Raw genomic sequence first — 115,343 nt, 5'->3', positions numbered from 1 at the left:
ATTCGAATAAAGCTTTGAAGTTGCCTTTACCGAACGCTTTGGCGCCTTTACGCTGGATGATCTCGTAAAATACGGTCGGACGGTCTTCTACCGGTTTGGTGAAGATCTGTAATAAATAACCTTCATCGTCGCGGTCTACCAGGATGTTGAGTTTACGCAGATCTTCCAGGTCTTCGTCTATGTTGCCTACGCGGGCAATCAGGTCATCGTAGTAAGAATCAGGCACCACCAGGAATTCCACGCCGCGTTTGCGCAGTTCAGAAACCGTTTCCAGGATATCGTAAGTGGCTACGGCAATGTGCTGAACGCCGGGGCTGTGGTAAAAATCAAGGTATTCTTCGATCTGCGATTTCTTCTTGCCTTCGGCCGGTTCGTTGATCGGGAATTTAACGTAGCCGTTGCCGTTGGAAACCACTTTGCTCATTAAAGCCGAGTATTCGGTAGAAATGTCTTCGTCGTCGAACGTGATGAGCAATTTAAAGCCTAATACATCTTCGTAGAATTTTACCCACTGGTTCATTTCGCCCCAGCCTACGTTGCCTACGCAGTGGTCTACGTATTTCAGGCCAACCGGCTTGGTTTCGAAGGTGCTCTTTTTAGCCACAAAACCCGGCATAAAAGCACCTTTGTAGTTTTTGCGCTCTACAAACGTGTGAATGGTTTCGCCGTAGGTATGAATGGAAGCAATTTTAACTTCGCCGAATTCATCGGTTAAGGTTTGAGGCTCAGAAGCTGGTTTGGCACCGCGTTTTACCGTTTCGTTAAAGGATTTTTCGGCATCGTCTACCCACAGCGCCATTACTTTTACGCCATCGCCGTGCTTGGCTACGTGTTTGGTAATGTCAGAATCGGGCAGCAAAGAGGTAGTAAGCACAAGGCGGATTTTTTCCTGCTGCAATACGTAGGAAGCGCGGTCGCGCACCCCTGTTTCCGGGCCTGCATACGCTACCAGTTCAAAGCCGAAAGCGGCCTGGTAGTAATAAGCGCTTTGCTTGGCGTTGCCAACATAAAACTCTATATAATCGGTACCGTTAAGGGGTAAAAAATCTACTGCAGTTTGTGTCGCAGCAGCCTGAGCTGTTTCCTGAGTCATGATAAATAAACTTTAAAATGAGTAATTGCCGTAAATTTAAGAATTTAAGTGGTATTTGAAAAGCAGAAAATTATTTCGGTTTTTTTGCCTTATTATTTGCAATTCGCGCCGGTAGTTTTAAAATTTGTATAAATCATTCCGAACTATGAATACAGAAAATTTAAATAAACAACTCGTAGCCCTCATCGAAAAGAAGCAGGCGTTAGGCAAACTTTCTTACAACGACGAGCGCTACGACGACATTGAAGAAGAGCTGCACGACCTGGAAGACTCCTTTAACGAAGAGTTCGGCCCGTATTTAGAAGATGTGCTGGAGGACGTACACGCCAAACTTTGCCCCGATACCGATGTGTTGCTGCCAACGGCCTACCTGCCAAACAATCTGGACGGCGAAAGCGGCGGTGATAATAAAGAAGGCGTTTGGGTTGATTCAGACGAGTTTCCGGGCAAAGAAGCGCGCCTGGTGCTGGTGCCAAACCCAACCCGCATCATTCTTTCGGTAGGAAAAGCCGTTCGTAAAGAGGTTTGGAAAGCAGAGTAAACTTCTGAACTGCAGCTGTTTAATTTTAGACTTTTCTTTTTGAAAGGCGGAAACGCTATACTTTTTAACGTAAAAAGTATAGCGTTTTTTTGTTACTGGCTTAATTCAAAAAGCTCTGCCGGTTTCTGTATCTTTGTACCTCGAAAACGCTATGCTTTTCCGCTTGAAAAGCATAGCGTTTTTTGTTGAAGAAGTCTGCCGGTAATTTGCGGCAGAAATTAGATTTATGGAGCACAGACATTTCATTATTCACAAACCGTACGGCTATTTATGCCAGTTTGTGTGCGAATTAAAAAGTAAAAAACTCCTCGGCGAATTTCACGATTTCCCCGAAGGAACTATGAGTATTGGCCGCCTGGACGAAGACAGTGAAGGCTTGCTTTTGCTAACCACCGATGGTAAAATGAGCGAACTGGTGCGGAGCAAAAAGGTAGAAAAAGAATATTACGCGCAGGTAGATGGCCTTATTACCGACGAAGCCATTGCAAAATTACAGGAAGGCGTAGAAATTGTGCACCGTTCCGAAACCTACCAGACGCTGCCCTGCAAAGCTTTTAAAGTAGAACAGGTTCCCGAATTTCCGCAGCGCCGCCGCAAGATCCGCGACGACCGCCACGGCCCTACCAGCTGGGTTTCCATTACCGTCCGCGAAGGCAAATTCCGCCAGGTTCGCAAAATGACCGCCACGGTAGGTTTCCCGACCCTGCGTTTGGTACGCGTGCGCATTGGCAATATGCAGCTCGGGAATTTAGATGCCGGCGAAGTAAAAGAAGTGGAAAATTTTGTGATCGGGGAGTAAGGTTTTTTTTGCCGGCCAGCTTTCTGCGTTCGCTTTACTTGAAGGGTGCAAGTAGCGGAATTTCGGGTTTCTTTTTAGCGAAGCGGAATATAACGAATACCAAAAGCAGTGCTCCCCAGGTTCCGGCCAGCACCCAGGTGCTGCCATTGGTTGTTGAAGTTTCAGTTGTTGGTAAAAAGACCTTGAAAGATTCGAAGGCAACGTTCGAGCCCCAATGAATGCCGAAAGCGAGCCAAAGTGATTTGCCAATTACCACGGCAAAAGCGAGCACTAAACCCAAGAAAAAAAGGTAGCTTAAAACAGCCGTCCCATCCTGCAACCGCCAGATATGATTTAAAACATAGATAAGCGCCGAAAGAAATATCCATAAAAGGGGGTTTACTGCTTTACCTGCGTGCGCGTACAAATAACCCCTCGTCAGAATATCTTCGGCCAGGGAGGGAATAGCGGTCATGAGCAGAATGAAAGGGAGTTGCCGGGCCAGGGTTGAAATTAAATGAACAGCACTTATTTTTTCAAAACCGGCCAGCACGGAAATAAAAAAGGAAGCGGCAAAGCACAGCAACCCAATAAAAAAACCTGAAAACAAGTGCCTGTACCAGCCAGTTTTTAAGCCGAGCCCATAGCCCCCCAAACCTTTCCAGCCCTGCGTTTTAGCCATTATAATTGCTACGGCTAAAAAACCGATCTTAAAAACTGCCATGATCCGTAAATCCGAATAAAATTCCGGGAAATGGTAAATAAAAAACAGGATCAAAAACCCTGCTATAGCCCCAAAAGTTTTCCGGTTAAGCAAATGTTTTTTACCCCAGGAATGCATGGTTTACAGGTTTGTTCTTTTTCATAGTCAGGAGTTTGTGTATCCGGAAGGCAGCATTTGAAAATAAAGGCGTAGCTGTTCTGAATTATTGCCGCACAGGTATTATTGCCGTATCGTTTTTGGCCGATTAAATACAAAAAGCCACTGTTTTGCAGTGGCTTTTTAATAAGAAAACAATCTAGACTTTCGGCAGATAGCCAACTTTTTCCCGAACCTTTTTCAGTGTTTCGCTGCCAATGGCATAAGCCTTTTCGGCACCCACTTTCAGTTTGGCATCCAGTTCCGGCAGGTTGTTCATGTAATAGTTGAAGATCTCGCGTTCTTTTGCAAAACGGCGCATAATTACTTCGTACAAAGCCGTTTTGGCGTGACCGTAACCGTAATTGCCGTTCAGGTAATGCTGGCGCATGGTTTCGGTTTCTTCGGGCGTAGCCAGTAAAGCAAATAACTTGAACGTAGTATCCGTTTCCGGGTCTTTGGGTTCTTCCAGCGTTTTGCTATCTGAAACAATGCTGCGCACAGTTTTCAGTAATTCTTTTTCCGGCACGAATATATCGATGATGTTGCCGTAGCTTTTGCTCATCTTTTCGCCGTTCAAACCCGGAATGGTCATGATGTGCTCTTCTACTTTAGCCTGGGGCAATACAAACGTTTCGCCGTATTTGTTGTTAAAAGCGCTGGCTATGTCGCGGGCAATTTCCAGGTGCTGGATCTGGTCTTTGCCTACGGGCACAAAATCGGCATCGTACATTAAAATATCGGCGGCCATTAAAACCGGATAGGTAAACAAACCTGCATTTACATCGGCCAGCCGGTTCGATTTATCTTTGAACGAGTGGGCATTGGCCAGCATCGGGAACGGCGTAAAACAGCTCAGATACCAGGTCAGTTCGGTAACGTGCGGCACGTCGCTCTGGCGGTAAAAAATATGCTTTTCTGTATCAAATCCGGAGGCGAGCCAGGCAGCTGCTACCGCATATGTATTCGCGCGCATGGTTTCCGCATCGCGAATGGTGGTTAAAGAATGCAGATCCGCAATAAAATAAAGCGATTCATTTGCCGAGTTTTCGGATAAAGCAATTGCCGGGATAATAGCGCCCAGTAAATTGCCCAGATGCGGCCGGCCGGTTGCCTGAATGCCGGTTAAAATTCGTGCCATAGCAATGAAATTAATTTGTGCAAAGTAACGAAATGCTGCGCAATTAATGATCAGGGAATAATGATTAATGACTAGTAAATCGAATCTTATTCAGTCAGCTCAAAAGAAAAACCCAGCTTCCTTGTTAATAAAGCGATCTCATAAATAATAATTCCATTGTAGCGTAGAGTTTAAACTTAACGCTACTACGGGATTCAAAAAAATAATAAATCAAAGGAAGACCACATTTTATTTTATTTTATTTTGGTTCTAACCATTAAACATTAATCCTTATCATGCGCCAAAGGATTAAGCACGGCTTCGGTTTCCAGGGCGTGGGCGGCATCTTTTCCTAAATACAGGTCAATGAGGTAATGAGCCAGGTATAAAACCGGGGTAAGCAAAACGGCTACCGAAAATTTATACAGGTAATTAATAATGGCTACCGAAATGATCTGGTCCATGCTCCAGTTCCCGAAAAGAAAAAACGCGATAAAAAGCACCACAAAACTATCTACCAGCTGCGAAACTACCGTGGAGCCCGTTGCGCGCAGCCAGATCATTTTCGTGCCCGTGCGTTTGCGCAACCATTGAAAAACCGAAGCATCTAAAAGCTGCGCCAGCAAAAATGCCGTAACCGAACCAATTATAATTCCCCCGCCCTGCCGGAAAATGCTGTTGTAAGCAAAATCGATGTTGAAAGGTTGTCCGGCGGCATCTTTGTTGTTCACTTCAAGCCAGAATTGCGCTGGCGGTAAAGCCGTAACCGCCGTAATTACCAGGAACATGTAAACGATCAGGATCACGGCCAGCCAGCTCACGCGTTTTACTCCTTCTTTTCCGAAATATTCATTGATGATATCGGAAGTAATAAAAACCACCGGCCAGATAACCACGCCGGCAGTCAGGTTAAAATCGAGCCGGAAATCGGTTAATAATTGCATCTGGGCCGGCGGCAGACCCAGTAGGGTTTCCCCGGAAAAGATCTTCACCCCAATGAGTTCGGCCAGCAAAGCATTGGCAATAAAAATGGCACTGAGCACTACAAAGAGCTGCGTTTTTTTGTTTTGAAAGGTGGTGGTGGCATGCATACCCGAAAGGTGCGAATTCTGCCGGAAAAACGCTATGCTTTTGAGTTAAAAAAGTCAGCGCCTTAAAACTGCAGTTTCATTAACTGCCATAAAACGTTATGGTTTTCCCATTAAAAAGTATTAACCCGGTATTCTGTTTCCGCAACAAACTAAAAAATGCATTCGGCTGAAATTATTTGAACTGGAATACCGCTGAACCGTTTAAAAGCTTGCTGAAGCGCTTCCGGATTTGTAAGTGAGCAGGAGTTTCGCAGGTAAAAGGTATACCACTTCCGGAAAAAGCAGCGTTTCGAACAGATCAGTTTTTTTTAACTAACCAAATCGGGAACCTTGTTTCCGTCGCGATATAAAGATGGCACAATACAGCAAATGGCATCATCCGTACGATATTAATGAAAAATATGCCGAGCGGGTTGCTTATTTCAGCATGGAATTCGGTATTCACCAGGCACTTAAGATTTACTCGGGCGGCCTGGGTTTTCTGGCAGGTTCGCACATGCGCAGCGCCCGCGATCTGCGCCAGAACATGATCGGGATAGGCATGCTCTGGAAATTCGGTTATTACGACCAGGGCCGCCACGAAGACCTGAGCATGCGTATTCAGTTTCAGAAAAAGTTCTACACTTACCTGGAAGAAACGGACATTATGGTGCAGGTCAATATTCATAACCACCCGGTTTGGGTTAAAGCCCTGGTCCTGAAACCTTCCACTTTCGGCACGGTGCCCATTTACCTGCTCACCACCGATATTCCGCAGAACGACCACCTGGCCCGCACCATTACCCACAAACTCTACGATCAGGAAGTTTCTACCCGCATTGCGCAAAGCATTGTGCTGGGCATAGGCGGCGCAAAAGTAGTGGAAGCCTTAGGCGGGGCCGCCATTCATCACATGAACGAAGCGCATGCCCTGCCGCTGGCCTTTCACCTTTACGATAAATACCGCGACGTAAATGAAGTGCGTAAACGCCTGGTTTTTACCACCCATACGCCCGAAAAAGCCGGCAACGAAGAACACGATATCCATTTTCTGCATTCCATGTCGTATTTTAAAAACCTCGATCTGGAAGACGTGCGCTATATTACCGGCATCCGGAGCAACAGTTTCGACCATACGCTGGCGGCTTTGCGGCTTTCCAAACGGGCTAATGGCGTTTCGCAATTGCACGGGGAAGTTGCCCGGAAAATGTGGTACGGAAACGAGCAAGTTTCGGAAATTATAGCCATTACCAATGCGCAGCACAACGGTTTCTGGCGCGATAAGGCATTATACAAAACCCTGGAAATTAACGACGATGAAGGCCTGACGCGGCGCAAAGCCGAAATGAAAAAGCCGCTTTTTGAAGTGGTAGCCGACCAGACCGGGAAACTTTTCCGCTCCGATGTGCTGACCATTGTCTGGGCGCGCCGTTTTGCCGCTTACAAACGGGCCGACCTTTTACTTCGCGACCTGGAACGGTTTTATAAACTGGTTTGCGAACAAGACCAGGTGCAGGTGATCTGGGCTGGCAAACCGTACCCGTTCGATTACAATGCCATCGACGTGTTTAACAAACTCATCCGGCTATCTCATAAGAAGAAGAATTTTGCCGTACTTACCGGTTACGAGATCGATCTGTCGCGGAAACTGAAACAGGGCGCCGATATCTGGCTGAATACGCCCCGCCGCCCGCGGGAAGCATCGGGCACCAGCGGCATGACGGCGGCCATGAACGGGGCCATTAACTTTTCGGTGCAGGATGGCTGGATTCCCGAATTTGGCCGCCATGGCGAAAACAGTTTCCTTTTCCCGGTTGTAGACAGCAATTTGCCTTCTGAAGTACAAGATGATATCGACTACCAGAACATGATGGCCATTCTGGAGCGCGAAATTATTCCGATGTATTATGAAGACCGCAGCAAATGGCTCCGCATCATGAAAAAAAGCATGCGTGCTGTGCTTCCATATTTCGATTCCGATAGAATGGCCGATGAATATTACCGGAAGTTGTATCAATAAGAAACATTCTTTTCAACCTTCATAACAAAATACTTACAGCCATGAAAAGAAGAAAGCCAGACAAGTAAATTTTTTCGATCTAAATCAAATGTTTTCTGAGCGTTTTTAAGTTAAAAACGGTATTGTTTTCAGTCTGAAAAGTATAGCCTAAAGCATGCTTAAACTGATTTAATTTAATATTGCTTTCTATAAAAACAAGGGCAAAAGCGAAGTTAAATTCTCTCGCTTTTGCCTTTTTTATTTTATGGTTTTTACTTTGGAATTTCTAAATGCGTGCTTATGGCGATCCGGTTCCAGGCATTAATGGTTACCACAAACATGATCAGTTGGGCTACATAATTTTCCCCAAATGTTTCGATCACTTTTTGGTATGTTTTTTCCGATAGGCCTTCCTTGTGAATTAAAGTAATTTCTTCGGTTGCGGCTAAAATTATTTTTTCTTCTTCAGAATATAAATCGGTTTCTTTCCAGGCATTCAATAAGAAAATACGCTGGTTGGTTTCGCCGTTTTTAAGTGCATCTTTGGTGTGCATATCTATGCAAAAGGCGCAGCCATTAATCTGGGATGCCCTGATTTTTATGAGTTCCTTATGCGTTCTGCTAATATCGGTGGTGGCTAAGTAACCTTCTAAACCCAGCATCGCTTTATAGGCTTTAGGTTCCACTTCCTGGATATTTATTCTTTTGCTCATGGTTGTAAGTTTTGATGACAAGGCAAAGGTATTCAAACGTTAACCATTAAAACTTAAACTGGTTTAAGAACGTTTTTTCTTTCTTAATTCGCTTAAATATTCCGGTGTAAAACCTAAAAATGAGGCTAACAAATATTGCGGAATGCGCTGCACAAATTCAGGATATTTGCTGTAGAAAGCATGGTAAGATTCTTCTTTCGAAAGATCGAATAAGTATTTAATGCGCATTTGTGCCGCAGCATAAGCCCTCTGATAAATAAATCTGAAATACCGTTCCATTTTTGGGTGCAGCTCCAGTAACCTTTCCTGCGAATCCCGGTCAATCATTAGAATGATAGAAGGTTCTACTGCCTGAATGTAAAATTCAGACTTGGTTTGATGCTCGAATGAGATATGATCGGTGATCCACCAGTTCTCGATCGCAAATTCAGTAGTTTGTTCGATGCCTTTGTCGTTTATAAAAAACTTCCGAAGACAACCTTTTAAAACAAAATAATTGGATCCGCATATTTGCCCTTCCGTTAGTAAATTTTCCTTTTTAGCTACTTCTGCCGTTCTGAAAAATGAAAGAACTGCAGCGAATTCTTCCTCACTTAAATTAACAAACTTTCTAATATGATTTTTGAGAATTTCAGACATAATTACAGCACAGAAAGAAAGTTGGCGGCAAAAACCAGTTTGATCAATTCTCTGAAAAAAGAAAAAGCTGCGATAAAAAAACGCTATGGTTTCAGCCTTAAAAAGTCTGATTCGCTAATTAAAAATTAACAATCAATTCAGTCCCGGAAATCATATTCCAGAATGCCGATGGTTTTGCCTTCTATAGCGAGCGCGGTGTTTTCAAAAACGGCTTTGGCTTCTTCCAGAAGAGGGGTAAGGTCTTTATAACGGGCCGAAAAATGGCCGATGAATAAACGCTTTACATTGGCTTTGGCGGCTAACGTAGCTGCCTGTTGGGCCGTGCTGTGGTGGGTATATGCCGCGCGTTCAACCATATCGTGCATAAACGTTGCTTCGTGGTAAAGCAGGTCTACCCCCTGAATGTAAGGCAGAATATCTTCTTTGTATTTGGTATCGGAGCAATAGGCGTAGCTGCGGCTGCGTTTGGGGGAAGTGGTGACGTCTTTGTTGCGCACCAGTATTTTGCCGTGCTCGTCTTTAATATCTTCCCCGAATTTGAGGCGAACGAGTTGCGGCGGGGTAAGGAAGGAGGGAAGTTTTTCTTTTACCAGGTGGCGCGGTTTGGGTTTTTCTTTAAACAAAAAGCCGCAGCAGGGCACGCGGTGCTGCATGGGCAGCGTGTGCACCGTAATGGTTTTATCTTCGTAGATCCGCTTGTAAACCGTAGGGTCTATTTCGTGAAACGTGATCGGAAAATTGATGTTGGTATTGGAAACCTTGAACTGAAGGGTAAGCAATTCGGCTAAGCCGGGAGGCCCGAACAAATTCAAAGGGGTAGTGCGCATCTGCAGATGCATGGTAGAAAGCAACCCGAATAAACCGAAGTAATGGTCGCCGTGCAGATGGCTGATAAAAATATTGAGTATGCGGTGATGCTTGATCTTATACCGCATAAGCTGGCTTTGGGTGCCTTCACCGCAATCTATTAAATTCAGATGGCTGCCAACAGTTAGTACCTGGGCCGTATGGAAACGGTTGGGAGCAGGAATGGCAGAAGAACTGCCCAGTATTTTGAGTTCAAAATCCAATCCTGCTCCCGTTAAAAGGTTTCGTTAGTCTTCCTTGTTGGTCAGGTCGCGCTCAATTTCGTGCAGAAAAATGCGGTCGATGCCTTCTTCTACGGTTGGCAGAATGTTCAGTACAGATTCCAGTTTAGAGATCGTGATCAGCTTCATTACGTGGTCTTGCAGGCCGGTAAGGATCAGCAGGCCGTTAGAAGAATTGCACAAACGGTTAGCGATCAGGATCGAGCTCAGGCCGGAAGAGTCAGTGTATTTTACGTTGGTCAGGTCCAGGATCAGGTTATTGATACCTTCGGCGTTGAGCTTCACGAATTCCGACTTCAGATCAGGGGCAATCGTCGTGTCAAGCTTTTTCTCGTCGATGGTAATGACGGTATAGTTCTCTTTTTTATCGATCGTGTATTTCATACGTCGGGGTAATATGGTTTAAAGTGCGAATGTAGTAAAAAGTAACGAGACTTTTGTAAAAATTCGCGTTAAAAAATGTTTTCTTTTATGCTTTTCTCAATTCTTTCCAAAATGCCTTGGTAGCCGGTTTTTACAAACTTCTGGCCGGTAACATTGTGGTAAAGCTCCAGGTAGCGCTCCGAAATTTCCAGCACTTTTTCGTCCGTCATTTCGGGTATCTGCTGCCCGTCCTTGCCCTGAAAGTTATTTTCGATCAGCCATTGCCTTACGAACTCCTTGGAAAGTTGTTTCTGTGGCTCGTTGTTATTTTGCCTTGCCTCGTAACCTTCCGCGTAAAAATACCGCGAAGAATCAGGGGTGTGGATCTCATCGATCAGGTAGATCTGGCCATCCAGTTTCCCGAACTCATATTTGGTATCAACCAGAATCAGGCCTTGCTTGGTTCCAAGATCAGTGCCGCGTTTAAACAAAGCACGGGTATAACTTTCGAGCTGCACGTAATCTGCTTCGCTTACAATGCCCTGACGGATAATCTCTTCCCGCGAAATATCTTCGTCGTGGCCCTGGTCGGCTTTGGTGCTTGGCGTAATTATGGGTTCCGGCAAACGGTCGTTTTCTTTCAGGCCTTCCGGTAAAGTAACCCCGCATAGCAAGCGCTCACCGCTTTGGTAAACGCGCCAGGCGTGGCCCGCTAAATACCCACGTATAACCATCTCCACTTTAAAAGGTTCGCAGAAATGGCCGATGGCAACGTTCGGATCGGGTTGGTTTAATACCCAATTCGGAACAATATCGGAGGTGGCTTTTAAATGGTAAGCGGCTATCTGGTTCAGTACCTGTCCTTTATAAGGGATGGCGCGGGGCAAAACCACGTCGAAAGCCGAAATGCGGTCGGTGGCTACAATGGCTAATTTATTGCCGAAATAATACACATCGCGTACTTTGCCGCGGTAAAAACCGGTCTGACCCAGGAATTCGAAATTTGTTTCTTTAAGCGCGTCCATTCAGAAAAAAGGAGTAATAAATGATTGTTGCAAAGGTAGGAAGGTTCGGTAAATATTGAACGAATCGGCCGGATTTCTTTCTTTGGTGCGGGCATAACTTTTATGCCTTTAAAGCCAGGACCTGTAAGAATAAGGCTGAAAATTATTCTGGGCAGTTTTTAAGTTGAAAAGCATAGCGTTTTTAGCCGGCTCAGACTTTAGGTTTTAGTGAGGTTACGCGCCATGCCTCCAAAAATTATGAAGTGGAAAGGCAATAAACTGTACCAGTATAACCTTCCCCACAAGCCTTTAGGACGGAAGGCGGCGAGTTGCTCCAGGTAATTCCTGCCGTTTTCCTCAAATATCCGGAACTGCAGCCAGGCTTCACCGGGCAGTTTCATTTCGGCGTAAAGCAGCAGGCGTTTATTTTGTTTATCGGCCAAAAGCACGCGCCAGAAATCGAGCGTATCGCCGGCTTTCAGATTAAAAGGGTGCCGGCGGCCGCGCCGTAAACCCACACCGCCCACCAGCTTATCCAGAAAACCGCGGATGTTCCAGAGCCAGTCGGTTTTGTACCAGCCGCGTTGCCCGCCGATCTGCCAGATATTATCGAGCACATGGGTATGTTCGCCTTCCAGCGGAATAATTTGTTTGTCGGTAAGTACACCATTTTGGGGGATCTGCACAAAATCCATGTAATCCTGCCTGATTGTGCCGCTCACCAAAGCATCGGTCCAGCTGGAGATCACGGAATTCTGCTCGATCTTGCTGAAAGCGAGTTTTAAGGCTTCTTCGTACGTGATGCATTCGTGCGGTATCAGTTGTTTGATCTGATCGTTTTGTACCACCGTGTCTGCTTTCAGGCTTGCTACCAAACTGCGGGCAATGGAAAAACTGGTGCTGGTTAAAAAATACAGCCAGTAGGAAGAAAGTTTGGGCGTGAGAATGGGCAGCGTAATGATCCTGCGTTTCAGGCCCCGGAGTTCGGCTAGTTTCAGCAGCATTTGCTTGTAGGTAAGAATATCGGGCCCGCCAATATCCAGCGTCTGGTCCCAGCATTTTTCGCAGGTAAGCACTTCCGATAAATAGAATAATACGTCGCGGATGGCAATGGGCTGGCAACGGGAATTCAGCCATTTCGGGGTGACCATCACCGGCAGCTTTTCTACCAGGTCGCGGATAATTTCGAACGAAGCCGAACCGGAGCCGATGATGATGGAAGCGCGCAGGACCGTAACCGGAACACGGCCGGCGCGCATAATTTGCGCTACGTTGCTGCGCGAGGCCATATGCTGCGAAAGATGGTTGCCGTAAGAAAGACCGCTTAAATAAATTACTTGTTTTGCAGAAGTTCTATCTAAATAGGTTCTGAAATTCGTGGCTGAACGGGCTTCGGCACTGTAAAAATCGGAGCTGCCACCCATGGAATGTACCAGATAATAGGCTGCGTCTATATTAGTCGGTAAAGCCTGCAAGCTGGCTTCATCGAGCAGATCGGCTTTTACGATCTGTACTTTTTCTTTAAGGCTTTCTTCCAGCTCAAACCTTCGCGGATCGCGCACCAGGCAGGTGATTTCGTGCCCGTTTTCGAGCAGCACCGGCAATAATCTTTTACCAATGTAACCGTTGGCACCGGTCAGTAATATTTTCATAGCTGGTAGTTTTGGGCTGAAATAGCTTACGGTTTTTTCGTTTTTAAGAACAGTTATGCGGGAGCGATTTTTTGAAAAATGGCGGGTTACTATTTTTCCGGGCTAAAAGTATAGCGTTTTTAATATAAAAAGTCAGAACCTAAAGGCAAGGTGTGCGTTATAGGAAGGAAAAAACTTCCAGCTATTTATAAAAATATGGCAAACTCTGGAGCTTCCCATTACTTCTATTATCAGGATCAGAAAGTTGAATTAGGCCCGGTCCTGACAGATATGCTAATTATCGGTTTTGCTGAAGGCACCGATAAAGCAACCAAAGATAAAATTTTAAGCGAATACGATTTTCTGGGTAATATTCTGGATGAAACAACCTCAGGTTCAGCCGATGTAACGGTGGTTTCGGCCCGTGGCGAAATTACGCCCGGCACCATGGAACTGAAGTTCAATTTGCTGGAACAGAACCCGAAAATTCTGTATGCCACGCCTTTCTTTTCGCGTACCGAAGATAAACTGGGTCGATTAGGCATTACGAACCAGTTTATTGTAACGCTGGAAGAACCGGTAAGCAAGGTGCTGCTGGAAAAACTGATGAAACGCACCAATACGCACCTGGTGGAAGAGTTGGGGAATAATATTTACCTTTTATCGGCCGATAAGAATTCTGCCGGGAACGCGCTCGATATGGCCAATTATTTCCACGAAAGCCCGGGGATCAAGATCGGCGAACCTGATTTTTTCCAGAATTTAGTTTTGGATCAGATCTAAATGATTTGAAGGTTTTGAAGATTTGAAAATGTTCATTTCCTGAATTTTCGATCAGGTAAGAAATAGAAAAGTCTGACGGAGCAATTAATTGCTCCGTCAGACTTTTTTGCTTTAAAAGCATACCGTTTTATGGCGACGTCCTGACGATAAAGGATCTATTTAAGCTGATAAGGAAGTTGACTATTAAGTTTTTAGGCTTGAAAGGATACCGTTTTCATAGGTAGCTTTAACACTTAATTCATAACTTTTAACTTTAATAGTTTACTTTCTCCCTCGAGCCGGGTGGCTTCGTTTCTGCGTTCGCGGCTGCAACCCTTCCTGCCCTGGCGGGCTGCCTCGTACCTCGGCACCGGAAGTCTTGGAGGCCGCTCTCACAGAAACTGGTGTCTTGCTCCTTCGTAGCTGGCTTTCTTTTATTTTAGTTTTTCGGATAACCTGATTTTCATGTGACGCTGCGCTGGCGATAGGCTTGATTTGGAAATGTGAAAGGGCAACCGAAGATGCCCCTATTGGTAAATTCTTTTTTTGATTCTGATATTTCTTGAATTGGCTACACCGAACCTTGTTTCAGAAAATTCAGTTTCAAACAAATAATCCTTTAATCCCCTAATCTGATAAATCCAAATTCAGACAAAAATACTGGCCATTCCAAAAATCCTTAAAATCGTGTTCAGACCGAAAAATAAGCGGGCACCTATAAAGATGCCCGTTTATTTTTTCATTTGATCTAAAACTACCTTCTTCCGAAATAAAAAGCGGGTGCTTTTTCGCGCAGGTTGTAGCCGGAACTCATCACTTCACCGTAAGCGCCGGCCGTGCGGATCGCCAGCAGATCACCGCGGTTGGTTTCGGGTAGCATTACCGCTTTGCCAAAGCAATCGGAAGATTCGCAGATCGGGCCAACCACATCGTAGCGGAGTTCGTGGGCTTGGCTGCTCAGGTTTTCTATTTTGTGATAAGCCTGGTAAAGCGCCGGGCGCATCAGTTCGGTCATGCCGGCATCCAGAATGATGAAATTGGTTTTAATGCCTTTTTTAATGTAAAGCACCCTGGAAACAAGCGTGCCGCATTGCGCCACCAAGGCCCGGCCGAGTTCAAAATGGACCTGCTGCCCCGGTTCCGGTTTCAGGAATTCTTTAAAAATCCCGAAATACGTTGCAAAATCAGGAATGGCATCGGTATCGGGTTCGTGGTAATTTACGCCCAGACCGCCGCCTAAATTCAGGTGTTCTACTACTACATTCCGGCTTAAAAACCAGCTTTGAATCTCGTTTACGCGCAAACACAAGGCTTTAAAAACGCTCAGGTCGGTAATCTGCGAGCCGATGTGAAAATGCAGACCAACTAGGTGCAGGTTTTCCAGCTCCGGCAAATAATCTAGTAGTTGCGGTAATTCCCAGAAGTTGATCCCGAATTTATTTTCCTCTAAACCGGTGGTGATGTAATGATGCGTTTTGGCGTTCACGTTCGGGTTAATGCGGAGGGCAATCCGGGCGGTTTTTCCTTTTTGGCCGGCCAGTTCGTTCAGCACTTCCAGCTCATGTACCGATTCGGTATTGAAACAGAAAATATCGTTTTCCAGTCCGAAGTTTATTTCTGCATCCGATTTGCCAACGCCGGCAAAAACTACTTTCCCGGCCGGGAAACCGCTTTCCAGGGCTTTTTTTACTTCGTTCCCGCTTACACAATCGGCCCCGAAACCAACGTTCAGCACTTCCTTTAAAACCGGGCTGTTGGTGTTGGCTTTCAGGGCGTAATGTACATGATAACCATATTTTTGCGCTTCATTGGCCGCCGACAGCAAGGTTTCGCGGAGCAGTTGCAGATCGTATGCGTAAAAAGGCGTCGGGTGGTTTTGCAGTTCGCTTTTATCTATGTGTAGCATTAATTTCTTCTTTTAGTTTTTGCTTTTGCCAAAAACGTTATCATTCAACGCCGTTAATGCTTCCACTTTATGTTCCGTTTTAATCAGGAAACTGATGTTGTTTTTGCTGCCGCCGTAGGAGATCATGCGCAACGGAATATGCTGCAAGGCAGTAACTACTTCCAGGGCATAACCAGTACTTTCGGCCAGAAAATCGCCTACTATACAGATAATGGTCTGATCCTGTTCTACTTCTACGTTGCCGTAAAGCTTCAGATCTTCCACAATGGCGCCTAAGTGTTTGGTATCGTCGATAGTAATCGAAACGGCCACTTCCGAGGTTGTGATCATATCGATCGGGGTTTTATAAACCTCGAATACTTCGAAAACGCTGCGCAGAAAACCATAAGCCAGCAGCATGCGGCTCGACTGAATTTTAATAGCCGTGATACAGTCTTTGGCTGCCACCGCTTTAATATTCTGGCCGGTTGTTTTGCCCGAGATCAGCGTGCCGCGGGCTTCCGGTTGCATGGTATTGAGCAAACGTACCGGAATGTTCTCCTGTTTGGCAGGCCATACACTGCTCGGGTGCAGAATTTTGGCCCCGAAATAAGCTAATTCGGCCGCTTCATCGAAAGAAAGTTCGGCAATGGGATAGGTGTTTTTTACGATGCGCGGATCGTTGTTGTGCATGCCGTCAATATCGGTCCAGATCTGAATTTCTTCAGCTTTGAGGGCCGCTCCGATCAGGGATGCCGAATAATCGGAACCCCCGCGTTTCAGGTTATCAATTTCGCCGAAAGTGTTGCGGCAGATATAGCCTTGGGTTACAAATATCTGGTTCTGATCGTGTTGCGAAATTTCGCGCTGCAGGTTTTCGCGGATGTAAGTCATGTCGGGTTCCTGATCCTGGTCCAGGCGCATGAAATTTAAGGCGGGCAGCAACGTGCCCGGTACCATGGTTTCCAGCAAATGGAAATGGAAAAGTGCGGTAGATAAAAGTTCGCCCTGAGCTAAAATGGCGCGTTCTTCGTTAACGGTAAAAAGGTCCTGTGTGAAAGCCTGCAGGTACTGAAAATGTTCTTCCAGCAGTTGCAGCGCCTGCTGTTTCCAGTTTTCGGTTTCGAATAGTTCTTCGGCTACGAGCTGGTACTGGCGGTGCAGTTCCTGGATCTGTTTCTTTGCTTCGTCGGTACGTTTATGTTTAAGCAGCCCGGTTATATCTACCAAACGATTGGTGGTGCCGCTCATGGCCGAAAGAACTACCAGCACTGGCCGGTTTTCGCGCTGTACCAACTGGGCTACGTTTTTAATGCGGGCTGCGGAACCTACAGAAGTACCGCCAAATTTTAAGACTTTCATTTATAAAAGATTATGCAAAAATGCTATGCAATTAAGTTGCAAAAGTAAGAAGAAAGCCCCGGAAAATGATACTTGAAGAAAAGAGAATTCAGAGTTTTTGAAAGGAAAAGGATACCGTTTTGAAAGGTAAGATTGCCATAAAACGGTTACGAGGTACGCGATCGGATCAAATAAAACACAGGTCGTTCTACCCTAAACCCGGTTGGAAGAAGTTTTGATGCAATCTGGGTTTTGTTGTTGCAAGGCTTGCTTATATTTTTATGGTATGAAAGGTTGGTGAATTTTATTTTTCTTTCAGAAATCACTTGTAAGGCAATGCATACTTTTCCCGTTTTTCTTTACTTGGAATCGCCTCGTTGCAGATCGTAAATAAACTGGCAAAAGTTGGGTGATACGTATTCCGGATGTCGAAATTATATACCTGGTTGTTTATTTCTATTTTAACAATATAGTGCTGACCTTCGGCAGTAGTGCCAATTTGAGCAGGAATATCGGACCAGTTCGTTTGCGTTAAAAAGGAAATAATTTTATCGCGGTCAAAGTCTTTATAAGTTGATTTATTTAAACTCTGGTAAGAAGCTTCCTGATTGTCATAAATTACATGATTCAGGTACATTTTTTTATTATCGATTATGTACTCAGTCGTCATCGGATCAGGAAGCGCTCTGTAGGCGATCTCTACTTTAAAGGGCGTATTGTTTCTGGCTGAATTGTTGAAAGCAGTCAAAACAAAAATTAACAAAAAGAAGGTTAACTGTTTCATTTTAGTGTTCATTAAAAACTGTCAACTTCGTTACTGACAGTATTTAATAAACAATTAAAACGGGGGTTTTGATTAGCTTACAAGCGGTAATTTGTAGTTTGTTTCCCTTCCGGGTTTGCAAAAAGCAAAACCAGTTTCAGCAAAGCGACTTTATTTCGGAACTTCTTTTCCATTTCTGAAAATAGCCGTACGTGTCGTTTTACCGTTTTCGTTCATCCATTTCCAGTTCCCGGTTTCGCGGTTGTTGCGGAAAGCGCCGGTAATTTCCGTTTTGCCATTTTCAAAATACTGCCGGAATTTACCGGAACGGGAGCCGTTTTTGTATTCGGTTTCGGTTTTGAGTTTGCCGCTCGGGTAAAAGGTTTCTTCCAGCCCGATCTTATTGTTGTTTATAAATTCTGCTTTGCTGGCTACCTGCCCGTTTTCATGGTAGGTAAAGCGGATTCCGGAAATGCGGTCGTTCAGGTAAGGTTCTTTTATTTTGATTTTCTTCGGCGCAACATCGTAATACGTAAGCCATTCGCCGGTTTTTAGTTTGTTTTTATAGGCCTGCTCTTCTTTTACGTTGCCGCTTTCGTAATACGTGGTTATTTTGCGGTCCAGGGCATTGTTGCTGTATTTAACTTCTTCTTTCAGCTTGCCGCTTTCGTAAAAGCCCTGCGCCGTACCTACCAGAATTCCTTCTTTATAGGTGCTGATCCGCATGGGTTTGCCGTTTTCGTAATACGATTTTACCAGGCCGTCGCGTTTGCCGGTGGTAGCGTCGAGGGCAATGCTTTCGCGCAGACGGGTTTGCTTGCCATCGAAAAATAACTCTTTGGGTTGCTCGATCTTTACCGTTTTGTACGTGCCTTCAGTTTCTAAACCGCCGCTTTTATAGTAGCTTTTATACGAACCGGTTTTGCCGCTTTTATCCTGCTGGGCAATAGATTTCAGCTGCCCGTTATCGTAAAAGGTTTTGTAATAGCCGTCTATATTTCCGTTCAGGAATTGCGCCTCCGTTTCGAGCTGACCATTTTCGTAATAGGTTTTGGAAAGGCCGTTTTGCTGGTTATTTTTATAGGTGATCTCCGATTTAATTTTACCGCCGGGATAATATTCCTTCACCAGCCCATCCGGAAAACCGTTTATAAAACCCGCTTCCATTTTGGGTTGGCCGTTGTCGTAAAAAGTTTTGATTACGTTGCTTTGCTGGTCGTCTACGTAACTGCCTTCCTGCATGATCTTGCCGTTGCTGAAGTAAGTCTTGAAAACGCCGTTCTTCAACCCATTCACATAAGGAACCTCAAACCTGGTTTGACCGGTTGGGTAATATTCGGTGTAAATACTGTCGGGTTTGCCATTTACGAATTTGGCGCGCACTTCTACGGTTTTGCCGTCGTTATAAAATTTACGGTATTGTCCCTGAATGATGGTATCGGGTTTGGTCAAAATGGAATAACGTTCCTTGATCTTGGCGTAAGCCGAATCGTGGTAGGTTGTAACTTTTACTTCCGGCCCGTTGGTTTTTTCAAAGCGCTTGTAAGTATTTCGCTGCCCGAAAGAAACGGTAGTGAAAACGAGTAAAAAAGTGCCGGTAAGTGTAGTGCGAAGCATGTGGAAATGTGCTGATTATTTAATGTGCTGATGTGCTAATGCGGTGAGCTGCTGATTTAAAGGTGCTTTTTTTCTTAGTTGCGGTTCCCGACTTTTTTAGGCCAAAACCATACCGTTTTTCATTTCTGAAATTTCTGAAAACCTGAAAATCCTGATCCAGACAAAAAAAAACGCAAAATCGATGAATCCGTTTCATCCGCGATAAAAAACAAAAAGCCTTACAACTGAACGTAAGGCTCTTTGAAAATGGTATGCTTTGAAAGCAAAAAAGTCTGAATTACATTTTTTCCAGTACAATAGCAGAAGCACCGCCGCCGCCGTTGCAGATACCGGTAACGCCGATTTTGCCGCCTTTGGTATTCAGAACGTTAATTAAAGTAGTTACAATTCTGGCCCCAGAAGCTCCCAGCGGGTGACCCAAAGAAACCGCGCCACCGTAAACGTTCACGTTGTCGCCCTGTAAACCTAATTTCTGGTTGTTGGCAATAGAAACTACCGAGAAAGCTTCGTTGATCTCGTAGAAATCTACCATGTCCGCCGAAACACCGGCATTTTTCAATGCTTTCGGAATTGCCAGCGATGGGGTGGTGGTGAACCATTTCGGATCCTGTTCGGCATCGGCAAAACCTAAGATCTTGGCAATTGGTTTTAAGCCAAGTTCTTCGGCTTTTTCTTTGCTCATTAATAAAACGGCCGCAGCACCATCGTTCAGGGTAGAAGCGTTGGCAGCCGTTACTGTACCTTCTTTATCGAAAACCGGACGCAGGCCTGCAATTTTATCGAAGTTTACTTTGGTGTATTCTTCATCTTCCGAAACAATGATCGGGTCTTTGCCACGCTGAGGAATTTCTACCGGAACGATCTCGTTTTTCATCATACCGGCTTTGGCCGCTTCGGCAGAACGGGTATAAGATTGCTTGGCAAATTCATCCTGCATTTCGCGGGTGATGTTCATTTCTTTGGCCGTATTTTCAGCCGCAGAACCCATGTGGTAGTCGTTGTAAACATCCCACAGGCCGTCTTTCACCAGACCGTCTACCAACTGGATATGGCCTAACTTAGCTCCGAAACGGGTTTTGTCTGAATAATAAGGCACGTTGCTCATGCTTTCCATACCGCCGGCAATTACTACGTCTTTGTGGCCCAGCATAATGGCCTGCGCGCCAAACATAATGGCTTTAGAACCCGAAGCACAAACTTTATTTACAGTAGTACATTCTACTTCGTAACCCAACCCGGCAAAAATAGCTGCCTGGCGGGCCGGAGCCTGGCCAACGTTAGCGCTCAATACGTTGCCCATAATTACTTCCTGCACTTCTTTTTTATCTACGCCGGCTTTTTCCAACGCACCTTTAATAGCAGCAGCACCTAGTTGCGTAGCAGAAACGCTAGCCAAAGCACCACCAAAACTACCAATTGGCGTACGAACCGCCGAAATTACATATACTTCTTTCGTTTGCATAAAGCGATGATTTTCTGTTTTGCCGTGAAATTACCCAGACTATATGGGAATTGCAAATCGGGTGAATTGTTGATTGTTAATTGTTAACTGTTGATTGATCCACAATAAACAGGTGTAATATCAATTTTACTCTATCTGGATCTTTTGGAATTAAACGCATTGAAACTACTTCGCCGCTTTAATTTCAGGAAAGCTAATCAGGCCCCTAAACTATCACACAATAATAAAAAACCAAATAGCCAATTAACGATACCAAATTCCTACCAGTCTGGCTTGGAACGATCACGAGGTTTAGTGGGCTTTTTAGGAAGCTGCTGTAAGTATTGCTGTTCGGCGGCGCGCATGGCATTCAGCATCATTTCAGCTTGTTCCGGACTGATGTTGGCTTTGCGCAGGCGTTCGTATTGCGTTTGCAGGCGTTGTTCATTGCCGCTGGCGGCGTCTTTTCCGCCGGTTTTATTAGGTTTTTCGGGCTTCGGTTGTTCTTCGTTCTCGGCTAAGTTCTGGCCTTCTTCGTTTCCTTTTTCTGTGCCACTTTTTTGCTCTTTTTCCTTAGCGTTTTCCCCGCCGGCAGGTTTTTCTTTCTTCGGCTGGTCGGGCATTTCGGGGTTGGTTTGCTTATCTGGTTTTTGCTGCTGATCGCCTTTTTCCGGCTGGTCCGGATTTTCCTTTTCCTGATCGCCTTGCTCGTTTGGTTTTTCGCTTTGTTTTTCCTGTTGGTCTTTTTGTTCTTTGGGCTGTTCCTGCTTTTCTTCCTGCTGTTTTTTCTCCGGTTGCGGCGGCGGAATTTTATTTTCTTCTTCCGGATTTTCGCGCAGGTATTTTTTCAGCATTTCGTAATTGTAACGCGCCTGTTCATTCCCGGCATCGGCAATCATTGCGCGTTTATAAAAAGTGAGCGCTTTCCGGTAATCTTTTAAGCGGGCATTTAAGGTGCCGAGTTGTTCCAGGGCAATGGAGCGGAGCCAGGCATTCGGGTTTTTAAGGCATTTTTCGTAGGCTTTCTGCGCTTTATCCAGCTGGTTGTTTTTCCGGTAGGCGTGCGCCAGGTTCAGTAACAAACGCGGGTCATCGTCGCGGATCTCGTAAACTAAATATTCGAAATTTTTAACAGCCGTCGCGTAATCGCCTTTGGCAAAGGCTTCCACCGCTTGCTGGTTTCGGGCGTTCCGTTCAGCAATGTGCTGGAAATCGCCGACGCTCATAAACAGGAAAATGATCAGCCAGAGCGCTTTCATATCTTGAAAATACTACCGTTTGTAAGTGTGATGAGAATCAATGCGTTGTAATTGTGTGTCGGAATAAAGGAACATTTAACCGTCAAGTATTGCCCGCCACTTGTAAGTTTATTATCTCTTTCCGGATGATTCCATTGTCTGTATGCGTAATTCCGGGGCTTTATGCAGGCTCTGCTCATGCCTCCAGCGGATGATCTCGGCCTTGCTGAACCGGATGGATGTGCCTACCTTGATCTCGGTAAAATGCTTTTTAAGCGTCCGGTTATCCGAAAAACCGGTCAAGCGGCTGGCTTCTACACTATCTACCAGTTCGGCGTTCTGCTCTACCACTTCCCGGAGGATGGCCAGCTCTTTAGCCAAGGGTTCCGTAGCCTTCTTGATCGCGGCCAGTGTTTCTGCTTTGGTTAAAACTTCGACCATGGTTTTTTTAAGCTTTTACTTTTTCCATGTCCTCAATTAATAACTGCCTAATCAAACCGGCAAAACTGATCCCCTTCTTTCGGGCGTGTTCCTTGCCTTTTTCAAGCAACTCTTTTTCCATCTGGATATTCAGTTTTACTTTTTCAGCTCCTGGGTTTTCTGCTTCTGCCATAGTTTATATAAGGTTTTTTATTCAACAAGGTAAAGGTATAAAAGTTACACCATTTAGGAATAAAAAAAATGTAAAATTAATTTGTATTGCATGAAACTTACACTATTTTTGCATATATATTACTCCAAAGTTACACCAAAAACGCATAAAATTTAAACTTCCAAAATCGCATCAGTCATGAAACACAATTCCAACCAGGCAGCGGTTACCGCGCGCCCTACATTACCATCGATTACTGATCCTGAATTAATTTCGTTTGCTGTAGCAGCTGATCATGCAAAGCTGGCCGGCATCATTTCGGATGAAGAACATCTAGACTATCTGAACGCACTTTTGGTATGCCGCAGCCCTTATAGTGGCTTCATCGGTTTCGAAGGTAACATTAGGGAAATAAACCTTAAAATACTTTCCAACGTGCCGGCAGATGACACGCACGCACCTTTTAAATTCTCTGTGTTACATGAAACGGTTGACGTGCGGCCGATCTTTGAGTGTATTGAAAACTGTAACACCGCCGGAATAGTGGCTATGCTCGATACAGTCATGTATGATTTAATAAAAACCTCCAACCCCGACGATTTTACCGATAGTTTCAAGGAGAATTTATGGCTACTTCGGGAGCTTCGGAATGCCTTTATGGAATCCACTGGTGGCGAAGTAATGGACTCCTGGCGAAGATGTTCTAAAATGGCGAAACAGGCTGCAGAAAACAGGTTGCAAAGCGACTGGCGCTGGTTAGAAAATCGCTTAAATACTTACAAATTGTAGCATTTAACTGCCAAAAGTTGAGTGGTTTTTTTGTAGATTAAAGAACAAATCCAACTATTAAATCACCTGTTAAAACTGCAGAAAAAAGGAATCAAAAGATTAAAAAGAAGGAACCATGGAAATAATTAGAAATGAAAACCAGCCGGAACAGCCGGAAGAAGTGGATCAGTCCGAAGAAACCAAAGCTATTACGGTATGCTTTTCCGCTCAGGAAGTGGAAGTGGTTACGGGTTTGTGTGATCTTTTTTGGGATACTCAGTCCGAAGTAGCAACGCCTGAAGAACGCGGCGAGGTGGAAGGAATACGGGATAAAGTTACTGGCACAAACCGGCCGGTTGCTGGATCTGAAACGCTGAAAGGTGAAGAGTATATGGAGTACGCCTTTTCAGAAAGCCAGGTAAGTTTTATAGGGAATGTGCTGCACGAATGGACCATACAACACAGACAGAATAAATTAACCGAAGTGGAAAATAGAATGGTAAATGAAGTTTTGCTGGCGCTATTCGGGTAAGATATAGTGCATGTTCATAAATGTTTAAGGAACTAAGGCCGGGGTTTTGCCCCGGCTTTTTTTATTTCTGAACGTAGTATCTCTGAAATATTATTTCCCGGGCTTCTTCAATTTCCTTTCTTATATAACCTGGGACATTATCTGCAATTCTAAATGCAAAACTATTTGGATCCGCCGGTGTAGCTTCAATTAGAAAATCCTTAATTGTAAAGTTTTCGCCATGTTGGGTAAACCAGGATTTACTTTTCGCTTCGATAGGAATAAGTAATTCAAAAAATGCGGCTAATTGTTCTTGCCGGCTTGTGTTTTTTAAGTTCATAAATTATTGTTTTTTAGTTTCAACAAATTTGCAACTAAAATTGATGTAAGTGGATTGGACAATACTTATTGCTTTTGACAGATTCTCCCTCGAACTATTCGAACTTTCGAACCCTGTTCGAGTGGTTCGAATAGTTCGAATTCTTAATTTTGCTTTATGGATATTAGAAATGATCACCGGGTAGAAATTCGGCGGGTAGGAAGTGAAAAGGCCCTGGTTAGGGTAGATAACCTGAATGAAGATGAAGCAACAAAGGTTTTTAAAAATATTACCTTCCCCACGGTTAGGGTAAAAGGTGAATTTGAAAAGGCAATAATCTGGAGAGAAACGGCGGTTAGGAAACAGGATCTTTGAAGCTCAGGTTTTATAAGGTTCTCAGCACTAATGCGTGCGGCCTTAATAATTCCAGAGCGCGACCATGGCCAGGCCAAAGAGCAAGGCCGCATAAAACCAGACCAGCTGCCGGGTGGTAGGTTCTTCGCCAGGATAAACCAGCAAAAACAAAGATGTTGCAGCTTCTTTCAGGGCTTTTTTCATGTGGCTTTATACTTGAAAAATTTAACCTGGTTTAAGTTTGCCCTTTTATTTCTCAGTTGGATGCGTGCATAATTTAGACTGCTTCGGTTACTTAAAAGGGGTATCCGTAAAATTGCGCATACCCCCTCATAATCTGCTAAAATTACTTTTTTGTTCGGTGGTTGTTCCCTGTTCCCATATTCAGAAATTAAACAACTGTTTTTCAATGCCTTGCAAAGAAAGACACTTTCTGAGAGTGAATGTAATGCCGCAAATATGTGTAGCACACACAATATAAAAAGCAAAAAGGCTATGTAATTTCACCTGAATTTTGAGGTTTAAAGCGGCGATTTTTGTAAATTACAGGGAAACCAACTTGCTGAATATGAAAGAGATAATTGCAAAACTCGCAGCGCTTTTAAAGTTAATACCAGATCCAAAGCCCGCCGCCGAAGATCCGTTTGAAGTACTACAATCTGTAGATGATAACGGTGTACGCTGGGCCTTTTACCGCAATAAAGAAACGGGCGAAATTTATACCGATGCCGGGAATTTAGCGCACATGTACGGGTTCAAAGATCAACATGAATTCTTGGCTAGTGATCGAGGTTTAGACATGATAGCCAGCGCCGCGAAGACTTCTAAAAACCCATTGCTGAAGCTGACCGGGAATGAAGATTGGTTAAGTAAAAAGCCCACGGAATAACGCCGTGGGCTTGCTAAACCAAAACAACCAAATAATTAAAATTAGATATTACCTCCTTTCTCTATACGCGCGCGTAAGACTCACGCTAAATGATAAACAGCCTGCTTTTGCGGCTCAATGTTTTTTATTGTTTTCCGGTTCATAAGCCCTAGATCACGAGCAATTATTGAAACATTGTAAATTCCAACGGCAGCCCCTACAAACTTCTGTTCATAAATTACCAATTCAATCCGGTTTATGATGTCCTCAAGTTCCCGGTCCTGTGGGCTGTCAGTAAGGCGTTTCTTTAACTGACTAAGATAGTTTACCCCACATCTTAAATGAAGCCTCAGGCCAGATAAAGTGAAGGGCCGCGGTATTTCAATGTTTACCCTTTTTGCTATACCGCCAACCCATTGCACTTTGAAAAGCGGGTGAGCTTCGCACCATTCGAAGTACGCACTTGCTGCCTGCCAAAGTTGTTCAGGCGTGGCAAAACGGCGAGGCCGCCCTTTCAAGTTATGGTGTTGGTTTGCGGCCATACTTCACAAATTTACAGTACAACATCTTTTTCTGAATTGGCCAGCGGTGGAGCCGTAAATCCATCTTTGCTGTGAATTACATTAATTTTAAAAACCGGGTTTAGTATTGCCTGATTGTCAAATTGCATTTGCGTACGGGCTAGCTTTGGCGTAATGTATTCTGCTAATCCCATTATCAGGTTTAACCGTTCGGCCGGTTTAAGGGCTAAAAGATCCGCTGCCATTTGCTCAGCAGTAACAGATTGTAATAACTGATCGAACTTTTCCCGGATCTCGGTAGTAACTTTGTTTTTCGCTCCTTTCGGTTTGCCTGGGTTTCCCTTTTCAAATTGTGTGCTCATGTTCCTGATTAGTTAGTTTCCACTTTCTTTTTATGTTCCCGTTTTGCTCTTAGGATTTCATAGGTAAGCTCTCGATGTTTCTTTTGCTTTTTCAGCAAGGCCTTTCTTTCATAAGGCTTTTTGCATTTTTTTGCCATCGTTATATATCAGACCTAAGTTGGGTTTGAATACCGTTTTTCTGTGCTGCATTTATATCGGTTATCCGGGTATAAATTGGCGGAAGGTTCTTAAATGCAACCTGTACCTGATAGGCTATCTGTTGGGTCATCTGCTGCTGTTGTACAACTGGTGCCGATACCGACCTGGCCACTAAACCGCCATCAGCGTAACCCGGAAGGCTAAGGCGCAATCGTTCGGCAGCAGCCACCCCGCCGGCTTTTCTTACATCCTCCTGGCTCCAAACAATTTCCCCCTTATGGACAATCCCGGCCGGCTCGTACTTGCCGCCATCACCGGTATAGCCACCACCATAAAATTCAGCTTTTGAAAAGTCAGCCTTTGGAGCATCGGCAGAAAGCAATTGCCGCGCCTGTGCAAAGCCAGTAAGAATGGACGCTATCTGTGTTCCGTAGTATGCCGCATAAGCAACAGGGCCGGCAACAATACCGGCCGGGCCACTGGCTGCCGCGATATTACCCGCTACCACTGTAGCCGAAGCGGTCAGGTTCCCAATAGCTTCCGCCTGTTTTAGTCCGATCTGGAATAACGCTATAAGCTTTTGGAACTCTGACATTTCCGCACCCTGGGCAGATAAGGCAGAAACAATATCCGAAGATGCCTGAGCAAGCGTTACGATGGCCAGGTACTCCGCTTCTTTGTAGTCCTGCTTTTTCTTCGCTACATCTTTTGCCAGTTGAATTTCATCGATGGCATCCTGCTCCCGTTTCTTCCGGGCTTTCTCTGAATTCTCAAACTGTTTTTCACGGGTTTTATCGAATTCCTCACGCAAGGCCTTTTCTTCGTCAAGCTGTTGCTTCCGGATCTTTGCCAGGCTGTCGAGTAGTTCCTGGTAGCCTTTTACCTCTTCTTTGAGTTTTTCCTGCTGGTCCTTAAATGTTTTTTCCCGTTCTGCCCGTACCTGCTTTTCCTGCTCTTTGGCTTCTTTGTTGAGCTGGAAGCGGTTGGTAATGAATTCATTTTGCTTCCCGGCGCTGTCTTCCAGAATATCAAACAGGGCCTCTTCCGCTTCGCCTAATTCCCGGAGCTGTTCGGTGCTGGCTTTGGCTTCCCCGCCCCGCATCTCAACTTCCTTCTGGATGATTTCAACGCGCCGGCGGGCTATGGCTTCAAGCGTGTTCTGCCGTTGAGTTTCCAGGGCAAAGGCTTTTTCGTTGGCTTCGTTACGCTGCTCAATAGAATTGAACTCGTTATCCCGCTCATTTTTCAGGCGCTCGATCTGGTTGAGCATCTTTTTGGAAGTAGCTATGTTTTTAGCCTCATCCCGTTCCAGCTGGTACTTTGCTTTGGATAGATCGCCGGTCAGCTTTACTTCCCGTTCCAGCTCGTCGCCGATACCTTTATAGCTTTTCTTCGCCGCTTCCGCTGCCCCGGAAAAATCACCTTTGAGTAATTTGCTTACCGCTTCCCCTATAAACTTTGCCCGGTCCAGGAACACGTTCAGAACCGCGGTTCCCTGTTCCATAATTCCGGTAAACATGCCGGCGCTATCGCCTGAGCTTGCAAAGAGTTTCGGCAGTAGGGTTAAAGCGGTTACCAGCATGCCGACCGGGTTCATTTTGAAAGCATCGTTCATGGTGTTAATGCTATCACCGAACTTACCGGATCCTTTGGCCGCCTCCAGGACTGCTTCTTTATACCGGCCAACATTCAGGGTTCCATTAGAAACGCCTTTGTTGTATTCCAGCAGCGCATCTTTGGCCTGCTTTACTACTTTAGATTGCCGGATATATTCAGCGGTCAGCTCATAGGTGCCATCTTCATTACGCTTCAATTGGCCGGCCATGGTCTTCAGCTGGTTTTCGGCTACTTTCTGCAACCGGTAAAGCTGTTCGTAAGAACCGGATTCTGCTATTACCGCTTTTGTAACTTCATCAATGGCTTTTTCTTCCCGCCGTTTTTCTTCGGTCAGCTGCCGGGTTTTGGCCTGCACTTCGGCTAAACGTTTGGCCTGTTCGTCTGAAAGTTCGTTGCCTTCTTTAACGATCTGGTTCAGCTCCTTTTCTTCCTTTTTGCTTTCTGCTATGGCTTTGGTGAGCTTACCAACGTTCTGGTAAGCTTCACCCATTTTGAACTCTACACCATAAAGCAGGAAATTTTCTTGCCCGCCCATGATTATGCTACGGCTTTAGTTCTGTTTTCAAGATTAGCCGTATTCGCACCGCGCCGTACTTGGTCCAAGAACATACTGTGATAAATTTTGAATTGTGGTTTACCATGCCAAACGCTAAAGCGAACTACCGGTGCGTAGCTATCGAAAGGCTGCACCCGGAATTCATTGTAAAGCGTTGCCATGTTTTCCGTGATCTGCTGAAGCAAAAGCCAGGCTTTCTTTTCCGCTTCGGTGCTCGCGTAAGTGGTAGCGCGTTTTACCACGCCTTCCATCATTTCTTCATCTACAACCGCCCGGCCGTTCTCGATCTTCGCACCATGGGCAGAGTAAGGCATAAAGCGCCGCATTTCTTCCAGGGCTTTGTACTGTGCCCGCAGGTCCGGAAGTTCAACCATTTGCTGCACTTTCTCAATGCTGAGCTTTAAACCGCCCACCATGACCGGGGCCGTGCCTGCTACCTGTTCGCGAACGTAGGCATCTAAACCTTTGCTTTGAACCTGGTAGATCTGATCTTCATCAAGGCCGCCAAAGCCTAACTTTTCAAATGATTCCAGAAACTCGTTCACCGCTTCCACGGTTGCTTCCGCTCTTTCGCGGGCTTCTTTAATCTGTTCGGTTTTCTGTTCCAGAATAATTGGTTCTGCAGGAATTTCGATTGTGTTCTTCATTTTGTTTTATTATTTGGTTTATGCTATAATTTACGAAAATTGCAAGGAAATAGAAAGGTTTTAATGCTAAAATATTGCTTTAATTCAATATATTTAACTGCCTAGTTGTCAGGTAATTATAGTTCAATTTAGAGTTGCATTTAGCTGGTTTCACTCCGCAAATTTGCCGGGTGAAAACCGAAGAAAGAATTCCTAATTTGTGCCTTAATTGTTCCTTTGAATTATAAATAACTGTATATCAAAGCGGTATACTTACTAGGTCAGAAAGTAAGCTTTGCCGGGTTTTCCATTGAATGGTGAAAAAGTCCTGTTTCTAAACTTTTAGATAGCGTTTCACTGATTGGTGAATGGTCTATGAATAAAGCATAGTAATAGATTGTATCTATCAGGTCAAGCAAATTTTTTAAGCGGCGCATCGTTGCCGGTAGGAGGTAAGCAGGTTGCAGGTATGGATCACAAAGCCGGGACTGTGTGAGTAGGTTCGGGAAAGTTCTAGGTACATATTCACTTTGGCCAGGGCTTCCAACTCTCCGACCTCTTTGCAAAGGTCTGCGTAGGAGTAATGGTAATACTCTATGCTTACCGGTTCGGGCTGCAGCTGAAGGGTAGCGTTTGAAACGCGACCGTTTATGACTGCTTCCGTTTGAACCACGGGCTGTGGTTTCTGGCTTTCCCGTATTTCGCCGTATTTTACGGGCGGGCTTTGAGATTTAGGCTCCGAAACCATACCGTTTTTCTGGAATGCAGAAAGCGGAAACCGGGTTAAATAATCGGCCAGGTCCAATCCTTTTTCCCGTTCGGCATCGGTAGCGTTTTGCTCTAAAAAGTCAGACGTTATAAAAGCGGCAATATGGGAAAGCGCCACCGCCTTTTGGTTCCAGTCATCAAATGCTTTCAGGTCCGGGAACAGTACAACAGTGCGACCTTTTAATGCGGCCAAACGATCCGGCCTGTTTGTGGTAAAGTACCCTTTAGCACCAATTGCAAGCCACACGAACTGGGGGAAATACACGCTGGCAATTATTGCGGTTTTAGGAGCTTCTACGAGCGCCACGGGCTTTTCAGGGAAATGGCTTAATAGCTGTTCACCAAATAAGCACGGCCAACCTTCCGGGTTTTCCTGGTACTTTGTAAGCCAGGCCGGCTGCTTTTCTTCGCAATGTTTCCGGCTGTATTTAAATATAAGTTGGCTATGTACCCAATCCGTTTTGCTTTTGGGTTTGCCTGCTTTATCCAAATACTTACCGGTATGTCCGTTTTCTTCAAAGTGCTTAACTTGTCCGGAGCGGGTACGCCCTTCGACATCCTTTACCCAAAAGATCGCAGATCCTGGCCAGCGTTCGTTAAAGGTTCCAATATCGTAAAGGTCAATTAACTGCCTGGTTATTTCAGAGCCAAATAAACCTTTCAGGTATTTTACAAATGTGTTTGCATCGTAACCCTTCCGCCGGCTTTCTACATAATCGGTTGGTATGTATGCGGGTTTCTTTGGTGGCGTTGGTTTTGAAGTAAACAATCCTTCCGAGCGCTGATCAGGATTTTCTTTAAAGTAATCTGAATAGTGATATTCGTGAGCGCAACCATTGGCGCGGTCGCACTTGCCTACATCGTCAGGTAAGTATTCCCCTGTTTCAGTATCGATCGTTTTTACGAATTCCTTTTCCCCACATCTGGGACAAATAAATTTCTTGCTGCCTTTATCTAAAGTGTATCGGTATGCCATAAACGCTATGCTTTTGAGGTGAAAAACTACCTGTCCCATTTTCGGGACTGGGACAGGGGGGCAGTTTTAGTTTCCATTTATCCACCGGTGGACAGTAGATTTTTTCTTTTCAGTACCAAAGACTGCTTCTGAAATTTCCCGAACGCTAAGGCCCTGCGAATGAAGCTCCAGGCACTTCTTTTTATTCTCAACTTTGGCCACGTCCTTATCCTCTTCTGCATCCGGATTAATTACCCGGGGCTTTGGGAGTTTATAGAAAACCGAAAGAGCGTGTTTTTTCAGGCATTCGGTTATTCTTATCGCGTTCTCGAAATCCTGATCAGAGCAGATTAAAGGATTGGGTAATTCGCCATCGTCAAAGGCCCTGAGTGCTGCCAGCTGCATTGCAATTCGAAAGCAGATAAGGCCCAACCGGTTAATGGTGCCACCTAAAGCAGAACCAACAAACTCCAGGATCTCGCTTTTCTGATCTTGAAAAACTTTTACAAATTGAGCTTCCTGGTGGGGTTGTAATTCAAAGTAGATCGGGTATTCCTGCTTTGCCAGTTCGTTGTAAATGTTCTGGTACTGCAAGCCTAATTCTGAAAAGTATTTACCGTAGCCTACTTTCTTTTTGTCGAATACATTTTTGAATTCTGGGCTGCTTTCCAGTTCATAATACATGAATCGACTGAATAAGCCGTTTTCAATATTTGGAATAAGCCTTAAAAGCTGGTCGAACGTGCTTGAAAGAACAACCGAAACGCATGGGAAAGAAATATCTACGTCTTCGTTATTGGTGCGCCGGTAGTAGCTTAGTGGTTCATGTCCCCAGGCTTTCCGAAGATCGTCGGAAAAATTGCCGTAGTCCTGTTTGAAAACGTCTGCCAGGGTATCGCCTTCCGTTTCGAATATTACGCCCCGGCCGCTGTTTTCTTTCAATAATTGCTTAACCGCTGTTTTGCTGCTATTTGCAGGTAGGTAGAATTTGCGGTGTTCCGGCGGGGTGGGCTCGTCTGGCATTTCAGCTTTGCCGGCTTCAAAAAGTTTGAACGCTTTTTTGTATTGCGCCATTTCCCTTTTATAGTCCTTTTCAAGCTCCTTAGAGTATTCCAGCTTTTCCAGGTGTATTGCTTCGCCTAGTTTGCGCGCGTGCATTACGCCTGCTTTCCCTTCGCCGTAATTGCCTAATACATACAAGTAAAGGTTTGCCCCGAAGACGTTGCCGCCATAGTGTCCCAAAATGTTTGGAAGGCAACCACTACCAACGGCTAAGGCGGCAACAGCGTAAACTTCACGCTCTTTGGCATCCAGCATTAAACACGGCTGTTTTAATAAGGCTGGTAGGTTTTGGTAAACAGAATCCGGAAATTTATTTGTTACCTTGTCCCAGTCCCGGGACTGGGACAGTTCACTATTTGAGCGTGTAGGTGCTTCAAACTTCAGTGTACTGGCTTGCTTTGCCAGTAGATCCACTGCATTAAAAAGCGAAGTTTCGCTAATTGGTTCTTTCCCAGAAAATTCCGTATCTTTATTTACTTCAGATTTTGTGTTTTGATTTAGTTGGTTTCCGGAAGGAGCGGGGTTATGGGCGGTTACTGTAGAAGGTTCGCTCATTATCTCGCTCTTTTAGGTTTAGGGCCTTTTCTGAGATAATTGCCGGCATCCGTAGCTATTTCGGCGTTGGTCTTTTTCCGACCGCTTTTAAGCCAGTCTGTTAATTCCTGCTTTGAGAAATAAAGCCGTTTACCGTTGGGCTTCATGTATGGAATTTCTTTCCGGCTTACCATACTATAAATGGTAGCAGTGCCTAAAGAAAGAAAGCCCGCCGCCTGATCTACTGTGAGCATTTCATCAGTATCAGGGGCAGGCTGTTGGACTTGTCCGGTTAAAGCGGTGCGAACGGCATTTTCAATAATGCCCGTTAATTGTTCGCCTGTTAATTGTAGTATTACCATATCTTTGGACTTGTTTTGTTTTCTTATCCAAAGATGTGGGCAACAACGATTAACTACTGGTTACAACCACTTTTACAACTGGTTAAAACTTTGATTTTCTATATGTTTTTTGATTAAGCGGCTTCATAAGCTGGCTCATATTCCTTCAATTCTTTCATAGCCTTTTCTCGAGCTTCAGGAAATTCAGCTAAAAGCACAATTGCTTGTTTTATGCTTCTTGATCTATTATGCTGTGCTCGCTGATCCTTTTTAGTAACATCATAATAGATGTTTACAAATCCTTTAGGTTCGTAACCATGCGAACTTCCTAACTTCTCTAATGCAGCAACCTTACCATCTTCATTCATTTCAGAGTGTGGGACAAGTTTGCATACCTGTTTGTAATAATAAGCTAGTGCATGAGCTGCCCTTGAAGCTTTAATTCCGTTGGGGATCGTCGAACATTGTAGATCACTACCTTTGTCAACTTCTTTCGTTTCAACTTCTTTATTTTTTATATAAAATTCAACTTCAGGGGTTCTTTCAAGTTGTGGGGAGTTCGGATCTAAGTCTGGTGAACAATTAAGAATTTTTGCTTCACCATTCAAAAACCTATATAGCAGGTCCAATTCATTTTCGCTTGATTGATTGTATATTGGTTCTTTTTGCCATGGTTCAGAAAAATATGAAATGAAGGGGTTGGGGCCAAGCCTGTATTTTATACCTAATAGAACCCAATATAATACTGCATTACATTCGATTTCTTTTTCAATTTCATTGGCGTCATTACGATGTTTCGTTATCGCTTCTAAAAATCGTATAGGGTTTCCTACGCCAATTTCAAAAGCATAAGAAATGTATTCATTAACTAATCCTAAAAATTCTACAGGGTTGTATTTTTCTAAATATCTTCTTTTGAAATAATAGTAACATTCAATAAAAAATTCACTCCTAAGTTTATGATCACCATTTATAAAGAAATGCTCCAATGCATACTGTCCGGTATTAAAAATATAGATTTTGCGCTTTGTTCCTGATAGTATTTCGTTATAGAAACGATAAAGAAATTGATAAAAGCAATCATTATAAAACCCACTTGCATTTGGTGCTGGTATTCTTTCCCATGGATGCAATTCATAGCCTTTAATGAGTTTTAAAAAGTGAGTCAAGAATACGTTGCCGTATTTTTCTGAAATGTTCTTTTCTTCAATATCATTGATAACTATGTATAGAATATCCGGGACTTTTTGCCAGTTATTATTCAAAAGACCAATATACCAGAAAAGTGAATTACAGTATTCTAACCTTTCAGAATCTTCTGAATATAGGTTTAGTTTGTCAAGATCAATGAGAATTTCATTAAACCCTATAAAAGTTTTTAGCGTTTCAAAATTTTGTAAAGGATATGCCTTTGGTTTTTTTAAATCTGCAATAGTTTTTACTTTTCTGCCTCTTCTCGTCAATGTTTCCATATTCTTCCCTGGTTAAAAGTTTAACTTTATTTTGTTGGCCGCTTCCTGTTTGGCCTTATCCATTACCTTCGCGTAGATCTGCGTTGTTTTTAATTCCCGGTGCCCGAGCATTTTGGAAAGGGTGAAAAGGTCGGTTCCCAAACTGATTTGCAGTGTGGCGTAGGTATGCCGGAAACTGTGGAAAGTAATGTGTTTCGTAATCCCAGCGTTTTTAACCCATTCCTTCAAAAGGTCATTATTGTGCTTTGAGTAGTCAAGTTCGAAAACTTTGCTACTGTCCTCACCACGTTCACCAAGTAGTGAAACCGCCTGTTCAGATACAGGTAATAATTCTGAGCCGCCGGTCTTCTGTTGCCTGTACCTCAGGAAGTACCCGCCGGTCTTGCTGTGCTGTACTTCGCACCAGGTAAGCTTTTTAATATCCGAATGCCGCATACCAGTAAGGGCAGAGAAAAGCGCGGCTTGCTTTAATTCCGGGCGCCTGCAATCGGCATTAACCAATGCCTGCAGCTCTTCCATGCTTAAAAATTGGCGGTCTGTTTCTGTGGCACGAATGATTGGAAGCCGGCCGTTCAAATCTGTTTTCAGGATTTCCTTTTTGTAGGCTTCTTTCAGGGCGGTTTTTAGTTTGCTGAAATAAACGCTGGCCGTGTTCTGGCTTATCCCGGTTTTTTCTGTTTTGAAATTGTTATTCTGGGCGGCTTGCAATAAGTATTCCCGGTAAGCTTCGCATTCAGAAAGTTTCAGATCGTTGAGGGTTTTGTTGGGCTCAAAGAATTCCTTAATGTGTTTCAGGGAGCATTGCCAAACGCCGTATTCGCCATTATCCCTTTTAATTGCCAGGGCCGTGTAATACTCAATTAAATTGACCTCAACGGCCTTTTCTTCGATAAAGCCATACTGGCCGGCCTGAACCTCAAGAAGGCGCTGAGCGCGGATGCTTTCGGCCAATGCTTTGGTTTCTTTGTTGTGTTCCCGTTCCAGCTGGTTTTTGGGTTTTGCATAAAGGAACAGGCCAGTATAGATCCATCGGGTTTTCTTTCCGGTTGCCGGGTTCACCAATGGCGGGGCGCAATCCAAACGAATGCTTTCCTTATTGTTTTTTATCGGTTTTGTCCGGAGCGTTATTCTGATGTTTTTCATTTTGGGGAACACTTTGAGGAACAAATCTAACCAAAATAAACTAATAACAAAACAAAGTAAGTACAAACAAGGCGATAAAAAAGCCGCTAAAATGAGTGTTAAAGCGGCTTTTGTGTATGTTTGTTATTTATATGTTTTGATTCCGTATCTTCATATCTTAAAGGTATTAAAACGAATGGTAGCATCGAAAAGCATGAGCAGCAAAGCCAGCAGCAAAGGGTAAAAATATTTATTGGCCTTCACGTCTATGGTTTTGCTCTGTCGCACATTGCCTTTCACGTTGTTTATTGCACTGATCAGTTTGTTTATTTCGCTGGCCCGTTGGTTTATCTCGAAGTATTCGCCGTTCGTTTTCGAGGCAATTTCCTGCAGTGCTTCTATATTCAGTTTGGTAACAACTTTATTGCCTTCGTTATCCAGTTTAAAGCCATTTCCTTCCGGAATATTGCCGCCATCGGCTGAGCCCACACCCAGCGAAAAAACCTTAACACCAGCTTTTTCCAGCTCCTGCAGTGGTTTTTTCAGGTTCTCGCCGAAATCTTCGCCATCGGAGATCAGCACCAGGATTTTGGCCGTTTGCTGCGATTGCGGCGTTTTTTCTTCCTTAAATTTTTGAAGCGCCATTTCCAGCGGAGCGGCCAGTTCGGTTCCGGCGTGCGGCACCAGGTTCGTGTTCAGCGTTTCAGTGTAAAGCTTCAGGGCATTCTGATCGAAGGTAAGCGGACTTTGAACAAAGGCTTCGGAAGAAAAAATGAGCAGCCCGATGCGGTCTGAATTGAATTCCTGCAGCAATTTTGGAAGCTCGAATTTTACTTTTTCCAGGCGCGAAGGCTGCACATCGGTGGCGTTCATAGATTGCGAAAGATCTACGGCAACCAGAATATCTTTACCGGTGGTTTTTATTTCTTTGGTAGCTGCCCCAAAAGAAGGCCCCAGCAGCGCAATGAGCAGCAGCGTAAAATAGGTAATGCGTAGCAGCATTTTCAGCCAGACAAGGTGCGGTTTCTGGTGCAGGGTATTTGCCAGCTTTTTCATCCGGATCAGGAAAGCGGCGTAAAGCAGGATGAAAATTATGCCGAAAATAAGCTCCAGTAAAGAAAAGGGCTGGCTCCAGGTCATTCGTTGAAAATTGGAAGAGACCAAAGGTACAAAATTCAGGAATTCCGCCCTACTGCTTTCATCTTCCCTGGTAGTTTGCCGCTACAGCTTTATTTTTCCGGTTCAGGACCTACTTTTTCCAACTCAGAAAATTCCCCTGTTTCCGGTTGACCTTTGTAGGGGGTTGTTACGTACCTTTATTTCGCCCGGCAGAAAACAATTCATCCCGATCACAGTTTAATTGGTGTTTTTTCTTGCCGGAGCATACCATAATTACCTGAATCTTATCAATCATCTTTTTTATTTAACCTTAGGCATCATTCTATGAAAAGAGCGTTACTTCCTGTTTTTATGTCAATTTTTCTGGGGTTTTCAGCCCAGGCGCAATGGATCAGCAAGCCACTAGGCTTTTCTTCTGACGTGCTGGTTTATGAGATGGAGGCCGTTGATGATAACGTGATCTGGGCCGCCGGCTCCGACGATATAAACCCTGCCGGACAAGCCTACATGAAATCTGTTGACGGCGGAAATACCTGGCAAAGTGGTATGGTTACCAATCCCCAGGACCAAATAATTAACAACATAACTGCCATAAATGCCAGTACCGCTTGGGTTGCCATGGTTTCAGATACCCTGGGCGGGGGCATGATTAAGAAAACCAGTAATGGTGGCCAGACCTGGGTTAATCAGGGAAGCAATACCTACACCAATGCTAACAGTTACCCCTCCGTGATCCATTTTTTCGATGCGAACAACGGAGTTGTTTTTGGCGACCCGGTAGGAGGGTACTTTGAGGTTTACCACACCAATAACGGCGGTTCAACCTGGGTAAGAGTTCCCGCAGCCAGTTTACCAGCAATTCTTTCCGGAAGTAACGGTGATGAATACGTGATGTTTGCCAAAGCTGCCGTAAGCGATACTATTTGGGTCGGAACCTCCGAAGGCCGTATTTTGCGTTCAGTAAACAAAGGCCTTTCCTGGACGGCTGCCAACACCTCCTTGTTCGGAATTCAGGCGGTTGCTTTTACGGATGGGAATAATGGTTTGGCAATGAGTAATATGGGGGAACTGGCTAAAACTACCAATGGGGGCTTAACGTGGACTAATGTGATGTTTCAGGGCGATATATATGATTACGATATGGCCGCTATGCCCCGGGTTCCGGGTGTTTTTGTTACTACCGGTTTCAATAGCAGCGGTTTTGCCGGGTCTTCTTTCACTACCGATGGCGGCCTTAACTGGGCAACTTTAGATTCTATGCCTCACATGGCTGTAGCCTTTGCCAGCGTAAATGCCGGCTGGACCTCAGGCGTTAATTCCCGAGTTTCTTACCAGTGGAGTGGGGGCGCCTTGGGTGTTTCAGAGCCAAATACTGTGCAAGCGGCATTGCTGTACCCGAATCCCAGCACCGGAACCTTATATCTGGCTGAACCAGGAATTACCGAAAGTCTTTTTATTACTGATCTGACGGGCCGGGAGGTTTTTTCTTCTGGAAAGGGTGTCTCCAGAGCTGCTGTTGATCTAAGTGGTTTACCCAAAGGTGTTTACCTGGTAACCCTGAAAGCAGGCAAAATAATTAAGCGCCAAAAACTGGTGCTCCAGTAACGGAGCAATTGCTCCGCGTATAAAGGAAGGTGTAACGGTGATTTTAAGAAGTTACCGGAAAAAAGTTAAATCTTTAAAAATTTATGTATTTTAAAATCAGAATATTAAGCTGCTCAGGGAATTTTTTTTAACCTTTTTGGGTCTAAAATTAGAACCTGCTGTTGCAATTCTGAAATAAGATTCTGTATATTTGCACATCCTTTAGCAGAAAGGGTCATGGAGAGGTGGGTGAGTGGCTGAAACCAGCAGTTTGCTAAACTGTCGTACGGGTCAAACTGTACCGGGGGTTCGAATCCCCCCCCCTCCGCTGAACTTATTTTTTTTCGAATTGATTGATTTAATTCAAAAAAGTTTTAAGTTTGCACCACGATTGAATGAAAGCCCAAAAGCAGAAATTCAGGAGTGAAAGTTCGGGGTGTAGCGTAGCCCGGTATCGCGCCACATTTGGGATGTGGAGGTCGTAGGTTCGAATCCTGCCACCCCGACTTATTTAAATTACGAATTAGAATTACGAATTATGGTTTCTGTTCTGCAAGAACGTTCTTAATTCCTGATTTATAATTCGTAATTTTTTTTTACCCCGGTCCCATAGCTCAGCTGGATAGAGCAACTGCCTTCTAAGCAGTAGGCCTTTGGTTCGAATCCAAATGGGATCACTTGAAGCCCTTCAGAATTTTCTGGAGGGCTTTTTTGTTTTTGATCCTGTTTATTTAAACGATTCAAAATTAAAAAATCCTGAACGCCCGTTCAGGCTCCCGGTTTGAAATTCGAATTAATGTGATCAGAACTCATTCATGGCATCTTAGGTGCTGATTATCTGCTTTCTCTTAAAAATATTCCCGAACATTTTGCATTAATTCAGGTTTTCAAGACAAGGATTAATTTCGACCTCTTTCAGTAAAAATAATGATTCCGCAGAATTACCGGTCAAATTCTAAACCTGCAGCTAGTACTCCGGCCATGCTAACTTTCTGTAAACTTCCGAAATACCAGCTTTTATCAATTTTAAAATTAGTATTTTCCACTAAGCCACCAGCGGGTTGATTTAATATTAATACCGAACTATAAAATATAGAAATGGAAAGATTTCATTACAATTCGGCCCTCGAAGCTTTGAATGACCTGAAGAAACGGGGTTATGCCCTGGATTTTAATCTGGAAGGCGATTGCCTGAAATGTCCTCAGGCGCAATTACAATTGAATCCCGAAGACTTTACGATCGAAGAAGTATACCGTTTTGAAGGCATGAGCAATCCTGCTGATAGCTCGGTGGTTTACGGTATATCATCCAGGACCGGCCAGAAAGGAGTGTTGGTAGATGCCTATGGCATGTATGCCGATTCGGTGTCGCCGGAAATGGCAGCGAAACTTAAATCGGCTTATTTTTAACCTAATTGACCGATCATACGCATTAACAACATCAACCGGAAAAAAGGGAGATTTAGTTTAAAATGCCCTTAGGTAGGTATTGCCATAACCGTCGCGTAAGGCATTAGTTAAGCCATTGCATAGGTTATAAAAGATCCGGAGTTTTCTGGGAGCTGGCTGCCCAAATCGTAACTATATTGTGTGTCAAAATGAAATTGTTAATGGAGTTACCAGCGCGCCCGAACTTCTGGTGAGGAAAACGCCTATCGAAGCCCGCGTGATCTGAAATGGTGAAACCTGCATACTGCCAATTCCGATCTTAAAGAAAAGGACATAAAACGGTGCTTTAACCGGCGATATCGAAAGAGTGACGAAAGTGTAAGCCAGGAACTGAAAATGGATGGCTTTTTTGCCTTTGGCAGCCGGGTTACTTTAAAAATGCGGCATCATGATTCTGCGGTTGGAGCTGTTTTAATGAGCAGGAGTCCATAATCGTTGCTATTAATGCGCAATTGTTCCGGAAGGAATTGAAGTAAATTAAATAGCAAGGAAACAAAAAGCGGCAGCCAATTTGGCTGCCGTTTTTTGTTTAAAATTCTTCCGTGTTGAATTACAATTTTTCAGCTTTATAACCGGCTTCCTGCACCAGCTTAATTACTTCCGCTTCGTTTAATTTTTCAGTAGAAACAGTCAGAACTTTTTGCGCGTTGGTGGTATCTACGTTCCATTCAGTAATGCCTTCAGCTTTGTTCAGGAAAGGTGTAATGCTGGCCACACAACCACCGCAATTAATATTGGTTTTGAATTTCAGGTCTTTCATAATTTGTGCTTTAAAGTACCTTGCAAAGATACGCCGCCATATCCCCGAAAGCGTTACAGGATTTTAGCTGTCATTTATAGAATTCGCTTTTTTTATATTATTAACTGTTTGTAGGAGCAGTGCATTACCGAATTTTAAGTCCTCTTTTTAGCTGAAATTTCTTTCCAGGCATTTTTGAAAGCACCTGGAAAACGCTATACTTTTAACAGGAAAAACTACGGTTAAAATTTTTGCAGCCACAGCATTTTATTTGATATTTAATCTGGCTGGAGAAAGAGCAGTTTTTAAGAGTAAAAGTATAGCGTTTTTGGCCGGGCTTCATTATCGGAAACAATTTGACGTTCCTACTTTCAGATTCGGGTTGGCATGGGTAAGGATAGTGGAATTTAAATTTCGGCAATCATTACGGGTAGCGGCTTTTTTTGGGAAATCACCTTATCAAGTTTGACGCCAGAAGCGAAAAGGTGGTTAAGGTTACTGGATTTTCAAAATGTTTTACCAGTGAAAGTTGTGGGACCTATAACCTGACAATGCAACTGATATCAGGATCTTACGCTTGTAACGCCTCTTTTAAGTGAAGTCTTACTTCCTGAACCCAAGGGTTGATTGGTTTATACAGGACTTATCAGAAGCATTTACCTGAGGATTATTCAAGCAACCGGATAATTGTCAGGAATTTAATGGCAGAAAACGAATTTTAAATGGCTGAAAGACTGCATAATAATAGAAATTCAGCAAAAAAAGACGAAAAAATATGCGGCAGCTGGTAGCGGATTTAAGAAATATTACTACCTTTGTGCGCTGAATATAATGAAGCAAAGTTCGGGGTGTAGCGTAGCCCGGTATCGCGCCACATTTGGGATGTGGAGGTCGTAGGTTCGAATCCTGCCACCCCGACTTATTTAAATTACGAATTAGAATTACGAATTATGGTTTCTGTTCTGCAAGAACGTTCTTAATTCCTGATTTATAATTCGTAATTTTTTTTTACCCCGGTCCCATAGCTCAGCTGGATAGAGCAACTGCCTTCTAAGCAGTAGGCCTTTGGTTCGAATCCAAATGGGATCACTTGAAGCCCTTCAGAATTTTCTGGAGGGCTTTTTTGTTTTTGATCCTCGCTAATAACAGTTAAGATTAGTGCTAAGAAAAGAGGGAATTATTTGGCGGTAAAGGTATAAGTAGTAGAAATTGTGTCGTTGTCAAGAATCAGAAGCGGAAGATTGAGCACCAGCGTGGTATTGCTCAGGCTTTTGATCTTAAAGACAGAGCCACCACCAAATGTATTGAATTTCAATTCGGTATTATTCTTCTGTAATTCCCAGGTAGCCGCTGAAAGATGGATGGTATTAGAACCGGGATTACAGGCTAACTTCCCATCTGTGCGCAAAAAGGTTTTGTTCGCGTAAAACGTGTACTCGTCATCCATTTCGCAGGAATCGAGGGTTAAATAACTGTTGGTGATCACGCCGAATTGTTCTTTGGTGGTCCAGCTTGTTAACACCCAGCTTTTCGAAGCATTGCCGCTTATTTTTTCCTGCGCCGAAATTTCAGTGGCAGCCGGTTCTGGTTTCACGGGTTCATCTTTCTTACAGGCACTGAACAGCAAAGCCGCAGCAAAAAGATAAACGGTACTTTCTCTTACCATGACCTTTCAGGTTATATTTTCTTCAAGTAAAGCAATTCTCATTTTACATCCAAAGGGTGTTGCAAGTTTATTTGAAAACTGAAATCCGCACAAGGTGCTCCGGTTGGTAGAATTTAAACCAGGCCGTTTATATAAAAATGTTCTGATGAGATTTTTCGAATCGGATTTATTAAATGCTTAACTTCCAACCGTAATTTTAATACCCTTGCCATTCCGGTTTTTACCTGAATTTCAATAAAAATTTGCATGGAAATGATGTTGCTTCTGGCCATTGTAGTGGCAGCTTTTCTTATAATCAATATTTTATCCGGAAGAATTCAGGAAGTAAGCCTGCGTTTCGAAACCATAAAAGACGAACTGCTGCGCATCAGGGCCGAGCTTGAATTGCTGCGCCGGCAGCAGACGCCACCATCGCTGCAAAAAACAGCAACCCCGGAAGAAATAAAACCAGTTACGGTTACGTCTCCGGCGGCACCAATTTTAACCCCTCCTGAAGTTACTGAAATTCCAAAACCAGCTTTCCCATTTGCTACAGCACCAGCAAAAACGGTATCGGCAACGGAAGAAAAACCCGGGGAGAAACTTGCAGAAAAAACTGAAGGCAATGCTGCGGAAACGGTAGGGAAAACGACTGAAAAAGTTGAGGAAACTCCAGCCGCTGAAAAGCCGGTTTATACCCCGCCAATTGCCCCGGAACCGGTTTACGAAGAGCCGCAACCCGGTTTTATGGAGCGCTTTATGCACAACAATCCGGATCTGGAGAAATTCATCGGCGAAAACCTGATCAACAAAATCGGCATCGCCATCCTGGTTTTAGGCATCGGCTATTTTGTGAAATTTGCCATCGATCAGGATTGGATCAACGAGATAGGAAGGGTGTTCATCGGGATCCTGGCGGGCGGCGTTCTGATCGGGCTGGCGCACCGGTTACGGAAATCATTTTCGGCCTTCAGCTCGGTTTTAGTGGGCGGTGGTCTGGCCGTTTTGTATTTCACCATTGCCATTGCTTTTCACGAATACCAGCTTTTAAACCAGACGGCGGCTTTCCTGGTGATGGTAGTCATTACGGCTTTCTCGGTGCTGCTTTCAGTGTCGTATAACCGGGTAGAACTGGCGGTATTGGCTATTCTGGGCGGATTTGCCACACCGTTTATGGTGAGCACCGGCGAAGGAAATTACGTGGTGCTTTTTACCTACATCCTGATCCTGAACGTGGGCATGCTGGTGCTGGCTTACCTGAAAAACTGGAAAATAATTAACTGGATCTGTTACGGCGCTACCATTTTACTTTACGGCGGCTGGCTTTCTTCGCGGGTACTGGGGCAGCCAAATGCGCCGTATCTGGGAGCCCTGACTTTTGCGGTGCTTTTCTATACCGTTTTCTTTTTGATGAACATCATAAACAATGTAAAAGCACGTACGCATTTCGTGGCTTCCGAAATCGGGATCCTGGTGAGCAATACCTTCCTGTTTTATTCGGCGGGCATGGCCATTTTGCACGAATTTCAGCAGGGCATGTACCAAGGTTTATTTACGGCAGCCGTGGCGGTTTTTAATTTTGCTTTTGCCTTTTTGCTGTTCCGTAACCGGCAGGTAGACCGTAACCTCGTTTACCTGCTTATCGGTATGGTGATCACCTTTATAAGTTTATCTATTCCGGTTCAGCTGGAGGGCAATTACATTACCATGTTCTGGGCCTTGGAAGCGGTATTGTTGCTGTGGTTTGCGCAGAAAACGGGGATAAAACTTGCCGTTATCAGTTCAGTAATTATTACCGGTTTAATGCTGATTTCGCTGGCAATGGATTGGGTGAATATTTACCAGAGATTTCCGGCGGGTGAAACGTATTACGTGCTGCTGAACAAAGGTTTTATTACCGGTGCGATCAGCATATTAAGTTTGGTGGCATTGCGGTGGCTGCTTCAAAAAGAACCGGAACCGGTCGTGTTCAAGCAATTCGATTTTCAGCCTTTGGTGTACCGGAAATTGCTTGGTTTTGCCGCGGTCATTACCCTTTATCTGGTGCTGCTTTTTGAACTGAATTACCAGCTTAATTTCTACTTCGATTCGAACCTGAGCCGCACCATCATGCTGGGCTGTTACAACCTTGGTTTTATAGCCGGTTTATTCGGGTTGGCGGAACATAAAAATGAACCCAAACTTACGCTGACTATTACTTTGCTGGGCATGTTTGGGGTGGCGCTTTATTGCCTGTTCTATAATATTCAGGTAAGAAAACTGCTCGAATCACATTTTCTCTACGATGTACAGGAGTTTACCGGTTTCTGGTTTCATTACCTGAGTCTGGCACTGCTGGTTGTTTTGCTGTATTTTATCTACCGGAACCGGTTTGTTTTGGAAGAACATTGGCCAAAAATGACCAAGGTCCTGGTGTGGGGTTTAAGCCTGGTAATTGTGTTTGTGGCGAGTTCCGAACTACTATACCATGTGCTTTATTTCAACCTGCCATTTGCCAACGCGTCAGGCTTAAAAGGCGATCAGTTCGCAGCAGATAAATTTGCTTATTTTTACGAACTGCAGCACCAGACCTATAAAGTCGGCTTCCCGATCTTGTGGGGAATCTGCGCGTTTACGTTCATGTTCATCGGCTTGAAAAAGAAGAATAAACAACTCCGCATTGTTGCGCTTTCGCTTTTTGCCATTACGCTGCTTAAACTCTTTTTATTCGATATCCGCGGCATTTCGGAAGGCGGAAAAATTGCGGCCTTTATTTGCCTGGGCGTGCTGCTTTTAATAATTTCGTTTATGTATCAGAATCTGAAAAAGCTGATCCTGGCAGACGAAGCCGGAAACCAAAAGGACGGAACGCCATGAAAAAAGCCGTAGCCATTTTCTGGATATTGCTGACTTTGAAAACGCTAGGGTTCGGACAGCAAAAACTGTTTAAAGCGCCCTTGCCCGCAGTTTCGGAGAACGGGTTTTATAAAATAAACCTGCGCCCCGAAATTATCAGTTACACCAATGCAGACTTTTCAGACCTGCGGATCCTGGACGATAAGAACCGCGAGCTGCCTTATTTGCTGGAACGGACCGCTACCGAAAAAACAACCCGTTACTTCCGCGAATACCCGGTGATCAGCAAAAACAGCGTTCCGAAAGTTAATACCACGCTAATTATTCAGAACCCGAGAAAAAGCAAAATAAACAACCTCGGGCTGGTCATAAAAAACACGAACGTAAGCAAAATAGCCAGCCTGAGTGGCAGCTCCGATTCCCAAAACTGGTTTGCCCTGGAAGACGATTACGTGTTGCAGTCAGTTACGAATACGGAAGAAACTTCGGAAGTAAAAGTGCTACATTTTCCGCTTTCCGATTACGAGTTTTACAAGCTGGAAATAAACGATTCTGCCAGCGCGCCACTCAATATTTTAGCCGCCGGTTTTTACGATTTTAACGCCGAAAAAGGGCAGTACCAGATTATTCCGGATCTGACTTTTGACCGCACCGACAGCACGCAGGTGAAAAAAACTTTTTTGTGGTTTTCATCTGAAAGGCCGGTGCTGATCGATAAGCTGGAATTTGAGATCGATTCAACTACTTTTTACCTCCGGAATGCTACCGTTTTTGTAAAGGAAACCGTTTATAGCCGCCGGAATAAAAAGCAGGAAACGTGGGTACCGGTACATCATTTTCAGCTCCGGTCAGATGCTGCCAATTCCTTTCAGATCAGTGGTTTCCGGGCAAAGGAATTTTACGTGGAAATAGAGAATGCCGATAATCCGCCCCTGGAAATTTTGGCGGTAAAAGCTTATCAGTTGAAAACCAGCCTGATCGCAGAGTTAAAAAAGAACCGCCGCTATGAATTGCATTTTGGAAACGAAAAAGCGGTTGCGCCGGCTTATGATCTGCCGTTTTTCAAAGATAAACTTCCGGAGAATCTGCCGGTTCTGGAACCGCTCACGGTAAACAAAAACGCTATGCCCGAAGCTGGAAAAAGCGCCGTTAACCGGTTTTTTCAGGATAAATCGCTGATCTGGATCGCCTTGTTGCTGGTGATCGCTTTTCTGGGTTATATGACCTATCAGATGTTAAAGGAAGCAAGCCCGCCGCGGTAGTAAAGCCGGTTTTCCTGAATTTTATTTTCCTTTGCACCCGGTTTTTTTTGGAAAGCCGGGTGTCTTTGTTTTGTAATAATAGGAATATTTTGTGTGAATATTTTAAAAGGAAGCGCAGGGTCTGATTTTAAAATGTATATTAATAAGAATAAATATATCGGTATGCTATATTCCGAACTTTTTTTCTCCCCAATATGTCGGTGTAGTGTTGCTTCGAATTGGTGCAGTTAATTATATTAATTGGTTGAGGAAGGCAAATGAACATATTGTTTAGGGAATTTAGAGTATGAAGAAATCAAATGACATCGCTGGAATATCGGAGTTCACGGTTTCCCATCGGTTACGGGTTATTCAGGAACTTTTGAAGATAAGATCGGTGGCCGCTTTTGCGAACGAAATAGGAGTTGATACCAGTGTGCTGAATAATATCATGAGCCCCTATGGCAGGATGGGGAAGCCAAGTTTTGATACGCTTCAGAAAATTGCCGCCAAGTATCCGCGGGTAAATATGGATTGGCTCATTACCGGAAAAGGGGAGCCGCTACGGCCCTTTGGTACGGTAGTTAATCTTCCGGTACCGGCTGCGCCGCCCAACCAGCACGCCCCGGTTTCTGAAGGCGATTGGCATGCTAAAACGCCGGCTTCTACCCACGAAAATACGGCGCTGCAGCAGCTCATGAACGTACCTTCGGTGCTTTCGGAGTTACGGGTTTGCCAGGCCGAAAAAGATAATCTGGAGCGCATTCTGGCCCTGAAAGACGAGATCATAGAAATACTGCGCAAACAAAATGCCGATTAGTTCCCGGTTCTGAGGCCTTTCGGTTTTTACGCTAAAAATCCAGCCTGCTTACGGCATTCTCGAACGAGCTGCTGCAAAATTATTTCACCTGAAAATGTTACTTATGCAAGCAGAAATTAAAACAGGCACGAAAGTTCGGCTGGTTACCGGCGGCCCCGTCATGACCGTGAAAGCGATTGAAAATAACCTGGCACTTTGCGAATGGCTGGTAGTTGGCCGAAATTGCAGTATGCATTTCAAAGTAAAGAATCTGGTTGCCGAAGAGGCGGTTAAAACTTCCTGAAAAGTGATTGTTGTTTAAGGTACAAGCAGTTTTTTCTTTGAAAACCCTACCGTTTTAAACAGATTATATTAAAGCAAAAAAGCCTTTTTTTTTACAGAAAGGCTTTTTTGTTTATAAATTTTGCTTCCGGCGCATCACGAAACCCGCGCGGCTCTTCGGTTAATGTTTGTTTTTGCCAGGTTATTTAATTTCGTGTCAGTCGCCTGCTCTTCGGCCAAAGTCTTTTTCAGGAGCGCATGCACATCATCCAGTGCCAGGCCCAGGGCCAGATGCGACGCGGTGCCGTAAGCTGAAATCTCGTAGTGTTCTATTTTCTGGGCGCAGGCAATTAAAGTGGCATCCAGAGCTTCCGCCGAATGATTGGTTTTCATTACTTTTTCGCCTTCGGCAATCAATCCTTTCATTCCCAGGTTATCCTGGCCGTCAGGCTTTATGCCCAACAGTTTAGCAGCCTGTTCCAGGCGTTGTTTATGCATTTTGGTTTCTTCCAGGTGTTGCATAAAAGCGGCTTTCAGTTCTGCATCGTTGGCTTTTTCAGCCATGCGCGGAATGGCGGTCAGCAGCAGGTTTTCAGCATCGTACATTACCTGTATTTCGTGGTGAAGCAGATCGGTGAGATCTTTTAATTCGGCCATAGTTTTGCGGGGTTAAAGAATTTAACATTGTTTCAGGTTTAAACGGCAGAATGAGCGAACTGTTAAGCATGCTCTGATGAAAAGATCCGGAACAGCCGGAAACTGCGTTAAACCGTTATGGAAATTGCCGGTCATCCTGCAAAATTGCCTTTCAAATCAGGATTTAGCACCAGGTATTATGAGCTTGAAAAACGATAGGGCAGAAGGGGAGAAAAATGGGGAATAAAGCAGGGAAAAGCGGGTTTTTAAGAGGTAAAAAAACGGCCTTTTACTGGGAAAAAACGAAAAAAATGCGTACCTTTACCCTTTAAATACTGACCCAAAAACATGAGTGAAATAGAAGAAAACAAAATGTCCGATTATTCCGCAGATAGCATCCAGGTTCTTGAAGGGTTAGAAGCCGTTCGGAAGCGCCCGGCGATGTACATTGGCGATATCGGGGCTAAAGGTTTACACCATTTGGTCTGGGAAGTTGTCGATAACTCTATTGATGAGGCCCTGGCCGGACATTGCGATAATATTGAAGTAACCATTCACGAAGATAATTCCGTTTCCGTATCCGATAACGGCCGCGGTATTCCTACCGGTTTCCACCAGAAAGAAGGCCGCTCGGCGCTGGAAGTGGTAATGACTGTATTGCACGCCGGTGGTAAATTCGATAAAGATTCTTACAAGGTTTCCGGTGGTCTGCACGGCGTGGGGGTTTCCTGCGTAAACGCGCTTTCTACCGATATGAAAGTAACTGTTTACAGCAAAGGCAAAGTGCACGAACAGGAATACAAAATTGGTATTCCGCAGTACCCGGTGCGCGAAATTGGTGAAACGGATATTCATGGTACCACCGTGCATTTTAAGCCCGATGCTTCCATCTTTACCACTACCGAATACAAATACGAAACCATTGCCAATCGCATGCGCGAGCTTTCGTTCCTCAACAAAGGCATCCGTATTTCTTTAACCGACCTGCGCGAAAAAGATGAAGAAGGCAATTTCCTGAACGATTCTTTTTATTCCGAAGGTGGTTTGCGCGAATTTGTGGCGTATCTGGAAGAAACCCGCGAAAGCCTGATCCCGGAACCGATCTACATCGAAAGTGAGAAGAACGGTATGCCGGTTGAAATTGCCCTGCAGTATAATAACTCTTATACCGAGAATATTTTCTCGTATGTGAACAACATTAACACCATAGAGGGTGGTACGCACGTGGCCGGTTTCCGCCGCGCGTTAACCCGTACCTTGAAAGCTTACGCCGAGAAATCGGGCATGCTGGAAAAAGCGAAAGTTGAAATTACCGGCGACGATTTCCGGGAAGGTTTAACAGCCGTAATTTCCGTTAAAGTACAGGAACCGCAGTTCGAAGGCCAGACCAAAACCAAGCTCGGTAACTCCGAAGTTATGGGCGCAGTAGATATTGCCGTAGGCGAAATGCTGAACCAATTCCTGGAAGAAAACCCGCGCGAAGCCCGCATTATTATTCAGAAAGTAGTTTTAGCGGCCCAGGCCCGTTACGCGGCGCGCAAAGCCCGCGAAATGGTGCAGCGCAAGAGCGTTTTAACCGGCTCCGGCTTACCCGGCAAACTAGCTGACTGCTCCGATTCTGAACCGGCTAACTGCGAAATCTACCTCGTGGAGGGTGACTCGGCAGGCGGTTCGGCTAAACAAGGCCGCGACCGTAAATTCCAGGCCATTCTGCCATTAAGAGGTAAAATTCTGAACGTAGAAAAAGCACAGGAACACCGTATTTACGAAAACGACGAGATCAAGAACATGATCACGGCTTTGGGAGTAAGTTTCGGTACGCCGGATGACCACAAAGCACTGAACATGGAAAAACTGCGCTACCACAAGGTGATCATCATGACGGATGCGGACATTGACGGTAGCCATATTCGTACGCTGATCCTGACGTTCTTTTTCCGGTATATGCGTGAGCTGATCGAAAACGGATATATCTATATTGCGCTGCCACCGCTTTATCTGGTAAAAAAAGGCAAGGAAGAGCGCTACTGCTGGACCGAGCAGGACCGTGAAGAAGCTGTGAAAGAACTGGCGAAAGGCGGCCGCGAAGATACCGTTGGTATTCAGCGTTACAAAGGTCTTGGGGAGATGAATCCGGAGCAGCTCTGGGAAACGACCATGCGACCGGATACCCGCAGCTTAAAGCAGGTGAACATTGAATCTGCCGCCCAAGCCGATCATTTGTTCTCTATGTTGATGGGTGATGAAGTTGCCCCGCGTCGCGATTTCATCGAGAAAAATGCCAAATACGCCAAAATCGACGTTTGATTTATAAAAGTATCTTGTAGCAGGTATCTGGTATCAGGATCAAATAAAAAGCCCGGCCATTTTTTGGCCGGGCTTTTTATTTGAAAACGCTATGGTTTGAGAGCTGAAAAACTGCTTTAAAGATCTTTTAACGCCGGCACTTTCCATTCTTCTATGGGCCAGTGGGCCAGTTTTGCTCCGGCCTGGTAAGCGCTTTCCAGAAAATCCAGTAATGCTTTTTTGGGGTCCGGTTCTTTTCTCAGGTTTTCATAGCCCAGAAAAGCCATCGGGCTGCCGTTCGAATCTACCCATTGGGCAGTGGCGGGTTCCAGTTTTTCTTTTTCAATTCCGGGCGGTAAAGGTGCTGTATAAGAATAGAAGGCTGGTTCACGGACCTTGTCATCGCCAGGCCAGAAACCAAATGCGATTGTTTCGTGGGAGTATGCATCTTTTTCTACGATGCTCATTTTAGGATCGAGGGGTACTTTTTTTCCGGAAAAGCGGTAGAACGTAAGGTCGAAGTGGTGCCAGTATAAATGAACAGGGCTGGTTTTGCCGTAAAACCGGCCGCTGAATTCTTGAAATATCTGATCGATCTGTGCAAGCACGCACCAGAATTTTTGCACCATTTCAGCGTCGTAGCGGTGGTGTTCGCGGTCTTCAGCAAAGGGAATTTTACTTTTATTGTCGTAAGGTTTGGCCTGGATCTTTATTTCAAAATGCAGTTCGCGCAATGCGCTGAAAACCTGGTCGTAAAATTGGGCAACGCTTAAACCTTCGTGCAATGGGATCTGCCGGCTTTTGCCTTCGCTCGAAATTACCTCTAAAACGTGTTCTATAAAATTAAATTGGAGTTCCAGCGTGCGGTTATGATAAGGCATGGCGCCGGTAGTTAAACCGCGGGGCGTAACGTAAAGGGTAGCGTGCCACCAATGGTTTTTACGCGGCATCAGTTTCAGCCGGATCTTGCCTACGATCTGTATAAATAAATGCAGCGTGTCTTTAGTTTCTTCCCAATCGGTAAGCGGCAAGGAAGGGAAAGTTTCGGATCTGGTTTGCGTTACGGGCATAAATTGCAGCGGTTAAAACGGTAAGGTATTATTACTTAAAACAGGAGTAAGGGTTTTTGTTTGAAATTTGCTGCGAAAATCTGCGGCAATTCTACCGGGAATTTTCGGGTAACTTCCGGCAGACTTTTTCAGGGTAAAACCCTACCGTTTTTTTGTTGTAACGAGCAGAATGAAAAATAGCTGATCCAAAGCTTTTTAGGCCGAAAATATACCGTTTCTCGTATAAATAAGTTAATTTGCCTCAAACCCGGCCGCAGGGCTTTCGTTTAGCTTTTAGAAATTAAGTTTATTCGCAATGGTGTTGAAGAATCTTCGCGGGATTACCGAGAATTTAAATATGTTGATCAATAAAGTTTCCGAACAAATTAGAAGTAGCCGTTATATAAGCCGCGACCTGAGTTGGCTGCGTTTTAATTACCGGGTACTGGACCAGGCTAAAGACGAAAGCAAATCCATTTTCGACCGCCTTAAATTTTTGGCCATTACAGCTTCCAACCTCGACGAATTTTTCATGATCCGGGTAGGTAGTTTGTATAATTATATCGACTACGGCAAAGAACGGGTAGATTATTCGGGTCTGCGCGAGCTGCCTTTCCGGAAGAAGTTACTGGAGTTTGCCCACCGTTTTGTAAATGACCAATACCTGGTTTACAGCACCGAACTGAAACCGCATTTTGAGGAGAATGGCTTTAATATTCTGAAACCGGCCGAGCTTTCGGAAGTAGAAAGAAAGAAGGTGGATACGTATTTCAAAAAAACGATCTACCCGCTGCTTACGCCCATGGTGTATGACACCTACCACGGTTTTCCGCTGCTCATGAACCAGTTGCTCACCTTTGGGGTAGTAACCAAAACAGCCGAAGATATTAAACAGAACCAGCGCCTGACATTTGTACAAATTCCGCAAAACCTGGCCCGGTTCTACGAAATTCAGCGCAAGGATATGGTAATTTTTGTGCCGATCGAGGAAATTGTGCGCTGGAAGATCAAAAAGCTGTTCCGTAACGTGGAAATCGTTTCGGCCAATTTATTCCGCATTACTCGCAACGGTGATTTTACCCTGGAGGAAAGCGACGATATTGAAGCGGATTTTATTCAGGAGATCAAGATCAAGCTCAAAACCCGTAAAAAAGGCCGCGTTGTGCGCCTGGAAGTTGAAAAGAATCATTCTTCTTTCATGATGAAGGTGCTGCGCGAACGCTGGACGATCGACAATGCGAACATTTTTTCGCTCACCGGGCTGGTAGATATGAAAGGTTTCTGGCAGATCCTTAAGCATCCGCAATTCCGGAACCGCATGTTCAAGCAACCCAACCCGGTGGCGCCACTGAGTTTACCCGATAACAATACGGAAAACCTCTTCGAATACCTGAAGAAAAAAGATGTATTGCTGCACCACCCTTATAACAATATGGAGCCGGTGATCAGGTTGCTGGAAAAAGCTGCCGAAGACCCTTACGTGCTGGGAATTAAGCAAACCATTTACCGTTTGGCCGATCAGTCGCGCGTATCGGCGGCCCTTTTAAAAGCGGCGGAAAACGGGAAGCACGTTTCGGTTTTGTTTGAAGTGAAAGCCCGTTTTGATGAAGAACGCAACATTAAAGAGGGCGAAAGGCTGGAAAAAGCCGGTTGTTTTGTGATCTATGGCATCGGGAAATATAAAACCCACACCAAAATGCTCATGATCATCCGCAAAGAAGGCGAAAAAGTTACGCAATACGTGCACCTGGGCAGCGGAAACTACAACGAACAAACCGCCCGCCAATACACCGACGTCAGTTTATTAACTACCGATGAAGTTTATGCGCACGACGTTTCGGAATTCTTTAACGTAATTACCGGGCATTCTATGCCGGATGAATACCAGAATCTGATCACGGCTCCGAAGAATATGCGCCAGCAACTGATCGAACTGATCAGGGGCGAAGCCCGCAATGCCCAGGCCGGTTTGCCGAGCGGGATTGTGATCAAGATCAACTCGCTGGAAGACAAAGAAGTGATCGATGAGTTTTATGCGGCCTCGAAAGCGGGCGTGCCTATAAAACTGATTGTGCGCGGAATTTGCTGTTTGCGCCCGGGCCGCGAAGACCTGAGCGAAAACATTGCGGTGAGCTCTATTGTGGGCGAATACCTGGAACACACACGTTTATTTTACTTCCACAATAACGGTGACCCGAAAATGCTGGGAGGCAGTGCCGACATTATGGTGCGCAGTTTTGAGCGTCGCATAGAAGCCTTGTTCTACATTGTGAACGAAGACCTTAAAAAGGAAGCAATCAATATTCTGTATTACAACCTGAAAGACAATCAGAACAGCTATAGCATGCGCGAAGATGGTACATATGTGAAAAAACAACCAATTGGCGATGAACCGGCTTTTAATGCACACAAAGAGTTTTATAAGGTAAACGAAGAAGATATAGACCGGAGCTGCCTATTTGAAGAACTATATCCGGAAATAAGGCTGAACCCGGAAACGGAAAAGGCCATGCAGGAAAATCTGAAAGAAGACCTTTTGTAGTTACTAAGGATGCCTGAAAATGAAAATGCCCGGTTAAACTACCGGGCATTTTTTATGCAAATTTTAATACCGTTTTCCTGACTTTTCCCGGCTGAAATCCTACCGTTTTAATTGGATAATCGGTTATTGGTAAACCTTCAGTTATTAGTAACCCGTTCGGCGGCAAATCTTTCGTAAAGCGATTGCATCATGCCGTCTTTCAGACCTACCGAAGGCACGATCATGCTTTCTACTTTGCTCCAGCGCATGGCAGCCAGGTAAATTTCGGCGGCGGGTACAATTACGTCGGCCCGGTCAGGGTTCAGGAGCATGATGTTGATCCGGTCTTCGAGCTTCATTACGGCCATTTGCTCCACAATTTCTTCGATCTGCTTTTTAAAGATCGGTTTGCCGGCAGTTTTACCCGCCAAATCGTAAATTTTGTTGATGTTACCGCCGGTGCCAATAGCGCGGTTTACGTGGTATTTTTTGGCATTTTCCTTCACCCAGCGCTTCATGTTCGTCCAGATGGTTTCCGATTCGTTGCCCTGCATGTGGCGGATCGAGCCCGATTCGAAAGACTGGGAAGCTACTTTTTCGCGGTCCACATAAATGTTGAATTCCGTGCTGCCGCCACCTACGTCTATGTGCAGGTAATTCTTATCGTCGAGCACATTCAGGATCACTTTATTAATCAGTTCCGCTTCGGCTACCCCGTCTATTACTTCTATGTGCATGCCCAGTTTATCCTGCACCTTCTGAATAATTTCGGCTGCATTTTTGGCTGTACGCATAGCCGAAGTAGCACAGACCTGGTAAGCCTGCACTTCGTGTACTTCCAGGAGCAGTTTTAAGGCATGCAGGAATTTGATGAATTTTTCCTGCTTCGGTTCGCTGATGTAGCCGGTATCGAAAACGTCTTCGCCCAGGCGCATCGGGTAGCGGATGTATTCTACTTTTTTGAAGGTAACGTGTTGGTTGTATTCGAGTACACTTGAAATCTGGCAGCGTACGGCGTTGGAACCAATATCTATAGCAGCAAATTTTATCAAACCGGGTAATTTTTATAAAAGATTGAAACAAATATACGCATAAAATATTTTTGGGTAGGGCAGGCGAAGCTGTTAAATTACCGTAAAACCTGCACTGCCAATTTTAAATTACATGCATATTACCGAGCTTTTAAAACAAACTACCGGTCGGCAATTTTCCCTGGAGATCTTACCCAAACCAGGTATGAGCACGGAAGAGAACCTGTTGCTATACCAGAAAATTTTTGCGCGTAAGCCGCTATTCGTCGATGTACCGTACCATGCGGCCAGAAGCAATTCGGGTTTTTCGGGGGAAAAGGATAGCGTTTTGAAAGCCCGGCCCAAAACGAAAAGTCTGGCTGAAACGCTAATCGGAAGGTATGCGCTCATGCCGCAGCCGCATATTTTATGCACCGGATTTACACCGGAAGAAACGGAAACTGTTTTGCTGCAATTGCACCAAACCGGCGTGCGGAATCTGCTGCTTTTACGCGGGGATATTTCGGGGGACAAGGCACCAAAACCTAGACAGCATGCCTTTGCATATCAGTTGGTAGAACAGGTAAAAAAGCTGAATAACGGCATCAATTTCCGGAATGAAAAAAGCGCTTTTAAAACCGATTTCTGTATTGGGGTAGGAGGTTATCCGGAACCGGCAGAAAATTTTGAGCTTTCCGTTCAATATCTGAAACAGAAAGTTGCAGCCGGCGCCGATTTTATCATCACCCAGTTTTTTTTCGATAATTCCCGTTTTTTTGCTTTCGAAAAAGCCTGCCGCAACGCCGGAATTTCCGTTCCGATCTTTCCCGGCATCAGCCCTTTGGTTTCTTTAAATTTGCTGCAAAAGCTGCCTGCCTTTTTTAAAGTTTCGGTGCCCGCAGCATTACAAAGACAAATAAATAATTGCACCGGGAAAGCGGAACTGGAAGAAACGGGCATACACTGGGCCGTGGAACAAGCCAGTGAATTATATGAAAAGGAATTTAAGTGCGTGCATTTCTTTGCCCTTTCGCCTCCACGGATTCTGGAACAGGTACTTTCCAAATTATTTTAAAACAGAAAAGCCACTGGAAAAATAATTTCCAGCGACTTTTTAACTTTTACTTCAAACCAAAAATCTTCAGATCTTCAAATTTCCAAATTGAAACTTACTTCCGGATCCGGACTTTTTTCCAGTAAACAGTATTAGCCGATTTTACTTCGATGAGATAAATGCCGGCATTCAGTTTACCCACGTCCACGGGCTTTGCCATAGGAGCTTCTTCGGGGGTTAAGGCTAAGGCGTAAAGCACTTTACCGGCATTGTTTTTCAATTCCATGTTTGCCGTATCTTTCAGCGCCTGGGTAAAACGTAAACTAAAATTGCCGGTTTGCCGGTTGGGGAAAAGATTGATGCCGGAAAGGGTTTCTACGCGGCTTTCGGGTTCGCTGGCTAACGTTTCGGTTTTGGTTTCGGTCTTGGTTTTTACCGTTTCAGTTTTTACTTTGGTTTTGGTAGTGGTTTCCTGGGCATATACCGCTTGTGCGAATAAAAATAGGAGGCCAGCCAAAAAAGAGATCCAGAAGATGCTTTTCGTTTTCATATAGGTGTTCGGAGTTTAATGCTGTTTTGAATGCCTTACGCTAAATTCGTTCCAAGTTTTTCAGGTAACCGGGTTTTTGGCTGAAAAACCATAGCGTTTTGTTAAAAAAGTTCTTTTTCTGGCATTCTTAATTTTACTTAACTTACCACCCGCATTAAAATCTGCTTCCTCCTATGGAAAAAAACAATCCGAAAGTGGCACGCGCCTGGTGTATGTACGACTGGGCAAACTCGGTTTATTCGCTTGTAATTACTACGGCTATTTTCCCGATCTACTATGTGGCCATCACCACGCAGGCCAACGGCACCGACTGGGTAAATTTCCTGGGCTGGCAGGTTTCGGCTTCGGTGCTTTATAAATACGCGCTAACGGGTGCTTTTCTGGCCATTGCGCTGGTGAGTCCTATTCTCACGGCTATTGCCGATTACGGTGGAAACAAGAAAGCTTTTATGCGGTTTTTCTGTTACATGGGTTCTTTCGCCTGCATGGGTTTGTATTTTTTCGAGCTGCACACGTTTTCGGTTTCGGTGATTTTGTTTATGGTAGCGGCCATTGGTTACAGCGGCAGCATCGTTTTCTACAACGCTTATCTGCCCGAAATTGCCACCGAAGATCAGTTCGATAAACTTAGTGCGCGCGGATTTTCCCTGGGCTATATTGGCAGTATGCTGTTGCTTGTTTTTTCATTAGCGCTGGTTTTAACGCCCGAAACATTTGGTATTACCGAGAAAAGCATGGCACCACGGTTGTCGTTTTTATTTACCGGTTTGTGGTGGTTTGGCTTTGCGCATTATACGTTCGCGTACCTTCCTAAAAACCCGTATCATAAAAAGCCCGAAGGAGATTACCTGTTCAATGGGTTTAAAGAGTTGCGCCAGGTTTGGGAACAGTTAAAAAGTTTACCGGCTCTGAAGCGCTTTTTACTGGCTTTCTTCTTTTACAACATGGGCGTGCAGACGGTTATGTACGTGGCTTCACTTTTCGGTTCGAAAGAACTGCATCTGCCGGATGACGCGCTGATCATGGTGCTGCTAATTATTCAGGGCGTAGCCATTGGTGGAGCGTATGGCTTTGCCTGGCTTTCTTCCCGCCTGGGCAATATCCGTTCTTTAATGATCGCGGTACTGGTTTGGGTAGGCATCAGCATTGCGGCTTATTTTATTACTACCGGCAACCAGTTTTACATGCTGGCTTTTGTAGTGGGTGCCGTGATGGGCGGCATCCAGGCGCTTTCACGTTCTACTTATAGTAAACTGCTGCCGCAAACAACCGATCATGCCTCCTTTTTCAGCTTTTATGATATCTGCGATAAGGTTGGATTGGCGCTCGGTTCGCTGGTGTTTGGCATTACGGAACAGTGGTTTGGTTCTATGCGCAACAGCGTGCTGGTGCTTTCGGTGTTTTTCATTTTCGGCCTGATTGTATTAGCTTCTATCCGGAGTAAGAAAACGGAACCGCAACCGCAGTTTGCCTGATAAGGTTTGCAGAGCTTGGGATTCTGAACAATATGTGGGACTTGGTCGGTGGATTGCAGTTTTGCAGCCTCAAATCATACCGTTTTAATCCGTCATCCCGACTATAGGAGGAATCTATTACAGATGGTAGTTTGGTTTGCTATTGACTTTTGAAGCTCAAAATGATACCGTTTTTCATAGTCTATATTCTACCTTTTATCATTAGCTGAATTAGCTTTTAACTCACTTCTGTGTTCTTTTTGTCCCCGAAAGGGTTCGGGATGTTCCACTTGATACAAAAAGAACCAACGAAAATCAAGTGGCACGTCCCGTAGCATTTCGGGAGCAAGGGCATACTTCCCGCAAGCCTGCGGGACAGGCGCTGACCGCTCAAACAGTGCGCTTGACAAAAGCGCACCCCGTTTACTTTCTGCATTTCATAGTAAACGGAACAGTGCCTAGATAGAAAACTTTTCTGATCATGCAGGCGGCTTAATTTGCTACCGTAAGCGCAAATTCTGCTTGCTTTTCATCGCTTTCGTTGATCGAACTCCGCTTATACGTTCGAGGGAAGCACGCAGATTTTTTGAATCCTTTAATCCCCTAATCCTGCAAATCCCAATTGGCTTCGCCGAACTACGTTTCAGACAAATAATCCTTTAAATCAAATGATTCCCTGAAATCGTGTTCAACTTTAGGTGACGGTTTTTAAGCTTTCTCTCCTGTTTTTAGGAAAGGATTGGGGTGAGGTCAAGCTCCTCTTCTGAACCGGGGGCTGGGGGTGGTTGAATCACATTTGCTGAAGAAAAACCATTCCTTATTTTAACCATTTAGCTGAAGTAGCTCCATAAAAAAAGTCCGGCTCATTTCTGAACCGGACTTTTTTGCCTTCAAAGCATAGCGTTTTCTATTCGAAGCGCAGGTGTTTTACTGATTCGCCGGAATTCATGATCTCCAGAAGCGCATCGATACCAATCTGCAAATGTTTATTTACAAAATTGGAAGTTACTTTTAAATCGCTTTCGGCCGTTTTCACGCCATCCGGGGTCATCGGGTTATCTGAAACCAACAGCAGGGCGCCGTGCGGAATGTCGTTCATGAAACCAACCACGAAGATCGTAGCCGTTTCCATGTCGATGGCCATGATGCGGGTTTTGCGCAGGTATTCCTTGAATTCCTCGTCGTGCTCCCACACGCGGCGGTTGGTGGTATAAACGGTTCCGGTCCAGTAATCGAGCTCGTGCTTTTTGATCATGGAAGAAACGGCGCGCTGCAAACGGAACGAAGGTAATGCCGGAATTTCGGGCGGTAAATAATCGTCGGAAGTACCTTCGCCGCGAATGGCAGCGATGGGTAAGATCAGGTCGCCGAGTTTGGTTTTCTTTTTCAGACCACCGCATTTACCCAGAAACAAAGCCGCTTTGGGTTTAATGGCTGAAAGGCAATCCATAACGGTAGCAGCCATAGGGCTTCCCATCCCGAAGTTGATGATGGTGATATTGTTAGCTGTGGCGGTTTGCATGGGCTTATCCATCCCTTTAATTTCTACGTTATGTTGTTCGGCAAACATCACCACGTAATTAATAAAGTTGGTAAGCAGAATATATTCGCCGAATTCATTCAGCGGCGTACCGGTGTATCGCGGCAGCCAATTGTTTACAATTTCTTCTTTGGTCTTCATAGAATTAGCTTAAAACCCCGGCTTGCAAAAGCCAGAGCCCGGTAATATACGGGGATTTTCGTATTTTTGACGCATGCAAGCGTTAAATTTACCGGCTTACGATTACAAACTTAAAAAAACAGGCGGGAATTCCTTTATTTTCGACCCGGTCAGGAAGAAGTTTGTGCTGCTTACGCCGGAAGAATGGGTGCGCCAGCATTTCCTGCATTATCTCACGCTGCATTTACAATACCCCAAAAGCCTGATCTCGATTGAGCGCGGTATGCATTACAATAGTTTGCAGAAACGCACTGACCTGCGCGTGTATTCTTCCGAAGGCACTCCCTTGGTTTTAATTGAATGCAAAGCGGCCGGGGTGAAAATTTGTGCCGACACCGTAAAACAGGCTTCGGTTTATAATCAGACCTTACGCGCGCCTTACGTAATGCTCACCAACGGCCTGGAGCATTATTGCTGGAAAGTAGATTTTGTAAATTCACGCTACGAGGCGTTGCAGGAAATTCCGGTTTTTAGTGCGTTAGGGTAGCAGGAGGCGGTAATATATGTAATGCTTTTTTTAAGGTTTTTCCGGGGGGGATTTTGGTTTCGCAAATTTGCTTAATCCTCAATTGCCTCAATGCCCATTTCCTTCAGCCGCTCCAGGTGATCTCTCATGGTTTTTAGCTGTTCAGGGGTATGTCCCTGCCAATCTTTTACTTCACCAATTACCCGAAGCGGATGCCGCGAACGGTATGATCTGGTTGGATTCCCGGGGAATTTCTTGTCCGTTAAATTAGGATCATCTTCTATTGGGCCGGTTGGTTCTACAAAGTAAATTCTGCCCCGCCCTTCGCCCAAAGCAAGTTCCGCTCCCCAGGTTGCCGCATCGAGGGTGGCAGTTAAATAAACAAAAGAGGCTTGCTTCTGCTTCCCGTAGTTTGAATTAAAGCCGGGTATGATCAGATCTCCTGATTGCAGGTCGCTCTTGGTGCCGTGATAAAACTTCTGTGAACTCAGGTCGTTATTAGGCGCTATTGACTTTTCTTCAGTGTTGTCCGTTTTCATTGTTGTGATATTGTTTGAGAAAGCCTTTTCGTGTTTTGGATGCGTGTAACGTTTATGACTTAGGGAAATCGGGTTTTTTTATGAGTAAATACCACATAAAACTGGGGCAATATATAAAGGACTTCACTTTTATAAAAGTCCAAAACCACTGAAAAAAAAACCGCTTTTATTACCTGTAGGTCTTGTTTATTTGGTTTTGAAACTATTATAAAGTTTTACATTATTATACATCATCTTCTTTCTTGTATCCTTCATAATAATAAGATTGCTCTATGCCCTTAAAAATAATTTCTCTGTTATTTATTTCGTCAGTTAAGTTGGTATTTAGCAATGTTCTTAATTCTAAATCGTTAATGGGGCTTCTTTCCATAGCCTGTAAATAAAGCGTTTTGTCTACGAACTGCCAGTTTACCATTTTTTTAAGTTTCGTTTTCAGGAGCATATCCAGCCAAATGCGCATTGTTCTGCCGTTTCCTTCCATAAAAGGGTGAGCAATATTCATTTCTACGTATTTGGCAATTATTTCTTCAAAATTGCTTTCAGGCATTTGCTCAATTTTCACCAGAATTTCATTTAGGTACAACGCGTTAGCAAATCTGAAACCACCTTTCGATATATTTTTTGTTCGTATTTCTCCTGCAAAATTATACAATCCGCTAAAGACATAGTTGGGAATTTGTTTCAATCCTTTAGTGGTACCTACTTCACATTTATTAATATCGCCCGAATCAAATAAGCGATAAGCATTTTCTAAACTTTCCTTATCTATGTTTTTCATATCCAATCAGACATTGAGTCAAAACTTTTACACTTTCTATTTCTAAACTTATTTATCAGTTTTGGAGCCGTTTTCCCTACCGTTTTTCATAGCAAAATACAAAATTGTTCAGGTGTTATGCTAGTACAGGTTTCAATTAATTATCAAAAATTGAATTCTCAGGCATGGGAATAGAGCATAGTTTTTAGCCCGGAAAACCTAGCGTTTCAGCCAGAAATAAAGATTGTTTTCGATCAAGCCGTTGCGGTAGTATTGCACCAGTGCCTTTAATTCCTGCGTGTATTTTTTTTCGAGTTCCGGGTTCGGCACAATCTGCGGCTCTAACTGGTGAGGGGCATATTGAAAGAAATTTACCTGGTCGTATTCGTTCATTTTGGTAACCAGATCGGGGTGTACCAGCACGTAATTATCATCGGTATATAAAATGGCCCGGCCGGCAGTGGTAGTATCTAAAACCGAATTGCTGAATGGTAAAATTTTGTTCGCTGGCAGGTTCAGGTAATGGGCAATGGTAGCGGGAATATCGGCGTGCTGCGTGATTTTAAAGAAATTCCGGACCGGCAGCATTTTGGTTGGATGAAAAAGCAGTAAAGGAATTTTAAACCGGCCCAGGTCATTCTGGTACGAAACATCCACGCTTTCCTGCGTATGGTCGGCGGTTATAATGAAAAGGGTATTCTTATACCAGGGTTGTTTGGAAGCGGTTTTAAAGAACTGGCGCAGGGCAAAATCGGCGTAACCAATAGACTCGTGGATTGGCAATTGTCCTTTCGGAAAGCGGCCTTGGTATTTGGCAGGCACGGTGTAAGGCTGGTGCGAACTCAGGGTAAAAACAGTCGTTAAAAAAGGTTGTTGCTGGTTGTTCAGTTCCTGGGCAAAATACTGCAGATACGGTTCGTCCAAAATGCCCCAATGCCCGTCGAAATCAGTTTTGAACAGGTTTTTCGGATATTCGCGCAAGCCGTAATACTGCTCGAAGCCGGCAATTCTGGCAAAAGTATTAAAGCCCATCGTACCGTTTTCGGCGCCGTGAAAAAAGGAAGTAGAGTAGCCCGCTTCTTTGGCGATGCTGCCAATGCCGTGCAGTTTGTTGCTCTGAAAACTGGAAGTGATATAAGGTTGATTCATGAGCGAAGGCAATCCGGCAAAAAGCGGCGGCAAGGCTTCAATAGATTTTCGACCATTGGCGTAATGCTCACGGTAAAAATTGCCCCTCGCCGCCAACGAATCGAAAAAAGGAGTGTAGCCTTTGCCGTTGTTTTCAAGGCCGGTGTATTCCGAAGCAAAGCTTTCCAGGATGATGATCACTACGTTATCGCGCACCGGCTTTTCGGTTAGTTGCGGTCGTAGGTCCGGGTTATAGTTTAGAGCTTGGTGCAGTTCTGCTTCGGTAGCGAAATATTCTTTCGGATCTAAAACCGGGCTGTTGATGCTTTTTATAAAAGTAAAAGTGGTATTTAAAGTAACGTGGCCCAGGATGGGTGGTTCCTGTACGAAGGCGTTGGCCGGTCGTAAGGGTTTTAGCGCAGTTCCTCCACGAATAAACAAAACACCGGCGCCCAGCATCACGATCAGGCCGATTATTTCTACCAGCAAATAAGGCTTAGCGTCCGGGTTTTTCCTTTCTTTCGGATACAATTTTATCAAAAGGAATAGCAATAAAGCGCCTGCGAGCGGGAAGTACCAATAATTGCTGAGCAACTGTCCGGCCTGGGCCTGGATGTCGCGGGTAATGGTGAAAAGCTCGTTGGAAGTGCGGCGGCCAATGAATTTAAAATATTCGAGGTCTATCAGGTTCAGGCAAAGGAACAGAAAATTGGTAAATACAAACCAGATCTTCAGCCCCAACTGGTAGCGTTTCCACTCGGTAAAAGCAAAAGGCAGCAGGCAGAAAAATAGAAAAGGCAGGTTTACCATGAAAATGGCGGCCAGATCGAAACGGATTCCTAAAACAAAAGCTTTGGCAATTTGCGCGTTGGTAGCCTGGCTGAAGGTATCGAAATGCAGGGTTAAAAAAGCAGATCGCAGCAAGGTATAGATTATCAGCAAAAAGCCTAAGCGTTTTAGTAGATTTCCAAGTTTAAGCCAGAACATGTGTTTGAGAAAAGGGTAGGGGTTATGCCACTAAAAACGAAAGCCTCTCCGAAAAATTTCAGAAAGGCTTTCGAAAGAAATAATACTTACAGTATTACGCGTATGTTTCCAAAACGTTGTTTACGTTGGTATAAGGCAGGTCAAACGCTTCCGCTACACCTTTGTATACCACTTCACCGTTCACCACGTTCAAGCCTAAACGCAGCTCATCGTTTTGCGAGCAGGCCGCCTGCCAGCCTTTATTTGCGATCAGAACCGCGTATGGCAAGGTAGCGTTAGTTAAAGCAAGGGTAGAAGTGAAAGGAACCGCACCCGGCATGTTGGCTACGCAGTAGTGCACCACATCGTCGATGATAAATGTAGGGTTTTCGTGGGTAGTTGGTTTACAGGTCTCGATGCAACCGCCTTGGTCAACGGCAACGTCCACTAAAACTGTGCCCGGACGCATGTCTTTCAGCATATCGCGGGTAATTAAATGCGGCGCTTTTGCCCCCGGAATCAATACGGCACCAATAATTAAATCGGCGGTTTTAATTGCTTCTTTAATGTTGTAGTGGTTGCTCATTTGGGTTACTACGTTGGCCGGCATAATATCATCCAGTTCGCGCAAACGAGTCAGGTTAATATCCATGATGGTTACGCGCGCGCCAAAACCAGCTGCAATTTTAGCAGCCTGGGTACCAACAATACCACCCCCTAATACCAATACTTCAGCAGGTTTTACACCCGGTACGCCACCAAGCAGAATACCACGGCCTTTCAACGGTTTCTCTAAGTATTTTGCGCCTTCCTGTGGAGCCATGCGGCCGGCCACTTCGCTCATCGGGATCAGCAACGGCAGGGAACGGTCTTTTTTCTCAACGGTCTCATAAGCAAGGCAAATGGCTTTGCGCTCGATCATGGCACGGGTCAATTCTTCGGAAGAAGCAAAGTGGAAATATGTAAAGATCAGCTGACCTTCCTTAACCAGGTTATATTCAGAAGCGATCGGCTCCTTTACCTTGATGATCATTTCGGCAATGCCGTAAACTTCTTCGATGGTAGGCAAAATTGTTGCACCAGCCGCTACGTAATCTTCGTCGCTGAAACCGGAACCTACACCAGCAGTTGCCTGCACGTAAACCGTGTGGTTATGTTTTCTCATTTCTGCTACGCCACCTGGCGTTAGCGCTACGCGGTTCTCGTTATTTTTAATCTCCTTTGGAACACCAATTATCATTTCAGTATATATTAATGTTGTGAATTAATGGCGCAAAGATAAGTTAGTTTCTCATAATTAAATAGAAAATGAGAAGGGAAAAATTCCCCCAACCGCGAAAAGCTAAAACCTTGTTTTTCAGAAAAATAAAAATGCTATGGTTTTAGCATGAAAAAGTGCCTTACTCAGATTTAGCCTTAAACCAGGAGGCAGATTGTTGCAACCGGGCTTTATTTGGTTTTATGATTTTATCAGAATCAGGATTTTCAGAACAACTACTGAGTTATGATTTTTATGATTTTCGCGATGAAGTAGTGTCAGGGCTTGACCTGTATGAACGCTACCTGATCAATATCTGTCTGAATTTGGATTTATCAGATTAGAGAATTTAAGGATTCTTTTCTGAATCAGAATTTGCAGAATTTTCAGAAATACACTCCTAAGTTCCATTCACGCCTATCGCCAGCGCAGCGTAACCTGAGAATCACGCTATCCGGAAAACTAAACTAAAAAGAAGCGAGCTACGGAGGCAAACTGACAACAGTTTCTGCGTTCGCGGCCTCCAAGCTTTCCGGTGCTGAGGTACGAGGCAGCCCGCCAGGGCAGGAAGGGTTGCAGCCGCGAACGCAGAAACGAAGCCACCCGGCTTGAGGGTGAAAGTAAAAGTTAAAGGTTGAAAACCGAAGCGAGCAATGAAAACGCTATGCTTTCAGGCTCAAAAACTCAATAGTTAAATAAACTACCAATTTGATGAGATCTCTCCTGACCTCGAGATGACCGAATAAAACACTATCCTTTATTGAATAAAAACTCTTTCCCTTAAAAAAATCCCAAAAACACACACCTTTCACGAACTGAAAAGACATAAAAAAAGGCAGCGAAAAAATCACTGCCATTAGTCAAAATAAAACTATGAAAAAACTATTTAAAAGGAACGCTGTTGGTTCCTTCTTTAACTACGCTGGTTGGCGCTAAGGATTTTACTACCTGTGCTTTCAGGTTAACCTTGGCCGGTTCTGAAACGATGTCGTTTGAATAAATTTCTACAACCTCCGTTCTATTCCCTAACAGATTGGGATTGTAAGAAAGTTCCAGCGTTGCTTCTTTATTTGGTTTAATTGGTTCCGGAATGTGCTGCAGAGCTACACAGTTGCAGTTGGTTTTCACATCGGAGATCACCAGGTCCGTTTTACCGGTATTTTTTACTTTGATTTTAGCCGTAGCCTGACGATATGTTTCAACTTTACCAAAATCGTGGGTATTATTGGTTACAACCAGTTTTGGTGACTTGGCTTTTTGCTCCGGCGTATAGTTTTTAGCCGCTTCGGCGCGGGTAATAACGTCACCTTTAATGGTTAAAACTTTGGTAGGTTCTGAGCCATTAGAAGTTACCGTAATGGTTTTATTGAAAGCGCCCGGGCGGCCATTGCTGTTATAAGCGGCTTTTATGAAACCGGTTTTACCAGGCAAAACCGGATCTTTAGACCAGGCCGGCGTAGTGCAACCGCAGGAAGCCTGTACGTTCGAAATGATCACGGGCTGATTGCCAGTGTTTTTGAATTTGAATTCGTGCGTGGCTACCACGCCTTCCGTAATTTTGGCAAAGTCGTGGGTTTCAGATTCAAATTTCAGCACGCCTTGCGCAAATGCGTTAACTGAAGCCAGCATGAAAGCCAGGGCTGGCAAAATTGTAAAGATTTTTTTCATGGTTAACCGTAGTTTAATTATTACGTGAGTTAATCGTTACCGGAAGCAAATATACAAAAACCGGAAGTTAAATGCACTACAAATTTTCAATCAGGTTGGTTTCCCTGCTTGCATAATCTTTGAATCCGGTTAAATTTTCGTAATTTTGTAGTGCTGAATTTTTATAACACTAATCGCTAAATTATGCAGCCAGCAGAACTCACGAAAATTCCAACGCTTACCAAAGAAGAAATTCTAAACGATTACCGCATTGCTTTCGAAAGCCGCCAGGCCAGCTTAACCGGCCGGAAAGAGGTTTTCATGGGCAAAGCCAAGTTCGGGATTTTCGGCGATGGCAAGGAAGTTGCCCAGTTGGCCATGGCCAAATATTTCCAGCCCGGCGATTTTCGTTCCGGTTATTACCGCGACCAGACCTTTATGTTTGCCACCGGCGAACTGACCATTCAACAATATTTTGCCCAGCTTTACGCCCACACTGATGTAGAAGCCGAGCCCGCCACGGCCGGCCGCGCCATGAACGGCCACTTTGGTACCCGCTCCTTAGACGCCGACGGCAACTGGAAAAACCTGACCGAAATTAAAAACTCATCTTCCGATATTTCCCCGACCGGTGGCCAGATGCCGCGTCTGGTTGGTTTGGCGTATGCTTCTAAATTATACCGCCAGAATCCGGACCTGAAAGACAATACGAACTTCTCTGTAAACGGAAACGAAGTAGCTTTTGGAACCATCGGCAATGCTTCCACTTCCGAAGGCATGTTCTTCGAAGCCATTAATGCAGCCGGCGTATTGCAAATTCCGATGCTGGTTTCCGTGTGGGACGACCGTTACGGCATTTCTGTGCCGGCCGAATACCAGACCACCAAAGGCAGTATTTCTGAAATTATGGCTGGCTTCCAGCGCGAATGTAAAGGCGAGCAAGGCTACGAGATCTTTAAGGTGAAAGGCTGGGATTACCAGACGCTTTGCGAAACGTACGAAAAAGCTGTTGCCGTTTGCCGCGAAGAACACGTGCCGGTACTTATTCACGTAGAGGAAGTTACGCAACCGCAGGGCCATTCCACTTCTGGTTCCCATGAGCGTTATAAATCCAAAGAGCGCCTGGATTGGGAAGCCGATTTCGATTGCATTAAAAAAATGCGCGAGTGGATCCTGGAAAATGAATTCGCTACCACCGATCTGTTAGATAAAATTGAGACCGAAGCTAAAGAAACGGTAAAGCAGGCCCGGGCTGCAGCCTGGAACGCGTTTATGGAAGGCATTAAAGGCGACCACGACAAATGTCAGGATCTGCTGAACCATCTTGTAAGTGAAAGCCAGAGCGAACATGCCTCCAAACTGGCCGAAATTGCCGAAGAACTGCACAAAACCGTGAACCCGATTCGTGCCGATGCGGTAAAAGCAGCCCGTAAAGCACTGCGTTACGTACGCGATGAAAAATCTGCGGCGAAGCGTAACCTGAAAGACTGGCTCGAAGAAGCCATTGGGGAAAATGCAGATCGTTACAATTCTTATTTATACAGCCAGTCGGAAAAAGCTGCCTTACTGGTAGAAGAAATTAAAGCGGAATTTACAGAAGAGAGCCCGATGGTAGACGGCCGGGAAGTATTACAAGCTTGTTTCGATGCGGCCCTGGCGAAATATCCGGAAGTTTTTGCCATTGGCGAAGACGTGGGGAAAATCGGGGATGTGAACCAGGCATTTGCCGGTTTGCAGGAAAAATACGGCGAACTGCGCGTAACCGACACCGGCATCCGCGAATGTACGATCGTAGGGCAAGGCATTGGGGCAGCGTTGCGTGGTCTGCGTCCGATCACCGAAATTCAGTATTTAGATTATTTACTGTATGCGATCCAGATCCTTTCCGATGATTTGGCCAGCTTACAATACCGCACCAAAGGGGGCCAGAAAGCGCCGTTAATTATCCGTACCCGCGGCCACCGCCTGGAAGGTATCTGGCACTCCGGTTCGCCAATTGGCATGATCCTGAACAGCATCCGCGGTATTCACATACTGGTGCCACGCGATATGACCCAGGCCGCCGGTTTCTACAATACCATGCTGAAATCTGATGAACCGGCCTTGATCATTGAATGCCTGAACGGTTACCGTTTAAAAGAGCGGATTCCGAACAACATCGGTGAATTCACTGTGCCGCTTGGCCAGCCGGAAATTCTAAAGAAAGGCGAGGACGTTACCATTGTAACCTACGGCTCAATGTGCCGCATTGTGATGGATGCCGCCAAGCAACTCGAGGAATTCGGTATTTCCGTGGAAGTAATAGACGTGCAAAGCTTATTGCCGTTCGATATTAACCACACCATCGTAGAATCGATCAAGAAAACGAACCGCGTGATTTTTGCCGATGAAGACGTTCCGGGTGGCGCTTCAGCGTTTATGCTGCAGAAAGTAGTAGAAGAGCAGGAAGCATACCGCTGGTTAGATTCACAGCCGCGCACCATTGCCGCGCACGAACACCGTCCGCCATACGGTTCCGACGGTGATTATTTCTCGAAGCCGAACGCCGAAGATATTTTTGATACGGTTTACGAAATGATGCACGAAGCGGAGCCGAAACGGTTCCCGGTGATCTACTAAAAACGGTATTGTTTCAGCCTGAAAAAGTAAAAGCCCCGGTTTTATGCCGGGGCTTTTTACATAAATTAAGTTTTATAGCTTCGTTAGAAAAATATCTGTACCGGATCGGTTTCTATGGTATTGCTTACGTTTAAACTCCGGTCGGCAATGCTTACTCTAAATTTCATCCGGTCGCCCGATTTAAAACTAAGCGGTAAATACGAGATGATCAGGTCGTCAATGGTATAAAGCAATTCGCCTTCCAGAGCACGTTTTTCCCCATCCGGATTAAGTAGCGGGTAGCGTCCGTTCAGACTTATCGGAAAATTCAGCGGCTCAAACTTGCCATTATTTTCAATAAAAGCCTCGATAAAATAATTATGGTGAAACTTATTGAACCCATTTGCATAATCGAAAGGGGCTAAAGAATCGGCCGGGTTTGCATTATCGATCCCCAGGTTGCCATCACCATCCTTAAAATTTATAGTGATCTTTATTTCAGCGATCTCGGTTTGCCGGAATTCATCAAAAATCGTTTTTCCGGTAATACTTTTAAACTCGATCTGCGGTTCCGATGGGTAAACCGGCTCCTTCATGCAGGCGCTGAAAAGCAGTAAAAACGGCAACCAGCTATATTTTAAGAATAAGGGTTTCATGGAAAGCAAATTAGGAACTATTTTTACAAAATTAACGCAGTAAACCTGCAATTGTTATCCTTCAGCATTGAGCAATAATAAACATCTTTTTAAAGAACTGCTAACCGGACCGCAAAGTTTCGGTTTTGAAACGCTGGCACTGGAAATATTTCGCTTTCAGGCGCAGGAGAATGCGGTTTACCGGAAGTATCTTCAATACCTGGGAATTGATCCCGAAGCAGTTTTTACCCTTGAAAAGATACCGTTTTTGCCCATCGAATTTTTTAAAACGCAGGAAGTAAAGACCGGGAAGTTCGAAGCGGAAACCATTTTTAAAAGCAGCGGTACGACGCAGCAGGAGCGGAGCCGTCATTTTGTAGCCGATCTGCATTTCTACCTGCAAAACGCTGAACGCATTTTTGAGCAATTCTACGGGAAGTTAACTGATTTTGTATTCCTGGCTTTACTGCCTTCTTACCTGGAACAAGGCGAATCTTCGCTGGTGGCCATGGTAGACCATTTTATTAAGCGCAGCAAGCAGCAGGAGCAGGGCTTCTTTTTGAACCAGTTTGAAGAACTGAAAAACGCTATTGATAACGCACAGAAAACCGGTAAAAAAGTAATGCTCTTTGGGGTAACCTATGCTTTACTCGATCTGGCAGAAAATATGGGAAACAGCGACTTTGCAAATGTGATCATCATGGAAACCGGCGGCATGAAAGGCAGGCGCCGTGAAATGATCCGCGAAGAACTGCACGCCATTTTAAAAGCGGCTTTCAAAGTCGAAAATATTCATTCCGAATACGGCATGACCGAACTTCTATCGCAGGCCTACTCTTCCGGAAACGGTATCTTTCAGGCACCTAAAACCATGAAGATCCTGCTCCGCGACCTGAACGATCCTTTCGAAATTAACCCAAACCTGCGCAGCGGCGGCATGAACGTGATAGACCTCGCTAACATCGATTCCTGTGCTTTCATTGAAACCAAGGATATTGGAAAATTGCATCCGGATGGTACTTTTGAAGTACTAGGACGGTTCGATAATTCGGATATCAGGGGATGTAATCTTCTGGTTTCTTAAATTGTTTAATGGCTGAATTGTTAAATGGTTACTTAAATAGCTAGCTTTTTAGGTTTAGCAATTCAATTACTTCACATTCGCCTACCTTTCGGTTGCCTTCCATAAAATATCCAATGGTCCCATTTTTCATTTTGCCTTTGTGATAGTTGATGTAATCATCATTTAAGATCCACATTTTAGCAAAACCTTGTCGATTAATTGGTAAATTTAAGTCTGTTATTGGCTGTTCATTTTCATCTTCAAATTCCGGATAGATCATAAATAATTGTCCTTTTTTATGTTCAGGATGATCATACCAGAAATTCCATCTTATTCCCTGAAATGGTAAAGGATACCTTCCGTCTTCTTCTTGTGTGTAAATCCGGTAAGAAATTCTGAAATCTGCTGGCCGGTTAAAAACTTCTTTGTAAGGTCTATGCATCTTATCAGAAATAAAAAAACGGTAGGTTTTTAAAAGCAAAATCCTACCGTTTTTGAAACAACCATTTAACAATTAAGCCATTTAACAATCATCAATTTAAACCGCCGCTTTCCCGGCATACATTTTTACATCGTCTTCGGTAATTTCCGCGTCGCTCATAATTACCAGGCGCTCTACCACGTTGCGGAGCTCGCGGATGTTGCCGCGCCAGTCGAGTTTTTGAAGGTATTCCATCGCGTTTTTGGCTACGGTTTTGGGCTTGGTTCCGTGATCCTGGGCTATATCCTGCAGGAATTTTTCTACCAATGCGGGAATATCGTCACGGCGTTCGTTTAACGGCGGCACGTGGATCAGAATTACGCCTAAACGGTGGTAGAGATCTTCGCGGAAATTCTTGGCTTCTATTTCTTTCAGCAGATCTTTATTTGTAGCCGCTACCACGCGCACATCCACCGGAATTTCTTTTTCGCCGCCCACGCGGGTAATTTTGTTTTCCTGTAGCGCACGCAATACTTTGGCCTGCGCCGAAAGGCTCATATCGCCGATCTCATCCAGAAACAGGGTGCCGCCGTTGGCCTGCTCAAACTTTCCGATACGTTGTTTTACTGCCGACGTAAACGAGCCTTTTTCATGGCCGAACAATTCGCTTTCTATCAGTTCGCCCGGAATGGCAGCGCAGTTCACTTCTACCATGGGGCCGGAGGCGCGATTGCTTTTTTCGTGCAGCTGGCGGGCTACCATTTCTTTCCCCGCACCGTTGGGTCCGGTAATCAAGACGCGGGCATCGGTTAAAGCTACTTTATCGATGGCTTTGCGCACGCGGTCCAGAGCTTCGGAAGTACCCACCATTTCGTAATTTTTCGAGATCTTCTTTTTAACCTTCTTGATCTCCGTTACCAGGTTCGATTTGTCTAAAGCATTGCGTACTGAAACGAGTAACCGGTTCAGGTCGGGTGGTTTAACCAGGAAATCGTAAGCGCCTTTCTTAGTAGCTTCCACGGCCGTATCGATGGTGCCGTGCGCCGAGATCATGATAAAAGGCACGTCGGGATTGAGTTCGCGGGAACGGTCCAGCACTTCCATGCCGTCTATTTTGGGCATTTTTATGTCGCAGAGCACTACGTCGTACTTGTTTTTAGAAAGCAGGTCGAGGCCTTTTTCGCCGTCCTCGGCTTCTTCTACGGTATAATTTTCGTATTCCAGAATTTCTTTCAGGGTACTGCGGATGCCGCGTTCGTCGTCTATGATCAGGATTTTAGGCATAGTTTTAGGTTTATTCAGAAAGCCTTTGTTTTAAAAGAACCGTTTACGCATAACCTTGAATGAAGGCCTGAAAAACGGTAGGGTAAATTGCAAAAAAAGTCGGGTTAAGTTTAGTCTGCAACGTTTTTCTTTTCCAGTTTCCTGTGCAGAGCGTTTACCTGCATCAGGGCTGCCGAACCATACCAGGGGTGTAATTCCATCACCAGGCTTCCCGCCTGAATGGCCGGATCGGTTTCGGTTAGTTTTTTTGCTTCCTCTACGGTGCTTACGTTAAAAATGTAAATACCGCGGATATCACCTTTATCCAGGAACGGACCGGCAACCAGAAGTTCTCCCGCTTCGGCCATACGCATAATATTTTGCAGATGCGCTTTTTGCAGCGCCTGGGCCACGGCAGCATCTTTACTGCGGTTAGGGCCGGTTTTCAGAAAAGCCATTACGTATTGCTTCATGCCATATTCATCGGCGCCGAGTTGTTGCGCAAGGCCTGCATCGTAACCGGAGTTCTGCGTTACGGTTGTAGCAGGCTTAGAAACGGTTTTAGAAGTTGAAGTGCACGAGGTACTCAAGAGAGTAACCGTAAGGCCGGTCAGAAACCAGGTAAAGCAGTTTTTCATAGCAAAAAGGTAGCGTTTTGAAACAGTTTTTCCGGGGGTGAATTTAACGGCTTTTTTCCGGATTTTGCAGGAAAATCAGAAAGCAAAGTTGGGCTTTAAAACGCTACGCTTTCAGCGGGCAAAACTAAAACGCCTGGCCTAACTTATTTTGCAGATCCTGGTTTAGTTGCGCAAAAAGTTTTTCCCGGATCTCCGGAAACGCCGCTTCTTCGAAAGTCTGGATGAAACGGCCGTTTTGCAATAAATGGATCTGGTCGCAGGTATGCAGAAGCGGTTCCAAAATATGCGCCGAGACCAATACGGTTTTGCCTTTTTTTCGCAGCAGATCCATGATCATTTCCAGCGCCCGGTTCGATTCCAGGTCCAGCCCGTTGAACGGTTCATCGAGCATATAAACCGGTTTGTTTTGTTGCAGGATCGCCAGCAGTGCCAGCTTTTTTTTCATACCCGTTGAATACGTTTCGATCAGCTGATCGAGCGGCAGTTGCAGAATATCCCGGAAAACATGCAGCTTAAAATCCGGATTGGTTTTCGGGAAGATGTTCAGGTATTCGCGGCCCGTTAGGCTGGCGTAAAAGAAATTGCTGGTTTCCAGGTAGGCAATGTCAGGGTATTTCAGTGGTTTCCCGTCATGAATTATTTCCCCTTTTTCAGCATTTACCACTTCCGACAACACGTTAAAAAAAGTCGATTTACCGGCGCCGTTCAGCCCGATGATGCCGTGAACTTTTCCGCCGGCAAGCTTCAGATCCGTTACCTGCAAAACGGCGCGGCCGGAGAATGAAACCTGCAGGTCTTTTATTGCTAACATGGCGGCAGATAAAGCGTTAAATTCTGTTTTGCCTTGCGGTATTGTCTGAAAACCAAGGCTATGGGCAGTAGTATAAAAAAAGGCAGCACCACGCTCATTTGCGCAAAGGTGAGTAAAAGCAGGTTGCTGTTCAGGGTTTTATTTGGTTCGTAAGTGCTGTATTTTAATAAAATTGCGAAAGCCAGCACGCAAAACTGAAGCATTAAAAAAGCCAGTCCGGCCAAACCCAGCCACGGGTGAAATACGGCATGTAAAAAGATTACGGGCAGGCAAATAAACAGCAGCAATTCTCCCATTTCAAGAAGTTTCTTTTTTAGTAAAGTTGCCGGGTTTTGGCCGCAGGTGCGCAAAAGCAGCAACGGTTCTGAAAACTGGTAGAAACCCAGAATAATGCCGCAGAAAAGCCAGAGCAGCAATAGGGGCAGCATTTTAACCCAGCTAAGAGCCAGGGCCAGCGCATAAACCACAACCAGCAGCGGGAAATTTTTCCGGAAACCGGCGATCCATTCAAAAGCAGTAGGCGGAAGTATCTTGCCAAGAAAAACGAACCGCGTCTGGATTTGAAATGAGGTCCGGAGAAAAGTGATGGGGAACAGGCCAGCCAGAAAAATGAACAGGCAAAACCAGTTTGGCGAAAACAAAGCCGGCAAAATAAAGGGCAAGGAAATAACCGCGTATTCCAAAAAAATGGCTTGGTGCGGTTTGGCCAGGTGCAGCAAAACAAAACTTTTATCGGGCCGGAAAAGCTGCGTAAAAACAGCGGCCATCCAAAGCCCGCCCACTAAGAACCAGCAATTAGGCTGCTCCTGAAAATTGCTGTAAGAAATGGCCGTTAGCGTCAGGAAAAGCAGGCAAAACAAACCTTTGTGCAAAAGCCCCAGCGTTCGCCATTCACGCCGAAATTGCAGGAAACGTACGCGGAGCAGGTTAGGAGGCAAGGCTTTAGTTTTCAGGCGTAAAAGGATAGCGTTTTTTCGGGACCGAAGGCCGGTTTTTAATACGAAAAACCTACCGTTTTATTGTTGCTGCTGCAATACTTCCAGCGCCTGGTTCAGGTGCCTTTTTTCGTGCGAAACAATAATGTCGTATGCCGTTTCCAGTTTATACACGATCATGTTATTGGCCGGCGAACTGATAATGGTTTGTTTGCTTAGCAAACCTTCGGTGCCTTTCATAAAACTGATAAATTCCCGCTGGTGCTTTTCGAATTGCTGCAGGATATTACCGCTGAGCTGGCTTGCATTTGGCTCCCAGATCGGGAAGGTCTTCACTTTCTTTTTCCGCTCTGGTTCTACCGATTTCAGAATGAATTTACCGAGGCGGTTGGTAAAAAACGAAAACCTGGCAATAAAAGGCAGTTTTAAATGTCCTTCCCGCGCCGCTTTAACCACCGGATAATAGCTTTCGTTTATTTTGATCAGGTGCGCCATGTTTTCGGCAATGCTCCAGGTTTTGGCGTCTGGTTTACGGTTCAGTTCTTCCGGCGTTAAATGCCCGAAATGGCTTTTAAATTGCGCGGTAATTTCGTTGAGCTCTTTTTCCCAGAGCTGAATTTTCGGGTTCATCGTTTCACAGGTTTAGGTGCGGCTTTTGCCGGAAATTTACGGCCCGTAAGGCAGAAAGAAAATAAAAACGCTATGCTTTCAGGGTAAAAAAGTGCTTATCCGATTGCTTCGTTCCAGCCAGGCAAACGCCCGAACCGGTGCAAGGTATTGATGTGCGATTGAATGGCCTGACCGAAAGTTTCATTTTCCAGGTAAGGTACATTGAATTCTTCGGCGGTAGCTTTTACAATTTCGGCTATCTGCGGGTAATGTACGTGGCAAATGCGCGGAAAAAGATGGTGCTCGACCTGGAAATTCAAACCACCCACGTACCACGAAAGCAGCTTGTTTTTGCGGGCAAAATTTACCGTAGTTTCCATCTGGTGAATGGCCCAGTCGTTTTCAATAATATTCTTGTCGTTCGGCAGCGGGTGCGCTGTGCCTTCTACGGTATGTGCCAGCTGAAAAACCACCGTAAGAATAATGCCGGCCACAAAATGCATAACCAGAAAACCTGCCAAAACCTGCCCGAAAGCAATGTTGAAAAACACCACCGGCACTACCAGGATCATGAAGAAATAGATGGCTTTGGCCGCAATTAATTTGGTTAGCGTAATTACGTTTTCTTTGCGGGTATTCGCATTGGTGCCGTTTTTAATGAACATCGGGAACTGTACCAGGTCTTTCGCCAAAACCCAATACAGCGTAAGCAAACCGTAGAAAAAGAAGGCGTAAACGTATTGCAGCTGGTGAAAAGATTTTACGTTGGTGTGCGGCGAAAAACGCAAAACCAACCGGTCTTTTATGTCTTCATCTATGGTGGCAATGTTGGTATAGGTGTGGTGCAGAATGTTGTGTTGCAGTTTCCAGTTAAATGCCGAACCGCCGACCAAATTCAAGGTATGGCCCATTAAATAATTGAGTTTGCTGCTTTTGGAATAGGCGCCGTGGTTGGCATCGTGCATAATGCTCATGCCAATGCCGGCTACGCCCATGCCCATAATAAACCACAAAATAAGACTTGCCGGAAACGCCGGTTGAAACATTAAAAGAATGATAAAGGGCACAATATAAGCGCTTAGCAAGATCACCGTTTTCAGGATCATGGTGCCGTTGGCGTGCTTTGAGAGCTTGTTTTCCGCAAAATAATTATCTACGCGTTTACGGGCGGTGGCAAAGAATTCGTTCCGGTTGGCACTTACAAATTTTACTTTGTTATTCGGCTGCATAGGTGGTTCGGTTAAACGGCTAAAGGTTATGGGAATTTACTGTTTTTCCTTCGAACCCAGAAATTTAACCAATTATATTGATTTTAAGTGCCATGGGTTTCAAATCCTGAAAGTTAAGAAATCAGAAACAAAATTAAATGTTGCCTGAAAGGGCTGAAGCGCGGATTATAAACAAAAAAGGCAGCCTTAAATCTGAAAATTTATAGCTGCCAGTTAGAAAAAAAATATAACAAAAAAAAGCAACAAGCCTGTAAGCCGGGTTCTGTCGCTCCGGAAAGAATCCGCAACGGCTTATCATTTATCTAGGCCAGGCCTCGCGGCAAGGCTCCATCAACCTACCCATCCCGACAGGCTGCCGAAGCAACCAGGGAGCGAGCAACTCCACTTCCGGGACCTATTTGGTCTTTCAACTCCTGAGGTTTACCCAGCTGCCCTGGTCACCCAAAGCACTGGTGCGCTCTTACCGCACCTTTTCACCCTTACCCGTTTTTTAATTAAAAAAACGGGCGGTTATTTTCTGTGGCCCTGTCTGTAACTTTCCCGTCGCCCGGAAAGCCCCTTCCCGTTAGGAAGCAGGATGCTCTGTGTTGCCCGGACTTTCCTCTCCGAACGAATTCGCAGCGATAAGCCGGCTTGTTGTTTTTTTTATGTTATAAAGAATTAGTTTTCAAAGAACAAGAACTTTGGTTTTTTTAAAACAAGCATTGTAAATTACTCGTTCCAAATCCGCTGCCAGACCCCAAGAGAGTTTGCCCTTGCAATATTATTAAATTTCAAGCAATTCAGATGGATGATCCGTTGCAAATATTACTCGTAGAAGATAATCGTTTCTTTCAGAAGCTGATTTCTGATTTTGCGGAATTCCATGGCTTCGATCTGCAAATCGCCGAAAACGGTAAAGTTGCCATCCAGAAACTGCAGCAGCACCAATTCAACCTGATTTTAATGGATGTGGAAATGCCGGAAATGGATGGCTACGAAGCAACGGAATTTATTCGCCGCCAAATGCCGCACGCCCAGCATATCCCTATCATCATGATCACGAGTCACGAGCATCCGGTGCATGCAACCAAAAGTTTGCTTACCGGCGCCAACAGCTACCTCAAAAAACCTTTCCGCGAAGACGACCTTTTAAAAGAAATTGAAACGCTCATGATCGGCTGATCTCTTTCTGAAAAAACGCTATGCTTTAATCCCGAAAAAGTCTATTTCAGTTTTACTTTGGTAGCGCCGTAGCCAAATTTCTCTTTTTTAGCATCTTCAAAATATTTTATTTCTTTATTACGGCTCAGTATTTTCTGGATCTCTTTTTTCAGAACGCCGTTGCCGCTGCCATGAATAAAGGTGATCTCCGGTAGGTTTGCAGCGAGCGCCCGGTCTAAATTATCCTGAAAAACGGCCAGTTGGCGGCGCAGGATCTCCGAATTACTCATGGTCGTAATATCGTCTTCGGTAATTTTTTCGATGTGCAGGTCAATTTCCGAAGCTGGCGTTTTTAGTTTGTAATTGTCGGCAACCGGCTGCGGATTTTCGCTCAGATGTTCCAGAATTTTATCGGCATTTAAAGTTTGCGGTTTATTATCTACCTGGAACAGATAACCTTCTTTTTTAAGCACCGGCACCATATTTTTGCTTTTGTAAAACGACGAAGCTTTAAACTTCAGACGTTTCAGCTCGGGCTGTAAAAGCGAAGTTGAACCGGCGCGGTGCAGCAAAAACTGCATGATCACGTCGGGCCATTTATCAAAATCTTTCAGGTGCAGGTGCGAAACGGCTTTGCTGCCGCGCGCATTTATTTTATCGTTCAGTATGCCTTTGTATTTAGCATCGCGCTCTTCGCCGTACGTAAACAGCAGGTCGTAATCGGTATTATTTACCACATTTACGGCCAGCAATTCCGGACTTTGGTGCACCAGCGCCACGTAAATACCCGAACCTGAAAGCACCGGCGAAACCGGATTTATAAAGGCCTGCTGGCTTTTCTGGGCCTGAGTTGGGGCAGTTGGTTCGGTGCCTAAAAACTTGGCTTCTTCGGCGGCGATCACCACCACTTCGCGGCGCATTACCGGTATCGTAAAATCGCCGTCTATGGCAATTTCAACCTGGTCGGTACCAATAAAACGGGTAATTATGCCTTCTTCGCGGCCGTGCATCAGGCGCACGCGGTCTCCTATATTCATTTCGTTTATCTGCTGATTATTTATTGTGCTGATGGGTTGTTTTTCTTTACAGAAGTAAACACCGGCTTTTGTTTTCAAAGTTACGCAAATGCAGCCGGGTTTTTTTAATAAAATTCCCTGCCGTTTTTTCGGCTCGTATCCCGGTTTCCAGGCTGAAAACCATAGCGTTTTCTACTTTTCGGCAGGTCCTTTGGAAGAACAATTGCGGTTATACCTGCCGCGGCGCGTTTTTTTCAGACAGCACCTGGCTTAATTTTTCGCCGGCCAATACAATGTCGTTGCCGCTCGGGCTCTGGAAAATCTCGAGGTCGAAGTGGGAAGCGGCTGCCAGCAAATGGTCGAAAATATCGCTTTGAATGCCTTCATATTCGGCAAAAGCCACCGTATTGGTAAAACAGTAGATCTCGATAGGAAGGCCGTGATCGGTGGGAGCAAGCTGGCGCACGATCAGCGTCATTTCCGGGTTGATGCGTTTGTGAGCGCGCAAAAAAGCTTCGGTATAGTGCCGGAAAACCCCGATGTTGGTCATGCGGCGGCCGTTGATCAGGGTGCTGGTATCGATGGCATTTTCGCGGTTAAAGGTCTCTATTTCCTGCTGCCGGCAGTTCACGTATTCGGTAATGAGGTAATATTTTTTAAAGCGTTCGCGCAATTCCGGGTCCACGAATTTTACGGAGCGTTGGTTAAGAAAAATTGCTCTTTTAATACGGCGGCCGCCGCTTTCCTGCATGCCGCGCCAGTTTTTAAAGCTATCGGTTATAAAATAGTATGTAGGCACGGCAGTTATGGTTTTGTCCCAGTTGCGGATCTTTACCGTGTTCAGGTTTATGGCAATTACGTCGCCGTCGGCGTTGAATTTCGGCATTTCTACCCAATCGCCTACGCGCACCATGTCGTTGGCTGAGATCTGCACGCTGGCCACCAAACCTAAAATCGTGTCTTTGAAAATGAGCAGAAAAATAGCCGTCATGGCGCCGAACGCACTCAGAAAATAAACCGGTGAGCGGCCCAGCAAAATGGAAAGCGCCAGAATGGCGGCGGCAATGTAAAGGATGATTCGCGTGAGCTGGAAATAGCTGGCAAGGGGTTTGTTTTTAAAGACCGGCGAAGCAACCAGGAAAGCTTCCATGCCCGTGAGGAACGACGTGAAGATGCGCATGATCACCAAAATGATATACACATCGATGGCTTTCAGGATGGCGGCCAGCAGCTCCGGATAATCGGCAAAAACCACCGGGGTGAGAATTCGGAAAATTAATACCGGTACGATGTGCGCCAGGTTTTCGAAGAGTTTATGCTCTACAAAAAGATCGTCCCATTTGGCTGTGGTGCGGGCAAAAAAAGCGTGCAGCGTTTTTACCAGCAGCAAACGGGTTAACTGATATGAAACCACCGCCACCAGCAGAAGCGCGATAAACAAAATAAAGGCAGTAACGCCGGGAATCAGGGCGGGAGCCATACCGCTGTTGCTTAAAAGCTGCTCCAACCAATGCTGTAAAATTTTCATAGATAAACGGAGGGCCTGGGTTAATTTACCGGCGTAAAACTACGAAGTTACATCGTTTTGGCTGGGCTTAAAAGCTTTTTTTAGGTTAAGACAGCGTTGATAATCTGTTTTTTAGCTCGAGAAGTTTGCGCCTCAGGTTTGCTGTTTGCTAACCGGCAAACCTGCTTTTTGTTTCAGATAGGTAACGGGAAACAACCTGGCCGGCAGTTTTCTTTAAGAAAAACCTACCGTTTTTAACTCAGTAATACAGGCCGTGAAACCGCAGTTTTTTCCGGTTATTATATTCCAAAGCCGGTGCCGGTAAATGAAAGATATCCAGAATGTAGAAAGCGGTTTTAAGCACTTTACTACGGGTTTTTATGGCGCGTAAATTCAGGTCTACAGTTAAATAATATTGCCGGTAGGGCTTTAGCGGAGTTCCGAATTTCTCAATACCGATCTGACTGTTTGCGTCCGGATCGTTGTAAACCATTTCTTCCGCGCCATAGCCCACGGCCAGGTTCAGCCATTTCGGATATTTTCTTTCTTCTGGCAGAAATTTCGCCACGTCTACGCTGAGCCAGTAGGTTTGCCCGTTATAATCTTTTAAAGCGCGTTCGGCTAAACTATTGCCTAAAACATCGGGCCGGAGTGCGGCATAGCGGGTTTTATGGAAAGAGAATTTCGGCTGAATTCTAATTTCTCGCCAGGCCAGTTGCTGCGCTAGAACCGCTGCCGAACCGGCCGTGTTGGCGATCAGATCGCCGGGCGAAGCCCCGTAACTTTCCTGGTAACCGTCTAAAAGTTCGATGGGGGTTTGCAGCAAAATTCCGGTTAAACTCCCGAGCCAGATGGCTTGTTTTTCCGATAATCCGGTTTTTTTTAAAGCATCTACGCCGCCTTTGCTTTCCTGAAACGCCCCCCAGAAATGCCCGGCTTTGTCCATTTGCTTCCATTCGGCATTATCGTTAAAAAAGTGGAAACTGGTTTGGGTATTTTTATCGTACCAGGCCTGGCTTAAAACCACCAAACCGCCTACGTAAACCGCCCCGATCCCCGCACTGTAAAGCGCCACTTTTTTATTCGGAATCTTCCCTGAAACGGTATCTGCAGGTACCAGTAAAGTGCCGGCCGATGCTTGCAATGCCAGCGCCAGAAAACAAATCAGTAAAAATAATTTCGGAAGAATCTTCAAAACCAAGCCTTAAAAAGCGAAAGATACGGGAAAGGCCGGGCAATAAAAAAGCCTTTCCAAGGCGGAAAGGCTTTTGGTAAATCGGGTTTTTGCCTGAAAAAGGATACCGTTTTCAGCAAAAGCAGCAGCTTATTTCTTCACCGCAAATTTGCGTTTCAGGTAATCGAGCGCCATTTTATCGGCTTGTTTCGAGAACGTGTTGTTGTAGGTTGGGCTGCTCGGGTTTGCAAAAGCGTGGTCGGCATCGAAGGTTTTAACCGATAATACTTTTCCGGCTTCTTTCATTTTCTTCTGGAATTCGCTTACCACTTTAGGCGTGATATTCTGATCTTTCTTCGCGAAAATACCCAGTACATCGCATTTCAGGCTTTTGAGTTTTTTTACGTCGGTTTCCGGCATGCCGTAATACATTACGCAGCCCAGCGCATTTTTACCGGCCAGGATAGCTGCCTGCAACGACCAGCTTCCGCCAAAGCACCAGCCAATGGTCGCAAATTTTGCTTTCTTGCCGGCAAAGGCCATCGCGCCTTTCAGAATTCCGGTGGCGCGCTCGTCGCTAACTTCCTTCATGTATTCGGCGGCGGTGCTGGCACTGTCTGCTATCCGGCCATCATAAAGGTCTACGGCAATTACGTTTACGTGCGGCATGGCTTTGGCAAATTTGTCGGCTTCCTGTTTAATATAATCGTTCAGGCCCCACCATTCGTGTACCACGATCAGGTAATTGTCAGATGGTTTCGTGGCTTTTACCAGGTAAGCGCGGCCTTCCTCGCCCCCGGCAACCGGGAAATTAACCATTTCGCCGGCCGGATCTTCGAGGGTAAACGGCAGCGGACTGGCATGCATCGCCTGGAATTCCAGGTTAGAAGCAAATACCGCAAATTGTTCCGGAGCCGTTTTGGTGCAACAGGAAGTTTTGGTTTGCGCGAAGGCAAAAGGCATAAAAGCCAGCCAGCAAAGCACTGAGAATAAAAGTTTTTTCATGTTAAAATTTGAATTTGGTTTAAGAGTTTTTGACGCCAAAAAGATACGATATTTTCTATATTTAATCAGCAAGCCAACGTTTTTCTGCAAAACCTTTTTCATAAGCTGCATTACCACCATCACGAGTAAAGGGTGTGATCTGTAAAGCAGCCGGTATTTAAATTCCTGAAAAACGCTATGCTTTTGGCCTATAAAAGTGCTTTGCGGCTTTCAGCAAGCTGCTGCATTTGCTTGTGGATATGGTCACAGGAGCAGCGCAAACCCATTATTCCTGGAAGTTTTTATCCAAACTAATCTCAGTCTGCCGGATTTTCCAGCAAAGTACCCTCAGCTTTTTCCACTCGATTTTTAAATTCTCCGCTGCTTTTTTTCTTTCGTGTATTACCAGATTTGGAGGGCATATGCCAACAATTGGGTATAGAGTTGTTAGCGGCCGCGGGAAATATACCCCTGTAAACCCTTAAATTCCGGTTAATGACTCAGAAAATTGGGAAGGTCCGTAACCTCAAAACTCAAATTCAGTAAGAGCGCATAACTCCAGTTAGCAGATTACGTCCAGTTTTTCGGCTATTTTATATACAGAAAACTATATATTTTGTGATCTTTGTTAGCTTAAATTATCTTCCCAACCGTACATCAAATTCTTTATGAACATCAAGAAAGTATTGGTAGCGAACCGCGGCGAGATCGCGATCCGGGTTCTGCGCGCCTGTACCGAGCTGGACATCCAGACCGTAGCCATTTACACCTACGAAGACCGTTATTCGCACCATCGCTACAAAGCCGACGAGGCTTACCAGATCGGCAAAGATCACCAACCGCTGCAGCCTTACCTGGATATGGAAGCAATTATTGCCATAGCCAAAGATAACAGTGTAGATGCCATTCACCCCGGTTACGGTTTCCTATCCGAAAACAAAGAATTTTCGCAGAAGTGTAAAGACAACGGCATTGTTTTCATCGGCCCCCGGCCGGAAGTTATGGAAGCGTTGGGCGATAAAATTGCCGCTAAAAAAGTAGCCAAAGCCTGCAACGTTCCTATCATTGAAAGCAATGAAAATGATCTGACAGATTTTGAGGTCGCTAAAATTGAAGCCAGCAGAATTGGTTATCCGGTCATGCTGAAAGCGGCTTCCGGCGGCGGCGGACGAGGCATGCGCGTGATCCGGACGGACGAAGAACTGGAAAAAGGATTTTTTGAAGCCCGTAACGAAGCCCTGAAAGCCTTTGGCGATGCCACGGTTTTCCTCGAAAAATTTGTGGAGCGTCCCAAGCACATCGAAGTGCAGATCGTAGCCGATAATCATGGCAACATCACCCATTTATTTGAACGCGACTGTTCGGTACAACGCCGCTTCCAGAAAGTGGTAGAAGTAGCGCCGGCCCTGAATCTGAAAGAAGAACTGCGTCGCAAACTCTACGATTATGCACTCAAGATCTGCTCGGCGGTAAATTACAATAACGTAGGCACGGTAGAATTTCTGGTGCAGCCCGAAAACGATGCGATCTTCTTTATAGAAGTGAACCCCCGGATCCAGGTAGAGCACACGGTTACCGAAATGATTACCGGCATCGACCTGATCAAAACCCAGATCTATATAGCAGACGGCTACAAGCTTTCTGACGATGAAATTTCTTTGGGTGAGAACCACGCCCGTTTCAACAACGGTTTTGCCATTCAGTGCCGCATTACCACCGAAGATCCTGAAAACGAATTCAAACCCGATTACGGAACCATCATTGCCTATCGCAGCGCCGGTGGTTTTGGCATTCGTTTAGACCAGGGCAGCGTGTATCAGGGCGCCAAGATCAGCCCGTTCTTCGATTCGCTGCTGGTTAAAGTTTCAGCGCATTCCACTACTTTAAAAGATGCGGCCAAAAAAATGCAGCGCACGCTGGAAGAATTCCGGATCCGGGGCGTAAAAAACAACATCCAGTTTTTGCAGAACATCATCGGCCACGAAGAATTTATTTCCGGTAATGCCACCGTCGATTTTGTAAGAGAGCACCCGGCCTTACTCAAGTTCGAAAAGCGGCAGGACCGGGGCACCAAATTCCTCAGCTACATTGCCGATACCATCGTGAACGGTAATCCGGATATTACTTTTACCGACCCGAACAAGCTCCTGGAAAAACCCCACCTTCCATTGCTTGATCCGAAGAAAACCTACGAAAAGGGCACAAAAGACCTGCTCACCGAACTCGGGCCGGAAAAATTTGCTCAATGGCTCCGAAACGATAAACAGATTCACTACACCGATACCACTTTCCGCGACGCGCACCAGAGCCTACTGGCCACCCGCATGCGCACCTTCGATATGCTGAAAGTAGCCGAAAGCTACGCTAAAAACCACCCGCAAACGTTCAGCATGGAAGTGTGGGGCGGTGCGACCTTCGATGTAAGCCTGCGTTTCCTGCACGAAGATCCCTGGGACCGGCTGGCCAAAATCAGAAAAGCGGTTCCGAATATTCTGCTGCAAATGCTCATTCGCGGGGCTAACGGCGTAGGTTATAAAGCTTACCCGGATAATTTAATTGAGGCTTTCGTAGAGAAAAGCTGGGAAACCGGCGTAGATATTTTCCGCATTTTCGATTCACTGAACTGGATGAAAGGCATGGAAAGCTGCATCAACTTTGTTCGGAAACGGACCGGCGGCCTGGCCGAAGCTTCCATCTGCTATACCGGCGATATTCTGGACCCGGCCCGCACCAAGTATAATTTAAACTATTACCTCGACCTGGCTAAAAACCTGGAAGACGCCGGCGCGCATATCTTGTGCATCAAAGACATGGCCGGTTTATTAAAGCCATACGCCGCCACCGAATTAATCACCGCACTGCGGGAAACCGTAAAGCTCCCTATTCACCTGCACACCCACGATACCTCTTCCATTCAAAGCGCTACGTATTTAAAAGCCATTGAAGCAGGCGTAGATGTGGTAGACGTAGCCCTGGGTTCGCTGTCCGGTTTAACCTCGCAGCCGAATTTCAATTCCATGGTGGAAATGATGCGCTTCCAGGACCGCCACCGCGAATTCGACCAGAAAAGCCTGAACGAATATTCGAGCTATTGGGAAACCGTACGCGAGTATTATTATCCATTCGAATCGGGTTTGAAAGCGGGAACTTCGGAAGTGTTTCAGCACGAAATTCCGGGCGGGCAATATTCCAATCTACGGCCCCAGGCGCAGGCTTTGGGTTTGGGCGATAAATGGGAGCAGATCAAAACCACTTTCACGGATGTAAACACGCTTTTCGGTGATGTGGTGAAAGTTACGCCAAGCTCCAAAGTAGTAGGTGATATGGCGCTTTATTTAGTGTCGAATAACCTGACCACGGTAGATGTACTGGAAAAAGGCGAAACTATTTCCTTCCCGGAATCGGTGCAGCAATTCTTTAAAGGCGACATTGGCCAGCCGGTGGGCGGGTTCCCGAAAAAGCTGCAGAAGATCGTTTTAAAAGACGTAGAACCATATACCGACCGCCCGAACGAACATCTGGAACCGATCGATTTCGAAAAGGAATGGGATGATCTGAAAGCGAAATTCGGACAAAATGTAAAATTCACCGACCTGCTTTCCTATTTGCTTTACCCGAAGGTTTTTGAGCAATATTACAAACACGTGCAAACCTACGGCGATGTTTCGGTGATCCCGACGCGCATCTTTTTCTACGGCATGAAACAGGGCGAAGAAGCTATTATTGATATTGCCAAAGGGAAATCCATCATTATAAAATACCAGAGCATGGGCCCGGCCAACGACGACGGCACCCGCACGGTTTTCTTCAAAATGAACGGCCAGACCCGCAACATCGACGTGCTCGATAAATCGGTGAAAATTACCAAAAAGGAAAACCGCAAAGCCGACAAAGCCGATCCGAAACAAATTTCGGCGCCGCTGCAAGGCATGCTTTCCAAAGTGCTGGTAAAAGAAGGACAACAGGTAAAGAAAAATGCGCCGCTGTTCATTATAGAAGCCATGAAAATGGAAACCACCATAACCGCCGCCGAAGACCTGGTGGTTACCGGAATTCATTTGCCGGAAACTTCGCTCGTAAGTGCCGACGATCTGGTGCTTTCAACCGGTAAACCTTCGGAAAACGCTATGGTAAATGCCATAGAAACTGCCACTGAAACGGCCGAAGCGGAAGCCTGAAAAACGCTAGGGTTTTAAGGCTGAAAAGTATGGGCTAACCTCACCGGTTTTTAAAACCGGTGAGGTTTTTTTATGCTGCTTTTTCAGAACCATTTTCGTAATTTTAGCCATATTCCTGATTGTATGAATATTCTGGTAGTGGAAGACGAGCTGAACGTGGCGGCATTTATCAAGCGTGGCCTGGAAGAAAATTCCTTTGAAGTGGATGTAGCGTACGATGGCAATACCGGCCTTTTACTGGCACGGCAGAAAGAATACCACCTGGCTATTCTGGACGTGATCATGCCGGGACTGAACGGGCTGGAAGTTTGCAGACAGCTGCGTAATTGGGATGCTTCTTTGCCTATCCTGATGCTGACGGCCTTAGGAACCACCGACGATGTAGTTACCGGGCTGGAAGCCGGCGCCGACGATTACCTGGCCAAACCTTTCAAATTTAAAGAACTGCTGGCGCGGGTCCGGGCTTTAACCCGGCGTAAAAATTTACAAAATCTCACTGGTAGCAAACTAACCTTTGCCGACCTGGAGCTGGACCTCGATACCAAAGTGGTTTCCCGGGGTGGGAAAAACATTAACCTTACTGCCCGGGAATTTGCCTTGCTGGAGTATTTTATGAAAAACCCGGGCAAAGTTCTGGGCCGGATCGATCTGCTGGAAAACGTATGGGAACTGAATTACGACCTGGGCTCGAACGTGGTAGATGTATACGTGAATTACCTTCGGAATAAGATCGATAAAGAATTTCCGGTTAAGCTTATTCACACCGTGATCGGGATGGGTTACGCATTAAAAACCCCGGAAACCGCATGACGTTTCGCAGCCGGCTTACCCTTGCGTTTTCCCTGCTTATTGCGGCCGTTTTAATTGCAGTATGCACCTTCGTTTATTTCCAGGCGAAAGATTTTACGCACCGGCAGTTCTTTCAGCGATTGTACGAACGGGGTTTAATTACCGGGCAGTTGTTTCTGGAACGCGATGAGTTGAGCGCCAAATCGATGGACAAGGTCCGGCAGAAATACCTGAATAAATTAAACGAAGAGGTGCTTACCGTTTACAATTCCGATCTGCAGCCCCGTTTCTTACTGGATTCTTCCAATGCCGGCGCCCCAACGCAATTGCTGGAACAGATCAGGAAAGATAAGTACGTGGAATTCTGGGAAGGCGACCGGCAGGTAGTCGGTTTCTTTTACCACGACAACGAAGGAAATTTTTTCATCATTGCTTCGGCCAAAGACGCTACCGGTTTAGAGAAACTGGCTAATCTGAAGAACGCAATGATATTCAGCGTGCTGGGTAGTTTGCTTTTGGTTCTCACCTTAGGTTATTTCCTCTCGCAGCAGGTGCTAAGGCCTATCCGGGAAATCGTATCGGAAGTAAATAAGATCCGGGCCTCGAACCTGCATTTGCGGGTAAAGGGACGGAGTTCCAAAGATGAAATTGCGGAACTGACCCAGACTTTTAACCAGATGCTGGAACGGCTGGAATTGTCGTTCGAAATGCAGAAGAGTTTTATTGCCAACGCTTCTCATGAACTCCGGAATCCGCTTACGGCCATCAGCGGCGAAATTGAAGTAGCCTTGCTGAAAGACCGTTCGGTGCCTGAATATAAAACCTCGTTGCAAACCTTGCAAAACGAAACCAACCGCTTACAAAAACTTACTTCTGACCTCATCACCTTAGCCCAAACCGGTTTCGACGAACAGGAAATTCAAAGGGAAAGCGTGCGCCTGGATGAACTGCTGCTGGAAGTGAAACAGGAACTGGAAAGTCCACAAACGGGCAATTCCCGCATTCGTTTACACTTGGAAAACCTGCCCGATTTTCCCGAGAAATTGACTGTACCCGGGAACAGGAATCTCCTCAAAATTGCGCTGCAAAACATTCTGGAAAACGCCCTGAAATTCTCCGATCAGGCGCCGGTGGCGGTAACTTTTTCGTACCAGAACTCCGGCATCTCCATCACAGTAAAAGATTCCGGCATAGGTATTCCGGCTGAAGAAATTTCTTACGTGTTTCAGCCTTTTTACCGCGCCCAAAACGCCCGTTCCCGGCAAGGAACCGGCATCGGCTTATCGCTCACTGACAAGATCATGAAACTGCATCACGGCCAGATAACCATAGAATCGCACCAGCATAAAGGCACTACCGTTACGGTAAAGTTTAAAAGCTGATTACCTTAAAAAACGCTATGCTTTTCACCCTAAAAAGTCAGGAATAACCGGGAAAAAGTAAAGGCAGCCAGAAGCCGCCTTTTCAAAAAGTGAATGCTGCAAAATTGCATTCCCAAACAAACATCAATGTTAAGCCAAAGAAATTTCAGGAGAGAGTATTTTTTTAAGGCGTTTATTTTCCGCTTTTTCAATAGAACGTTTATAAACCAGGTCCACGATCAGCGGGAAAACCAGCAAGGTTAAGATGGTACCGGTAATCAAACCTCCAATTACTACAATGGCCAGCGGCTTCTGCGTTTCCGAACCGATTCCGGTGGAAAGCGCGGCCGGCAATAATCCCAGGGCCGCCATCATGGCTGTCATGAGAACCGGGCGGGTTCGTTCAGCTACGCCTTCCTTAATGGCCTGTATGAGCGGAATTCCTTCTTCCACGTTCTTCTTAAATACTGAGATCAATATCACCCCATTCTGAATACAGATCCCGAAAAGGGCAATGAAACCTACGCCGGCTGAAATACTGAAATTGGTTTGGGTAATGAGCAAGGCCAGGATTCCGCCAATGAGGGCAAATGGTACGTTCAGAATTACCAGGCCAGCATCGCGCACGTTACCAAACGTTACAAACAAGATCAGGAAGATCAGCACCAGACTGATTGGGGCAACCTGCGAAAGCCGTTCCGTAGCCCGGATCTGGTTTTCGAATTCGCCTTTCCATTCCAGTTTCATGCCTTTGTCCAGCTGAATAGCACCAGCCACTTTATCCTGCGCTTCTTTAATGGTGCTGCCCAGGTCGCGGCCGCGCACCGAGAATTTGATGGCAATAAAGCGGGCGTTCTCTTCGCGGTACACAAAGGCCGGTCCGGTTACCGTTCCGATCTTGGCAATTTCCTTCAGCGGGATCTGGCTGCCGTAACTGGTAGGTACCAACAGGTTTCCTAATTGCGCTTCATTTTGCCGGAATTGGGGTTGGTAGCGCAAGCGGATGTCGAAGTTGCGTTCCCCTTCGTACATTTTGGTAGCTGCTTTGCCGCCAATGGCCATCTCAATCACGGCCTGACAATCGGCGGTATTTACGCCGTAAGCCGCCATCCGGCTTTGGTCTAACTGGATCTGGAGTTCCGGTTGGCCGACCAATCTGATCACGCCCAGATCATCGATGCCTTCCACTTTATTCAGGATGTTGTAAACCGAATCGCCCAGCACTTCCAGTTTATTCAGATCATTGCCGAAAATTTTCACCGCCATCGAGCCTTTCACCCCGGAAACCGCTTCTTCCACGTTGTCCATGATGGGCTGCGAAAAGTTGAATTTTATGCCCTGGTAAATGCCCAGCGAATTGCTGATCTCGGAGATCAATTCCTGCTGCGTTATTTTGCGATTCCAGTCGTCTTTCGGTTTCAGGTCCACGTGAAATTCGATGTTGAAAAAGCCGGTCGGGTCGGTGCCATCGTTGGGCCGGCCGGTCTGCGATAAAACCTGGTTTACTTCATCGAACTGCAATATCTTTTTCCGGATCTTTTCGGCCATGTCAATGGATTGATCCAGGGAAGTGCTCATCGGCATGCTGGCCCGCACGTACACCGCGCCTTCATTCAACTGCGGCAAAAATTCCGAACCCAGAAAGCGGAAACAATATATGCCAATGACCACGGCTCCCAGCGCTCCCAGCAAACTGGCTTTCTTGTATTTATAAGTAAAGCTGAAAGCCTTGAAAACCGAGTTGTTCATGAAATTCACGATCGGGTTGTGCTTTTCCCGCACGTTCCTATTCAACAGCATGCTGGCCAGCACCGGCACCAGCGTAAGCGTAAAGATCAAAGCGCCCAGCAAGGCAAAACCCAATGTGTAAGCCAACGGAGAAAACATTTTTCCTTCCACTTTCTGGAAAGCAAAGATGGGCAGCAGCGCGGTAATGATGATCAGTTTGGAAAAGAAGATCGACTTGCCCAGATCCGTTGCGGTATTCTTGATCATGCCCTGTTTGGAAAGCTTGTTGAAGCGTTTCATGCCCAGCTGGTGCGCTTTTTTATCGAGCACCACAAACAAGCCTTCCACCATCACCACCGCCCCGTCTATGATAATGCCAAAGTCGATGGCGCCCATGGAAAGGAGGTTGGCGGACATGCCTTTCATGCGCATACAAACGAACGCAAAGAGCAAGGCCAGCGGAATGATGATGGAAACGATGAGAGTGGTGCGCCAATCCGCCATGAAAAGGAACACAATGGCCGTTACCAGAATAATGCCTTCCAGCAGGTTTTTGGTTACGGTGCTGGTGGTAAACCCGATGAGCGTAGAGCGGTCGTAAAACGTTTTGATCTTTACATCTTCCGGCAAAACTTCGTCGTTCAGTTCTACGATCTTTAGTTTCAGCGCGAAAAGAACCTCGGAAGGATTTTCATTTTTGCGCATCACCACAATGCCTTCCACCAGGTTGGTTTCGTTATCGCGGCCCACGTAGCCCAGACTCGGCAAATGCGATTCCTGCACTTCGCCGATGTGGCGGACCAAAACCGGCACGCCATCGCGGTTATCGACAATTACATTTTCGATCTCCGGAATGTTGTTGAGCAAACCAATACCGCGCACCACATAGGCCTGCGAACTTTTCTCGATCACGTCGCCACCCACGTTGATATTGCTTTTGGCAAGGGCTTCGTACACTTCCAGCGCGGAAATGCCGTATTTTGCCAACAAGCTCGGGTCTACCCGCACTTCATAGGTTTTCACTTCACCGCCAAAACTAACCACATCGGCTATGCCCGGCACGCTTTTTAGTTGCCTATCAATCACCCAATCCTGGATGGTTTTCAGTTCACGCACGTCTTTGCTGCTGCTTTCCAGGGTGTAGCGGAAAATTTCGCCGGTGGGGCCGGATGAAGGTTGCATGGCTGCATCCACGCCGTCGGGCAGGTTCACGGCGGCTAATTGGTTGGCTACCAGTTGGCGGGCCGTAAATTCATCTACTTCATCGTCGAAGATCATGGTTACCACCGAAAGCCCGAACAGGGAAATGGAGCGGAGGCTGGTTTTTTTCGGCACCACGTTCATCTCCACTTCCAGCGGAATGGTTACGAATTTTTCCACTTCTTCCGCGCTGCGGCCCGGCCACTGGGTAATGATCTGCACGCGGGTATTGGTTACGTCCGGAAACGCTTCTATGGGCGTATTTTTATAGCTGATCACCCCGGCCACAATAATGATAAAGGTGGCGAAGAAAATCAGGAACCGGTTCTTGAGCGAAAAGGCAATTATATTTCTGATAAAGGAATTCATAGGCAAATTTTAGTTGGTCTTGTAAGCATCGTAAACCAGCAGCTGGTGGCCGGAGATCACATTTTCGCCGGCTTTCACCCCGGAATTCAGGTAAGCGGTTTTGCCTACGGTCTGGTAAACGGCCACTTCCCGCGGCGCCAGATCGCAGTTTTTGCGGTAAACCATGGCAAAGGTTTTGTTCTGGTCGAAGATGATGGCGGTAGCCGGCACGGCGATGAGTTCTTTGTCTTCCTGGTATTTTACCAGCACGTTGGCAAACATTTCGGGCTTTAATTCATACCCCGGGTTTTCGAGCTTGATCCGGACTTTCATCACGCGGGTGGTGGGGTCCAGCACGTTGTAAATTTTATCTACTTTGCCCTTCAGAATCTTGTCCGGATAGGAGAGGGTGGTTACCTCGGCTTCGTAGCCGTCTTTTATTTTGGCAATGTCGCTCTCATAAACGTTGGCCATCACCCATATCTCGTTCATGCTGGAAATGGTGAACAGGTTGTCATCGTTGTCGGAGCGGACCTGGGTATCGGCGTTGATCTTTTTCTCCACGATAAAACCCGAAGCCGGCGCTTTTACAATGTATTCCGAACCGTGGCCCACGCTGTAGATCTGGAACATTTCCTTCATGCGATTCAGCTCGGCCTGGGCCCTTTTGTGTTCCTGCTGGGCGGCCAGAAAATCTTTTTGGGAGGCCAATCCGGCTTTAAACATTTCTTCGGTTACGTCCAGGTTTTTATCAGCCAGCTGCACTTTGGCCTGGGTCTGGATGAGTTCCTGTTTCAGGTCGGCCACTTCGCCGCTTTTAAGCACCGCCAGGGTTTGGCCTTTCTGCACGTAATCGCCGAGTTCCACTTTTACCTGCTGCACGTAACCGCCCACCAACGGAAAAACCTTGAATACTTTCTGTTCATCGAAGGTAATTTTGCCCGAAAGTGGTAATTGGTTTTCAACCGGCTGGAGCTGGGCTTTTTCCACTTTTATCATGCTGGCAATGGTATCGGTCAGGCAGAAATCTTCGTGGTTCAGCGGTACTTCGCGGTTAGCCGATGTTTGGCTGCAACTGCCTAAGAAAAAAGGAACCGAGGCGAAAAAGGCGAAAAATAGACTTGATCTTTTAAATGTTGAGGTCATGGCTATAGGGTTAAGTTTAATAAGAGAAGACCGGTTTTCCGACCGCGTAATTTATTTCTTCCAGCGTGCGCAGCCGGGTGTTTTCTAGTTCCAGGCCTTGTTCCAGGCTGTCGGAATAGGCTTCGAAGTAATCCAGGAATTCGAGCAAACTGAGGTTGCGGCGCGCAAAACTGGCAGCCACGCCGTCGAATAATTTGTTGAAATCGCTATGGAAATTGGGGTCAAAACCCGCGTGCAGCTGCTGGGCTTTCAGGGCTTTCTGATAGGCTTCCATCACTTCGTTTTCTACTACCTGTTCCTGGTACTGCAGGCCCAGTTGGCTGCGTTCCAGTTCGTGGCGGGCGATTTTGATATTGCCCTGGTTGCGGTTCCAGAGCGGCAGCGGCATTTGCAGCGTTACCCCGGTATAATTTCTTATAAAACTACCGTCGCGGTCGTAAAGTCCGCCCAGCGTTACATCGGGCACGGCCAAGGATTTTTGCAATTTCAGGTTGGCCTGGTGCAGGTTCACGTTGGTATTTGCGCCTTTCAGGTCGTAGCGGTTTTCCTTGGCAGTTTCCACCAGTTCCGGATAGGTCAGGTTGGTTAAATTCAGGGTCTGAATTGTGGCTTGGTCGGGTTGGGGAACCAGAAAAGTGGTAACCGGCGAATGGGTAAGCAGGCGGAGTTCGCTTTGATTTTCCTGAATTTCGGCCTGCAGTTTCAGCTGTTGGTTATCCAAAGAAATGAGCAGCGCTTTCAGGCGGGTGATTTCTTTCAGCGGTACGTTGCCTTTTTTGTACTGGCCTTCGAAAGCGGTAACCAGTTTTTGCACCACCGCCACGCGTTCCGTCAAACTTTTATTTATCTGGAGCTGGAAATGTAATTCGGCAAAAGAGGAACGCAGGTTAAAACGCAATGCCCGCAGCAGATCAAAATATTCGGCTTCGGTAAGCTGGGCGTTGTATTCCTCCACCCGCACGCGTTTTTTCCGTTTGCCGGCCAGGGTAATCAATTGCTCCACCGCCACGATCTGCTGCCCGGTCCGGGAAGCATCGAAGTATTTGCCGTTTTTGGAATTATAGATGTTCTGCTCCAGCGAAAGAACCGGATTTTCGAACAAGCGCGCCTGAATAATGGCCGCCCGGGCCGATTCGATGGAAGTTTTTTGCTGCAGCAACGGCAGGTTGCGTTCCTGGAAAAGGTTTTCGGCTTCGGCCAGGGTTATTTTAACGGTATCGGTTGGGGAAGTTAACGCAAGCGCTGGTTGGGCAAAGCCGGTTGACAGCCGGAGGTAAAACAGAAAGGTTAATAAAAGGAATATCCGCATAGCTTTTCAGTAGTAATGCTGTAAAAGTATAGCGGCGGTATTAGAGCGGCGTTAGAAGGAGATTAGAATAAGATTAGAATTTTAAAAATGCCGAATGGAGTAAATGGAAGTAGTTTTTAGCAGCAAATTTATTGAATGGCTTTTTGAGGTTTTAAGAAATCTGCTTTCAGGGCATTGTAAAGAAACACGCTTTTTAATTTTAATACCTGGCAAATTGCTGTTATTATTTGGGCTGATTACCACGATTTCAAAAGCGCGCAGCCCGGAAAAGGCGGGTCGCTAATTCTAATCAGCCAGCCAGAACTGAAGGAAAAACGCTATGGTTTTAGACTATAAAACTGCCGGAAATAAATTTCAGCCATTTGTATTTCTTCTTGAAAACAAAAAAACTCACTCCTTTTAAAGGCTGTGAGTTTTTAGCGTTAAAAGCATACCGTTTTCTGTTTACTTTGGTAACCGGTAGCTTACCCCGGCCGAAACAAAGTAATCCGGCGCTTCCTCGCTGAGGCCTACGCCGCCGTAAGCGTCCAGTTGAAAATTCGGTTTTAATTTATAAGCCAGGCCGGCGTCAAAACTTTGCTGCATATCGTTTTGGTGCAGTTCGCCAAAAGCTTCGCCGAAGATCTGGAACGTTTCTGTTATTTTATATCCTAACCCCAGGGTATATAAACCAAACCGCTTATAATTTTCGCCGGTTTTAGTATTAAAGTTTTCTTCCCATTCCACGCCTACGTTGTAGTTTAAAGATAAAGCTTGGGAAAGCCTGTTTTTAAAGTTGAGGCGCAGCTTGGGTTGAACCTGATCTGCTTTTAAGGTTTCGTCGCCGGCTGGCAATTCAAAATCGGCTTGTAAAGCTAAATCCGGCCGGGCACCCTGGTTTTTCAGGAACTGGACCTTAGTGCCCAGCATCACTCTGTTCAGACCGGTATCGGTAAAGCGGTTTTCCGGCAATGCCGGGCCGGTTAAATCTAAAACCCGGTGAGTAAGTTGCCCGCGTAAGCGTAGCTCCAGGAAATTTAGAAGTCCGTAGCGGATCAAGACTTCGGGCAACAGGTATTCTTTATCTGAGTAAAAATTGGTTTCGTCGTTTTGGAATTGCAGGCCAATTTCGGCCTGTAAGGCACCTTGCGGAACCACTGTGGCCGCATTACCCACGCCGGGTCGGTCGGTTTCTATCTCTTCATACTCAGGAGTCGTTTCGGTTTGCGCAAAAGCCGTTTCCAGGGTAAAAAGGGCCAGCAGAGCAAGTATTAGTTTTTTCATGATAAGGAATAGCGTTTTTCATAAGTTTTCAGAAATTGCTTACGCAAAAAGCCTGTGAGGGGCAATTGATCGCGGTTTTTATTTTTTCCGGCTTATGAAAAGCTATTTCACAAATGCGATGCAAGGCGGCCTGTTCCAAGTATTTTATAGAACGCGGGTGAAGGACTTCAGAGCCTTAGGGTTCAACTGTTCTATAAAAGTCCATGAGTTTGTTTGATAAGGCTTACCATGGCAGTAATTCTGAGATGGCTTCAGGTCAGGAAATTAAACTTCCTTGGTTAGAATCTGTTTTCTGCTTGGGAAGCGGCGGCATTTAAATTTGTAAAGTACCAGAGGCAGAGAGGAAGTGTAAGAATCAGGTATCAGGTACCTGCTTTTTTTGATCGATTCGGATAAAATTTAGTTCTTTTCACGGAAAATGATTTACTTTATAATATGCTAAGTGTTTATGTGTCTGGTTATGAATGTTTTATGGATTTATTAAAATTTTTGTAACCTGTCGCATTTAAATCCGTTTATATAAGATTTTTTAATGCCGGAATTGGAGTTGTGAAATCGCTCAGGGGCTGAAGTGCCACGCGGTCCGGTTTAAGTTTGTTTTTATGTTTATTGCATTAAGTACGTTTATTATTGCCAACGATATGGCGCCGGAAGTGAAACAGGCTTTTCGCGATCGTCCGCACCTGGTTGACAATGCCCCCGGTTTTGAGCGCATGGAAGTTATCTGCCCGCACGACGAACCCAACGAGATCTGGCTTATTACTTACTGGACCGACCAGGAAAGCTACCAGGTCTGGCATAAAAACCATCTGAAAGAATCGCATTCCCAAATTCCGAAAGGATTGAAACTTGTTCCCCGTAGCGCCAAAGTCCGTTTTTTCTCGCATATCAGTAAATAATTCAGGAGAGAAGAAATGGCAAATAAAAGAACAGCTGAGCTGGTTTATAATCATGCCGCAGAAATAGCAGAGGTAGCTACCACGCTGCAATACAAACGCATGCCGGAACTAGAATCCCGCTATGGAAAAACTGGCCGCGAAAAATGCCTGCAGGATGCCGGATACCATTTGTCGTACCTGGCCGAAGCCATTTTATCGGAAAGCCCCTTATTGTTCCGCGATTATATTGGCTGGGCCCAGCAAATGCTGAGCGCGCGCAACATTCCGGCCAAAGACCTGGCCGTAAACCTGAATTGCATTAAGGAAGCGCTGGCGCAGCGGTTGCCCATCGAAAGTTTTGTGGTTGCTGCCAAATATATGAACAGCGCCATGAACCAGCTGGAATCGGCTTTTGAACCCATCGAAAGTTTTCTGAAAAGCGACCATACCTTAAAAGCCACCGCAGAAAAATATTTGCAGCTGCTGCTGAACGGCAAACGTAATCAGGCCAGCCAGTTAATTCTGCAGGAAGTAGAAAAGGGTGTTGCCGTAAAAGAGCTTTACCTGGAGGTTTTTCAGCCGGTGCAGCACGAAATAGGCAGGCTCTGGCAGCTCAATAAAGTTTCGGTAGCGCAGGAACATTATTGCACCGCTGCCACCCAAATGATCATGTCGCAGCTCTACGAGCATATTTTCAATTCCGAACGCAACGGGTACCGGCTGGTGGCGACCTGCATTTCCGGCGACCTGCACGAAGTTGGCATCCGGATGGTGGCCGACTTTTTTGAAATGGAAGGCTGGGATACATTTTACCTGGGAGCCAATACGCCGATTGAAAGCATTATTCGTACCTTGCGCGAGCAGGAAGCCAATCTGCTCATTGTTTCGGCTACCATGGCTTATCACGTGCGTGCTGTTTCTGATTTAATTGAAGCCATACGCCGCGATACAACCCTGAAAAGCGTTAAAATAATGGTTGGCGGTTACCCGTTTAACGTAGCCCCGGAATTATGGCAGGCCATTGGCGCCGATGCTTTTGCTAATAATGCCGCTGCGGCCATAGAAAAAGCGAACGACTTGCTGCGCGCACTGCCTTTAAAATGATCTGATGAAAGCGGGACCTGAATTTATTCTGCAATGCAACCAAAACAGCTTTATCGAGGAAGTTATGTATGTCCGCGAAAAGCTCGATGTACGAAGCCTGGTGAATCAGCCGCTTTTATTTTGCATCAGCCCGGAATACCTGGAAGCCGGCAGACGCTTTGTGGAAGCTATCCGCTGGTCTGGCAAAGCCCAGTATTTCGATCTTGAAATACTGCTGAACGATGAAAAACATCTCTTTACCTTTTCCGGCGTTTTGCTTCGCGATCATATTATCCTGGTAGCGCAGCGGGCTCTTCCAAAAGAAAATCCAGAATTGCCGGTTACCCAATTGGTGGCCGAAGAAGTAGAAAACACCCTGGCTGAACCGGCAGAAATGACCCAAACTGAAAACGAGGCCGAAGTTACCGTTTGGGAACTGCTGGAAGAAATGAGCCGCCTGAATAACGAACTGATAAACACCAAACGCGACCTGGTAAGAAAGAGTATGGAACTGGAGCGGTTGCAGGAGCAACTTAAAAAACGCTAGGGTTTAAATCTCCAAAACTACTTTTTAACAATATTCTTTGGTTACGGTTTTTCGTTTCAATAACCGGCTTGTTACCTGCGTTTTAGTTAGTGCCCTTTTAATTTACTTCCAAATTCCTGGTGCCCGGAACAGTTTCGGTACTTAAAAAACGGTAAGGTTTTGCAGGCATAAACCCGATGCCGCGCCTGTTTCGCAGCAGGGAGCGAATGTTTCCGTATTTTATCTTTTCAATTTATCTGCATATCTTTGCCGGGTTATTAGCTGCTCTTTCTCGATTTTTTTTCAAGTAATTTTTCGGAAAAAACAATATATTCAGAATATCTGTTATCTTTAATAAATTCCAACGTCAAAAGACGCTGTTTCCCCGAAGGCAGCAGTATATTTTTTTTTATTTTCTCCTGGAAACAGCTGTTTCCGGCCCCGCTTACCCTTAAGCAAAACTTCCCCCGGCAAGGTTAGTGTTGTATTTGTTGTATTAAACAGTGCTACCTATTATTCATGAATATTAAAAAAATACTAACCGGCATTCCGGCTTTCGATCATATTTCCGATGGTGGTTTGCCCGAAGGAAGAACTACTCTGATTGCCGGTACTTCGGGCAGCGCCAAAACGTTGTTTGGGGCCCAGTACCTTGCTATGGGCATTGCGCTTTTCGACCAGCCGGGCGTGTTTGTTACGTTCGAAGAACAGGTAAACGATATCCGTCAGAACCTGCGCAGCTTTAACTGGGATATAGACAAATGGGAAAAAGAAGGTAAATGGGTATTTCTGGACGGCTCGCCTAAAGATGAAGAATCGGTAACGATCGGGGAATATGACCTGAGTGCTTTCCGGGTGCGCCTGGAGCATGCCATAACCAAAAGCAAAGCCAAACGGGTGGTGATCGATTCAATCGGCAGCGTGTTTTCACAATTTCCGGAAATGCACACCATCAGGCGCGAGCTTTTTAAAGTTGCCATGACGCTGCGCCGCCTCCAGACTACTTCCATTATTACCGCCGAACGCACCGAAGAATACGGCGACATTTCCCGGTTTGGCGTGGAAGAATTCCTGACCGATAACGTAATTATTCTGCGCAATGTACTGAATAAGGAAAAGCGCCGCCGGACGATTGAAATTCTGAAATTCCGGGGCAGTAACCACGTAAAAGGCGAGCATCCGTTCACCATTATTCCCGGCCAGGCCATCGTAATTATTCCGCTTTCGGCCATGGAACTGAATCAGCGTTCGTCTACTGCGCGGGTAAGTTCCGGCGTGGCCAAACTCGACGAAATGTGCGGCGGCGGATTTTACCGCGACTCCATCATCCTGGTTTCGGGCGCTACCGGGGCGGGCAAAACGCTTTTGGTGGCCAACTTTATTAACGGCATCCGCGAAAAAAAAGGACGCTGCCTGCTGATGGCCTTCGAAGAAAGCCGCGAACAGTTATTCCGCAATGCCAGAGGCTGGGGCCAGGATTTTGAGCAACTCGAAAAAGACGGTCTGCTGAAAGTAGTCTGCATTTATCCGGAAGTTTCTTCCCTGGAAGATCATTTTGTTAATATTCAGGAAATTGTAAAGGATTTTAAGCCCGACAGAATTGCCATCGACAGCCTCTCGGCTTTAACGCGCACGTCTACCGAAAAAGGTTTCCGCGAATTTATCATTGCCCTTACTTCGTTCCTGAAACACGAGGAAATTACGGGCATGTTTACTGCTACCACGCCGCTGTTAACCGGCGGCTCTTCGGTTACCGAAGGCAATATTTCTACCATTACGGATACCATAATCCTGCTACGTTACGTGGAGGTTTCCGGGGAGATGCAACGCAGCATAACCGTACTGAAAATGCGCGGTTCCCGCCACGATGCAGCCATCCGCCGGTTTACCATAGACAGCCAGGGCATGAACATTGGTGACCCGTTTGTGGGCGTAAGCGGCATTTTAACCGGCAACCCCGTAGTTATTAAACAGAATTAAAAAAAGGCAAAAAAGGGATAAGAATTCGAGGAAAGAAAAATTTGAAAGAAATAAAAGAATGGAGCAGGTTTTCGGCTTTTAAAGGAAATATGAACAAATACGTTTTACAGCTTTTTATTAACGGCAACAGTCTTACATCTATGGAGGCGGTTGAAATGCTGCAGGCTATTTGCAAAGAAAACCTGAAAGGAAATTGCGAGCTCGAAATTGTTGACATTCAGGTAGAACCGCAAAGGGCCGAAGAAGCCGGTATTCTGGCTATACCTACGCTGGTAAGAAAATGGCCTTTACCCGAAACCCGTATCATCGGGGCTTTATCGGTTAAAACGCGCGTACTCACGGGGCTTGGAATTGCGTCAGATAAAAGCTGAAAAGCTATGGTTTGGCAAACAAAAAGTCGGAAAGCTTTGCATAAAGGTTTCCGGCTTTTTTGTTTTTATGGGTTCAGGATAATATCCTGATTCCGGGAAATTAATTGCTTACCAAACATTTCTTCGTTTTCCGGATAGCGGTCTGAATCAGAATTTACCCCATTTAAATCCTCCCTCAAAAACAGGGACGGACTTTGATCAGCAAACGAGAACTCAATTAACCCAACCCTCTCCCAAAATCTCCTGAATCTGCGACTATCCAGGAAGGAAGTATATACTGTCAGCTAAAGCAGACGGGAATGAATATTTGTCTGAATTTGGATTTATCAGATTAGGAGATTAAAGAATTCTTGTCTGAACACGATTTTCAAGATTAAAGGATAGACAGGATTATTTTTAGTTTGATTTCACGCCTATCGCCAGCGCAGCGTAACCTGAAAATCACGTTATCCGGAAAACTAAACTAAAAAGAAGCAAGCTACGAAGGAAAGCTGACACCAGTTTCTGTGAGAGCGGCCTCCAAGACTTCCGGTGCCGAGGAACGAGGCAGCCCGGTAGGGCAGGAAGGGTTGCAGCCGCGAACGCAGAAATCGGAGATTCAGCGTAGCTAAACGAAGCCTCCCGGCTGGAGGGGAAAAGCTTAATTGAAAGTTGAAAGCTTTAAAAAGAAGCAAGCTATAAAAACGGTATCCTTTCAGGCATAAAAACTCAATAGCAAACATTTAACCAACCCGATGAGATCTCTCCTGACGTCGAGATGACCGAATAAAATCACCTCATTAATCCTCATCCTCATAATCCAAGCCCCTAAACTTATTATAAGCCTGCTGCAATTCCGAAAAAGCGTGCATGTTTCCTTCCTGGCGGCTTATTTTCAACCCTTTCTGATATGTTTCCTCGGCTTTGTCTTTCAAACCCAGCTCATCGTAAAGCTTGGCAGCATGATAATACGTGCCCACGTAATTCGGATGATCGGCTAGCAGCAATTCGTAATATTTCCGCGATTCGGCAAGATCCAGCTTCAGGTATTCGGTAGCCAGGGCATAAATGGTGAAAGCATCGGTCGGGTCTTCCTGATAAAAAGCTAAAAGTTGGGTTAATCGCGCGTTGTTGGTTTCCATTATTTTAAATAATTGCTAACTTCGCCCCAAAGTTAAACCTTCTTAAGCATACAGAGCGAAAAATGAAGATTTTAGTTTGCATCAGCAACGTACCCGATACTACTACCAAAATAACGTTCACGCCCGATAATAAGCAGTTCAACACGGCCGGCGTGCAATTTGTAATAAACCCTTACGACGAATACGCGTTAACCCGTGCTATTGAGCTGAAAGAAGCCCAGGGCGGCACCGTTACCGTTCTGAACGTAGGCGAAGCCGATACCGAAGCCAACATCCGTAAAGCCCTGGCCATTGGCGCCGACGATGCGGTTCGCATCAACGCCAAACCAACCGATGCTTTCTTTGTAGCTACCCAAATTGCTAACTACGCCAAAGCCGAAAACTTCGACCTGATCCTGATGGGAAAAGAATCTGTTGACTACAACGGTTTCCAGGTGCACGGTATGGTGGCTGAAATGTTAGGCATTCCTTCTATTACCCCGGGCGTGAAGCTTGATGTAAACGGCAACACGGCCACGGTTCAGCGCGAAATTGAAGGTGGTCATGAGATTATCGATGCGCAGTTGCCAATTGTGGTTTCGGCGCAGCAGCCGATGACGGAGCCAAGAATTCCGAACATGCGCGGCATCATGACGGCCCGTACCAAGCCTTTGAAAGTGGTAGAACCAACCGGCTCCGAGACCAAAACCGAGATCGAAACATTCGCCCTGCCTCCGCAGAAAACCGGCGTGAAGATGATCGCTCCGGAAAATGCCGGCGAATTGATAACCTTATTAAGAAACGAAGCTAAAGTTATATAATATATGTCAGTTTTAGTTGTAATTGAATGTGCGAACGGCGAGGTTAAAAAATCGTCTTTAGAGGCGGCAACCTACGGCAGCAAAGTAGCACAGCAAATGGGTACCACGGCAACGGCGGTTGCCATCGGCGATATTTCGGAAGAAAACCTGAAGCATTTAGGCGCGCAGGGCATTAAAAAAGTGCTTTTCGATAACGATGCCCGCCTGAAGAATTTTGTAAACCTGGCGTACGTAAAAGTTATTGCGGCCGCGGCTCAGAAAGAGGCTTCCAAAGTAATTATCCTTTCCAATACCAATATCGGTTCGGCCATTGGTTCGCGTTTAGCGGTGCGTTTAGGCGCTTCTTTAGCTACGAACGTGGTAGCGTTACCGGAAATTTCTGGTAATACTTTTAAAGTGCGTCGCGGCGTTTATTCAGGTAAAGCGTTTGCGGACGTGAACCTGACGGCGGACGTAAAAATTATTGCTGTTAAGAAAAACACCATCGAAGTTGGTCACGAAACCGGCGAAGCTACGGTAGAGAATTTCTCTGCCTCGCTTACCGATGCCGACGTAGCGGTTGCGCCGAAAGAGGTGATCCAGCAGACCGGCGACATTTTATTGCCGGAAGCGGACATCGTAGTTTCAGGTGGCCGTGGTTTGAAAGGCCCGGAAAACTGGCATTTGGTAGAAGACCTGGCGAAGGCTTTAGGCGCGGCTACAGCCTGCTCTAAACCGGTTGCCGACGTAGACTGGAGACCGCATCATGAGCACGTGGGCCAGACCGGAATCACCGTTTCGCCTAACCTTTACATTGCCATCGGTATTTCGGGTGCTATCCAGCATTTGGCCGGGGTTAACTCTTCTAAAGTAATTGTCGTTATTAACAAAGATCCGGAAGCGCCGTTCTTTAAGGCAGCCGATTACGGCATCGTGGGCGATGCCTTCGAGGTAGTTCCGAAGTTAATTGAAGCAGCGAAACAATTGCGTTAGTAGAGAAGATAGAAAAACTGTGAAAAAAATTCAGCTGGAAATTTTAGGCCTTTCGTCGAGCCAGAGCCAATCAGGTTCGTTCGCGTTGGTGCTGGGGGAGAAAGACGGAAACCGCCGGTTACCGATCATTATTGGTATGTTTGAGGCGCAAAGCATTGCGATCCAGATAGAAAAAATAAACCCGAACCGTCCGCTCACGCACGACCTGTTCAAATCTTTTGCCGAGCAGGTGGGAGTAACGGTGCAGGAAGTAATGATCTCCGACCTGAAAGAAGGCGTATTCTACTCCAAGATCGTGTGTAACGACGGCGACAAGCAATTCGACCTCGATGCGCGCCCTTCCGATGCCATTGCCATTGGCCTGCGCTTTAATGTACCGATCTACACCGTAGAAACCGTACTTTCGGAAGCCGGCATTATTCTGAGCGACCTGGAAGACGAAGACGAGGACAGCGAATTAGACGAAACCTCGGAAACCAAAGCCGAAAGCAAACCAGCCGCCGAGAAGAAGGAGAAAATTACCGAAACCTCGGTAGAAGACCTGAACAAGATGCTGGAAGAAGCCCTGGCCAAGGAAGACTACGAAAAAGCCGCCAAGATCCGGGATGAAATACAAAAACGCGGTTAAAAACGCTATTGTTTTGATATAAAAAAGTCAGGCTGTAAGGCCTGACTTTTTTATGTTTTGGGAGAAAAGTTATTCTTAAATTATGTTAATTATTGGATAGTTCTGATTCGACTGAAGTGAAAAAATGCTCGAAATTTATAAAATCAGATTCTTCTTTACGGTCATTAATAATGTGAGAAAGAAGAAAATCTTTTCTTATTTTTCTCTCTCTTGAAATTATTTGATTATTCCTTTTCACCTCAGTTACATCAAATAGTTTTTCTTCTTCAATAGAATCTATAATGTCTGAATCAAACATATTTTCAATACCACATTGCAGTTCTGGAGTTGTATTTTTTTTGTTAATTGGAAAAATATAAGGAATTAGGTTATGGCTTTTAGAATCCTTACAATCTAAATAGGGTGCTTTAGCATCACAATCGAAGACAAAAAATACTTTAAATCTATCAAACCCAGTTTTTGCAAATAATTTAAATATTTTTTGGAGTTCATTTTTGCCACCGCAATCCTTTATTTCAATATCCAAATCAGGAGTGAAAATACTTTTGGCCTTTTCCAAGTATTTATAGTTAAGGCCTTCTGAGTAAATAATTGCTTTATTGATTTCTTCTGTTCTCTTTTTAATTAAATCAAGTTGTTTTCTTTTTTCTTCATAGATTAAACTTAATTCCTCATTTAAATAAAAGAATCCTAATTCGTCCTGAAGTAATTCCCAATCAGAATTTAATGTGGTTGAATCAAATTTTATTTTTCCCTGAGAGTCAAATCTAAGTTTGGTTATTTTAGAGCTTTTGACCTTTAAGTCTTTCCAAACTCTATAAAAACTAATATTATCCCCTCTTAAAGCTAAGAAGTTGAATGAGTGGGTGGATATGAAAATTTGAGCGTTTTTTGAGAACTTTGATTTAAATTTTTGAGCAAGGATTTGGGCATTTCTGTATTCGTAAGAATTTTCTGGTTCTTCGAAACCCCAAATAAAATATTTCTTCGCCTTGTAATCAGATTTAATACTTTTTGTAGTAAATGAGAGTTCTTTAATGGCAATAAAATTGAGAATTTCAGGTATTAGTTTTGCTTGGAATCCATCACCTCTAAGTGTTAAATCCACATTGCCTGTTTGAACCACTAATGCCCGGAATAAATTAATTAGATCAGAAGGAAGTTGAAAAACTGGTTCGATAAAGTTGTTACCATTAGAATCTATTGAATTTTTAAATTCTTCCATCAGTTGATCTGTTTCAACTTGGATTGCTTTTTCAAATTCATTTTTTCTTTCTTCTACCGAAGAAATCTTTGTCTTCCATAATGTTTGCTGGAGTTCACCATAAAGGTGAGAAAAGTAATTGTTATCCTTTATCGCTGGTATATAGTGAAACTGGATTGAATTGATAAAGTCTGTTAATTGTTTTTGTAAACTTGCTCTAGCATTAGATTTTAAAGATTTAGAGCCATCTGGTTTGTTTTCTAAAAAGTAATTAAAATCATTTCCCTTTTCATCTTCAAATTCTCTTTCAATACTTGATAATTGAACATATTGGCTAAATTCAGATGTGTTTTTCCATCTCCTGCTTACCCAAAATTTTTCTGGTAGGTAAATGTTGGTTTTCTTCTCATTATTCTTACCAATATTCTTAGGGTTAACAAACCATATTTTAATTGTTACTAACTCCTCCTTTATCTCATTATCATCATATCCTTCCTTTTTAAAGAAGTCCTTCTCAAAATTGAAAAAGCTGTTTAAATCTGTTTTTTTATTAAAAAATAAATTTAAAGCCCTTAGAATATTTGATTTACCTGAGTCATTTGCTCCTGAAATAATATTAAGATCTTGACAACGAATTACCTTAATAGATTCTTTCTTTCTATTTCCAAAAGAACGGAAATTTTTTATTTCGATCTGATCAATAATATTCATTAGAATGATTGTTTTCTTTCCAAACTATAAAGCAATATAAGAAATTTTGGATATATTCTAATGTTTTATGTTAGCAATTCTTGGTGTTGATAAATGCTACCTGAACCCAACAAAAAAGTCAGGCCGGAAACCCAGCCTGACTTTTTTGCTTTAAAACGATAGCGTTCTTATGAAATAACGTTTACCCCTGAAATCAATTTCCCTTTAAATATCATTTGGATCTTGGGAACAAATTCTTTTAAGGTCAGATAAGTATTGTCAGGCGCACTCAGCACCAAAACCGGAACAGTAAACTTTTTGAAGTTTTGTTGATATTGTAGATTCCGGTCGAAAGTAAGGAAGGCGTCAAAGTTCCCGGCTTTTAGCAATTCCATTATTTCGCCATCTTTCTTGCCAGCCCAGCCTTTCTCAAAAACGGTGTAAATTTCGTGCTCTGGAAAATCGAGTTTTAGTCGCTAGGGAAGATTTTCGTCAAGCAGCAGTTTCATAAAGTTTCAGGATATTCTTGGAAGTCATTATTTTCTCTGCAAATCCTAAAACCGCCACAGCCTGTTCTTTCTGTACACTCGGGAAATCTTCCAGGAATTCATCCAATGAAACACCTTTTTCCAAATGCAGAAACATCGTTTCTATTGGAACCCGCGTACCTTTGAAGACCGGCTGCCTACCTAAAACTTCCGGATCTGTGGCGATGTAATCTTTTATATCTTTCATGGCAATTCAAAACGAAATTCAATCTATCGATAATTTTCAGGCTTTAAAAGCATGTCAATTTATAAACGAATTTTTCAAGCAAAACGCTACCCAAATTCAGCAAAAAGCTCTAACTCATAAATCGGCTTGAATTCTATTTAATTAAATATTCCACAAACAAATCCGCATTTACCAGCACCGTTCCTCGGCTTACCGAAATAGACCGGTTAGCTTGCGCCGCAACCCCAACGGTGGCTGCTTGTTCATAAACGGCATAATCCTGTTGCGCCGCATCTCTGGGTTCCGGCAAAGACGCCGAAATAGCCACATTCCCGATCTTTAAAATTTCCTTTTTCTTTTCCGGCAGTTCGGTCAGTAACCGGTCGGCCAGCACCTTGGAATTGCGGAGTGCTTTCAGGTAGGCTTCGTTTTTAAGGCTGTCTAACTTAGAATGGGAGTACACTAAATTCCCGATCTCTAAATTCTGGTTTTCGATCAGCTCGGTGTAGATCCGGTCCAGGTTATCCAGGTTTTTCACCGTCACGATCAGGGTAGTGGCGCTGTTATAACCCGTAAAAACCCGGGAGTTATTCCGCCATTCATAGCCTTTTTGCAGATCCACGGAAGTAGTAAGTATATCCTTCGGGTAGAGGTTAAAGTTTAACAGCTTTTTATGCAGCGCATTCGATTTATCTACCAGACATTGTTTTGAAGCACCAATGGTTGGTTTTAAACACGACAGGTGGATCCGGAAAGTCGCCATATCGGGTACAGTTTCTACTTCACCGGCTGCTTTTATCATAATGGTTTTATGGCGGGAATCGATCCGGCCTTCATTGGCTTGGCAACTTGCTAACGCTAAAAGGGCAACGAATACAGGAATTTTATACATGGCTGGAAGTTTAGGAATTGGATAGTTAACGTTGGATTTAGAAAATTTAATATAATGTTCCTTTCCAAACGCTATGCCGAATAAATTAAAAAGTCAGGCCGGAAACCCAACCTGACTTTTTTACCTGCAAACTTACCTGCAAACCATAGCGTTTGAAGAAGCTACTTTACTATTCCTTATTTCTGAAGCCACTTAACCAATTCGGCTAACACCTGATCATTCAACTGATGCCCTATTTCGAATTCATGGTAAGTCTGCTTAATTCCCAACTCCTGGATATACGTGGAAGCTTCGCGGGCGTAATGAACGGGCAAGGTGCCATCCTTGGTGCCGTGCGAAATGAAGACCTTCAGGTTTTTCAGGTCTTTGCCTGGTTTTACCTGAGGCCGTATTTCCGTAAGCAGGCGGCCGCTTAAGGACATGATCCCGGTAACTTCGGTAGGGTGGGTGAGGCCGATGCTGTAGCTCATGATGCCGCCCTGGCTGAAACCGCCCAGATACACTTCGTCCAGCTTATATTTCTGCTTTACCTGCCGGATAAATTGCAGGATCAGTTCCCGGCTTTGGGCTTCCTGGCTGGCGTTGAATACGGGTTTTCCGGTGGAAAAATCGACTTCGTACCAGGCGTACCGGCCGGCACCCAAGGTAAACGGACCGCGCGGCGAAATTACCAGCAGATCATCGGGCAGGTGCGGAGCCAAACCAAACAGATCCTGTTCGTTGCTGCCTACCCCGTGAAGTAGAATGATGGCCCGGCGTTTTCCGGCGGCAGTTTTTGCCGGCCTTTCCAAATAATGCAAAGCCAGCTTTTCTTCGGTTTGCCCCGTGGCTGAAGGTTGTTCGTTTATAGTAATCATAGCAGTTTCCGGTTTTACCTGACAGCTAAAAAAAGTCAGGAGTATAAATAAGAAGGTCATCATAGAAAAGCTTTTCCGGCGCATACGTTTTACCCGATCTTTACGGAAGTCATGGTAAGCGAGCCGCCTACAACTTTATCGTTGAAGAACGAAATATCGTCTTTTTTGCCTTGCAGAGCCAGGGTGTAAAGCAGCGGCCAGTAATGTTCCGGCGTTGGAATGGCCAGCAGCGCTTCTTTGCCCAGGGCTTCGTATTTGATCAGTTTGTCGTGGTGGCCTTTGCTGATCAGGTCTTTGAACGTGCCGTTTATCTGTTTGGCCCAGTCGTAACCGTATTCCGCATCGTTCAGTCTATCCCAGGCAACCATGCCCAGGTTGTGCACCATATTGCCGCTGCCTACAATCAGTACGCCCTTTTTCCGAAGCCCGTAAAGCTCTTTGGCCAGGTCGTAATGGTATTGCGGACCTTTGGTATAATCGATGCTGAGCTGCAGCACCGGAATATTGGCTTTCGGGTACATGTGGCGGATCACGGTCCAGGCGCCGTGATCTAAGCCCCAGTCGTGGTCTTCTACTACTGTGGTAGATTTAATGATCGAAGCGGTTTCTTTGGCAATACTCGGGCTGCCCGGCGCCGGGTATTGCACCGCGAATAACTCCTTCGGGAAGCCGCCAAAATCGTGGATGGTTTTCGGGAAATCCATGGCCGTAATGCGAGTGCCTTTGCTTAACCAATGCGCCGAAACGACCAATACCGCTTTCGGTGTAGGTATTTCTTTGCCTAAAGCGGTCCATTTACGGCTGAATTCGGTGTCCTGGATCCCGTTCATGGGCGTACCATGCCCGATAAATAATACCGGCATCAGGCTTTCCTGTTCCGATAAAACCGAGGTGAATTTATTGAAAGCTGAAAGCGTAGTAATGCCCGCAGCGCCAATCGCCAAGCTACTTAAGAATTTTCTCCGTTCCATAATTTTATTCTTTATAGGTTCAAATGTTTCTGCCAAGCTGTAGACGTTAAATTCTTATCGAATTCAACTAATTAACTATCTGGCAGCTAACATTACAAAATTACTAACCTTAAAAATGAATCGGATTGACATATGATAAGAAATCGGCCGCAACTGGAATGCCAGCAATAGTTGTTATCCTGAGCTTGAGCGAAGAACCTCGTCGGAGGGTAGTAAAAATACAAACTACAACGTACCCAAACGCTACCTGCTAAGGCCCAAAAACTGGTGCCAGAAAATTTATTTCTGCTGCATGCCAACGAGGGGCCTTCAGCGCTACGCGCGCAAGCTTCGCGCTCCTGCGCTCACTTGTGCTCAGGATGACAGATTTGTTTGAGTGTAATTCGGTGCTCTAAATTTAAGAAGCAATCTGCTTCCGGATGCGGCTCAGGGTCTCCGGGGTAACGCCCAGGTAGGAGGCGATGAGTTGCAGCGGTATGCGGTGCAGTAAGGCAGGATATAGCTCCAAAAGCCTCCGGTATTTTTCTTCGGCGGTCAGGCCGATGGTGCTTTCCAGGCGGCGTTGCAGGGCGATGTAGGCGTTCTGGTATAAAAGGCGGGTATAGGTTTCGTATTTGGGTAGTTTTTCTAATAACTGCTGGTGGCTTTTGCGGTCAATGAAAAGCAGCTCGCAATCTTCCAGGGCTTCGATGGTCAGTTTAGAGGGTTCCTGGGTGAAAAAACTGTACAGGTCGGCGATCCACCAGCCTTCAAACGCGAACTGGATCACGTTCTGCGCACCTTTGGCAGTGGTGCTGTAAGAAAATAATGCGCCTTTTTCTACAAAAGCCAGCCGGTTGCAGACTTCACCTTCCTGCAGCAGGAATTGTTTCTTTTTAAGCTCACCAGGAACGAAAAAGGACCGGCAAACTTCGAATTCAGCCTCATCGACACCCACTTTTTCCCGGAAAGATCTTGAAAGCATTTCAGCCATAATCGTATTTAGAAAGAGCAAGTTAACAATTCGGGTAAACGGTAGCAAAAATTCATAAAAAAGTCAGGCCGATTCCTCAACCTGACTTTTTTGCTTCAAAACCATAGCGTTTTTACTGCTTCGGAAGTTTATCCATATCCATAAACAGGGCGTTCCAGCGGTGTCCGTCCGGATCGATGAAACCGCAGCCGTACATCCAGCCCTGATGCTCAGCCGGTTTACCGAAAATAATGCCGCCGGCAGCTTCCGCTTTGCGGGCCAGTTCATCAATCTCTTCGCGGCTTTCAGCATCAAAAGAGATCAGGAGCTCGTTGCCTTTAGATGTATCGGCAATGCCGTGGCCGGTAAACTGTTGGAAATTGGCTTCGTTGAACAGCATAACCATCATTTTCTTTTCCCCGATGATCATGCCTGCCGCTTCGGTGCTGTTGCCGTGGCGTGGATCGAAAGTAAAGCCCAGCGCGGTGTAAAAGGCTTTGGATCTTGCAATATCTTTTACCGGCAAATTCAGCCAGATTTCTTTGGTCATAGTTTCAGGTTTTAAGAAGTTTCGGTTTTCGATTAACTGAAAATTAAACATTTTATGCGTAGCCTGAAAATTATTCCCGATCGGGCTCTTCCTTTTTACAGACAATTAAACATAAAACGGTATGCAAACAGCACAAAAAAGTCAGGCCGGAAAACCAGCCTGACCTTCAGATCAGATCAAATTCTTACAGTTTATCAATCTCGCCGCCTTCGTCTTCCACGCGTTTGGCTGCACGCATCAGGCTGTTAGCAAAAATGAAATTGTTCAGGTCTTTCACGTTGGTATCCATAATGTTGTCCTTGCTTCCTTCCCACACCTTTAATCCGTCGTGCAGGAACATGATATGGTCGCCGATCTCGATTACCGAGTTCATATCGTGGGTTACAATTACAGTGGTAATGTTGTATTCCTTGGTGATCTCGTAGATCAGTTCATCAATTTTAATGGAAGTAAGCGGATCGAGGCCGGAGTTTGGTTCGTCGCAGAAAAGGTAGGTACAGTTCGGGGCAATGGCGCGGGCAATGCCTACGCGCTTTTTCATCCCGCCGGAAAGTTCCGAAGGCATTTTTTTGTGCGCCGCTTCCAGGCCAACCCGTTTCAGGCAGAAATCAACCCGTTCCATGCGTTCATCGCGGGTCATGTCGGGCGTAAGCATTTTCAGGGGGAATTCCACGTTTTCCTGCACCGTCATGGAGTCGAACAAGGCGCTGCCCTGGAATAGCATGCCGATCTTGCGGCGGATCTCCTGTTTCAGATCCAGCCGGTTGTTGGTAAAAACTTTGCCGTCGTAAGTAATACTGCCCAGATCGGGTTTTAAAAGCCCCACAATGCACTGCAATAAAACGCTTTTCCCGGTTCCCGAAGCGCCCAACAAGAGAGTAGTTTTGCCGGTTTCAAAAACGCCGTCAATGCCTTTCAGCACTTCCACGCCGTTAAAAGATTTATGAATATTATGTATTTCGATCATGAATTAATGGGTAATGTTTAATGAATAATGATTAATATTTGATTAATGGAAAATGAAATACCCGTTTTTTTGAGTTTCTATTGTTCATTAACATTTAATCATCAACCATTATAAAAGCACCTGCGCGCAAAGGTAATCGGCCAGCAGTACGCCAATAATGCTGTTGGTAACGGCTTTGGTACTCGCTTCGCCTACTTCCAGGGCGCCGCCTTTGGTAAAAAAGCCCTGATACGCTGAAATAGAAGAGATCAGGAACGCAAAAACTACCGATTTTATGAGCGCAAACGTAATGTTGTAAGGTATAAAGGCATCGCGCAGGCCTTCTACGTATTCCTGCGGGGTTAAAGAACCGGTTAAGGTGCCTGCAACGTAACCGCCCAGGATTGAAAGCGTCATGGCCAGAATTACCAGCAGCGGGAACATGGCAATAGCCGCCAGAATTTTAGGCAGAACCAGGTAAGAAGTAGAATTAATGCCCATAACTTCCAGCGCATCTATTTGTTCTGTAATACGCATGGTGCCCAGGCCGCCTGCAATGTTAGAGCCTACTTTACCGGCCAAAACGATGGAAGTAATGGTAGGAGCCAGCTCCAGGATCGTCATTTCGCGCACCATAAAACCGATAGTAGAACGCGGAATTAAAGCGTTGGTAAGGTTATAAGCGATCTGAACGCAGGTTACCGCACCAATAAAAGTAGAAACGATGGCTACAATAGAAACAGAGCTGATCCCGATCAAAACGGCCTCGTCGATAAACCGGCGGGAAAGAATTTTCAGCGATTCGCCGCGAACAAATTGGGAAGATAAAAATAAAAGGTAATTACCGAGGGTCTTCATGCAGAAGTGAAAAGGACTTTGTTAAGGATTCAATAATTTAGAATTGCCTATATTACGTGGAAATTCGATTAAACGCTCAAAGATGCAAAAATATATTTTAGTTACCGGCGGGACCAAAGGAATTGGCCGTGCTATTATCGAAAAATTTGCCACCGAAGGATTCCATATCATAACCTGCGCGCGGGGCGAAAAAGACCTCGAAAACCTGAAACTGGAAATTGAAAGGAAGTATACTTTTTCTAAAGTGCATTACTTTTCAGCCGACCTCGGACTGGAAAATGAACGCAACGCATTCCTGGCTTTTGTAAATAACCTGCACGTAAAAATCGAAGTGCTGATTAATAATACCGGCATTTTTATTCCCGGAAAAATTATAGATGAAACGAACGATGTTTTGCCGGCCATGATGGCTGCAAACCTTTATTCGGCCTACTATCTTACCAAAGGTTTGCTCCCCGATATGATCAAACGCAAACATGGCCACATCTTTAATATCTGCTCTACGGCCAGCATCCGGGCTTACCCGAATGGCGGATCTTACAGCATTACCAAGTTCGCTATGTATGGCATGACCAAGTGCCTGCGGGAAGAATTAAAAGAGTTTGGGATCAAGGTTACGGCCATTCTGCCGGGTGCAACCTATACCGCCAGCTGGGAGGGTGTTGACCTCCCGGTAGAACGTTTTATGAAGTCCGAGGACGTAGCCGAAGTGGTATACGCAACCTACATTTTGTCGAAGAATTCAGTAGTAGAAGAAGTGCTGCTCCGGCCGCAATTAGGCGATATTGTGTAGTTTTAAGTCTGAAGTTAAAGATTAGATAAAGGCTTATAAAATTCTGAATTAAAGCTTTATAAGATGCTTAATACGACTTTAAAGTGCGAGGGCTAAAATCTTTAGCAAACAGTTTTAGCAAGAAAAACCATACCATTATTTCAACTGAAGAAGCTGGCCCTCGCCCTTGCCTTGTCTTGACACTTTGTCAGGCTGGTTTTTATAGTAAACGTTGCCTTTGTTTTCGATCGTGGCACTTAAAATTTGGGTGGCTTCTACGTAAGCATCGCCTAAGTGGGTAACCAGGATATTGGCTTCTTTGTTTTGAAGTCCGGAAGCCTGCAGGCGGCCCATGCTGTAATTGTAGGCGTTTAGCTTTTCGTTGGTGCCTTGCAGTTTCATGTCGCCGGTTTCGTACATATCGAGCCAGAGGAATTTGGTTTTCAGGTTCAGATCATAGTCGCCGGACGAGGTCAGGTGCAGGAAAAGACTGTCTGAAGGTAAAACGGATTCGCTTGAAATAGTGCCAAAACCATCCTGAAAAATATCGGTAAGATTTGCCACGTGAACTGTAATTTCGACCGGTTTTCTATAGCTCCTTACCCAATTGCATTTGTTAATATTCTGGAGCCAGAGTTCGCCGTTTCGTACTTCCGCCAGAATATTTTCCTGCAGGTTTTCGCCGGCTTTCACTTCCACAAAATGCGCGGTATCGGCCACGATCTTCACATCCAGATTGTCGGAAACCTTCAGTTTCCGGAATGGCGGCAAACTGCGGGTTTCGGAAATGATCTGGCCGGTGCTTTTTACGCAGTCAAGCGCGTTTTCTTTCTGGCAGCTGGTCAGTAAAACGCTAGGGAAAACCAGGGAAAAAGTCAGAAGCCGGCGGAAATGCATGATGGGGAAAAGAAAGAATTTTTGATAAATTTTACTGTTTTGTTATTGCAGCTGACTGCGGTTTTACCGGTAAAAACGCTATCGTTTTCGGATTAAAAAGTCTAAACCAGTTTTTGTCCCAAGCAGCGTTTTGAGCCGAATCGTTGTTTATAGCCACCGGGAAGAAGTGCCGCCGTTATTTTTTTTATCGTAGGCGAGTTTCTAACTTCACCCAAAAAAGCAAGCTATGCATATGAATCTGAAAGGAAAGTTAATCATTATTACCGGCGTGAGCAAAGGCATTGGCCTGGCAACGGCGCAGGCATTGCTGGAAGCGGGCGCCGTGGTGGCAGGCTGGGGGAGAAGTAAACCGAAGCTCGATCATCTGGATTTCCACTTCTTCCCGACCGACGTGCAGGACCAGTATTCGGTAGAAGATGCTTTTACCCAAACCACTCAGCAATTAGGCGCTGATATTTTCGGGCTGATCAACAATGCAGGTTTAGGCATTACCGGCAAATTTGAAGAACTTTCGGTAGAAGACTGGCGCACGATGTTTCGTACGAACGTGGACGGCATTTTCTACTGCACGCGCCTGGTTTTGCCGGAAATGAAACGCCTGGAAAGCGGCCACATCATCAATATTTCTTCCATTGCGGGTACTACGGGTATTGAGGAAATGAGCGGCTATTGCGCTACCAAGCACGCCGTGCGGGGCATTTCAGCTTCGCTTTACAAAGAAGTGCGGAATTTCGGCATAAAAGTAACCTGCATTTATCCGGGTTCGGTACAAACCAATTTCTTCGATAACATCGGTTCGGTTACAGCCAACGAAAACATGATGCAGCCCGAAGATATTGCTTCTACCATTCTGCACGCCCTGCAATCCTCGCCCAATTACCACCACGTAGATATTGAAGTGCGGCCTTTAATGCCCAAGGGCAAGCAAAAACGCTAGGGAAAAGCGCGAAAAAACTCGTAGTTTTGCCCATTAACCGCAAGCCATTCGGATAGTTAAATACTGCCGGGCGAAAAAAGGCGTTTCAATTACAGATTTAGAAAATTTCTAATTCTTAATTTCTAATTTTTAATTAGTTCAGTGTCTGTTGAAGTAAAAAATCTGACCAAAATATATGGTACGCAACGCGCCGTAGATGATATTTCTTTCTCGGTGAAAAGTGGTGAGATC

106 protein-coding genes, 5 tRNA genes and 1 other RNA gene (2 of these 112 cut by a window edge) are annotated in these 115,343 nt (G+C 45.2%); 42 read left to right on the top strand and 70 right to left on the bottom strand.

What is annotated here, in order from left to right:
• Positions 1-1,093 carry the 5' portion of a 4-hydroxyphenylpyruvate dioxygenase gene (gene hppD / locus I5M27_RS13040; RefSeq protein WP_200506707.1) on the bottom strand. It extends 38 nt beyond the left edge of the window, so 1,093 of the gene's 1,131 nt are visible here — the first part of the coding sequence; it begins with the start codon at positions 1,091-1,093; the stop codon falls past the left edge of the window.
• Positions 1,094-1,238: 145 nt separating this feature from the next.
• On the opposite strand from hppD, the gene I5M27_RS13035 reads away from it, so the two are divergent.
• Entirely contained in the window at positions 1,239-1,634 is a 396-nt protein-coding gene (locus I5M27_RS13035; protein WP_200506706.1) for a hypothetical protein, read from the top strand.
• A gap of 226 nt (positions 1,635-1,860) precedes the next feature.
• Positions 1,861-2,433: a pseudouridine synthase gene (locus I5M27_RS13030; RefSeq protein WP_200506704.1), complete on the top strand. Its 573-nt coding sequence runs from the start codon at positions 1,861-1,863 to the stop codon at positions 2,431-2,433.
• A 34-nt stretch (positions 2,434-2,467) separates the two neighbouring features.
• Here I5M27_RS13030 and I5M27_RS13025 read toward each other — a convergent pair whose 3' ends face one another.
• From I5M27_RS13025 to I5M27_RS13015, 3 genes are all read right to left on the bottom strand, one after another.
• On the bottom strand, positions 2,468-3,136 hold the full coding sequence (locus tag I5M27_RS13025; protein ID WP_200506703.1) for a CPBP family intramembrane glutamic endopeptidase: 669 nt from the start codon (positions 3,134-3,136) through the stop codon (positions 2,468-2,470).
• A 295-nt stretch (positions 3,137-3,431) separates the two neighbouring features.
• Entirely contained in the window at positions 3,432-4,412 is a 981-nt protein-coding gene (gene trpS / locus I5M27_RS13020) for a tryptophan--tRNA ligase (RefSeq protein WP_200506701.1), read from the bottom strand.
• 263 nt (positions 4,413-4,675) lie between these two features.
• Entirely contained in the window at positions 4,676-5,482 is an 807-nt protein-coding gene (locus tag I5M27_RS13015; RefSeq protein WP_200506699.1) for a queuosine precursor transporter, read from the bottom strand.
• A 352-nt stretch (positions 5,483-5,834) separates the two neighbouring features.
• On the opposite strand from I5M27_RS13015, the gene glgP reads away from it, so the two are divergent.
• Positions 5,835-7,481 (top strand): alpha-glucan family phosphorylase, encoded by a 1,647-nt coding sequence (gene glgP / locus I5M27_RS13010; protein ID WP_200506698.1) that lies wholly within the window; start codon positions 5,835-5,837, stop codon positions 7,479-7,481.
• Positions 7,482-7,732: 251 nt separating this feature from the next.
• On the opposite strand, the gene I5M27_RS13005 is transcribed toward glgP, so the two are convergent.
• The 6 genes from I5M27_RS13005 to I5M27_RS12980 all read right to left on the bottom strand — a co-directional run bounded on the left by I5M27_RS13005 (position 7,733) and on the right by I5M27_RS12980 (position 12,919).
• Positions 7,733-8,173, bottom strand: a complete 441-nt coding sequence (locus tag I5M27_RS13005; protein ID WP_200506696.1) for a carboxymuconolactone decarboxylase family protein — start codon at positions 8,171-8,173, stop codon at positions 7,733-7,735.
• Positions 8,174-8,236: 63 nt separating this feature from the next.
• Positions 8,237-8,812: a Crp/Fnr family transcriptional regulator gene (locus I5M27_RS13000; protein ID WP_200506694.1), complete on the bottom strand. Its 576-nt coding sequence runs from the start codon at positions 8,810-8,812 to the stop codon at positions 8,237-8,239.
• A 137-nt stretch (positions 8,813-8,949) separates the two neighbouring features.
• Positions 8,950-9,882 (bottom strand): ribonuclease Z, encoded by a 933-nt coding sequence (locus I5M27_RS12995; RefSeq protein ID WP_200506693.1) that lies wholly within the window; start codon positions 9,880-9,882, stop codon positions 8,950-8,952.
• Positions 9,883-9,906: 24 nt separating this feature from the next.
• Positions 9,907-10,284 (bottom strand): STAS domain-containing protein, encoded by a 378-nt coding sequence (locus I5M27_RS12990; protein WP_150904158.1) that lies wholly within the window; start codon positions 10,282-10,284, stop codon positions 9,907-9,909.
• Between the two features lie 68 nt (positions 10,285-10,352).
• Entirely contained in the window at positions 10,353-11,288 is a 936-nt protein-coding gene (locus I5M27_RS12985; protein ID WP_200506691.1) for a phosphoribosylaminoimidazolesuccinocarboxamide synthase, read from the bottom strand.
• Positions 11,289-11,485: 197 nt separating this feature from the next.
• Positions 11,486-12,919 carry an SDR family oxidoreductase gene (locus I5M27_RS12980; protein WP_200506689.1) on the bottom strand — a complete coding sequence of 478 codons (1,434 nt, stop codon included), beginning with the start codon at positions 12,917-12,919 and terminating at the stop codon, positions 11,486-11,488.
• Between the two features lie 195 nt (positions 12,920-13,114).
• Between I5M27_RS12980 and I5M27_RS12975 the strand changes: the two genes are divergently transcribed.
• Positions 13,115-13,681: a hypothetical protein gene (locus I5M27_RS12975; protein ID WP_200506688.1), complete on the top strand. Its 567-nt coding sequence runs from the start codon at positions 13,115-13,117 to the stop codon at positions 13,679-13,681.
• Between the two features lie 733 nt (positions 13,682-14,414).
• On the opposite strand, the gene lysA is transcribed toward I5M27_RS12975, so the two are convergent.
• From lysA to I5M27_RS12935, 8 genes are all read right to left on the bottom strand, one after another.
• Complete coding sequence (gene lysA / locus I5M27_RS12970) at positions 14,415-15,566, bottom strand: diaminopimelate decarboxylase (RefSeq protein WP_200506686.1); 1,152 nt, start codon at positions 15,564-15,566, stop codon at positions 14,415-14,417.
• 12 nt (positions 15,567-15,578) lie between these two features.
• Positions 15,579-16,907: an aspartate kinase gene (locus I5M27_RS12965; protein WP_200506685.1), complete on the bottom strand. Its 1,329-nt coding sequence runs from the start codon at positions 16,905-16,907 to the stop codon at positions 15,579-15,581.
• Between the two features lie 301 nt (positions 16,908-17,208).
• Positions 17,209-17,670 (bottom strand): hypothetical protein, encoded by a 462-nt coding sequence (locus I5M27_RS12960; protein ID WP_200506682.1) that lies wholly within the window; start codon positions 17,668-17,670, stop codon positions 17,209-17,211.
• Positions 17,671-17,820: 150 nt separating this feature from the next.
• Complete coding sequence (locus I5M27_RS12955; RefSeq protein ID WP_200506680.1) at positions 17,821-19,266, bottom strand: toxin-antitoxin system YwqK family antitoxin; 1,446 nt, start codon at positions 19,264-19,266, stop codon at positions 17,821-17,823.
• Positions 19,267-19,543: 277 nt separating this feature from the next.
• Entirely contained in the window at positions 19,544-20,728 is a 1,185-nt protein-coding gene (locus I5M27_RS12950; protein WP_200506679.1) for an acetyl-CoA C-acyltransferase, read from the bottom strand.
• 260 nt (positions 20,729-20,988) lie between these two features.
• Complete coding sequence (locus I5M27_RS12945; RefSeq protein WP_200506677.1) at positions 20,989-21,966, bottom strand: tetratricopeptide repeat protein; 978 nt, start codon at positions 21,964-21,966, stop codon at positions 20,989-20,991.
• 111 nt (positions 21,967-22,077) lie between these two features.
• Positions 22,078-22,386 carry a hypothetical protein gene (locus I5M27_RS12940; protein WP_200506675.1) on the bottom strand — a complete coding sequence of 103 codons (309 nt, stop codon included), beginning with the start codon at positions 22,384-22,386 and terminating at the stop codon, positions 22,078-22,080.
• Positions 22,387-22,393: 7 nt separating this feature from the next.
• On the bottom strand, positions 22,394-22,558 hold the full coding sequence (locus I5M27_RS12935) for a DUF6364 family protein (RefSeq protein WP_200506673.1): 165 nt from the start codon (positions 22,556-22,558) through the stop codon (positions 22,394-22,396).
• 177 nt (positions 22,559-22,735) lie between these two features.
• Between I5M27_RS12935 and I5M27_RS12930 the strand changes: the two genes are divergently transcribed.
• Both I5M27_RS12930 and I5M27_RS12925 read left to right on the top strand, forming a co-directional pair.
• A complete protein-coding gene (locus tag I5M27_RS12930; protein WP_200506672.1) occupies positions 22,736-23,326 on the top strand; it encodes a hypothetical protein in 591 nt (196 codons plus the stop codon).
• A 115-nt stretch (positions 23,327-23,441) separates the two neighbouring features.
• A complete protein-coding gene (locus I5M27_RS12925) occupies positions 23,442-23,837 on the top strand; it encodes a hypothetical protein (protein WP_200506670.1) in 396 nt (131 codons plus the stop codon).
• Between the two features lie 61 nt (positions 23,838-23,898).
• On the opposite strand, the gene I5M27_RS12920 is transcribed toward I5M27_RS12925, so the two are convergent.
• A complete protein-coding gene (locus I5M27_RS12920; RefSeq protein ID WP_200506669.1) occupies positions 23,899-24,156 on the bottom strand; it encodes a hypothetical protein in 258 nt (85 codons plus the stop codon).
• Positions 24,157-24,312: 156 nt separating this feature from the next.
• Here I5M27_RS12920 and I5M27_RS12915 point away from each other — a divergent pair, with 156 nt between their 5' ends.
• A complete protein-coding gene (locus tag I5M27_RS12915) occupies positions 24,313-24,510 on the top strand; it encodes a hypothetical protein (protein WP_200506667.1) in 198 nt (65 codons plus the stop codon).
• Between the two features lie 42 nt (positions 24,511-24,552).
• Here the strand turns inward: I5M27_RS12915 and I5M27_RS12910 are convergent, their stop codons facing one another.
• Positions 24,553-24,693 carry a hypothetical protein gene (locus I5M27_RS12910; RefSeq protein WP_200506665.1) on the bottom strand — a complete coding sequence of 47 codons (141 nt, stop codon included), beginning with the start codon at positions 24,691-24,693 and terminating at the stop codon, positions 24,553-24,555.
• A 364-nt stretch (positions 24,694-25,057) separates the two neighbouring features.
• Between I5M27_RS12910 and I5M27_RS12905 the strand changes: the two genes are divergently transcribed.
• Positions 25,058-25,378 carry a hypothetical protein gene (locus tag I5M27_RS12905; RefSeq protein ID WP_200506664.1) on the top strand — a complete coding sequence of 107 codons (321 nt, stop codon included), beginning with the start codon at positions 25,058-25,060 and terminating at the stop codon, positions 25,376-25,378.
• A gap of 80 nt (positions 25,379-25,458) precedes the next feature.
• Here I5M27_RS12905 and I5M27_RS12900 read toward each other — a convergent pair whose 3' ends face one another.
• The 10 genes from I5M27_RS12900 to I5M27_RS12855 form a co-directional block, all read right to left on the bottom strand.
• A complete protein-coding gene (locus tag I5M27_RS12900; protein WP_200506662.1) occupies positions 25,459-25,899 on the bottom strand; it encodes a DNA-packaging protein in 441 nt (146 codons plus the stop codon).
• Between the two features lie 11 nt (positions 25,900-25,910).
• Positions 25,911-26,240 carry a hypothetical protein gene (locus I5M27_RS12895; RefSeq protein ID WP_200506660.1) on the bottom strand — a complete coding sequence of 110 codons (330 nt, stop codon included), beginning with the start codon at positions 26,238-26,240 and terminating at the stop codon, positions 25,911-25,913.
• 139 nt (positions 26,241-26,379) lie between these two features.
• Positions 26,380-28,530: a coiled-coil domain-containing protein gene (locus I5M27_RS12890; RefSeq protein ID WP_200506659.1), complete on the bottom strand. Its 2,151-nt coding sequence runs from the start codon at positions 28,528-28,530 to the stop codon at positions 26,380-26,382.
• A gap of 2 nt (positions 28,531-28,532) precedes the next feature.
• Positions 28,533-29,198 (bottom strand): hypothetical protein, encoded by a 666-nt coding sequence (locus I5M27_RS12885; protein ID WP_200506657.1) that lies wholly within the window; start codon positions 29,196-29,198, stop codon positions 28,533-28,535.
• A gap of 403 nt (positions 29,199-29,601) precedes the next feature.
• Positions 29,602-30,921 carry a DUF6371 domain-containing protein gene (locus tag I5M27_RS12880; protein ID WP_200506655.1) on the bottom strand — a complete coding sequence of 440 codons (1,320 nt, stop codon included), beginning with the start codon at positions 30,919-30,921 and terminating at the stop codon, positions 29,602-29,604.
• A 66-nt stretch (positions 30,922-30,987) separates the two neighbouring features.
• Positions 30,988-32,217 carry a DUF3987 domain-containing protein gene (locus I5M27_RS12875; RefSeq protein WP_200506654.1) on the bottom strand — a complete coding sequence of 410 codons (1,230 nt, stop codon included), beginning with the start codon at positions 32,215-32,217 and terminating at the stop codon, positions 30,988-30,990.
• A 299-nt stretch (positions 32,218-32,516) separates the two neighbouring features.
• Complete coding sequence (locus tag I5M27_RS12870; RefSeq protein ID WP_200506652.1) at positions 32,517-32,858, bottom strand: helix-turn-helix domain-containing protein; 342 nt, start codon at positions 32,856-32,858, stop codon at positions 32,517-32,519.
• Between the two features lie 113 nt (positions 32,859-32,971).
• Positions 32,972-34,309 carry a hypothetical protein gene (locus I5M27_RS12865; RefSeq protein ID WP_200506650.1) on the bottom strand — a complete coding sequence of 446 codons (1,338 nt, stop codon included), beginning with the start codon at positions 34,307-34,309 and terminating at the stop codon, positions 32,972-32,974.
• A gap of 12 nt (positions 34,310-34,321) precedes the next feature.
• Complete coding sequence (locus I5M27_RS12860) at positions 34,322-35,452, bottom strand: tyrosine-type recombinase/integrase (protein WP_200506649.1); 1,131 nt, start codon at positions 35,450-35,452, stop codon at positions 34,322-34,324.
• A 150-nt stretch (positions 35,453-35,602) separates the two neighbouring features.
• Positions 35,603-36,571, bottom strand: a complete 969-nt coding sequence (locus I5M27_RS12855; RefSeq protein WP_200506647.1) for a VWA domain-containing protein — start codon at positions 36,569-36,571, stop codon at positions 35,603-35,605.
• A 330-nt stretch (positions 36,572-36,901) separates the two neighbouring features.
• Here I5M27_RS12855 and I5M27_RS12850 point away from each other — a divergent pair, with 330 nt between their 5' ends.
• The 5 genes from I5M27_RS12850 (at position 36,902) to I5M27_RS12830 (ending at position 39,544) form a co-directional block, all read left to right on the top strand.
• Positions 36,902-38,155 carry a T9SS type A sorting domain-containing protein gene (locus tag I5M27_RS12850; protein WP_200506645.1) on the top strand — a complete coding sequence of 418 codons (1,254 nt, stop codon included), beginning with the start codon at positions 36,902-36,904 and terminating at the stop codon, positions 38,153-38,155.
• A 218-nt stretch (positions 38,156-38,373) separates the two neighbouring features.
• Positions 38,374-38,462, top strand: a tRNA-Ser gene (locus I5M27_RS12845).
• Positions 38,463-38,566: 104 nt separating this feature from the next.
• A tRNA-Pro gene (locus I5M27_RS12840) sits at positions 38,567-38,640 on the top strand.
• A 97-nt stretch (positions 38,641-38,737) separates the two neighbouring features.
• Positions 38,738-38,811 (top strand) — tRNA-Arg (locus I5M27_RS12835).
• Positions 38,812-39,232: 421 nt separating this feature from the next.
• Positions 39,233-39,544, top strand: coding sequence for a phosphoribosylpyrophosphate synthetase (locus I5M27_RS12830; RefSeq protein WP_200506643.1), 312 nt, complete (start codon positions 39,233-39,235; stop codon positions 39,542-39,544).
• Between the two features lie 589 nt (positions 39,545-40,133).
• Here the strand turns inward: I5M27_RS12830 and I5M27_RS12825 are convergent.
• Complete coding sequence (locus I5M27_RS12825; RefSeq protein WP_200506641.1) at positions 40,134-40,343, bottom strand: heavy-metal-associated domain-containing protein; 210 nt, start codon at positions 40,341-40,343, stop codon at positions 40,134-40,136.
• Positions 40,344-41,166: 823 nt separating this feature from the next.
• Between I5M27_RS12825 and I5M27_RS12820 the strand changes: the two genes are divergently transcribed.
• Together I5M27_RS12820 and I5M27_RS12815 are read left to right on the top strand one after the other, a co-directional pair.
• Positions 41,167-41,240 (top strand) — tRNA-Pro (locus tag I5M27_RS12820).
• A gap of 97 nt (positions 41,241-41,337) precedes the next feature.
• Positions 41,338-41,411, top strand: a tRNA-Arg gene (locus I5M27_RS12815).
• A gap of 88 nt (positions 41,412-41,499) precedes the next feature.
• On the opposite strand, the gene I5M27_RS12810 is transcribed toward I5M27_RS12815, so the two are convergent.
• Positions 41,500-41,988 (bottom strand): lipocalin family protein, encoded by a 489-nt coding sequence (locus I5M27_RS12810; RefSeq protein ID WP_200506640.1) that lies wholly within the window; start codon positions 41,986-41,988, stop codon positions 41,500-41,502.
• Between the two features lie 246 nt (positions 41,989-42,234).
• On the opposite strand from I5M27_RS12810, the gene I5M27_RS12805 reads away from it, so the two are divergent.
• The 4 genes from I5M27_RS12805 to I5M27_RS12790 all read left to right on the top strand — a co-directional run bounded on the left by I5M27_RS12805 (position 42,235) and on the right by I5M27_RS12790 (position 47,146).
• On the top strand, positions 42,235-44,823 hold the full coding sequence (locus I5M27_RS12805; RefSeq protein WP_200506638.1) for a DUF2339 domain-containing protein: 2,589 nt from the start codon (positions 42,235-42,237) through the stop codon (positions 44,821-44,823).
• Positions 44,820-46,064 carry a hypothetical protein gene (locus I5M27_RS12800; protein WP_200506636.1) on the top strand — a complete coding sequence of 415 codons (1,245 nt, stop codon included), beginning with the start codon at positions 44,820-44,822 and terminating at the stop codon, positions 46,062-46,064. The genes I5M27_RS12805 and I5M27_RS12800 overlap by 4 nt, the downstream gene beginning before the upstream one ends.
• A gap of 286 nt (positions 46,065-46,350) precedes the next feature.
• Positions 46,351-46,863, top strand: coding sequence for a helix-turn-helix domain-containing protein (locus I5M27_RS12795; protein ID WP_200506635.1), 513 nt, complete (start codon positions 46,351-46,353; stop codon positions 46,861-46,863).
• Between the two features lie 103 nt (positions 46,864-46,966).
• A complete protein-coding gene (locus I5M27_RS12790) occupies positions 46,967-47,146 on the top strand; it encodes a hypothetical protein (protein ID WP_200506633.1) in 180 nt (59 codons plus the stop codon).
• Between the two features lie 134 nt (positions 47,147-47,280).
• On the opposite strand, the gene I5M27_RS12785 is transcribed toward I5M27_RS12790, so the two are convergent.
• A complete protein-coding gene (locus I5M27_RS12785; protein ID WP_200506632.1) occupies positions 47,281-47,781 on the bottom strand; it encodes a YciE/YciF ferroxidase family protein in 501 nt (166 codons plus the stop codon).
• A 327-nt stretch (positions 47,782-48,108) separates the two neighbouring features.
• Between I5M27_RS12785 and gyrB the strand changes: the two genes are divergently transcribed.
• Positions 48,109-50,067, top strand: a complete 1,959-nt coding sequence (gene gyrB / locus I5M27_RS12780; protein WP_200506630.1) for a DNA topoisomerase (ATP-hydrolyzing) subunit B — start codon at positions 48,109-48,111, stop codon at positions 50,065-50,067.
• 116 nt (positions 50,068-50,183) lie between these two features.
• Here gyrB and I5M27_RS12775 read toward each other — a convergent pair whose 3' ends face one another.
• Entirely contained in the window at positions 50,184-51,116 is a 933-nt protein-coding gene (locus tag I5M27_RS12775) for a DUF5996 family protein (RefSeq protein ID WP_200506628.1), read from the bottom strand.
• A 337-nt stretch (positions 51,117-51,453) separates the two neighbouring features.
• On the opposite strand from I5M27_RS12775, the gene ppk1 reads away from it, so the two are divergent.
• Positions 51,454-53,637 (top strand): polyphosphate kinase 1, encoded by a 2,184-nt coding sequence (gene ppk1 / locus I5M27_RS12770; RefSeq protein ID WP_200506626.1) that lies wholly within the window; start codon positions 51,454-51,456, stop codon positions 53,635-53,637.
• A gap of 137 nt (positions 53,638-53,774) precedes the next feature.
• On the opposite strand, the gene I5M27_RS12765 is transcribed toward ppk1, so the two are convergent.
• Positions 53,775-54,665: a Ppx/GppA phosphatase family protein gene (locus I5M27_RS12765; protein ID WP_200506791.1), complete on the bottom strand. Its 891-nt coding sequence runs from the start codon at positions 54,663-54,665 to the stop codon at positions 53,775-53,777.
• Positions 54,666-54,780: 115 nt separating this feature from the next.
• On the opposite strand from I5M27_RS12765, the gene I5M27_RS12760 reads away from it, so the two are divergent.
• Complete coding sequence (locus I5M27_RS12760) at positions 54,781-55,701, top strand: methylenetetrahydrofolate reductase (protein ID WP_200506625.1); 921 nt, start codon at positions 54,781-54,783, stop codon at positions 55,699-55,701.
• Positions 55,702-55,795: 94 nt separating this feature from the next.
• On the opposite strand, the gene I5M27_RS12755 is transcribed toward I5M27_RS12760, so the two are convergent.
• Positions 55,796-56,230, bottom strand: a complete 435-nt coding sequence (locus I5M27_RS12755; protein ID WP_200506623.1) for a T9SS type A sorting domain-containing protein — start codon at positions 56,228-56,230, stop codon at positions 55,796-55,798.
• A 173-nt stretch (positions 56,231-56,403) separates the two neighbouring features.
• On the opposite strand from I5M27_RS12755, the gene I5M27_RS12750 reads away from it, so the two are divergent.
• On the top strand, positions 56,404-57,705 hold the full coding sequence (locus I5M27_RS12750; RefSeq protein ID WP_200506621.1) for an MFS transporter: 1,302 nt from the start codon (positions 56,404-56,406) through the stop codon (positions 57,703-57,705).
• Positions 57,706-58,591: 886 nt separating this feature from the next.
• Here I5M27_RS12750 and I5M27_RS12745 read toward each other — a convergent pair.
• On the bottom strand, positions 58,592-59,365 hold the full coding sequence (locus I5M27_RS12745; protein ID WP_200506619.1) for an AMP nucleosidase: 774 nt from the start codon (positions 59,363-59,365) through the stop codon (positions 58,592-58,594).
• A 73-nt stretch (positions 59,366-59,438) separates the two neighbouring features.
• Between I5M27_RS12745 and I5M27_RS12740 the strand changes: the two genes are divergently transcribed.
• Positions 59,439-59,891: a type I restriction enzyme HsdR N-terminal domain-containing protein gene (locus I5M27_RS12740; RefSeq protein ID WP_200506617.1), complete on the top strand. Its 453-nt coding sequence runs from the start codon at positions 59,439-59,441 to the stop codon at positions 59,889-59,891.
• A gap of 71 nt (positions 59,892-59,962) precedes the next feature.
• Here the strand turns inward: I5M27_RS12740 and arr are convergent, their stop codons facing one another.
• From arr to I5M27_RS12715, 5 genes are all read right to left on the bottom strand, one after another.
• The gene (gene arr / locus I5M27_RS12735) at positions 59,963-60,379 is read right to left on the bottom strand and encodes an NAD(+)--rifampin ADP-ribosyltransferase (RefSeq protein WP_394369085.1); all 417 of its coding nucleotides are present in this window, start codon (positions 60,377-60,379) and stop codon (positions 59,963-59,965) included.
• Positions 60,380-60,632: 253 nt separating this feature from the next.
• On the bottom strand, positions 60,633-61,187 hold the full coding sequence (gene fic, locus I5M27_RS12730; RefSeq protein WP_200506614.1) for a protein adenylyltransferase Fic: 555 nt from the start codon (positions 61,185-61,187) through the stop codon (positions 60,633-60,635).
• A 198-nt stretch (positions 61,188-61,385) separates the two neighbouring features.
• Positions 61,386-63,281, bottom strand: coding sequence for an LTA synthase family protein (locus I5M27_RS12725; protein ID WP_200506612.1), 1,896 nt, complete (start codon positions 63,279-63,281; stop codon positions 61,386-61,388).
• A gap of 94 nt (positions 63,282-63,375) precedes the next feature.
• Positions 63,376-64,500: an alanine dehydrogenase gene (gene ald / locus I5M27_RS12720; protein ID WP_200506610.1), complete on the bottom strand. Its 1,125-nt coding sequence runs from the start codon at positions 64,498-64,500 to the stop codon at positions 63,376-63,378.
• A gap of 900 nt (positions 64,501-65,400) precedes the next feature.
• Positions 65,401-66,186 carry a DUF1573 domain-containing protein gene (locus I5M27_RS12715; RefSeq protein WP_200506608.1) on the bottom strand — a complete coding sequence of 262 codons (786 nt, stop codon included), beginning with the start codon at positions 66,184-66,186 and terminating at the stop codon, positions 65,401-65,403.
• A gap of 183 nt (positions 66,187-66,369) precedes the next feature.
• Here I5M27_RS12715 and I5M27_RS12710 point away from each other — a divergent pair, with 183 nt between their 5' ends.
• Entirely contained in the window at positions 66,370-68,784 is a 2,415-nt protein-coding gene (locus I5M27_RS12710; protein WP_200506606.1) for an alpha-ketoacid dehydrogenase subunit alpha/beta, read from the top strand.
• A gap of 83 nt (positions 68,785-68,867) precedes the next feature.
• On the opposite strand, the gene I5M27_RS12705 is transcribed toward I5M27_RS12710, so the two are convergent.
• Positions 68,868-69,419, bottom strand: coding sequence for a hypothetical protein (locus tag I5M27_RS12705; protein ID WP_200506605.1), 552 nt, complete (start codon positions 69,417-69,419; stop codon positions 68,868-68,870).
• 67 nt (positions 69,420-69,486) lie between these two features.
• On the opposite strand from I5M27_RS12705, the gene I5M27_RS12700 reads away from it, so the two are divergent.
• Positions 69,487-70,482, top strand: coding sequence for an acyl transferase (locus tag I5M27_RS12700; protein WP_200506603.1), 996 nt, complete (start codon positions 69,487-69,489; stop codon positions 70,480-70,482).
• 40 nt (positions 70,483-70,522) lie between these two features.
• On the opposite strand, the gene I5M27_RS12695 is transcribed toward I5M27_RS12700, so the two are convergent.
• The 8 genes from I5M27_RS12695 to rnpB form a co-directional block, all read right to left on the bottom strand.
• Positions 70,523-70,942, bottom strand: a complete 420-nt coding sequence (locus I5M27_RS12695) for a hypothetical protein (RefSeq protein WP_200506601.1) — start codon at positions 70,940-70,942, stop codon at positions 70,523-70,525.
• A 57-nt stretch (positions 70,943-70,999) separates the two neighbouring features.
• Positions 71,000-72,166, bottom strand: coding sequence for a sigma-54-dependent transcriptional regulator (locus I5M27_RS12690; protein ID WP_200506600.1), 1,167 nt, complete (start codon positions 72,164-72,166; stop codon positions 71,000-71,002).
• A 110-nt stretch (positions 72,167-72,276) separates the two neighbouring features.
• Complete coding sequence (locus I5M27_RS12685; protein WP_200506598.1) at positions 72,277-72,783, bottom strand: YciI family protein; 507 nt, start codon at positions 72,781-72,783, stop codon at positions 72,277-72,279.
• Positions 72,784-72,907: 124 nt separating this feature from the next.
• Positions 72,908-73,594 (bottom strand): ATP-binding cassette domain-containing protein, encoded by a 687-nt coding sequence (locus I5M27_RS12680; RefSeq protein WP_200506596.1) that lies wholly within the window; start codon positions 73,592-73,594, stop codon positions 72,908-72,910.
• Complete coding sequence (locus I5M27_RS12675; protein ID WP_200506595.1) at positions 73,588-74,532, bottom strand: hypothetical protein; 945 nt, start codon at positions 74,530-74,532, stop codon at positions 73,588-73,590. The genes I5M27_RS12680 and I5M27_RS12675 overlap by 7 nt, the downstream gene beginning before the upstream one ends.
• Before the next feature lie 78 nt (positions 74,533-74,610).
• A complete protein-coding gene (locus I5M27_RS12670; RefSeq protein ID WP_200506593.1) occupies positions 74,611-75,159 on the bottom strand; it encodes a DinB family protein in 549 nt (182 codons plus the stop codon).
• 95 nt (positions 75,160-75,254) lie between these two features.
• Positions 75,255-76,367, bottom strand: coding sequence for a fatty acid desaturase family protein (locus tag I5M27_RS12665; protein WP_200506591.1), 1,113 nt, complete (start codon positions 76,365-76,367; stop codon positions 75,255-75,257).
• A 235-nt stretch (positions 76,368-76,602) separates the two neighbouring features.
• Positions 76,603-77,007: RNase P RNA component class A (rnpB, locus tag I5M27_RS12660), an RNA gene on the bottom strand.
• 146 nt (positions 77,008-77,153) lie between these two features.
• Here rnpB and I5M27_RS12655 point away from each other — a divergent pair.
• Complete coding sequence (locus I5M27_RS12655; RefSeq protein WP_200506589.1) at positions 77,154-77,531, top strand: response regulator; 378 nt, start codon at positions 77,154-77,156, stop codon at positions 77,529-77,531.
• A gap of 41 nt (positions 77,532-77,572) precedes the next feature.
• Here I5M27_RS12655 and I5M27_RS12650 read toward each other — a convergent pair whose 3' ends face one another.
• From I5M27_RS12650 to I5M27_RS12635, 4 genes are all read right to left on the bottom strand, one after another.
• Positions 77,573-78,547 carry a Smr/MutS family protein gene (locus I5M27_RS12650; protein ID WP_200506588.1) on the bottom strand — a complete coding sequence of 325 codons (975 nt, stop codon included), beginning with the start codon at positions 78,545-78,547 and terminating at the stop codon, positions 77,573-77,575.
• A 208-nt stretch (positions 78,548-78,755) separates the two neighbouring features.
• Positions 78,756-80,006: a mechanosensitive ion channel family protein gene (locus I5M27_RS12645; RefSeq protein WP_200506587.1), complete on the bottom strand. Its 1,251-nt coding sequence runs from the start codon at positions 80,004-80,006 to the stop codon at positions 78,756-78,758.
• A gap of 286 nt (positions 80,007-80,292) precedes the next feature.
• Positions 80,293-81,228, bottom strand: a complete 936-nt coding sequence (locus I5M27_RS12640; RefSeq protein ID WP_234462520.1) for a DUF2279 domain-containing protein — start codon at positions 81,226-81,228, stop codon at positions 80,293-80,295.
• 129 nt (positions 81,229-81,357) lie between these two features.
• Complete coding sequence (locus I5M27_RS12635) at positions 81,358-82,212, bottom strand: dienelactone hydrolase family protein (RefSeq protein ID WP_200506586.1); 855 nt, start codon at positions 82,210-82,212, stop codon at positions 81,358-81,360.
• A gap of 647 nt (positions 82,213-82,859) precedes the next feature.
• Here I5M27_RS12635 and I5M27_RS12630 point away from each other — a divergent pair.
• The 3 genes from I5M27_RS12630 to I5M27_RS12620 all read left to right on the top strand — a co-directional run bounded on the left by I5M27_RS12630 (position 82,860) and on the right by I5M27_RS12620 (position 88,540).
• The gene (locus I5M27_RS12630; protein WP_200506585.1) at positions 82,860-86,369 is read left to right on the top strand and encodes a pyruvate carboxylase; all 3,510 of its coding nucleotides are present in this window, start codon (positions 82,860-82,862) and stop codon (positions 86,367-86,369) included.
• A gap of 123 nt (positions 86,370-86,492) precedes the next feature.
• A complete protein-coding gene (locus I5M27_RS12625; protein WP_200506789.1) occupies positions 86,493-87,179 on the top strand; it encodes a response regulator transcription factor in 687 nt (228 codons plus the stop codon).
• Complete coding sequence (locus tag I5M27_RS12620; RefSeq protein ID WP_200506584.1) at positions 87,176-88,540, top strand: sensor histidine kinase; 1,365 nt, start codon at positions 87,176-87,178, stop codon at positions 88,538-88,540. Before I5M27_RS12625 ends, I5M27_RS12620 begins: the two co-directional genes overlap by 4 nt.
• A gap of 129 nt (positions 88,541-88,669) precedes the next feature.
• Here the strand turns inward: I5M27_RS12620 and I5M27_RS12615 are convergent, their stop codons facing one another.
• From I5M27_RS12615 to I5M27_RS12605, 3 genes are read right to left on the bottom strand one after another with little or no spacing between them, the layout of a single operon-like run.
• Positions 88,670-91,816 (bottom strand): efflux RND transporter permease subunit, encoded by a 3,147-nt coding sequence (locus I5M27_RS12615; protein ID WP_200506583.1) that lies wholly within the window; start codon positions 91,814-91,816, stop codon positions 88,670-88,672.
• Positions 91,817-91,825: 9 nt separating this feature from the next.
• Entirely contained in the window at positions 91,826-92,941 is a 1,116-nt protein-coding gene (locus tag I5M27_RS12610; RefSeq protein WP_200506582.1) for an efflux RND transporter periplasmic adaptor subunit, read from the bottom strand.
• Between the two features lie 16 nt (positions 92,942-92,957).
• A complete protein-coding gene (locus I5M27_RS12605; RefSeq protein WP_200506581.1) occupies positions 92,958-94,250 on the bottom strand; it encodes a TolC family protein in 1,293 nt (430 codons plus the stop codon).
• Positions 94,251-94,353: 103 nt separating this feature from the next.
• On the opposite strand from I5M27_RS12605, the gene I5M27_RS12600 reads away from it, so the two are divergent.
• Positions 94,354-94,533 (top strand): hypothetical protein, encoded by a 180-nt coding sequence (locus I5M27_RS12600; RefSeq protein WP_200506580.1) that lies wholly within the window; start codon positions 94,354-94,356, stop codon positions 94,531-94,533.
• Positions 94,534-94,694: 161 nt separating this feature from the next.
• Here the strand turns inward: I5M27_RS12600 and I5M27_RS12595 are convergent, their stop codons facing one another.
• Positions 94,695-95,513 (bottom strand): transporter, encoded by an 819-nt coding sequence (locus tag I5M27_RS12595; RefSeq protein ID WP_200506579.1) that lies wholly within the window; start codon positions 95,511-95,513, stop codon positions 94,695-94,697.
• A 602-nt stretch (positions 95,514-96,115) separates the two neighbouring features.
• Between I5M27_RS12595 and I5M27_RS12590 the strand changes: the two genes are divergently transcribed.
• From I5M27_RS12590 to I5M27_RS12570, 5 genes are all read left to right on the top strand, one after another.
• Entirely contained in the window at positions 96,116-96,412 is a 297-nt protein-coding gene (locus I5M27_RS12590) for an antibiotic biosynthesis monooxygenase family protein (RefSeq protein ID WP_200506578.1), read from the top strand.
• Between the two features lie 15 nt (positions 96,413-96,427).
• Entirely contained in the window at positions 96,428-97,495 is a 1,068-nt protein-coding gene (locus I5M27_RS12585; protein ID WP_200506577.1) for a cobalamin-dependent protein, read from the top strand.
• A 4-nt stretch (positions 97,496-97,499) separates the two neighbouring features.
• Entirely contained in the window at positions 97,500-98,021 is a 522-nt protein-coding gene (locus I5M27_RS12580) for a hypothetical protein (protein WP_200506576.1), read from the top strand.
• Positions 98,022-98,519: 498 nt separating this feature from the next.
• The gene (gene kaiC / locus I5M27_RS12575; protein ID WP_200506575.1) at positions 98,520-99,980 is read left to right on the top strand and encodes a circadian clock protein KaiC; all 1,461 of its coding nucleotides are present in this window, start codon (positions 98,520-98,522) and stop codon (positions 99,978-99,980) included.
• A 41-nt stretch (positions 99,981-100,021) separates the two neighbouring features.
• On the top strand, positions 100,022-100,351 hold the full coding sequence (locus I5M27_RS12570; RefSeq protein WP_234462519.1) for a circadian clock KaiB family protein: 330 nt from the start codon (positions 100,022-100,024) through the stop codon (positions 100,349-100,351).
• 779 nt (positions 100,352-101,130) lie between these two features.
• Here I5M27_RS12570 and I5M27_RS12565 read toward each other — a convergent pair.
• Positions 101,131-101,472, bottom strand: coding sequence for a tetratricopeptide repeat protein (locus I5M27_RS12565; RefSeq protein WP_200506574.1), 342 nt, complete (start codon positions 101,470-101,472; stop codon positions 101,131-101,133).
• A 62-nt stretch (positions 101,473-101,534) separates the two neighbouring features.
• Here I5M27_RS12565 and I5M27_RS12560 point away from each other — a divergent pair, with 62 nt between their 5' ends.
• Genes I5M27_RS12560 through I5M27_RS12550 form a run of 3 tightly spaced genes read left to right on the top strand, consistent with a single transcriptional unit; the run spans position 101,535 to position 103,872 of the window.
• The gene (locus tag I5M27_RS12560) at positions 101,535-102,272 is read left to right on the top strand and encodes an electron transfer flavoprotein subunit beta/FixA family protein (RefSeq protein ID WP_200506573.1); all 738 of its coding nucleotides are present in this window, start codon (positions 101,535-101,537) and stop codon (positions 102,270-102,272) included.
• A 3-nt stretch (positions 102,273-102,275) separates the two neighbouring features.
• Positions 102,276-103,244, top strand: coding sequence for an electron transfer flavoprotein subunit alpha/FixB family protein (locus I5M27_RS12555; RefSeq protein WP_200506572.1), 969 nt, complete (start codon positions 102,276-102,278; stop codon positions 103,242-103,244).
• A gap of 19 nt (positions 103,245-103,263) precedes the next feature.
• Positions 103,264-103,872 carry a bifunctional nuclease domain-containing protein gene (locus I5M27_RS12550; RefSeq protein ID WP_200506571.1) on the top strand — a complete coding sequence of 203 codons (609 nt, stop codon included), beginning with the start codon at positions 103,264-103,266 and terminating at the stop codon, positions 103,870-103,872.
• 85 nt (positions 103,873-103,957) lie between these two features.
• Here I5M27_RS12550 and I5M27_RS12545 read toward each other — a convergent pair whose 3' ends face one another.
• The 9 genes from I5M27_RS12545 to I5M27_RS12505 form a co-directional block, all read right to left on the bottom strand.
• The gene (locus tag I5M27_RS12545) at positions 103,958-105,787 is read right to left on the bottom strand and encodes an AAA family ATPase (RefSeq protein ID WP_200506570.1); all 1,830 of its coding nucleotides are present in this window, start codon (positions 105,785-105,787) and stop codon (positions 103,958-103,960) included.
• A 471-nt stretch (positions 105,788-106,258) separates the two neighbouring features.
• Positions 106,259-106,501 (bottom strand): DUF433 domain-containing protein, encoded by a 243-nt coding sequence (locus I5M27_RS12540; protein WP_200506569.1) that lies wholly within the window; start codon positions 106,499-106,501, stop codon positions 106,259-106,261.
• A 133-nt stretch (positions 106,502-106,634) separates the two neighbouring features.
• Positions 106,635-107,372 carry an SIMPL domain-containing protein gene (locus I5M27_RS12535; protein WP_200506568.1) on the bottom strand — a complete coding sequence of 246 codons (738 nt, stop codon included), beginning with the start codon at positions 107,370-107,372 and terminating at the stop codon, positions 106,635-106,637.
• Positions 107,373-107,548: 176 nt separating this feature from the next.
• Positions 107,549-108,229, bottom strand: coding sequence for an alpha/beta hydrolase (locus tag I5M27_RS12530; RefSeq protein WP_200506567.1), 681 nt, complete (start codon positions 108,227-108,229; stop codon positions 107,549-107,551).
• Between the two features lie 89 nt (positions 108,230-108,318).
• Positions 108,319-109,152 (bottom strand): 4,5-DOPA-extradiol-dioxygenase, encoded by an 834-nt coding sequence (gene ygiD, locus I5M27_RS12525; RefSeq protein ID WP_449500870.1) that lies wholly within the window; start codon positions 109,150-109,152, stop codon positions 108,319-108,321.
• Between the two features lie 445 nt (positions 109,153-109,597).
• Complete coding sequence (locus I5M27_RS12520) at positions 109,598-110,173, bottom strand: Crp/Fnr family transcriptional regulator (RefSeq protein WP_200506565.1); 576 nt, start codon at positions 110,171-110,173, stop codon at positions 109,598-109,600.
• A gap of 112 nt (positions 110,174-110,285) precedes the next feature.
• Complete coding sequence (locus I5M27_RS12515; RefSeq protein WP_200506564.1) at positions 110,286-110,702, bottom strand: VOC family protein; 417 nt, start codon at positions 110,700-110,702, stop codon at positions 110,286-110,288.
• A gap of 184 nt (positions 110,703-110,886) precedes the next feature.
• The gene (locus I5M27_RS12510; protein WP_200506563.1) at positions 110,887-111,669 is read right to left on the bottom strand and encodes an ABC transporter ATP-binding protein; all 783 of its coding nucleotides are present in this window, start codon (positions 111,667-111,669) and stop codon (positions 110,887-110,889) included.
• 108 nt (positions 111,670-111,777) lie between these two features.
• The gene (locus tag I5M27_RS12505; protein WP_200506562.1) at positions 111,778-112,506 is read right to left on the bottom strand and encodes an MlaE family ABC transporter permease; all 729 of its coding nucleotides are present in this window, start codon (positions 112,504-112,506) and stop codon (positions 111,778-111,780) included.
• 82 nt (positions 112,507-112,588) lie between these two features.
• Here I5M27_RS12505 and I5M27_RS12500 point away from each other — a divergent pair, with 82 nt between their 5' ends.
• On the top strand, positions 112,589-113,299 hold the full coding sequence (locus I5M27_RS12500) for an SDR family NAD(P)-dependent oxidoreductase (protein ID WP_200506561.1): 711 nt from the start codon (positions 112,589-112,591) through the stop codon (positions 113,297-113,299).
• A 135-nt stretch (positions 113,300-113,434) separates the two neighbouring features.
• On the opposite strand, the gene I5M27_RS12495 is transcribed toward I5M27_RS12500, so the two are convergent.
• The gene (locus tag I5M27_RS12495) at positions 113,435-114,175 is read right to left on the bottom strand and encodes a head GIN domain-containing protein (RefSeq protein WP_200506560.1); all 741 of its coding nucleotides are present in this window, start codon (positions 114,173-114,175) and stop codon (positions 113,435-113,437) included.
• 226 nt (positions 114,176-114,401) lie between these two features.
• On the opposite strand from I5M27_RS12495, the gene I5M27_RS12490 reads away from it, so the two are divergent.
• Positions 114,402-115,112 carry an SDR family oxidoreductase gene (locus tag I5M27_RS12490; RefSeq protein WP_317193594.1) on the top strand — a complete coding sequence of 237 codons (711 nt, stop codon included), beginning with the start codon at positions 114,402-114,404 and terminating at the stop codon, positions 115,110-115,112.
• Between the two features lie 141 nt (positions 115,113-115,253).
• On the top strand, positions 115,254-115,343 hold the beginning of the coding sequence (gldA, locus tag I5M27_RS12485; protein WP_200506559.1) for a gliding motility-associated ABC transporter ATP-binding subunit GldA. 828 nt of this gene lie beyond the right edge of the window; only the first 90 of its 918 coding nucleotides appear in the window; the start codon lies at positions 115,254-115,256; its stop codon lies beyond the right edge, outside the window.

Origin of the sequence: Adhaeribacter terrigena (assembly GCF_016623615.1) — a bacterium.
Taxonomy (GTDB): Bacteria; Bacteroidota; Bacteroidia; order Cytophagales; family Hymenobacteraceae; genus Adhaeribacter_A; species Adhaeribacter_A terrigena.
This window is presented reverse-complemented; position numbering and strand designations above follow the sequence as displayed.

Coding starts and splice junctions, on each gene's coding strand:
- I5M27_RS12685 (WP_200506598.1), bottom strand. CDS start 72,783: ATGAAAAACTGCTTTACCTGGTTTCTGACCGGCCTTACGGTTACTCTC.
- I5M27_RS12650 (WP_200506588.1), bottom strand. CDS start 78,547: ATGAATATAGGAGACCGCGTGCGCCTGATGCACGGCCGCGAAGAAGGC.
- I5M27_RS12750 (WP_200506621.1), top strand. CDS start 56,404: ATGGAAAAAAACAATCCGAAAGTGGCACGCGCCTGGTGTATGTACGAC.
- I5M27_RS12990 (WP_150904158.1), bottom strand. CDS start 10,284: ATGAAATACACGATCGATAAAAAAGAGAACTATACCGTCATTACCATC.
- I5M27_RS12625 (WP_200506789.1), top strand. CDS start 86,493: ATGAATATTCTGGTAGTGGAAGACGAGCTGAACGTGGCGGCATTTATC.
- I5M27_RS13030 (WP_200506704.1), top strand. CDS start 1,861: ATGGAGCACAGACATTTCATTATTCACAAACCGTACGGCTATTTATGC.
- I5M27_RS12790 (WP_200506633.1), top strand. CDS start 46,967: ATGCAAGCAGAAATTAAAACAGGCACGAAAGTTCGGCTGGTTACCGGC.
- I5M27_RS12920 (WP_200506669.1), bottom strand. CDS start 24,156: ATGAACTTAAAAAACACAAGCCGGCAAGAACAATTAGCCGCATTTTTT.
- I5M27_RS12635 (WP_200506586.1), bottom strand. CDS start 82,212: ATGAAAAAACTTTTATTCTCAGTGCTTTGCTGGCTGGCTTTTATGCCT.
- I5M27_RS12975 (WP_200506688.1), top strand. CDS start 13,115: ATGGCAAACTCTGGAGCTTCCCATTACTTCTATTATCAGGATCAGAAA.
- I5M27_RS13000 (WP_200506694.1), bottom strand. CDS start 8,812: ATGTCTGAAATTCTCAAAAATCATATTAGAAAGTTTGTTAATTTAAGT.
- kaiC (WP_200506575.1), top strand. CDS start 98,520: ATGAATATTAAAAAAATACTAACCGGCATTCCGGCTTTCGATCATATT.
- I5M27_RS12510 (WP_200506563.1), bottom strand. CDS start 111,669: ATGATCGAAATACATAATATTCATAAATCTTTTAACGGCGTGGAAGTG.
- I5M27_RS12560 (WP_200506573.1), top strand. CDS start 101,535: ATGAAGATTTTAGTTTGCATCAGCAACGTACCCGATACTACTACCAAA.
- I5M27_RS12545 (WP_200506570.1), bottom strand. CDS start 105,787: ATGAATATTATTGATCAGATCGAAATAAAAAATTTCCGTTCTTTTGGA.
- I5M27_RS13005 (WP_200506696.1), bottom strand. CDS start 8,173: ATGAGCAAAAGAATAAATATCCAGGAAGTGGAACCTAAAGCCTATAAA.
- I5M27_RS12595 (WP_200506579.1), bottom strand. CDS start 95,513: ATGAAAAAACTAATACTTGCTCTGCTGGCCCTTTTTACCCTGGAAACG.
- I5M27_RS12630 (WP_200506585.1), top strand. CDS start 82,860: ATGAACATCAAGAAAGTATTGGTAGCGAACCGCGGCGAGATCGCGATC.
- I5M27_RS12585 (WP_200506577.1), top strand. CDS start 96,428: ATGGCAAATAAAAGAACAGCTGAGCTGGTTTATAATCATGCCGCAGAA.
- I5M27_RS12565 (WP_200506574.1), bottom strand. CDS start 101,472: ATGGAAACCAACAACGCGCGATTAACCCAACTTTTAGCTTTTTATCAG.
- I5M27_RS12805 (WP_200506638.1), top strand. CDS start 42,235: ATGGAAATGATGTTGCTTCTGGCCATTGTAGTGGCAGCTTTTCTTATA.
- I5M27_RS12860 (WP_200506649.1), bottom strand. CDS start 35,452: ATGAAAAACATCAGAATAACGCTCCGGACAAAACCGATAAAAAACAAT.
- I5M27_RS12960 (WP_200506682.1), bottom strand. CDS start 17,670: ATGAAACAGTTAACCTTCTTTTTGTTAATTTTTGTTTTGACTGCTTTC.
- ppk1 (WP_200506626.1), top strand. CDS start 51,454: ATGTTGATCAATAAAGTTTCCGAACAAATTAGAAGTAGCCGTTATATA.
- I5M27_RS12670 (WP_200506593.1), bottom strand. CDS start 75,159: ATGAACCCGAAAATTCAGCTCTGGGAAAAAGAGCTCAACGAAATTACC.
- I5M27_RS12655 (WP_200506589.1), top strand. CDS start 77,154: ATGGATGATCCGTTGCAAATATTACTCGTAGAAGATAATCGTTTCTTT.
- lysA (WP_200506686.1), bottom strand. CDS start 15,566: ATGCTACACATAGATAAAAGCGAACTGCAAAACCACCCGACGCCTTTT.
- I5M27_RS12530 (WP_200506567.1), bottom strand. CDS start 108,229: ATGATTACTATAAACGAACAACCTTCAGCCACGGGGCAAACCGAAGAA.
- I5M27_RS12680 (WP_200506596.1), bottom strand. CDS start 73,594: ATGTTAGCAATAAAAGACCTGCAGGTTTCATTCTCCGGCCGCGCCGTT.
- I5M27_RS12850 (WP_200506645.1), top strand. CDS start 36,902: ATGTCAATTTTTCTGGGGTTTTCAGCCCAGGCGCAATGGATCAGCAAG.
- I5M27_RS12495 (WP_200506560.1), bottom strand. CDS start 114,175: ATGCATTTCCGCCGGCTTCTGACTTTTTCCCTGGTTTTCCCTAGCGTT.
- I5M27_RS12945 (WP_200506677.1), bottom strand. CDS start 21,966: ATGAAAGCGCTCTGGCTGATCATTTTCCTGTTTATGAGCGTCGGCGAT.
- I5M27_RS12930 (WP_200506672.1), top strand. CDS start 22,736: ATGAAACACAATTCCAACCAGGCAGCGGTTACCGCGCGCCCTACATTA.
- I5M27_RS12775 (WP_200506628.1), bottom strand. CDS start 51,116: ATGCCCGTAACGCAAACCAGATCCGAAACTTTCCCTTCCTTGCCGCTT.
- I5M27_RS12540 (WP_200506569.1), bottom strand. CDS start 106,501: ATGAAAGATATAAAAGATTACATCGCCACAGATCCGGAAGTTTTAGGT.
- I5M27_RS12615 (WP_200506583.1), bottom strand. CDS start 91,816: ATGAATTCCTTTATCAGAAATATAATTGCCTTTTCGCTCAAGAACCGG.
- I5M27_RS12755 (WP_200506623.1), bottom strand. CDS start 56,230: ATGAAAACGAAAAGCATCTTCTGGATCTCTTTTTTGGCTGGCCTCCTA.
- I5M27_RS12740 (WP_200506617.1), top strand. CDS start 59,439: ATGCAAGCGTTAAATTTACCGGCTTACGATTACAAACTTAAAAAAACA.
- I5M27_RS12915 (WP_200506667.1), top strand. CDS start 24,313: ATGGATATTAGAAATGATCACCGGGTAGAAATTCGGCGGGTAGGAAGT.
- I5M27_RS12710 (WP_200506606.1), top strand. CDS start 66,370: ATGCAGCCAGCAGAACTCACGAAAATTCCAACGCTTACCAAAGAAGAA.
- I5M27_RS12590 (WP_200506578.1), top strand. CDS start 96,116: ATGTTTATTGCATTAAGTACGTTTATTATTGCCAACGATATGGCGCCG.
- trpS (WP_200506701.1), bottom strand. CDS start 4,412: ATGGCACGAATTTTAACCGGCATTCAGGCAACCGGCCGGCCGCATCTG.
- I5M27_RS12705 (WP_200506605.1), bottom strand. CDS start 69,419: ATGAAACCCTTATTCTTAAAATATAGCTGGTTGCCGTTTTTACTGCTT.
- I5M27_RS12725 (WP_200506612.1), bottom strand. CDS start 63,281: ATGTTCTGGCTTAAACTTGGAAATCTACTAAAACGCTTAGGCTTTTTG.
- I5M27_RS12605 (WP_200506581.1), bottom strand. CDS start 94,250: ATGCGGATATTCCTTTTATTAACCTTTCTGTTTTACCTCCGGCTGTCA.
- I5M27_RS13025 (WP_200506703.1), bottom strand. CDS start 3,136: ATGGCAGTTTTTAAGATCGGTTTTTTAGCCGTAGCAATTATAATGGCT.
- I5M27_RS12955 (WP_200506680.1), bottom strand. CDS start 19,266: ATGCTTCGCACTACACTTACCGGCACTTTTTTACTCGTTTTCACTACC.
- I5M27_RS12880 (WP_200506655.1), bottom strand. CDS start 30,921: ATGGCATACCGATACACTTTAGATAAAGGCAGCAAGAAATTTATTTGT.
- I5M27_RS12950 (WP_200506679.1), bottom strand. CDS start 20,728: ATGCAAACGAAAGAAGTATATGTAATTTCGGCGGTTCGTACGCCAATT.
- I5M27_RS12690 (WP_200506600.1), bottom strand. CDS start 72,166: ATGCCTAAAATCCTGATCATAGACGACGAACGCGGCATCCGCAGTACC.
- I5M27_RS12580 (WP_200506576.1), top strand. CDS start 97,500: ATGAAAGCGGGACCTGAATTTATTCTGCAATGCAACCAAAACAGCTTT.
- I5M27_RS12925 (WP_200506670.1), top strand. CDS start 23,442: ATGGAAATAATTAGAAATGAAAACCAGCCGGAACAGCCGGAAGAAGTG.
- I5M27_RS12515 (WP_200506564.1), bottom strand. CDS start 110,702: ATGACCAAAGAAATCTGGCTGAATTTGCCGGTAAAAGATATTGCAAGA.
- I5M27_RS12890 (WP_200506659.1), bottom strand. CDS start 28,530: ATGGGCGGGCAAGAAAATTTCCTGCTTTATGGTGTAGAGTTCAAAATG.
- I5M27_RS12760 (WP_200506625.1), top strand. CDS start 54,781: ATGCATATTACCGAGCTTTTAAAACAAACTACCGGTCGGCAATTTTCC.
- I5M27_RS12610 (WP_200506582.1), bottom strand. CDS start 92,941: ATGACCTCAACATTTAAAAGATCAAGTCTATTTTTCGCCTTTTTCGCC.
- I5M27_RS13015 (WP_200506699.1), bottom strand. CDS start 5,482: ATGCATGCCACCACCACCTTTCAAAACAAAAAAACGCAGCTCTTTGTA.
- I5M27_RS12900 (WP_200506662.1), bottom strand. CDS start 25,899: ATGGCCGCAAACCAACACCATAACTTGAAAGGGCGGCCTCGCCGTTTT.
- I5M27_RS12830 (WP_200506643.1), top strand. CDS start 39,233: ATGGAAAGATTTCATTACAATTCGGCCCTCGAAGCTTTGAATGACCTG.
- I5M27_RS12745 (WP_200506619.1), bottom strand. CDS start 59,365: ATGAAGACCAAAGAAGAAATTGTAAACAATTGGCTGCCGCGATACACC.
- I5M27_RS12875 (WP_200506654.1), bottom strand. CDS start 32,217: ATGCTGGATGCCAAAGAGCGTGAAGTTTACGCTGTTGCCGCCTTAGCC.
- I5M27_RS12505 (WP_200506562.1), bottom strand. CDS start 112,506: ATGAAGACCCTCGGTAATTACCTTTTATTTTTATCTTCCCAATTTGTT.
- gyrB (WP_200506630.1), top strand. CDS start 48,109: ATGAGTGAAATAGAAGAAAACAAAATGTCCGATTATTCCGCAGATAGC.
- I5M27_RS12520 (WP_200506565.1), bottom strand. CDS start 110,173: ATGGCTGAAATGCTTTCAAGATCTTTCCGGGAAAAAGTGGGTGTCGAT.
- I5M27_RS12810 (WP_200506640.1), bottom strand. CDS start 41,988: ATGGTAAGAGAAAGTACCGTTTATCTTTTTGCTGCGGCTTTGCTGTTC.
- I5M27_RS12785 (WP_200506632.1), bottom strand. CDS start 47,781: ATGGCCGAATTAAAAGATCTCACCGATCTGCTTCACCACGAAATACAG.
- I5M27_RS12870 (WP_200506652.1), bottom strand. CDS start 32,858: ATGGTAATACTACAATTAACAGGCGAACAATTAACGGGCATTATTGAA.
- I5M27_RS13035 (WP_200506706.1), top strand. CDS start 1,239: ATGAATACAGAAAATTTAAATAAACAACTCGTAGCCCTCATCGAAAAG.
- I5M27_RS12555 (WP_200506572.1), top strand. CDS start 102,276: ATGTCAGTTTTAGTTGTAATTGAATGTGCGAACGGCGAGGTTAAAAAA.
- I5M27_RS12795 (WP_200506635.1), top strand. CDS start 46,351: ATGAAGAAATCAAATGACATCGCTGGAATATCGGAGTTCACGGTTTCC.
- I5M27_RS12715 (WP_200506608.1), bottom strand. CDS start 66,186: ATGAAAAAAATCTTTACAATTTTGCCAGCCCTGGCTTTCATGCTGGCT.
- glgP (WP_200506698.1), top strand. CDS start 5,835: ATGGCACAATACAGCAAATGGCATCATCCGTACGATATTAATGAAAAA.
- I5M27_RS12940 (WP_200506675.1), bottom strand. CDS start 22,386: ATGGTCGAAGTTTTAACCAAAGCAGAAACACTGGCCGCGATCAAGAAG.
- I5M27_RS12500 (WP_200506561.1), top strand. CDS start 112,589: ATGCAAAAATATATTTTAGTTACCGGCGGGACCAAAGGAATTGGCCGT.
- I5M27_RS12620 (WP_200506584.1), top strand. CDS start 87,176: ATGACGTTTCGCAGCCGGCTTACCCTTGCGTTTTCCCTGCTTATTGCG.
- I5M27_RS12535 (WP_200506568.1), bottom strand. CDS start 107,372: ATGTATAAAATTCCTGTATTCGTTGCCCTTTTAGCGTTAGCAAGTTGC.
- fic (WP_200506614.1), bottom strand. CDS start 61,187: ATGAAAAACATAGATAAGGAAAGTTTAGAAAATGCTTATCGCTTATTT.
- I5M27_RS12980 (WP_200506689.1), bottom strand. CDS start 12,919: ATGAAAATATTACTGACCGGTGCCAACGGTTACATTGGTAAAAGATTA.
- I5M27_RS12965 (WP_200506685.1), bottom strand. CDS start 16,907: ATGAAAGTCTTAAAATTTGGCGGTACTTCTGTAGGTTCCGCAGCCCGC.
- I5M27_RS12645 (WP_200506587.1), bottom strand. CDS start 80,006: ATGGCTCCCGCCCTGATTCCCGGCGTTACTGCCTTTATTTTGTTTATC.
- ald (WP_200506610.1), bottom strand. CDS start 64,500: ATGATAATTGGTGTTCCAAAGGAGATTAAAAATAACGAGAACCGCGTA.
- I5M27_RS12855 (WP_200506647.1), bottom strand. CDS start 36,571: ATGACCTGGAGCCAGCCCTTTTCTTTACTGGAGCTTATTTTCGGCATA.
- I5M27_RS12910 (WP_200506665.1), bottom strand. CDS start 24,693: ATGAAAAAAGCCCTGAAAGAAGCTGCAACATCTTTGTTTTTGCTGGTT.
- I5M27_RS12825 (WP_200506641.1), bottom strand. CDS start 40,343: ATGAAAGACCTGAAATTCAAAACCAATATTAATTGCGGTGGTTGTGTG.
- I5M27_RS12865 (WP_200506650.1), bottom strand. CDS start 34,309: ATGGAAACATTGACGAGAAGAGGCAGAAAAGTAAAAACTATTGCAGAT.
- I5M27_RS12665 (WP_200506591.1), bottom strand. CDS start 76,367: ATGCAGCCGAATAACAAAGTAAAATTTGTAAGTGCCAACCGGAACGAA.
- I5M27_RS12895 (WP_200506660.1), bottom strand. CDS start 26,240: ATGAGCACACAATTTGAAAAGGGAAACCCAGGCAAACCGAAAGGAGCG.
- I5M27_RS12885 (WP_200506657.1), bottom strand. CDS start 29,198: ATGAAGAACACAATCGAAATTCCTGCAGAACCAATTATTCTGGAACAG.
- I5M27_RS12935 (WP_200506673.1), bottom strand. CDS start 22,558: ATGGCAGAAGCAGAAAACCCAGGAGCTGAAAAAGTAAAACTGAATATC.
- I5M27_RS12905 (WP_200506664.1), top strand. CDS start 25,058: ATGAAAGAGATAATTGCAAAACTCGCAGCGCTTTTAAAGTTAATACCA.
- I5M27_RS12800 (WP_200506636.1), top strand. CDS start 44,820: ATGAAAAAAGCCGTAGCCATTTTCTGGATATTGCTGACTTTGAAAACG.
- I5M27_RS12490 (WP_317193594.1), top strand. CDS start 114,402: ATGCATATGAATCTGAAAGGAAAGTTAATCATTATTACCGGCGTGAGC.
- I5M27_RS12600 (WP_200506580.1), top strand. CDS start 94,354: ATGGAAGTAGTTTTTAGCAGCAAATTTATTGAATGGCTTTTTGAGGTT.
- I5M27_RS12985 (WP_200506691.1), bottom strand. CDS start 11,288: ATGGACGCGCTTAAAGAAACAAATTTCGAATTCCTGGGTCAGACCGGT.